Source organism: Rothia uropygialis (assembly GCF_004137765.1).
Taxonomy (GTDB): Bacteria; Actinomycetota; Actinomycetes; order Actinomycetales; family Micrococcaceae; genus Rothia.
In genome coordinates this window covers 691,234-786,442 of the sequence record NZ_NOIS01000001.1, presented here as the reverse complement: position 1 = coordinate 786,442, position 95,209 = coordinate 691,234, and the positions used below count along the sequence as shown (strand labels likewise).

At 61.4% G+C, this 95,209-nt stretch carries 87 protein-coding genes, 5 tRNA genes and 1 pseudogene (1 of these 93 cut by a window edge); 28 read left to right on the top strand and 65 right to left on the bottom strand.

Annotated elements, in window-relative coordinates:
• Nucleotides 1–285: SDR family oxidoreductase (locus EWV35_RS03575; protein WP_129658168.1), on the top strand; the 285-nt coding region annotated here is incomplete at its 5' end.
• Between the two features lie 95 nt (nt 286–380).
• Nucleotides 381–1,331: a quinone oxidoreductase family protein gene (locus tag EWV35_RS03570; RefSeq protein WP_129658166.1), complete on the top strand. Its 951-nt coding sequence runs from the start codon at nt 381–383 to the stop codon at nt 1,329–1,331.
• Between the two features lie 245 nt (nt 1,332–1,576).
• Here the strand turns inward: EWV35_RS03570 and EWV35_RS03565 are convergent, their stop codons facing one another.
• Complete coding sequence (locus EWV35_RS03565) at nt 1,577–1,879, bottom strand: hypothetical protein (protein WP_129658164.1); 303 nt, start codon at nt 1,877–1,879, stop codon at nt 1,577–1,579.
• A gap of 182 nt (nt 1,880–2,061) precedes the next feature.
• Between EWV35_RS03565 and EWV35_RS03555 the strand changes: the two genes are divergently transcribed.
• Together EWV35_RS03555 and EWV35_RS03550 are read left to right on the top strand one after the other, a co-directional pair.
• The gene (locus EWV35_RS03555; protein WP_202976018.1) at nt 2,062–2,364 is read left to right on the top strand and encodes an SDR family oxidoreductase; all 303 of its coding nucleotides are present in this window, start codon (nt 2,062–2,064) and stop codon (nt 2,362–2,364) included.
• 122 nt (nt 2,365–2,486) lie between these two features.
• Nucleotides 2,487–3,473 (top strand): aldo/keto reductase, encoded by a 987-nt coding sequence (locus EWV35_RS03550; RefSeq protein ID WP_129658162.1) that lies wholly within the window; start codon nt 2,487–2,489, stop codon nt 3,471–3,473.
• A gap of 77 nt (nt 3,474–3,550) precedes the next feature.
• Here EWV35_RS03550 and EWV35_RS03545 read toward each other — a convergent pair whose 3' ends face one another.
• The 9 genes from EWV35_RS03545 to EWV35_RS03505 form a co-directional block, all read right to left on the bottom strand.
• Nucleotides 3,551–4,114: a histidine phosphatase family protein gene (locus EWV35_RS03545; protein ID WP_129658160.1), complete on the bottom strand. Its 564-nt coding sequence runs from the start codon at nt 4,112–4,114 to the stop codon at nt 3,551–3,553.
• A gap of 144 nt (nt 4,115–4,258) precedes the next feature.
• A complete protein-coding gene (gene crcB / locus EWV35_RS03540) occupies nt 4,259–4,636 on the bottom strand; it encodes a fluoride efflux transporter CrcB (protein WP_129658158.1) in 378 nt (125 codons plus the stop codon).
• Nucleotide 4,637: 1 nt separating this feature from the next.
• Nucleotides 4,638–5,141 (bottom strand): fluoride efflux transporter FluC, encoded by a 504-nt coding sequence (locus EWV35_RS03535; protein WP_193554068.1) that lies wholly within the window; start codon nt 5,139–5,141, stop codon nt 4,638–4,640.
• A complete protein-coding gene (gene eno / locus EWV35_RS03530) occupies nt 5,138–6,418 on the bottom strand; it encodes a phosphopyruvate hydratase (protein ID WP_129658156.1) in 1,281 nt (426 codons plus the stop codon). The genes EWV35_RS03535 and eno overlap by 4 nt, the downstream gene beginning before the upstream one ends.
• Before the next feature lies 1 nt (nt 6,419).
• The gene (locus EWV35_RS03525; RefSeq protein WP_129658154.1) at nt 6,420–7,148 is read right to left on the bottom strand and encodes a 2,3-bisphosphoglycerate-dependent phosphoglycerate mutase; all 729 of its coding nucleotides are present in this window, start codon (nt 7,146–7,148) and stop codon (nt 6,420–6,422) included.
• Nucleotides 7,149–7,655: a universal stress protein gene (locus EWV35_RS03520; RefSeq protein ID WP_129658152.1), complete on the bottom strand. Its 507-nt coding sequence runs from the start codon at nt 7,653–7,655 to the stop codon at nt 7,149–7,151.
• Between the two features lie 23 nt (nt 7,656–7,678).
• A complete protein-coding gene (locus EWV35_RS03515) occupies nt 7,679–8,092 on the bottom strand; it encodes a hypothetical protein (RefSeq protein ID WP_129658150.1) in 414 nt (137 codons plus the stop codon).
• A 145-nt stretch (nt 8,093–8,237) separates the two neighbouring features.
• Entirely contained in the window at nt 8,238–9,272 is a 1,035-nt protein-coding gene (locus EWV35_RS03510) for a cation diffusion facilitator family transporter (RefSeq protein WP_129658148.1), read from the bottom strand.
• On the bottom strand, nt 9,256–9,855 hold the full coding sequence (locus tag EWV35_RS03505) for a MutS-related protein (protein WP_129658146.1): 600 nt from the start codon (nt 9,853–9,855) through the stop codon (nt 9,256–9,258). Before EWV35_RS03505 ends, EWV35_RS03510 begins: the two co-directional genes overlap by 17 nt.
• 80 nt (nt 9,856–9,935) lie before the next feature.
• Between EWV35_RS03505 and EWV35_RS03500 the strand changes: the two are divergent.
• The 6 genes and pseudogenes from EWV35_RS03500 (at nt 9,936) to EWV35_RS03475 (ending at nt 16,340) form a co-directional block, all read left to right on the top strand.
• Nucleotides 9,936–11,892: pseudogene (locus tag EWV35_RS03500) on the top strand (heavy metal translocating P-type ATPase).
• Nucleotides 11,893–11,942: 50 nt separating this feature from the next.
• A complete protein-coding gene (locus EWV35_RS03495; RefSeq protein ID WP_193554074.1) occupies nt 11,943–12,215 on the top strand; it encodes a hypothetical protein in 273 nt (90 codons plus the stop codon).
• A 155-nt stretch (nt 12,216–12,370) separates the two neighbouring features.
• On the top strand, nt 12,371–12,955 hold the full coding sequence (locus EWV35_RS03490; RefSeq protein ID WP_129658143.1) for a YdhK family protein: 585 nt from the start codon (nt 12,371–12,373) through the stop codon (nt 12,953–12,955).
• Nucleotides 12,956–12,980: 25 nt separating this feature from the next.
• Nucleotides 12,981–15,134, top strand: a complete 2,154-nt coding sequence (locus EWV35_RS03485; protein WP_129658141.1) for a heavy metal translocating P-type ATPase — start codon at nt 12,981–12,983, stop codon at nt 15,132–15,134.
• A gap of 11 nt (nt 15,135–15,145) precedes the next feature.
• A complete protein-coding gene (locus tag EWV35_RS03480) occupies nt 15,146–15,466 on the top strand; it encodes a metal-sensitive transcriptional regulator (protein ID WP_193554067.1) in 321 nt (106 codons plus the stop codon).
• Nucleotides 15,467–15,674: 208 nt separating this feature from the next.
• Nucleotides 15,675–16,340 (top strand): CueP family metal-binding protein, encoded by a 666-nt coding sequence (locus EWV35_RS03475; RefSeq protein ID WP_193554066.1) that lies wholly within the window; start codon nt 15,675–15,677, stop codon nt 16,338–16,340.
• A gap of 420 nt (nt 16,341–16,760) precedes the next feature.
• Here the strand turns inward: EWV35_RS03475 and EWV35_RS13260 are convergent, their stop codons facing one another.
• The 6 genes from EWV35_RS13260 to EWV35_RS03445 form a co-directional block, all read right to left on the bottom strand.
• A complete protein-coding gene (locus tag EWV35_RS13260; RefSeq protein ID WP_193554065.1) occupies nt 16,761–17,141 on the bottom strand; it encodes a hypothetical protein in 381 nt (126 codons plus the stop codon).
• A 387-nt stretch (nt 17,142–17,528) separates the two neighbouring features.
• A complete protein-coding gene (gene mutM, locus EWV35_RS03465; protein WP_129658137.1) occupies nt 17,529–18,368 on the bottom strand; it encodes a bifunctional DNA-formamidopyrimidine glycosylase/DNA-(apurinic or apyrimidinic site) lyase in 840 nt (279 codons plus the stop codon).
• Between the two features lie 177 nt (nt 18,369–18,545).
• On the bottom strand, nt 18,546–18,740 hold the full coding sequence (locus tag EWV35_RS03460) for a zinc finger domain-containing protein (RefSeq protein ID WP_129658135.1): 195 nt from the start codon (nt 18,738–18,740) through the stop codon (nt 18,546–18,548).
• A gap of 81 nt (nt 18,741–18,821) precedes the next feature.
• Nucleotides 18,822–20,276, bottom strand: coding sequence for a UvrD-helicase domain-containing protein (locus EWV35_RS03455; RefSeq protein ID WP_165168304.1), 1,455 nt, complete (start codon nt 20,274–20,276; stop codon nt 18,822–18,824).
• The gene (locus EWV35_RS03450; protein WP_129658131.1) at nt 20,269–22,014 is read right to left on the bottom strand and encodes an ATP-dependent nuclease; all 1,746 of its coding nucleotides are present in this window, start codon (nt 22,012–22,014) and stop codon (nt 20,269–20,271) included. The genes EWV35_RS03455 and EWV35_RS03450 overlap by 8 nt, the downstream gene beginning before the upstream one ends.
• 202 nt (nt 22,015–22,216) lie before the next feature.
• Nucleotides 22,217–22,558 carry a hypothetical protein gene (locus tag EWV35_RS03445; protein ID WP_129658129.1) on the bottom strand — a complete coding sequence of 114 codons (342 nt, stop codon included), beginning with the start codon at nt 22,556–22,558 and terminating at the stop codon, nt 22,217–22,219.
• Between the two features lie 120 nt (nt 22,559–22,678).
• Here EWV35_RS03445 and EWV35_RS03440 point away from each other — a divergent pair, with 120 nt between their 5' ends.
• A complete protein-coding gene (locus EWV35_RS03440; protein WP_129658126.1) occupies nt 22,679–22,903 on the top strand; it encodes a helix-turn-helix domain-containing protein in 225 nt (74 codons plus the stop codon).
• A 393-nt stretch (nt 22,904–23,296) separates the two neighbouring features.
• Here the strand turns inward: EWV35_RS03440 and EWV35_RS03435 are convergent, their stop codons facing one another.
• The 13 genes from EWV35_RS03435 to coaD all read right to left on the bottom strand — a co-directional run bounded on the left by EWV35_RS03435 (nt 23,297) and on the right by coaD (nt 40,386).
• The gene (locus EWV35_RS03435; protein ID WP_129658124.1) at nt 23,297–25,051 is read right to left on the bottom strand and encodes an ATP-dependent nuclease; all 1,755 of its coding nucleotides are present in this window, start codon (nt 25,049–25,051) and stop codon (nt 23,297–23,299) included.
• A gap of 6 nt (nt 25,052–25,057) precedes the next feature.
• Nucleotides 25,058–28,171, bottom strand: a complete 3,114-nt coding sequence (locus EWV35_RS03430) for a type III restriction-modification system endonuclease (RefSeq protein ID WP_129658122.1) — start codon at nt 28,169–28,171, stop codon at nt 25,058–25,060.
• A gap of 4 nt (nt 28,172–28,175) precedes the next feature.
• On the bottom strand, nt 28,176–30,134 hold the full coding sequence (locus tag EWV35_RS03425) for a site-specific DNA-methyltransferase (RefSeq protein ID WP_202976017.1): 1,959 nt from the start codon (nt 30,132–30,134) through the stop codon (nt 28,176–28,178).
• A 2-nt stretch (nt 30,135–30,136) separates the two neighbouring features.
• Entirely contained in the window at nt 30,137–30,817 is a 681-nt protein-coding gene (locus tag EWV35_RS03420) for a DUF4391 domain-containing protein (RefSeq protein ID WP_129658120.1), read from the bottom strand.
• Nucleotides 30,810–34,082, bottom strand: coding sequence for a helicase-related protein (locus EWV35_RS03415; protein ID WP_129658118.1), 3,273 nt, complete (start codon nt 34,080–34,082; stop codon nt 30,810–30,812). Before EWV35_RS03415 ends, EWV35_RS03420 begins: the two co-directional genes overlap by 8 nt.
• Nucleotides 34,083–34,090: 8 nt before the next feature.
• Nucleotides 34,091–34,279, bottom strand: a complete 189-nt coding sequence (locus tag EWV35_RS03410) for a helix-turn-helix domain-containing protein (RefSeq protein WP_129658116.1) — start codon at nt 34,277–34,279, stop codon at nt 34,091–34,093.
• Between the two features lie 909 nt (nt 34,280–35,188).
• Complete coding sequence (locus EWV35_RS03405; protein WP_129658114.1) at nt 35,189–36,163, bottom strand: hypothetical protein; 975 nt, start codon at nt 36,161–36,163, stop codon at nt 35,189–35,191.
• A gap of 95 nt (nt 36,164–36,258) precedes the next feature.
• Nucleotides 36,259–37,098: a bifunctional DNA-formamidopyrimidine glycosylase/DNA-(apurinic or apyrimidinic site) lyase gene (gene mutM, locus EWV35_RS03400; protein ID WP_129658112.1), complete on the bottom strand. Its 840-nt coding sequence runs from the start codon at nt 37,096–37,098 to the stop codon at nt 36,259–36,261.
• Between the two features lie 206 nt (nt 37,099–37,304).
• Complete coding sequence (mutM, locus tag EWV35_RS03395) at nt 37,305–38,246, bottom strand: bifunctional DNA-formamidopyrimidine glycosylase/DNA-(apurinic or apyrimidinic site) lyase (protein ID WP_129658110.1); 942 nt, start codon at nt 38,244–38,246, stop codon at nt 37,305–37,307.
• A complete protein-coding gene (rnc, locus tag EWV35_RS03390) occupies nt 38,239–38,973 on the bottom strand; it encodes a ribonuclease III (RefSeq protein ID WP_129658109.1) in 735 nt (244 codons plus the stop codon). The genes mutM (EWV35_RS03395) and rnc overlap by 8 nt, the downstream gene beginning before the upstream one ends.
• Nucleotides 38,974–38,982: 9 nt before the next feature.
• Nucleotides 38,983–39,186, bottom strand: coding sequence for a 50S ribosomal protein L32 (gene rpmF, locus EWV35_RS03385; RefSeq protein WP_129359819.1), 204 nt, complete (start codon nt 39,184–39,186; stop codon nt 38,983–38,985).
• A 2-nt stretch (nt 39,187–39,188) separates the two neighbouring features.
• Complete coding sequence (locus tag EWV35_RS03380) at nt 39,189–39,701, bottom strand: YceD family protein (protein ID WP_129658107.1); 513 nt, start codon at nt 39,699–39,701, stop codon at nt 39,189–39,191.
• A gap of 214 nt (nt 39,702–39,915) precedes the next feature.
• Nucleotides 39,916–40,386 carry a pantetheine-phosphate adenylyltransferase gene (coaD, locus tag EWV35_RS03375; RefSeq protein ID WP_129658105.1) on the bottom strand — a complete coding sequence of 157 codons (471 nt, stop codon included), beginning with the start codon at nt 40,384–40,386 and terminating at the stop codon, nt 39,916–39,918.
• Nucleotides 40,387–40,490: 104 nt separating this feature from the next.
• Here coaD and EWV35_RS03370 point away from each other — a divergent pair, with 104 nt between their 5' ends.
• Nucleotides 40,491–41,759: an aminotransferase class I/II-fold pyridoxal phosphate-dependent enzyme gene (locus tag EWV35_RS03370; RefSeq protein WP_129658103.1), complete on the top strand. Its 1,269-nt coding sequence runs from the start codon at nt 40,491–40,493 to the stop codon at nt 41,757–41,759.
• A 38-nt stretch (nt 41,760–41,797) separates the two neighbouring features.
• On the opposite strand, the gene rsmD is transcribed toward EWV35_RS03370, so the two are convergent.
• From rsmD to EWV35_RS03345, 5 genes are all read right to left on the bottom strand, one after another.
• Nucleotides 41,798–42,361, bottom strand: a complete 564-nt coding sequence (gene rsmD, locus EWV35_RS03365; protein ID WP_129658101.1) for a 16S rRNA (guanine(966)-N(2))-methyltransferase RsmD — start codon at nt 42,359–42,361, stop codon at nt 41,798–41,800.
• A gap of 71 nt (nt 42,362–42,432) precedes the next feature.
• Nucleotides 42,433–44,709 carry an ATP-dependent DNA helicase RecG gene (locus tag EWV35_RS03360; RefSeq protein WP_129658099.1) on the bottom strand — a complete coding sequence of 759 codons (2,277 nt, stop codon included), beginning with the start codon at nt 44,707–44,709 and terminating at the stop codon, nt 42,433–42,435.
• A 3-nt stretch (nt 44,710–44,712) separates the two neighbouring features.
• Nucleotides 44,713–45,669, bottom strand: a complete 957-nt coding sequence (locus tag EWV35_RS03355) for a DAK2 domain-containing protein (RefSeq protein WP_129658097.1) — start codon at nt 45,667–45,669, stop codon at nt 44,713–44,715.
• Between the two features lie 10 nt (nt 45,670–45,679).
• Nucleotides 45,680–46,816, bottom strand: a complete 1,137-nt coding sequence (gene thiL, locus EWV35_RS03350) for a thiamine-phosphate kinase (protein WP_238654076.1) — start codon at nt 46,814–46,816, stop codon at nt 45,680–45,682.
• A 3-nt stretch (nt 46,817–46,819) separates the two neighbouring features.
• The gene (locus tag EWV35_RS03345; RefSeq protein WP_129658095.1) at nt 46,820–47,929 is read right to left on the bottom strand and encodes a PT domain-containing protein; all 1,110 of its coding nucleotides are present in this window, start codon (nt 47,927–47,929) and stop codon (nt 46,820–46,822) included.
• Between the two features lie 131 nt (nt 47,930–48,060).
• On the opposite strand from EWV35_RS03345, the gene EWV35_RS03340 reads away from it, so the two are divergent.
• Nucleotides 48,061–48,696 carry a DUF3515 family protein gene (locus EWV35_RS03340; protein WP_238654074.1) on the top strand — a complete coding sequence of 212 codons (636 nt, stop codon included), beginning with the start codon at nt 48,061–48,063 and terminating at the stop codon, nt 48,694–48,696.
• 50 nt (nt 48,697–48,746) lie between these two features.
• Here the strand turns inward: EWV35_RS03340 and EWV35_RS03335 are convergent, their stop codons facing one another.
• The 6 genes from EWV35_RS03335 to leuC form a co-directional block, all read right to left on the bottom strand.
• Complete coding sequence (locus EWV35_RS03335; RefSeq protein WP_129658091.1) at nt 48,747–49,874, bottom strand: D-alanine--D-alanine ligase family protein; 1,128 nt, start codon at nt 49,872–49,874, stop codon at nt 48,747–48,749.
• 53 nt (nt 49,875–49,927) lie between these two features.
• Nucleotides 49,928–51,040, bottom strand: a complete 1,113-nt coding sequence (locus EWV35_RS03330) for an NAD(P)H-dependent glycerol-3-phosphate dehydrogenase (RefSeq protein ID WP_238654073.1) — start codon at nt 51,038–51,040, stop codon at nt 49,928–49,930.
• A gap of 60 nt (nt 51,041–51,100) precedes the next feature.
• Nucleotides 51,101–51,916: a lysophospholipid acyltransferase family protein gene (locus EWV35_RS03325; protein ID WP_129658087.1), complete on the bottom strand. Its 816-nt coding sequence runs from the start codon at nt 51,914–51,916 to the stop codon at nt 51,101–51,103.
• Between the two features lie 2 nt (nt 51,917–51,918).
• Nucleotides 51,919–53,250 (bottom strand): UDP-N-acetylglucosamine 1-carboxyvinyltransferase, encoded by a 1,332-nt coding sequence (murA, locus tag EWV35_RS03320; protein ID WP_129359832.1) that lies wholly within the window; start codon nt 53,248–53,250, stop codon nt 51,919–51,921.
• A 239-nt stretch (nt 53,251–53,489) separates the two neighbouring features.
• Entirely contained in the window at nt 53,490–54,089 is a 600-nt protein-coding gene (leuD, locus tag EWV35_RS03315; RefSeq protein ID WP_129360156.1) for a 3-isopropylmalate dehydratase small subunit, read from the bottom strand.
• A 9-nt stretch (nt 54,090–54,098) separates the two neighbouring features.
• Entirely contained in the window at nt 54,099–55,526 is a 1,428-nt protein-coding gene (gene leuC, locus EWV35_RS03310) for a 3-isopropylmalate dehydratase large subunit (RefSeq protein WP_129658085.1), read from the bottom strand.
• A gap of 182 nt (nt 55,527–55,708) precedes the next feature.
• On the opposite strand from leuC, the gene EWV35_RS03305 reads away from it, so the two are divergent.
• On the top strand, nt 55,709–56,452 hold the full coding sequence (locus tag EWV35_RS03305) for an IclR family transcriptional regulator (RefSeq protein WP_394342429.1): 744 nt from the start codon (nt 55,709–55,711) through the stop codon (nt 56,450–56,452).
• A 647-nt stretch (nt 56,453–57,099) separates the two neighbouring features.
• Here the strand turns inward: EWV35_RS03305 and EWV35_RS03300 are convergent.
• The 13 genes from EWV35_RS03300 to EWV35_RS03240 form a co-directional block, all read right to left on the bottom strand.
• Nucleotides 57,100–57,172 (bottom strand) — tRNA-Glu (locus EWV35_RS03300).
• Between the two features lie 127 nt (nt 57,173–57,299).
• Nucleotides 57,300–57,371 (bottom strand) — tRNA-Gln (locus EWV35_RS03295).
• A 230-nt stretch (nt 57,372–57,601) separates the two neighbouring features.
• Nucleotides 57,602–59,125, bottom strand: coding sequence for a glutamate--tRNA ligase (gene gltX / locus EWV35_RS03290; RefSeq protein ID WP_129658083.1), 1,524 nt, complete (start codon nt 59,123–59,125; stop codon nt 57,602–57,604).
• A gap of 69 nt (nt 59,126–59,194) precedes the next feature.
• Complete coding sequence (locus tag EWV35_RS03285) at nt 59,195–59,971, bottom strand: fumarylacetoacetate hydrolase family protein (RefSeq protein ID WP_129658081.1); 777 nt, start codon at nt 59,969–59,971, stop codon at nt 59,195–59,197.
• A 110-nt stretch (nt 59,972–60,081) separates the two neighbouring features.
• Nucleotides 60,082–61,179, bottom strand: a complete 1,098-nt coding sequence (locus EWV35_RS03280) for a branched-chain amino acid aminotransferase (protein ID WP_129658079.1) — start codon at nt 61,177–61,179, stop codon at nt 60,082–60,084.
• A gap of 94 nt (nt 61,180–61,273) precedes the next feature.
• On the bottom strand, nt 61,274–62,341 hold the full coding sequence (locus EWV35_RS03275; RefSeq protein WP_129658077.1) for a 3-isopropylmalate dehydrogenase: 1,068 nt from the start codon (nt 62,339–62,341) through the stop codon (nt 61,274–61,276).
• A gap of 87 nt (nt 62,342–62,428) precedes the next feature.
• A complete protein-coding gene (locus EWV35_RS03270) occupies nt 62,429–63,022 on the bottom strand; it encodes a hypothetical protein (protein ID WP_129658075.1) in 594 nt (197 codons plus the stop codon).
• Nucleotides 63,019–63,627 carry a hypothetical protein gene (locus EWV35_RS03265; RefSeq protein WP_129658073.1) on the bottom strand — a complete coding sequence of 203 codons (609 nt, stop codon included), beginning with the start codon at nt 63,625–63,627 and terminating at the stop codon, nt 63,019–63,021. The genes EWV35_RS03270 and EWV35_RS03265 overlap by 4 nt, the downstream gene beginning before the upstream one ends.
• Before the next feature lie 107 nt (nt 63,628–63,734).
• Entirely contained in the window at nt 63,735–65,288 is a 1,554-nt protein-coding gene (metG, locus tag EWV35_RS03260; RefSeq protein WP_129658071.1) for a methionine--tRNA ligase, read from the bottom strand.
• A 144-nt stretch (nt 65,289–65,432) separates the two neighbouring features.
• Nucleotides 65,433–67,037 carry a phosphoglycerate dehydrogenase gene (gene serA / locus EWV35_RS03255; RefSeq protein ID WP_129658069.1) on the bottom strand — a complete coding sequence of 535 codons (1,605 nt, stop codon included), beginning with the start codon at nt 67,035–67,037 and terminating at the stop codon, nt 65,433–65,435.
• A gap of 125 nt (nt 67,038–67,162) precedes the next feature.
• Nucleotides 67,163–68,188, bottom strand: coding sequence for a ketol-acid reductoisomerase (ilvC, locus tag EWV35_RS03250; RefSeq protein WP_129658067.1), 1,026 nt, complete (start codon nt 68,186–68,188; stop codon nt 67,163–67,165).
• A 171-nt stretch (nt 68,189–68,359) separates the two neighbouring features.
• A complete protein-coding gene (gene ilvN / locus EWV35_RS03245) occupies nt 68,360–68,869 on the bottom strand; it encodes an acetolactate synthase small subunit (protein WP_129658065.1) in 510 nt (169 codons plus the stop codon).
• Nucleotides 68,870–68,871: 2 nt separating this feature from the next.
• Nucleotides 68,872–70,689 (bottom strand): acetolactate synthase large subunit, encoded by a 1,818-nt coding sequence (locus EWV35_RS03240; RefSeq protein WP_129658063.1) that lies wholly within the window; start codon nt 70,687–70,689, stop codon nt 68,872–68,874.
• Between the two features lie 410 nt (nt 70,690–71,099).
• On the opposite strand from EWV35_RS03240, the gene EWV35_RS03235 reads away from it, so the two are divergent.
• The 3 genes from EWV35_RS03235 to EWV35_RS03225 all read left to right on the top strand — a co-directional run bounded on the left by EWV35_RS03235 (nt 71,100) and on the right by EWV35_RS03225 (nt 71,842).
• A complete protein-coding gene (locus tag EWV35_RS03235; RefSeq protein WP_129658061.1) occupies nt 71,100–71,552 on the top strand; it encodes a hypothetical protein in 453 nt (150 codons plus the stop codon).
• 112 nt (nt 71,553–71,664) lie between these two features.
• Nucleotides 71,665–71,737: transfer RNA gene (locus EWV35_RS03230), tRNA-Lys, on the top strand.
• A gap of 32 nt (nt 71,738–71,769) precedes the next feature.
• Nucleotides 71,770–71,842, top strand: a tRNA-Lys gene (locus EWV35_RS03225).
• A gap of 108 nt (nt 71,843–71,950) precedes the next feature.
• Here EWV35_RS03225 and EWV35_RS03220 read toward each other — a convergent pair.
• A complete protein-coding gene (locus EWV35_RS03220) occupies nt 71,951–72,493 on the bottom strand; it encodes a MarR family winged helix-turn-helix transcriptional regulator (protein WP_129658059.1) in 543 nt (180 codons plus the stop codon).
• A 154-nt stretch (nt 72,494–72,647) separates the two neighbouring features.
• Here EWV35_RS03220 and bcp point away from each other — a divergent pair, with 154 nt between their 5' ends.
• The 8 genes from bcp (at nt 72,648) to EWV35_RS03180 (ending at nt 80,759) form a co-directional block, all read left to right on the top strand.
• The gene (gene bcp / locus EWV35_RS03215) at nt 72,648–73,127 is read left to right on the top strand and encodes a thioredoxin-dependent thiol peroxidase (protein ID WP_129658058.1); all 480 of its coding nucleotides are present in this window, start codon (nt 72,648–72,650) and stop codon (nt 73,125–73,127) included.
• A 120-nt stretch (nt 73,128–73,247) separates the two neighbouring features.
• Nucleotides 73,248–73,333: transfer RNA gene (locus tag EWV35_RS03210), tRNA-Leu, on the top strand.
• Nucleotides 73,334–73,447: 114 nt separating this feature from the next.
• Complete coding sequence (locus EWV35_RS03205; protein WP_129658055.1) at nt 73,448–75,067, top strand: ABC transporter substrate-binding protein; 1,620 nt, start codon at nt 73,448–73,450, stop codon at nt 75,065–75,067.
• Between the two features lie 176 nt (nt 75,068–75,243).
• A complete protein-coding gene (locus EWV35_RS03200; protein WP_129658053.1) occupies nt 75,244–76,725 on the top strand; it encodes a malate:quinone oxidoreductase in 1,482 nt (493 codons plus the stop codon).
• 238 nt (nt 76,726–76,963) lie between these two features.
• Entirely contained in the window at nt 76,964–78,034 is a 1,071-nt protein-coding gene (locus tag EWV35_RS03195) for a YihY/virulence factor BrkB family protein (RefSeq protein ID WP_129658051.1), read from the top strand.
• Nucleotides 78,035–78,042: 8 nt separating this feature from the next.
• Complete coding sequence (locus EWV35_RS03190) at nt 78,043–78,882, top strand: alpha/beta fold hydrolase (protein ID WP_129658049.1); 840 nt, start codon at nt 78,043–78,045, stop codon at nt 78,880–78,882.
• A 120-nt stretch (nt 78,883–79,002) separates the two neighbouring features.
• Nucleotides 79,003–80,103, top strand: coding sequence for an S-(hydroxymethyl)mycothiol dehydrogenase (locus tag EWV35_RS03185; RefSeq protein ID WP_129658047.1), 1,101 nt, complete (start codon nt 79,003–79,005; stop codon nt 80,101–80,103).
• Between the two features lie 2 nt (nt 80,104–80,105).
• On the top strand, nt 80,106–80,759 hold the full coding sequence (locus EWV35_RS03180) for an MBL fold metallo-hydrolase (protein WP_129658045.1): 654 nt from the start codon (nt 80,106–80,108) through the stop codon (nt 80,757–80,759).
• A gap of 25 nt (nt 80,760–80,784) precedes the next feature.
• On the opposite strand, the gene EWV35_RS03175 is transcribed toward EWV35_RS03180, so the two are convergent.
• From EWV35_RS03175 to EWV35_RS03165, 3 genes are read right to left on the bottom strand one after another with little or no spacing between them, the layout of a single operon-like run.
• Nucleotides 80,785–82,161 carry an MFS transporter gene (locus EWV35_RS03175; RefSeq protein WP_129658043.1) on the bottom strand — a complete coding sequence of 459 codons (1,377 nt, stop codon included), beginning with the start codon at nt 82,159–82,161 and terminating at the stop codon, nt 80,785–80,787.
• Nucleotides 82,158–85,253: an AAA family ATPase gene (locus EWV35_RS03170; RefSeq protein WP_129658041.1), complete on the bottom strand. Its 3,096-nt coding sequence runs from the start codon at nt 85,251–85,253 to the stop codon at nt 82,158–82,160. The genes EWV35_RS03175 and EWV35_RS03170 overlap by 4 nt, the downstream gene beginning before the upstream one ends.
• Nucleotides 85,250–86,416, bottom strand: coding sequence for an exonuclease SbcCD subunit D (locus tag EWV35_RS03165; RefSeq protein WP_129658039.1), 1,167 nt, complete (start codon nt 86,414–86,416; stop codon nt 85,250–85,252). The genes EWV35_RS03170 and EWV35_RS03165 overlap by 4 nt, the downstream gene beginning before the upstream one ends.
• 75 nt (nt 86,417–86,491) lie before the next feature.
• Between EWV35_RS03165 and EWV35_RS03160 the strand changes: the two genes are divergently transcribed.
• A complete protein-coding gene (locus EWV35_RS03160) occupies nt 86,492–87,532 on the top strand; it encodes an ADP-ribosylglycohydrolase family protein (protein WP_129658037.1) in 1,041 nt (346 codons plus the stop codon).
• Nucleotides 87,533–87,544: 12 nt separating this feature from the next.
• Here EWV35_RS03160 and EWV35_RS03155 read toward each other — a convergent pair whose 3' ends face one another.
• From EWV35_RS03155 to clpS, 7 genes are all read right to left on the bottom strand, one after another.
• Complete coding sequence (locus EWV35_RS03155) at nt 87,545–88,408, bottom strand: phosphotransferase family protein (protein WP_129658035.1); 864 nt, start codon at nt 88,406–88,408, stop codon at nt 87,545–87,547.
• Between the two features lie 15 nt (nt 88,409–88,423).
• A complete protein-coding gene (gene rdgB / locus EWV35_RS03150; protein ID WP_129658033.1) occupies nt 88,424–89,089 on the bottom strand; it encodes an RdgB/HAM1 family non-canonical purine NTP pyrophosphatase in 666 nt (221 codons plus the stop codon).
• Nucleotides 89,086–89,847 carry a ribonuclease PH gene (gene rph / locus EWV35_RS03145; RefSeq protein ID WP_129658031.1) on the bottom strand — a complete coding sequence of 254 codons (762 nt, stop codon included), beginning with the start codon at nt 89,845–89,847 and terminating at the stop codon, nt 89,086–89,088. The genes rdgB and rph overlap by 4 nt, the downstream gene beginning before the upstream one ends.
• 70 nt (nt 89,848–89,917) lie before the next feature.
• Nucleotides 89,918–90,712 (bottom strand): MBL fold metallo-hydrolase, encoded by a 795-nt coding sequence (locus EWV35_RS03140; RefSeq protein WP_129658028.1) that lies wholly within the window; start codon nt 90,710–90,712, stop codon nt 89,918–89,920.
• 33 nt (nt 90,713–90,745) lie between these two features.
• Nucleotides 90,746–91,759, bottom strand: coding sequence for a glutamate racemase (gene murI / locus EWV35_RS03135; RefSeq protein ID WP_129658026.1), 1,014 nt, complete (start codon nt 91,757–91,759; stop codon nt 90,746–90,748).
• Between the two features lie 138 nt (nt 91,760–91,897).
• Entirely contained in the window at nt 91,898–92,452 is a 555-nt protein-coding gene (locus EWV35_RS03130) for a DUF2017 domain-containing protein (protein WP_129658024.1), read from the bottom strand.
• 4 nt (nt 92,453–92,456) lie between these two features.
• Nucleotides 92,457–92,804 (bottom strand): ATP-dependent Clp protease adapter ClpS, encoded by a 348-nt coding sequence (gene clpS / locus EWV35_RS03125; RefSeq protein WP_129658022.1) that lies wholly within the window; start codon nt 92,802–92,804, stop codon nt 92,457–92,459.
• 78 nt (nt 92,805–92,882) lie between these two features.
• Here clpS and EWV35_RS03120 point away from each other — a divergent pair, with 78 nt between their 5' ends.
• The gene (locus tag EWV35_RS03120) at nt 92,883–94,193 is read left to right on the top strand and encodes a nicotinate phosphoribosyltransferase (protein WP_274542938.1); all 1,311 of its coding nucleotides are present in this window, start codon (nt 92,883–92,885) and stop codon (nt 94,191–94,193) included.
• 70 nt (nt 94,194–94,263) lie between these two features.
• Nucleotides 94,264–94,899 carry an isochorismatase family protein gene (locus tag EWV35_RS03115; RefSeq protein ID WP_129658020.1) on the top strand — a complete coding sequence of 212 codons (636 nt, stop codon included), beginning with the start codon at nt 94,264–94,266 and terminating at the stop codon, nt 94,897–94,899.
• Here EWV35_RS03115 and EWV35_RS03110 read toward each other — a convergent pair.
• On the bottom strand, nt 94,883–95,209 hold the end of the coding sequence (locus EWV35_RS03110; RefSeq protein ID WP_129658018.1) for a DEAD/DEAH box helicase. The gene runs 1,554 nt beyond the window's last position; only the last 327 of its 1,881 coding nucleotides appear in the window; its start codon lies off the right edge, out of view — the gene reads right to left on this strand; the stop codon is at nt 94,883–94,885. The genes EWV35_RS03115 and EWV35_RS03110 overlap by 17 nt on opposite strands.

Sequence of the window (95,209 nt, the reverse complement as noted above, 5' to 3'; positions counted from 1 at the left end):
GGCGTCTACGCCGCCACCAAATGGGGCGTCAACGGCTGGTCAGAATCCCTGCGCCAGGAGCTGCTGCCCGACATCCGCGTCACGCTCATCGAACCTGGCGTCGTCGACACCGAACTGCCCACCCACATCACCCACGAGGCCACCCGCGAGGCCGTGCAGAAGGGCTACGACGCCGCCACCGTCAAGCCAGACGAGGTCGCCGAGATCATTGCCTTCGTCCTTGCCCGGCCGCGGCACCTGGCCATCAACGAGGTCCTGCTCCGCCCCACCGACCAACCCGGCTAAGGCCAGCTACCTTGCTGGCCAGGGCGCGTTTTCTTACCCAGGAAAGAGCCGTCCAGACATTCGGCTGCACAGTACGACACATGAGGGAGTGACTGATGAGGGCAGTAGGCCTCAAGAAATTCGGCGGCCCGGAGGTGCTAGAAGTACTCGAACTTCCACCACCGCAGGCCGGACCGGGGCAGGTTCGGGTCCGGGTCCACGCTGCGGCGGTGAATCCGACCGACACGCTGATCCGCTCGGGTGCGCCGATCGTCGTCGCCGCCGGCCGACAGCCGGACACGCCGCCTTATGTCCCGGGCATGGATGCCGCGGGCGTCATCGACCAGGTCGGACCAGGAGTGGACAACCGGCTGCAGACTGGACTCCAGGTAGTGACGATGGTTGTGCCCCATGGAAGCCATGGAGCGTATGCAGAGCAAATCGTGGTCCCTGCCGAATCGGTCGTGCGTGCTCCGACAGGTGCGGACCCGACTGCAGCAGCGACGCTACTGATGAACGGCGTGACCGCCCGCTTGGCCGTCGACGCTGTCGCGCTGGACCCGGGGAACACGCTCGCAGTGACCGGAGCCGCTGGAACCTTGGGAAGCTACGTGATCCCCTTGGCAAAGCGCGACGGCCTGCGAGTCATTGCCGATGCCAAGGACTCCGACGTACAGCTCGTACGCGGCTTTGGCGCTGATGACGTGGTGGAGCGCGGACCGGGAGTTGCGTCTCGTTTTCTCTCTCTCGAGCCAGGCGGCATTCTCGGATTGGTCGACGCAGCGCTCCTAAATGAGAAGGTACTTCCGGCGCTGGCTAACGGTGGCCGCATGGCAACCGTGCGCGAGTGGGATGGGGAGCCCGGCCGCGACATCAAGGTGCTCCCGATCCGTGCTCGCACCTCCTCTACTGATACCCCAACACTTGAGAAGCTGGTGGGATTGGCGGAGGAAGGTGTTCTGTCGCTACGTGTCGCGCAAGTGTTCCCCGCCGCACAGGCCGTAGAGGCTCATCGACTCATCGAGGCTGGAGGCTTGCGGGGACGCGTAGTGCTCGACTTCCGCTGAGACCGCGTGACGTGCCCATAAATGCCTCCGCCGATGTGCCCGGTAGGCGCGGGAGCGGGCCAGCCACCGGGTGTAGCCCTCGAGGACAGCGAGGAGGGCGAAGTCTCACCCCGGGGCTGGCACTCGTGGGGGCGACGTTGACGGCGACCATCGCGTGCAGTTGCCGGTGTTCGGGGGCGATGACGTCGCCGTGCAAGCCGAATCCGGCGCACTTGACTAGCGAGTTCACGGTGATGCCGCGGCGATCAAGCACGGCGACGAGCGAGCTGGCCGCACCGGGGTCCGGCCTCCGCGACCGTCACGCTGGCTCCCTGCTCGACCGTGACCTGTCGGGCGAGCTCGGCCAGGCAGCCCTCGCTGCGGGCCACGAGGATGGGCGAACTCCGCCCTGAGCTCACGCCGATCGCGAGGGCGGTGGTGCCATAATCGACGGGTAGCGTCTTGCGGGTGATCGGGGCGCTCCGAAGTCGTCGAGACTCGCCTGCAGGAGCGAGGCCTACTTCGCGGCCCGCTTGGCCGAGTCGCTCGTGTACTGGTCCCAGAACCACTTCATGCCGTCTCGGGTCAGTTAGTAGCCCTCGGCGAGCTGGATGTAGAACGCGGTGTCGAAGTCGGCATTGGTGGCCGGGAAGAGAAGGCCCTGGGTCTTGAGAACTCGAGTCCGCCAGGGTCCTAGCTACTGCGCGACAATCAAAGTAGAGGGCGTTTCTGATTCCGTCTTAGCGGAGTCATGTTGTCGAGGGAAGACGGCGTCTACGCCGCCACCAAATGGGGCGTCAACGGCTGGTCAGAATCCCTGCGCCAGGAGCTGCTGCCCGACATCCGCGTCACGCTCATCGAACCTGGCGTCGTCGACACCGAACTGCCCACCCACATCACCCACGAGGCCACCCGCGAGGCCGTGCAGAAGGGCTACGACGCCGCCACCGTCAAGCCAGACGAGGTCGCCGAGATCATTGCCTTCGTCCTTGCCCGGCCGCGGCACCTGGCCATCAACGAGGTCCTGCTCCGCCCCACCGACCAACTCGGCTGAGCGGGGTTCCACCATCGGTGAAGGAGGAACTGCCAGTGCCTCCCTCACCGACGAACCGATGCCTAGACTTGGCACAAACGCAGAGCACCACCGCCCACAGCCGGCAATAGAAGGAGTGGACCATGGAAAACCGCACGCTCGGCCGCGACGGCCTTGAGGTATCCGCGATCGGATTCGGCTGCATGGGCCTCAGCCACGGCTACGGCAAACCCGTCGACGACGCCCATGGCATCAAGGTCATCCGCAGCGCCGTCGACCTCGGCATCACCTTCTTCGACACCGCCCAGATCTACGGTCCCTTCGTCAACGAGGAACTCGTCGGCAAAGCCCTCGCCCCCGTCCGCGACCAGGTCGCCATCTCCACCAAGTTCGGCTTCGACTTCGACGGCGACCGTGACTCCGGTCTGAACAGCACCCCCGACGACATCCGCAAGACCGTCGACGCATCGCTGTCCCGCCTCGGCGTGGACAAAATCGACCTGCTCTACCAGCACCGCGTTGACCCCGACGTTCCGATCGAGGACGTCGCAGGCACCGTCAAGGAGCTCGTCGAGGCGGGCAAGGTTGCCCACTTCGGCCTCTCCGAAGCCGGGGTTTCAACCATTCGCCGGGCCCATTCCGTTCTGCCGGTCGCCGCGCTGCAGAGCGAGTACTCCCTGTGGTGGCGCGAGCCCGAAGCCGAGATCCTTCCCACCCTCGCGGAGCTGGGCATCGGCCTAGTCCCTTTCAGCCCGCTTGGCAAAGGGCTGCTCACCGGCACTGTCGACGCCTCCACGCCGTTCGCCGAAGGAGACCTTCGCGGCAACCTGCCCCGTTACAGCGAAGAAGCCCTGAAGGACGGAGCGCAGGTCGTGGACCTGCTCGCGGCCATCGCCCAGCGCAGGCAGGCGACTCCGGCCCAGGTCGCGCTGGCCTGGCTGCTCGCCCAGCAGTCCTGGATCATCCCCATCCCCGGTACCACCAAGATCCACCGCCTCGAGGAAAACACGGCCGCGGCGTCGATCGCTCTTACCCGCGGCGAACTGGAGCAGCTCACCGCCGCCTCCGCCCTCATCGACACGGATGTCGCCCGCTACCCCGACAACATGCAGAGCTGGATCGACCGCTGAGCTCAGGAACCGAGAGGCCAAACGCACCAGAGCACCGCAGGCTATAGCGCGTCGGTACACGTTGCCGTGGAACTGTGCTAAGGGGTGTTGTCAACGGAAACGATGGCCCAACCGTCTCCGGAGTAGGCAATTTCAGCCCAGGAGCCAGTGTCTGCCCGCAGCTCGACACCGGTATCAATCCTGGTCAGAATGGGGCGGATGACCGCATCGTGAGTGACGACCGCGATGACAGCTAAGCCGTGCCCCTGAGCAAGCATGTTAAGTCCCCCGCATGCACGGTCGAGAACGCGATCCTGCGCCTCAACGCCGGGGGCGTTGTCGACTCTTCCCCATTGCTTGATCACGTCAGTCTTGATGTGTCCGGTCCATGACGCATAGTCGCGATCGGTGAATGCCGGGTCAATCGTGTGGTTGACGCTATTGACCTTCGCAATGATTTCGCCCGTTGCTACGGCACGGCTGAGTGGGCTAGAAATCACTCGCTCAATTCCGCGCGAACGCAGGGAGTGCGCGGTTGCACGTGCCTGCTCGATTCCGTCTGCATTGAGTTCCGGGTCAGCGAGGCCTCGGAGGCGGCCCTCGGCGTTGAGAGCGGTTTGCCCGTGACGGACAAGCAGGACGTGAGTGGAAATGTTGCTCATGGTGGTGCTCCGTTCGGCGAGGTGGGAGTAGATCAATGAGCCGTAGGAAGAAGGCCCCTCGTTCTTTGGAACTCATGGTTGTAGTCGTTCTTTGGGTGGTAGTGGATCATTGTTGCTGCCAATGATTGTCGCGGGGTGGAAGAGTCATAAGAGGGTTCCTACCCCCAGGCCAAGCCCTGCGGCACTCGTGGCACAGATGAGTGTGCCGAGCCCGTTGGACAAGCCGATCAACCATCTGCGTTCTTGGAGGAGGCGGATTGTTTCGAAGCTGGCGGTGGAGAATGTGGTGTATCCGCCGAGGAATCCCGATCCGACGACCAAATGCCATGCCTCTGGCATCAGGTGAGCGGTCGCGAGACCAGTGAGCAGACCGAGAAGCAGAGATCCAGTGACATTGATGGTGATCGTACCCCAAGGCATAATTCCCTGAGATCGAGAACGGATGATGCCATCGAGCATCAGTCTCAGCGCGGCACCAACACCACCGGCGACCGAAAGCAGGACGAATGTGAGTGCTGTCATGTCAATCTGCCTCGCTGACTGGCCGGTGGGTAGCTGCTGCGACGGCGATGCCACCCCAGGTCGCGACGGCACCGACTAAGACCGTGGCGATCGCGTAAGAGATCCCAGCACCAGGTTCCCCACTGCCGATGAGGCTCGCGCTGTCGGCGGCGACGGCACTGTAGGTGGTGAATCCTCCGATGAACCCGGTGCCGACCAAGAGCCGCAGAGTCCGCCTCCGTCCCTGGTCGGAGCCGCGACGAGCCAGCGCGTCGAGAACGACGCCGAGCAGGAAGGCACCCACGAAATTGATACCGAAGGTCGCGTACGGGATGCCGTTGAATGGTGGAAAGGCCCGGCTCAGCCCTTCACGGGCACTAGTGCCAAGCGTTCCGCCGACGAACACGACGACCAGAGAGATCGGGTGTAGGTGAATGACACGGGTATCGCCGCCTCGTGACTGATCGACGTCGAGGTCCAGGTCGTCCGGAAGATGGTTGCCGTCTGTGGACGTGGGGTCGTTCATACGAGTCCGTAAGGGATATCGGGATGGTCGAGGGCGATCTCCGCGAGACGGTTGTACTTCGCGACCCTTTCGCCGCGGGCCGGCGCACCGGACTTGATCTGGCCGACACCGGTGCCGACGACGAGGTCAGCGATGAAGGAGTCACTCGTCTCGCCGGAACGGTGAGAGACCATACACGCCATGCCCGACTCGCGAGCGGCAGCGACTGCCTCCAGAGTCTGGGTGACGGTTCCGACCTGATTTGGCTTGATCAGTACCGCGTTCGAATAGTCGTGTGCGGCACCTTCACGAATCAGATCTCGGTCGGTGACGTAGAGGTCGTCTCCAACGAGCTGGATTCGACCGGATGCGGCCTGGTACATCGCGACCCAGCCGTCGGGATCCTCTTCGGAGAAACCGTCTTCGATACTGCGGATCGGATACGAAGCGATAAGATCACAGTAATAGTCAACGAGCTGGCGGCGGCCTATGTCGAGTCCGTTGACGTGGTATTTTTCGGCACCGAGATAGAAGCTGTTCGCGGCAGGATCAAGGGCGATCGCGACGTCTTCTACACCCGGCGTGTATCCGGCAGTGGTGATAGCCTCGGTCAGGAGATCGAGCGCAGCGCGGGGGTCTTCGATCTGCGGGGCGAATCCGCCCTCGTCTCCCAGACCGGCGCTACCGAAACGGTGGCGTATGAGATCGGCGAGGGCGCGATAGATCTCTGCCCCGATCTCGATTGCGTGCTCTTCGTTGTCCGCCCCGACAGGAGCGATCATGAATTCCTGGAAGTCGAGTATGTTCGCCGCATGTGCTCCACCGTTGAGGACGTTGAAATGGGGTACAGGAAGTCGCTGTGTCGAACCGGATTGCCAGGCGATCCATTGGTGCAGTTCGAGGCCCGCACTGTGGGCGAAAGCCCGGGCAGCCGTGATCGATATTGCAACAACGGCATTCGCGCCCAACCTGGAATAGCCGGAGGTGCCATCGAGTTCACGCAGCGCACGGTCAAATTCGGTGATGGTCTCCCACCTGCGGCCAGTGACCAACTCGGCAATGTCGTTGTTGATACCGGCCACGGCAGCGCGCACTCCACGACCGGAGTAGGCATCATCGTGATCGCGCAGTTCGATGGCCTCGTGCTTACCCGTGGACGCTCCCGCCGGAGCGGAGGCGACCAGGCATGTGCCATCGTCAAGTCGGGCGCGCACTTCTACAGTGGGCCAGCCGCGCGAATCGAGTATCGTGCGACCTGTCAACTCGGTAAACGTGATGGGGGCGGCGGTTTCAGACATGTCAGGTTCCTCCCTCGCGGGCAATGGTCACCGCGGCGGCTTTCGCGGCGGTCTGGTCGAGATAATAACCGCCACGCATCAGCGGTCGGCTCTCTTCGTCGATTTCGTAAAGCAAAGGGTAGCCAGTTGGGACATTGAGGTCTCGGACTTCCCTTTCATCGAGTTGATCGATAACGGTGCATAGAGCACGTAGAGAGTTTCCGTGCGCCTTGATCAGGATGGCCTCATCCTGTTTCAGGACTGGTTCGATGCGTTCGTGCCAGACATCGGTGACGCGCACAATCACGTCATGCAGTGACTCAGTCAGTCCCAGAGCGTCCGGGACGTGATCGAGTGCGCCTCGTTGTGTCCGTGACATTGCCGGAGGTTCGACGTGGAGCGAACGTCGCCAAGTGCGGAATCTCTCCTCGCCGTATTCATCCAGAACTTCGTGTTTGCTGCAGCCAGTCAACGCGCCGTAGTTGCGTTCAGCCAGCCGCCAATCATCGGTGATGCAATCAGGCCGTTGAGGCATGACAGTCGCAAGGATCTCGGCAGTCTGCCGTGCGCACAGCAGCGGAGAGTACAACCAGATGTCCGGCGACAGCTGGGCAGCGGTGAGAAGCTCGGCTGCATGCATTGCCTCATTGCGTCCAGCATCAGTCAATTCAGTGTCGAGCAACCCGGTGAACAGTCCGGCGGCGTTGGTCTGGCTTTGGCCGTGACGCAGCAGAATGAGTGTGCCACTCATCTACTCATCGCTTTCCCATGGCAGGTCGCTGTCGACGGTCACCGGATTCAGCGGAACCACGACGACTGGTCGATGCTGGTGATGGGCCAGTTGAACGGCAACGGAGCCGTTGAAGAATTCGCGCATTGTGCCTTTGAAGCCTGTCTCGCGGGTACCGACGACGATCATTGCCGCGTCCAGTTCGTCTGCGACCCTGGCAAGTTCGACCGAGGGTCCACCCGCGAGTGCACGTACGGACCACTCGATCGGACTGTTCTCCATGACGGCTTCTATCGAAGCCCGTAGATCAGGGTCAAAACGTTGAACGTCATAGTCGTCGGTGAGGTCGGGGTCGATGGGCATGGTGACGACCGTGCCGTCGGGGTTGTTGACCGTATAGTGGGAACTGTCGACGGAGACGCAGACAAGGTCCGCGTCAAACTGTTCGGCAAATGTTGCCGCCTGGGCGAGAACGGCTCGTTGCCCGGCGACGATGCCAATGATGATGTGGGTTTTGTCGTGGTCCATGGTTTCTGCTCCTTCGAGTGGACTCATCCGAGACTGTTGATGGCAAACACACTGGTGGTAATTCCGGTGGTGCTGACGATGAAACGGGTAATGAAATGGGCGATCGCCCACCGCCACGGGTCGGGAGGATCAAGTTCACGACCGCCGAGGTATCCGAAACCAGCGCTGGCTCCGGCGTATGTGGTGAGTGCGGACCCCAGAATTGGGCCGATTGAAACAGGATCGAGGGCAGTGGCGAATGAGATTCCCAGCAGGTTGGCGAGAGCGAAGACGGCTACGAGTTCCAGAATCCAGACTTTCGTACGACGGGGGTCCGTTCCGCCGAGTCGCGACACGAGTATTCGGAGAAGACCTCCGCATAGGATTCCTGCCAGGAGCGTGATGAGACCCGCGGATCCCAGATCGGCGACGGCTGCTGCCGCGATATGACTTATCACCGGGGTCTCCTACCGTCGGGCGCACGAATGCTGTCGAGGTAGGGACTGTTGTCGGGAATTCCGAGGTTGGGTACGGCGAGCCCCACCGCCGTGACGTCGCAACGTCTGTATACATCTTGCCACAACTCTGCGAATATGCGACAGATCACTTCCGAAAACTGACCTTTCGGTCGGATTCCCGGCCCCGTTCGTCGATGAGTTGCCTGCGTCTTCGAGCTGCCACGTCGCGGTCTTCGTCGGTGGCGTCGGTGATATCGAGAAAAATTTGTTCGAGGACGGGGCACCGGACGTGCAAAGTGTGTGTGATTCGTCCCGAAGCGGCTTCGACTTCGCCGGAATCGAACCCGCCGGCTAAGCCGACGCGAACAGCCAGGAGCACTGCATCAGGACCCATGCGCATGGTCAGCAGTTCGAGGATCATGTCGACTTCTTCTCGAGCATCCAAGGCGAGATAGATGTCGCGGACGAGTGCGGGATCGGCGGCTTGACCGATGATCAGGGCTTCGGAGCGATGTCCCAGCCGAATTGCGGCGTATCCGAGTAGTACGGCAATCAACAGCGACGCGATGCCTTCATAGCGACCGTCGCCGGTGAACTGGTGGGCCCCAAGACCGCCGGCGGCGAGGATGACACCGGCAACAGCCGTGGAATCCTCGGTGAGAACGGTCGAGAGCGCTGGGTCGCGTTCAGCACCGAATAGTCGTCGTAGCCGTGATGGTCTGGGTTCGACTTGGATCCAGGACTGCCTGGTTGCGCGTACCAAGGAGATCCCGTCGGCGGCGCAAGAGATCGCCAGGACCGTATAGGCCAGGGCGAACAAGTCAGTGTGTGCGATGCCGCTGACGAGGGTGGCAATGGCCTGGTAGAGCCAGAAACAGGCACCGGTGACGGAGATGCCCATGGCTGCGAGCATCACGTAGAAGTAGCGGGCTTTGCCATAACCGAAGGGATGGGCAGCGTACGCATCGCGTTGCGAACCGGCGACGGCAATGAGTAGGAACACCTCATTGAGAGTGTCGGCAGCCGAGTGAGCAGCTTCCGATAACGACGCGGGGAAACGGGTGAGAATCCCGGCGATGATCTTCACAGTCACGATGACCACGTTCGCCGCTAATGCGATGCGCACGCTCCTGCGAGTGGTCTGATCCTGGTCGGAGGTGTCGCTATTCGAGGTCGGCATAGCGCGTTCCGAACGTACGATCGAAGCGGTCAAGGCCGTGATTGGTGAGAAGTGGTGGGCCAGGCTCCAACACGAAGCTGCGCCGGCCGGTACCGGCCCGCGAGGCGCGCAGGAATACTGCTGACAGTGAGTCGTCATCGGCGACGGCATGGGCGAAGTCGTAGAGGTGGGTGACCGAGCGTACCTGGACGCCGGCATGAACCAGGGCACTGGTCACTTCCATGACGATCTGGGACCCCTCGGCCTCGTTGGTGGAGGCAAACGATTCGCTGCACAGCAGCAGATCACCCGAGCCGATGTCGGCGACGATCTGTTCCATACGGTCGAGTTCCTCGTCGAGTTTGCCGTGGGTGAGTCCGGTGTCTTCTTCGCGTGCCCAGTGAGTCAAGATCCGGCCGACCGGGACGGCGGCGAACTGCTCGGACGGGGTTCTCATCCCGGCCTGCATCATCAGTTGAGCGGTTGCGAGTGCTCGCAGCAGCGTGGATTTCCCGCCGAGATTGGCCCCAGTGATCACCAACAGGCTTCCCGTGCGGATGCCGACGGTGTTGCCGACCGGTGCCGTTGCGGTGCGCAGTGCCAAGCACCGGTCCGGTAACCCGCCAACGGGTACCCCGACGTCCCATCAGAGTCGTCGGGGAAGAAGAACAGAAAGGAAGCGCAGTGGACACCACAGCACCTGTCGTCGCAGATGCGGACATCGAACTCGAAGTCGGGGGGGGATGACCTGCGCCTCGTGCGCGAACCGCATCGAGGGCAAGCTCAACAAGCTCGACGGCGTGACCGCCAGCGTCAACTACGCCACCGAGAAGGCCAAGGTCACCGCGCCCGACGGCTACGACCCGGCGCTGCTCATCGCCGAGGTAGAGAAGACCGGCTACACCGCCGCGCTCCCGGAGCCCGAGGACGCGAAACCCGCCGAACAGACTACCGTGGAGGACGAAGGCCTAGACCCCCAGCTGACCTCGCTCAAGCACCGGCTGATCGGCTCGGTCGTGCTCACCATCCCGGTGATCGCGCTGGCAATGATCCCGGCCCTGCAGTTCACCTACTGGCAGTGGGCCTCTCGCCCTGGCCGCTCCGGTCATCGTCTGGGCGGCCTGGCCATTCCACAAGGCGGCCTGGACCAACCTCAAGCACGGCACGGCGACGATGGACACGCTGATCTCCATGGGCACCTCGGCGGCGTTCCTGTGGTCGCTGTAGGCACTCTTCTTCGGCACCGCCGGTATGCCGGGGATGACGCATGCGTTCGAGCTCTCCGTGGCGCCGTCGGACGGGGCGGGCAACATTTACCTCGAGGTCGGCGCGGGCGTGACGATGTTCATCCTCGCCGGCCGCTACTTCGAGAAGGGCGCCAAGCGCCAGGCCGGTGCCGCACTGCGGGCCCTGCTCGAGCTCGGCGCAAAGGAGGTCGCCGTCCTCCGCGACGGCATCGAAGTCAAGATCCCCACCTCCGAACTGGCCGTCGGCGACGAGTTCGTCGTCCACCCCGGCGAGAAGATCGCCACCGACGGAATAGTGGTCTCGGGCACCTCCGCCGTGGACACCTCGATGCTCACCGGCGAATCCGTGCCCGTCGAGGTCGCAGGCGGCGATCCGGTGACGGGCGCGACGGTCAAAGCCGGTGGACGGCTCGTGGTCCGCGCCACCCGCGTTAGGTCCAACACGCAATTGGCGCAGATGGCCAAGCTCGTCGAGGACGCCCAGACCGGCAAGGCCGCCGTCCAGCGCCTGGCCGACCGGATCTCCGGAGTCTTCGTGCCCATCGTCATCGTCATCGCCGTCGCCACCCTCGGGGCCTGGCAGGGATCCGGATTCCCGGTCACCGCGGCCTTCACCGCGGCAGTCGCTGTCCTCGTGATCGCCTGCCCCCTGCGCACTCGGATTGGGGACCCCGACAGCACTGCTGGTCGGCACCGCTGTCCTGGTCGGCCGCGAATCGCTGCTGGCCGACTGGTCCCAGCACCTCTCCCCGAAGTCGCAGCCGCCAAGGCCGAGGCCGAAAGGCAAGGGCAAGACCGTCGTCGTCATCGGCTGGGACGGGAAGGCCCGCGGGATCCTCATCGTCGCCGATGCGATCAACCCCACCAGCGCCGACGCGATCGTCGGTCTGAAGGCGCTCGGCCTGACACCGGTGCTGCTGACCGGTGACAACGAGGCCGTGGCCCGGCGAATCGCCGCCGAGGTCGGCATCGACGAGGTCATCGCCGAGGTCCTGCCCAAAGACAAGGTCGATGTCGTCACCCGCCTCCAGCGCGAGTGCAAGGTCGTGGCGATGGTCCGCGACGGCGTCAACGACGCTCCCGCCCTCGCACAGGCCGACTTGGGACTCACGATGGGCACCGGCACCGACGTCGCCATCGAGGCCTCCGACATCACCCTGGTCCGCGGCGACCTGCGGGCCGCCGTCGACGCGATCCGCCCGTCGCGTAAGACCCTGTCGACGATCAAAACCAACCTGTTCTGGGCCTTTGCCTACAACGTCGCGGCTATCCCGGTCGCGGCCCTGGGCATGCTCAACCCCATGCTCGCCGGCACGGCGATGGCATTCTCATCCGTCTTCGTCATCGGCAACAGCCTGCGCCTGCGCGGATTCCGCGGCACCGTCAAGCAGTGACGCCACTCACCCACCATCCGAAGAAGCGAACGAAAGGCATTTGGAGAATGATGACGAACGAAACCCCGACCGCCGCCGACTGCTGCAGCACCGCCAGCCCTACGAACCCGGCCGCTGTCGCCGATGGCCGCGAGAACCTTCTCGCCGGCGACGACGACATGACCACCTGCCCCGTCATGGTCGGCAGCCCGGTCAGCGAGACCGACGCCGAGGCAAAGGGCCTGTTCCGCGACTTCGAGGGCCAGCGCTACTGGTTCTGCTGCGCCGGCTGCGGCCCGACCTTCGACTCCGACCCCGCCACCTATGCAGCCAACATGGCCTGATTCCAACCGCCGGGGCCGCGCAACGGCCCTAGCGAGCCCGCGGTCACGCCCCTGACCAATGCCCCTGCCAGCGACACACTGGCATTCGACTCATACCCCGGTGGGGTATAACGTAGACACGACGAACTTACCCAGCAGAACGAGAAGGAGCCCACGTGAAGAAGCGATTGACGACAACTGTGGCCGCAGGAGCCCTCGGCGCAGCCCTGGTACTGACCGGCTGCAGCACTGGCGGAGACCAAGGCCAGTCGACGGGCCAGCACGAGGGACACGAGACGAGCAGTCCGGCAGCCAGTGACGACGGGATGGAACATCCGATGGACGGCGGCTCCGCGCCGGCAGGCATCAAAGACGCTCCTTCCCCCAAGTACCCCGTGGGCACCGACGTGACGCTGACCGCCGACCACATGGAAGGCATGGACGGCGCGAAGGCCACGATCGCCGGGGCCTACGAGACCTACACCTACGCCGTGAACTTCACGCCCACCACCGGCGGAGACCCCGTCAAGGACCACAAGTGGGTCGTGCAGGAGGAGCTCAAGGACGCCGGCGACCAGCGACTGGCCGACGGCGCCGAGGTCACGCTGCTCGCCAAGCACATGGAGGGCATGGACGGCGCGAAGGCCACCATCGCTTCCTCTACCGACCAGACCGTCTACATGGTCGACTACGAGGCCGACGGTATGACGATGACCAACCACAAGTGGGTCGTCGAGAGCGAGATCCAGCCGGCCTCCTGAGCCGGCCGCAAGAGGGAGGAAGACGATGACGGATCCGAACGCACACCACCACGCCGCCCCCACCGAGGAGGGGCCGCACGACGGCCACCACACGGCCGCGACGCCGGAGCATGACCATGGGGCCGGCACGCACGCGGGGCACGAGGACCACTCGATAGACCACGGAGACCATTCCGGTCACGATGGCCATGCCGGTCACGGGGACCACGTGGGCCAGTTCCGGCGGCTGTTCTGGATCAACCTCGTCACCGCCGTCCCCGTCGTCGGCTTCTCCCCCATGTTCGGCATACTCATGGGCTATTCGGTGTCCGGGTGGGCGACCTGGATCGCGCCGGTCCTCGGCACCGTCATGTACGTCTGGGGCGGCCGGCCGTTCCTCACTGGCGGCTGGAGCGAGCTGAAGAGTCGCAAACCGGGAATGATGCTCTTGATCAGCCTCGGAATCACTGTGGCCTTCCTCGCCTCCTGGGCCGCGACCATCGGGCTCGTCCACCACGAGCTCGAGTTCTGGTGGGAACTGGCGCTGCTGATCGTCATCATGCTGCTGGGCCACTGGATCGAGATGCGCTCCCTGGCCCAGACCACCTCGGCCCTGGATTCCCTGGCCGCGCTGCTGCCCGACGAGGCCGAGCGGGTCGAGGGCGACGAGGTCGTGGGGGTCGACCCCGCCGACCTGCGCGTCGGCGACATCGTCATCGTCCGCCCCGGCGGCAGCGTCCCTGCCGACGGCACGATCATCGACGGCCACGCCGACATGGACGAGTCCATGATTACCGGCGAGTCCCGGCCGGTCTCCAGGGGCGAGGGCGACCCGGTCACCGCCGGCACCGTGGCCACCGACTCCGGCCTGCGGGTCGAGATCACCGCCACCGGCGACGACACCGCCCTGGCAGGCATCAACCGGCTCGTCGCCGAAGCGCAGGGCTCCACCTCGCGGGCCCAGCGCATCGCCGACCGCGCCGCCGCCTGGCTGTTCTGGTTCGCCCTCGGAGCCGCCGTGATCACCGCCGCCATCTGGACCCTGACCGGGAACCCCGACGACGCGGTCGTGCGCACTGTCACCGTGCTCGTCATCGCCTGCCCCCACGCCCTCGGGCTCGCGATCCCGCTCGTAGTCTCCATCGCCACCGAGCGCGCCGCCCGCGGCGGCGTCCTGGTCAAGGACCGCCTGGCACTGGAGTCGATGCGCCTGGTCGACGCGGTGCTCTTCGACAAGACCGGCACACTAACCCGGGGCGAGCCGACTGTCACCGGCGTCGAGCCGGTCGGCGACCTGGACGAGAACTCCGTCCTCGCCTTGGCAACCGCCGCGGAGGTCGACAGCGAGCACCCGCTCGCTCGGGCCATCGTCGCAGCTGCACAAAAGCGCGACCTACGGATCGAACACGCAACCGGCTTCACGTCCTCCCCGGCGGTCGGGGTCACCGCGACCGTAGACGGACAGAAGATCCGCGTCGGCGGACCCCAGATGCTCGAGGAGTCCGGACAGCCCGAGACAGCCACCGCCGACGAATGGCGGACCGAAGGCGCGATCATCCTGCACGTCCTCCAGGACGGCAAGGTCATCGGCGGTCTCAAACTTGCCGACAAAGTCCGGGCCGAATCCCGCGACGCCGTCAACGCCCTCCATAGTCTCGGAGTCGAGGTCGTCATGATCACCGGCGACGCCGAGGCCGTCGCGAACGAGGTCGGCCGCGAGCTCGGCATCGACCGCGTCTTCGCCGGCGTCCGCCCCGAGGACAAGTCCGCGAAGGTCGCCCAGCTACAGCACGAGGGCAAGAAGGTAGCGATGGTCGGCGACGGCGTCAACGACGCCCCCGCCCTTGCCCAAGCCGACGTCGGCATCGCGATCGGTGCCGGCACCGACGTCGCCATCGCCTCAGCCGGGGTCATCCTCGCCAGCTCCGACCCCCGCAGCGTGCTCTCCGTCATCGAGCTCTCCCGCGCCGCGTATCGGAAAATGAAGCAGAATCTGTGGTGGGCCGCCGGATACAACCTGCTGTCCGTCCCTTTGGCAGCAGGTGTGCTCGCCCCCGTCGGCTTCGTGCTGCCGATGTCGGTCGGAGCGATCCTGATGTCGCTGTCCACCGTGGTCGTCGCGCTCAACGCCCAGCTGCTGCGGCGCATCGACCTCAGACCCGAAGCCAGCACCCGCTCCGTCCTGGAGCGCCAGAAGTGAAGGACGAACCCATGACCGACGAGACCGAGACCACAGCAGCCGAGACCCACCAGCACGGCTATATCAGCGACAAGGACCGCTACCTGCGGCGCATGAGCCGCATCGAGGGCCAGGCCCGCGGCATCTCCAAGATGATCGACGAGGAGAAATACTGCATCGACATCCTCACCCAGGTCAGCGCCCTGAACCGGGCCCTGCAGGGAGTGGCCAAGGGGCTCCTCGACGACCACCTCATGCACTGCGTCCTCGACGCCGCCAAGCTCGGAGACGACGAGGCCGAAGTCAAACTCCAAGAGGCCAGCGAGGCCATCAGCCGGCTCATGCGCTCGTGACGACGTGTGATTGCGCCAGCGTAGGGCCCGACCGTTGGACCATGACGGATTCACCGACGATGCTGCCTGCACCGTATCTCTGTGCCGCCGGGCCAAATCCGCAGAGGCCAGCGCATCAGTCGCGCACGGCCCACCAGAATGATCCATGACGGCATGAACAGCACTCCTGGCTGGCATCGGTCTCGGTCGCGAGGCCGGGCCCGGCACTATGAACACCATCTACTCGAGGCAAGAACGAGTCACGCCAACTCCCTTCACCACATCCGCCCACCCTTCGACAAGCCGCTTGAAGCATTTCGCGGTCATCGCCGCGATGACCATCAGCGCCATTCTGCTGCTCAGTGGTTGCGCCGGCGTTGCTCCAGACGCCTCCCCTTCCGCACAATCTCAGCCAACACTTTTATCTGAGCATGACTTGGACGGGCTCGACACACGAGAAGTCATTGACCGACTGGACACAATGCGAGTCGCACAACGTCCGGCCGAGCTGATGGCGTCAGTCCAGCCTGACCGCCTTGCCCTGGCCGACGAGCAGCAGAGAACGAAGGCGACGCTGTCGATGCCCGACGATGAGTTCTACGTCTCCGTCGCCCCTTACATCCGACAGACCCATGAATGCTCATTACACAGCCTCACCACCTGTCAAGGAGAACTACGGAACACCGACATCGAGGTCACCGTGATCGACACCGCAACCAACAAGACCGTGCTCGATGAGACGCTCACGACCTGCGACAACGGATTCGTCGGGCTCTGGCTGCCCCGCGGCATCGACGCGACCCTCGTAATCACCGCCGACGGACGCAGCGGCACCCAAGCCATCTCGACCCGATCGGACGACCCCACCTGCTTAACCACCCTTCAACTGACCTGAGGCCCAGTCGCTGAGGACCTCAGAGCCGGGCGGGCGGTACCATTGGGATCCCGTGCCGCCGGTGGATCACGTTGAGTAATTTACGATCGCGTACCTGCCGCGCGGAATAGCTGGAGACCGCAGCGAGACTGGCGGTCAAGTACCGCGCGGAACGGCTTTCATCGGCCATCGGGGCTCTCTCCGGTCGGTGGCGGCCTCCTGCATCCGAAAACTTCCTCTACCGAGGCACGCAACATCAGGACACCGCGGAGATCTTTTGGGCCCTCGTCGTGCCGGCGAAGAAGCTCATGGCCAGCTGGCTCGCCTGCGTTTCGCGTGGCCAGATAGCCGACGCAGGCTGGGCTGGTTGTGGTCCATCTCTGGGGACAGGCGGACGCACGGTGCACACCAGACGATGACGGGCCCAACACGCGACTGCTCTCAGACCTGGCGTCGCTCTTGCCCATCAAACACCGACACTGCACGATCCGGGTCCGTTATCAGATCGATCAGGCTGCTCGTCCGGTGCACCCACTTCACCGGGTCGTCCCCCTCAGCGAAGACTGCTGCCGACTCGAACTGGCTCCTGAGGTTGGCCGGCAATCGCCTGGCCAAAGCAGCTCCGAACTCCCGGCCCAGAGCTACCCGCGGTGAAGAAGGCGGCAAGAACCTGCCCAGCTTCCCGGTCGCCGGGATCAACGTGTCGGAAGCGCTCTCGGGGGCGATGACGGCCTCCCTCACCCAGTCGCCGTCCCAGGCAGTGGGCAGTGCAACAGCAACTTTCTGCACGTCCGCGATCGCTTCCCGGCCCAGCGCGAGCATGAGCCCGCCGTGGTCCTCGTGGTAGTTCAGGTAGCGTGAGACACTGATTCCCGGAGGACAGACCCCGTCGAGAACAACTTCGCCAAGTCAGTTGCTTGGGTCGATGAGCCAGCCCTCTCGGACGACGACCGAAGGCTTCAGATGCACTCGGTACAGGTAGAACTGCTCACCGCGGTCGGCCTGGTCCCGCATTGGTCGGAGCATGTGTGTACCGCATCCTCGTACGTGCCAACGTGGAGCGCTTTCGCGTGCTGGCGCGCAGTCCACGCGGCGACCCGCTCACTCTTTCCATAGCTCCATTATCCCGGTGCTCTGCATTAGCGAAGGCGTTTACAGTCTCGCCCGATCAGCTCAGGCGCAGTCCAGCGGTCATGTCTCATCCATGACCTAGCGTTGCGGCTGACAGACGGGGCAAAAATGGCTCGATCGGTTCATGAACTTCTCTCGCACGATCGAAGTTGCGCAGCGCGCGCACGGAAGTCCAGCGAGCCCGTAGACACTCAGGCTGCGGGAAAAGTATCCACTGCTGCCCACCACGTCCACATAGAGCGAATCAAACGAGGTCCCGCCCTGTGCCAGAGCTGCGGCCATGACTTCTCGCGCCGCATCGATCACCGCCGAGATCCTCGGCTTAGTCATCGATGATGCCACGGTTTCGCCGTGCACCTTGGCCGCCCAGAGCGCTTCGTCGGCATAGATATTCCCAACGCCAGACAGCACCGTCTGGTCCAGCAACGCGCGCTTGATCCCGGTACGCCTGGTCTTGATTCGCGCGACTACCGTCGCTTGATCGAACTGCGGATCGAACGGATCCCGTGCGATATGGACAATCGGCGACGGCAACTCGGCCCCGCCCTCGTCGTACATTAGATGACCAAAAGTGCGTTGATCGTCAAAGCGCAGGTCGCTCCCACCATCGGTGAAGGTGAACCGCGCCCGCTCGTGCGCAGCGATCGGTGTATCCGGCGAGGTGATGAGCATCTGCCCGCTCATCCCCAGATGGATGAGCAGCGCGTCCTGATCATCCAGGATCAACCAGAGGTACTTGCCACGGCGCGCACTCCCCGTGATCGTCGCACCGACCATCCGTGCCGCTAGATCGTCAGGCCCAGCTATATGTCGACGCGCGGCCCGCGAATGCCGAATCACGGCCGAGGCGATCGTCCGGCCACGGACGTGATCGTCGAGCCCTCGGCGCACGACCTCAACTTCGGGGAGTTCAGGCATGGCCCACCACCTCCAGTCCCCCGACGACAGACCGGCTGCGATCTGTCACTTCACCGGCCACCGACCCTCGATCTCGCCCATACACCTTCAATTCCCGCGTGGCAGTACCAAGCGCTAAGCATTGACGTACAGTCGGTCGAACCATTGGGTGGGGTGAGAACTCGCGAGCTCTGATCATCAGCGATGCTTCGACGAAGGTTTCCGCTGGCAAACCAGGCAAAAATGGCTCGAGCGGTTCATGAACTTCGCCCGTGCGATCAGGGCCCCGCAGCGCTTGCACGGCTCTCCTTCACGCCCATAGACATTGAGGTCCGCTCGTGAAGTTCCGGACTCGACAAGTTTGTGACGTTTGTGTGTGATCAGTCGAGTCATGAGTCGACTAGTGAATCAATTGGGAGTCGACTCGCATTCGGAGTCCGACTGGGTCGGATGCGTTGCATCCGCCTCCCGCTGCTACTCGTATCTGAGCTGGAGGCGAGGACTTCTACCAATCACCGTAACCGACTTCCGGGCCCTGCTCAGGGCAACGTAGAGCTGCCTTGGATCGGTGAAGTTCTGGACATTCGCGATAATCACGTGGTCGAACTCCAGCCCTTTCACTAGCAGGGTCCTGGAGGCAATTCGCCTGCGCTCGCCTCGCCCACCGTGTCGTAGCCGGTCACGGACGACCGCCAACGCCTCCTTCGGGGACGTCCCATCTTCGAGGCCTCTCGTGACTGCCTGAAAGGTGTCATCCCAGGCTTCTTGCCTGTAGAGAATCAGCCCAGGAGTTGAACGGATTGCGGCAGCCGATATGCAGAGTTGCCCGTATGTCGGCCGAGTGATGAGGTCATCGATGGCAGCCTGCACTGGCAACAACCCCTTCCGCTTTAAGTCGGAAATGCTCCTCCCCTTCTCAAGCCTTCCTTGCACCGTGCGGTCCAGCCCAGTCAATCCAACGAAACAGCTCTTTGCCATGCGAGCAAGCCACCATGCCAACAATGAGTCCTCCTCGTCAGGAAGGTCTTCGAGCTTCTTTGCCATGAACCGGCCCGCGACGTCCTCCATCACAGCGTAGGAGCCACCAAGTCGGCTGGCATGTTTAGCTACTTGGTCCGGCAGCTTGTCGAGTAGGACGACCGAATCCCCGGTGTTCGAGAAACCGTACGCCGCCGTATTGACGGCCTGCACAGCAGTCTTGAAATCGCACTGTCTCCATTCAAGTCCAACAACAGAGTGTGCCGAAAAGTCGAACGAGCCTCCATCAAATAGGGAAGGCCGGATGTCGAGCAGCCACTGCCCCAGGGCGACGTTATGGTTGCGCCAGCGCTGAGGCACGTGCGGAACGACTTTGGGCTTGTATCGAGGCGTTACATCAGTGTCCCAATCCATCAGGGGTCGCTTCTTGTCGAAGCCGAAAATGGCTTGCAGTCGGTCGCCCAGGAGGACCGTTCGAGGCACGGCATTGGAGATTTCGACAATCAGGTCGTGCTGGTCGACCGTGCAGTCCTGGTACTCATCCACAAAGATGTAGCCAAAGCTCACGGCGTGAACTTGGCGAACTGCGGAAGTCTTCGCCACCAGAACCGCACCTTCGACGTACTCCCGAGAGTTGTTCCAGTTAGGAAAAGCAGGGACGTTGATTCCAGCGATACCCGGATACGATCGTGAAAGCGTGAAACCCCAGCTCGTGATCGTCTCGACCCACACGTCGCTCGATGGGACGCCAAATCGCCTTAAGCGTCTGCGGATCGCATCCACACCGGCGTTCGTGTGCGTCAGGACGAGCGACCGCTCACCTCGCTCGGCAGCGGTGGCGACGCACGCCGCCAGGAGCTCAGTCTTACCAGTCCCTGCGGGCATCTCCAGCGAACATGGCGCTTCGGCAACGACCTCGGCAGCCAACCTGCTCAGCTCACCGCTATCCATTAGTATCTGCTGATTCCTCAGACTCGGAGACCGACGATGTTCCGTACACGAACGTCTTGATCTGTTCGAGCCTGGTGACCACGGCTTCGAGGTTCGGCGAGGCGCGCCGTGCCAGTAGCCATTCCCCGAGCGCACGACCGGAGTCAACGTCCTTGAACCAGCCACGCTTGCTCGCCGCGAGCGATACAACGGCGCGAGCATCCTCGATGCTTTGGAACGCGAGCCAGTCCGTCACCGTCAGGTTCCTGACCTGAACTCGACTTCGGCTATTGATGTCATCGAGGACCGTGCTTTCGGCACCACGATGCTGCACCCCGAGTGAGATGAAGTCCTGAAGTTCGTCAGTGTCGAGCTGTGAGCACACCTGAGACTCGATGCAACGGTCTTCTTCCCAGCGAATAACAGTTGCGCCCGCCCGCTTGGCTTTCGTCACATGCGGGTCGGCAGTGCGAACGTCGTTGTCGATCAAGGCAATTACCGAACACCCGAGCGGAGCCATGGCCTCCGCTCGATTGGCGGCTTTCTCTCCACCGTTGCCGTCCTGGATAGCCAATCCTTCGCCAGCCGTGGTCGTAAGCCCTGCTTCGCTGCGCTCCCGGTCCCAAACGTCGAAGCAAGCAGCCAGGAGGCCATGCTCAGTCTTGCCCTCCCCGATCACCACCTTGCGAGCCAGCAGAGACGACGGAGCGGCCCGCCGGAGCGCCATCATCACCCCGTCCGCACCGCCGAGGGAGGTGATCGTGACTTCGCCGTCCGATGTCTGGACCACCGACAGGCTCTCGATCGGAGCCTGCTCGACCACCGCCGGCGAGTGCGTAGTGACGAAAACCTGCGAGTAAGGATCACTGTTTAGATAGTTGAGCAGTCGAACGGCCCGATGCGGTTCAAGTCCGCTCTCCAGTTCATCGATCACAGCGATCGACCGCTCGCCGGCTGCCATCTGCTGCACAGCCAGGCTCACCAAGCGACGACTACCGAGGCCATAGGCCATGAGCGGAACGACATCTTCGTACAGAGCAAGGTTGGCCCCCATACCGGAACGTGAGACATCTAGGCCAGCCCTAACAGCATTGAAGTTACTACTCCCGACCTCGTTGGCGTGGTGTTGCACCTCTTTCACCAGTTCGTTCAAGGCGGTGCTGTCATGCCCAACGAGCGCCTCACGGGCGGCCCGCTCGGCGGCCGACAGGGCGTCCCGCGCCGCGCCGTCCTTGGCCGACATACGTCCGAGAGCGGAAGAACGCGTCCAGCGCAACTGTGCATCAGTTCGGTCATCAACCCGAAAAGTAGAGAACTCGCGCCGCTGGCTGGATGTAATTCTGCGCCCTTCGCCGTCCACTCGGACGACCTCCCACCGCGGCTCGAGCGACTCATCCACGGTCAGACGGACCACAAGGCATGGCTCACAACCTTCCTCCGGCTCCTGATGAATCTGGCCATTCTCCGCAAGCCCGCTCTGCCAAAAGCCAAAGGTGTTGTCCTTGAGCAACGGAGCGGGAACATCAGTCAGAAAGGCTGTGATCCTAATCGGATCCGAGGGGTCGACTCCGTAAAAATCGACATCAGAGAACGAGACGCTCCAGCGGTCACCCAGCAACAAATATATCGCCTCAAGGATCGAGGACTTTCCGCTGTCTCCCGGACCGATAAGGGTGATCAGGCGTTGGCCGACCGGCAGTATCCAGTCAAGCTTCTTGATGCCACGAAAATTCTCGATGCTGAATTGACGGATTCTCATAGCCGCAACCTGGTCTCCCCCACGCCCGTCACCGAAGCAAATTGTTTGCTGTTCCTAGGTCTCCAACACAACCATAGCCTTGCGGTCGGACATTACTGTCGTGCTATGCCGGACACGTTGAAGACCACCCTACCGATCCTGGGCATCAGCGTCGCTGGCCGTCCTTGAGACAATCACCCATAGACGACAGTCGTGGCCCACTCTAGATCGTTGTGCCAGCTATCCTGCCATTCCTCCGCTTCGCTTCACGTTCCAAGAGGTGCTCGAGGTAGACGTTGCGGATGGCAACCTTCTGCTCGACCGTCAACGGCGGTGCCGACGCACGGATCCTTCGGACGTGTTCCTCGTGAGCAGTCCATCCGAACGCATCGTTCAGATCAGAAACTCGGATCAAGGTCTTGATGACTGAGCGTCCGTCGCGGCCGCTAACCTCGTCAATGCGTGCTGGAAGGCTCCCCTGCCGTATGAGTCGCCAGATGCTCTGGGTACTGCAGTGGTGGCGTTTCGCTGCAGCGGCAACATCGAGCCATTCACCTTCGGGCATTAGGCCTCCTCTAATCTCTTGAACATCCGGCCGCGAATTCAATTGCTGCTACGACCTGAACACACGGATGTGACTCATAGTCCGTGGACTCATCGTCAGCGTAGCGGAATCGTTTGATACATGAACAACCTGGCGCACCGAATCGCCTTCGGGGAGCGCCTACGCGACCTACGGCAGCAACGCGGCTGGTCTTCTCAGGAGGACTTCGCACATCATGTCGGACTCGACCGCACCTACATCAGCGGGCTGGAACGCGGACGTCGCAACCCAACACTTGACGTCATCGTTAAGCTCGCCCGCGGGCTCGAAGTGACTGCCTCGGATCTCCTCAAGACCGTCGGGTAGAAGCTCGCCGGTTACCGCGCGCCTCAGGACGCGGCGCTCGGTAGATCGATCGTGGGGATAGTGCAGTACGTCCATCCTCCGATGTTCGACCTCTGAACTCGATTCGTGCACTCGGCTAATCCGCGGTACAGGTGCACGATCTCATCGACGGGGAACGGAGTCAGGCCCCGAATGCTGATGAAGACCTGCGTCCTCTACATCAGGGGTGATGGGTGTGCGCGATGCACACGGTGAATTGTTCTAGCCGACCGATGCGACACAAGTTCATCTAGCCGCATGTCCCGTGGTCGGCAACACCGGCGACCGCGGCCAGGGTTGATGCGATCAACGTTGGAATTGGCAAAAAGCCGATGCGACCGCGCGGAAGACGAACATGTCGTCGATAGCTGCGAATTAGGGATGCTGGCGCGCATCCTTGGCCATCTTCGGAAGCTCACTCCGGAGTCCTTTGTACGAGTACGGCAGGCTCGTCGACTTCAGGCCAGTCAAGACTGGGAGCAACGTCTCCTGACGCTTGATGACCTTCGACTTCGCGGTGAGCAAATACAGCTCCGTTCGATCAGCGGCGGGAAGATTCAACCGCTCAAATAGACGCCTCCTCGTCTCCTGCGCGACAACGAGATCTATCTCCATCGTGTAACGGAAGCAGAAGAACCCGACTTCGCGGAGGCTGGCCATCGCCTGCTGATGATTGCCTACGAGCTGCCCGACCACCTTGCTGTAATCCGCGGCTTCTGGGAAAAGAATCGATAGCAGCGAGTCAGCTTTGGCCTCGGCTCTGTACTGCGGGTATCCTCTCGAGTCGAGACTAGTCTTGCGCTCCCCGTTCTTGTACGGGAGGAAGTAGTCCTTGTCGACAACAAACGCGCTCGCGATGCCCAGTTCGCGCAGGATGTGGAACATGTGGGGTATCTGAGCCACGCCGTCGAGCGCGACCACACTCATCCCTAACTCGACTGGGTCGGTCCCGGCATCCTGCAACAGAGTCAGGATCACCGCGGAATCGACGGGGCTCTCTGTCACAGTCACGAAGTCGGCGAAAATGAACTCGGAGTTCCGCCGCCGGTGGAACTTGTAGTACGCGTCGCGATCCAACTTGTGCTGCGTGAAGAAGCTGGACGGAATCTGCCGGATCTGTGCTTCCAGCCCACGAGACTTACCCTTGATCCGACGGCACAGGACAACCTGCTCGTGGTCGAGGGAATCAACGACCGTCGGCGAGTGCGTGGTGAACAAGACTTGAAGCCCCAGGCCCATGATCCTGTTAATGAGTGCCCGCTGAGCCTGCGGATGCAGGTTCTGTTCGGGTTCTTCCATACCGAGAACGAACGTCTTGCTTTGCAGCTCGGCGAGGTACGCGTACAGCGCGAAGATAGCCATGCTCTGGGTCCCACTTCCGCTGTCTGCCAGCGGGATTGACTGTCCTCCTTCGTTGACGCTTAGCGCAAGATTTGTCAGGAGCAACTTGTAATCAGGCTGAGACGAGTAACTCAGTGCGAAGCTGAACGGACCGTCTGCAGGCGCAACCTTACGGAGTTGCTTCTCGAAACCGGACAAGGAGTTCTTCTGCAGTTGACCGCCGAGCTTCGCCACCTGTGGGCTAACACGGTCCCGCTGCCTATTCGACGTAACCCACTCGTCGACCGCACGCTCCAGGAGCCCGGTTGCGGGGTCGTGTGCAACGGCGTGGTCGCGACGAGTAGGAATCAACGCGTAGGCAACTTGCTTTCGAAGTGCTTCATGGAATCCCGGCGCGGCGGACTGCCACTTGCCGCCCACGAACACGTTCCACACAGGCTGTTTGCGGAACTTGAGCTGGGCACGCAACTTGTCGGCCCCTGACTCCACCCGCAGGAGAGCAGTATCGCTCGCCAGGCCCTCGATCGTCACCTCAATCACCGACTGCGCCGTGCGGCTGTACGCGTGGCTCCCGTTCTCGAAGTCCGCCTTCTCATCGTCAAAGTTGAAGAACGCGTTGAGCGCCCGAAGAATCGACGACTTTCCCGAGCCGTTCTGCCCGACGAGCGCAACCGTATCGCCGAGTTCTATGTCGGCGGAGCTGATAGCCCGGAATTTCTCGATCTTGAGCCGCGTGATTCGAACGTTCCCGGGCAGCTCTAAACGATCAGGCGATATTGCATCGGTCAACCGACGTCACGCCCCTACAAGCTGAAGTAACGAATCGTACGAGTCGACAACGTCGTACTTCACCGCCTCGTTCCCGGCCTTCGCGCTGAGCGAGGCGAAAAATTCGCGGGCGCATTCGATCTTGGCGTTCTCCACGCCCTTAAGCTGAAGGGTCGACATCGATCCTTTGGTCTCAGCGATGAAGTAGACATGCTTGATCTGACTCACATCGTCACGGAAGGCGATCGCCCAATCAGGATTGTAGTCACCAACAGGGGTAGGGATGAAGAAACCGCGCGGCAGTTTCGAGTAGACGACAACCTCGTCGCTGACGTCGAGCTTCTCGACGAACGACCGCTCGACCTTGGAATCTGTAACAACGTACTCGTAGACGCTCTTCTTCAGCTTGTCGCCCGCCTTAGAGAGGTCTTGGGCGGTCTGGCTCTCGGTGAAGATCGAGGAGTCATACTTATGGTCGAGCGGATCGTAGCTGAGGTGCTCGACGATGACGGTCGCCTTCTGCTCGTTTATGAGCCGGGCGGCCTCGGTGATGAACTGCTCGGGATTCTGCTTGAAATTCGCAAACGTGCCAGGATTGATGCCGGTGAGGATCGCCGCACAGGTTCGGCGTGTGAGTTGCGTTTTCTCGGCAACCTCCCCGAGCAAGTCATACTTCACCATCGAACCCGCGGACACGGCCGAGTGCTCAACCTTGGTCTCGGACACTTTGAAGCCGGTGCCCTCTTCGAGTTGCTCGACCTCGAGATCGACAATCTGTTTTCCGGTCTCGACGAGGTACTGCATGACGGTGACGTTGAGCGACGTGTCGAGCACGCGGATGCAGTTGGTGATCAGCTCGGCCGAGTCGAACTCGACCTGGTAGACGACCTTATGGTTGATGCGCCCCCACAGCTCCTGGAATTCTCGCTTATTGAAGTTCGACTCGTTGAATGGGATCTTTTTCGGCTTGCGGCCGTCGGTCGGCATGGGCATGTCGAGGTAGAGCGCATCCACGAGTGGCCAGACGAAGTCGATGACCGGTTTGAGCACCTCGGCCGCTGGCGCGGCGATCGTGCCGTCTGCGCGAGCGTCCTTGTACGCCTGGGTGACGAAGCCGTCGTCGTCAACGTAGTCGTGGCGGATCAGGTGGTTGTAGAGCGCCTGTGCGAGCGCCTTCTCCACCACATTTGTGGAGCCATCCGCGAGCTTGATTTGCTTGCCGGTGAAGTAGTCGACGCTCGCCTTGCGCGGACGGGACGACAGCGACTCCATGATCTCCTTCTGCAGAGCAGTGACGAACTCTGTGTAGGACTCGTCGGTCACGACGGTCAATTCGTTGATGTCATGCACGGTGACCGGGTTGTCCATCCGCTCGCCGTGCTGGTCAACCGATAGGCGCAAGCCACGGCCGATCTCCTGCCGTCTAGTCGTGGTGCTGTCGCTCTTCTTGAGCATCCCCATCACGAATACGTTCGGGTTGTCCCAGCCCTCCCGCAGCGCTGAGTGCGACCAAATGAACCGAAGGGGCTCCTCGAACGACAGCAGCCGCTCCTTGTCCTTGAGGATCAGGTCGTAGGCATCGACGTCGTCCGACTGGCCGGAGAAGTCACCGCGCGCGGCGATCTTCCCGTCGATCGAGCGTCCGGTCTTCTTGTCGATCGAAAAGTAGCCCTCGTGCGTAGACCGCACCGGGATCGCCTCGATGTGCTTGCGATACCGCTCGGCGGCCTCGTCGAGGTCGAGCTGCCCAAGGTAGTCGGTGAGCACCGACTCGTACTCCTCCTCGAACGCCCGGGCATACTCGCCCAGGGTGTCCTCGCGGTCGTAGTCGCGGTACTTGGCAACCTCATCAATGAAGAACAACGAGAGCGTCTTGATGCCCTGCGCGAACAGCTCGCGCTCCTTGTCGAGGTGGGCGCGAATGACCTCGCGAATCTGGATGCGACGTTTCTGATCCTCCGTCACATCCTCGGTGACTTCACCGGCGCTGATGATGTCGCCGTTGCTCAACTCGATGATGTCTCGGTTCGCATCGACATCTCGGATGAGCAAGCCCTTGTAGGCCTCGATACCGCCGGATATGTCATGCAGGTTCGTGCCCTGGCTCAGCCGCTTCATCTGCCGCTTGATCCCCTGCGCGGTCTGCACCTGCAACTCGACGCGCGCCTTCGGGAAATCTGCACCCTTGCCGACCTCCAGCCCGTCAACGTACAGGTAGGCGGTGTTGCCGGCCAAGTGCTTGACCGTGATGCCGCGCACCGCGATCTTCTTGACCAGCTTCTGGTTGTACGCATCTACCGCATCGAGGCGGTGCACCTTGGTACGCTCAGTCTTGTGGGTCGCTGAGTAGCGCAGCGCGAAAAGCGCCCTGAAGAGACCGAGCGCCTTGAGCGTCTTGGACGCGTTCTTCCCTGTTCCCTCTACCTTCTGAGGCTCGTCAATGATGAGGATGGGACGGTTCGACGCGATCACGTCAATCGGCTTCCGCGACTGGAAGTTATCAAGCTCTCGGAAAATCCGCCGAGCTGCTTCAGATGCTCGCTTACCCTCAGCTGCCTTCTGCTCCGCGTCAGCGGCGGCGTTGAACGCCTGCGTATTGATGATCATGACCTGGACACCGGAGTCGGACGAGAACCGCTCCAACTCGTGAAGGCGCGCGGAGTCGTAAATGAAGGTCCGCGGCTTCGTGCCGTAGTGCTGCTGGAAGTGCTCGGCCGTGATGTCGAACGACTTCTTCACGCCCTCGCGGATCGCAATCGACGGGACGACGACGATGTACTTCGACCAGCCGTATCGCTTGTTGAGCTCCATGATCGTCTTGATGTAGACGTAGGTCTTCCCCGTACCTGTCTCCATCTCGATGTCGATGTTGATCGGTGCCGCAGGTGACTTGACCATGTCCTTCGACAGGTGTAGACCGCGAGCAGCCTGAACCTTCTGAACATTCTCCAAGAGCTGCGGCGGCGTCAGCGCGATCTCGGCGTTGCGCAGGCCCGCGTCCTCCAGCAGGCTCGTGGCCGCGTCCTTGCCGGGGTCGATGCGGTACTTCACCCCGTCGGCATAGGGCTGCTCTGTGAACACATCGACTACTGCATCGACGGCCTCGGTTTGGTACGGCTGAACTTTGAATTTGAGCTTCATCGGGTCAGATCGCCCTCATCTCGGTCGCGGGCGATACCTCGCGGAAGATCTGCTCAGCGTTGATGCGCGCGGCATCGCTCGCAAACCCTGCGTCGAGAAACACGGCACGGAGTGGGTGGCGTCTGGCGATCTCCTGCACGACGGCGTCGGTGACCTCGCCCGAAAGGCTTGCAATCAGAGCGTCGTCGGCGACCGAAAAAATTCGCTGGCCGGCGACCTCCTCTACCGCAATCGGCTCGGCGAGATCGAGCCCCCAATCGAGGAGTACCTGGAAGAGAAGGTCTTCGTCGGTGCGATCGGGCTTTACACTGCCGATTGCTTCGACCAGTGCGTACTGCACAAGATCGTCTGCGGTCACGCGTGTGTCAGCCATGTTAGTCGTAGCAATGTGAAGCGACCGAAAGCCGACGTCGAGGTCGGAGCCCAGGAGTCCTCCCTCCTGCGTCACCTGCGCACCTGCACGGCGTAGGCGCTCGCGTGCGATGTCGGCAATGGAGTCGTAGTCAGGGTGGTCAACCGCCTCGCCCAACTGGACAAGGATATATCGGCGACGCCCACCGTCTGCCGCGTTGAGATCCATCACGGCGTGGCCAGTCGAGCCGGAGCCGGCGAAGAAATCGAGGATGACTGCGTCCGGGTTGTCTCGAGTGATCGCGCCGAACCAACGTGCCAGGACAGCGGTGTCCTTCGGGTAGTCGAAGACATCGGCGCGCAGCAAGTCATCGAGCTTCTTGGTGCCCGGCATGCGTGACTGTGTGAAGGTTGGGTACGGAACACGATTGCTTTGCTCCGCAAGGAACTTCTTAATGCGCGGCGACGTTGTCTCATCAGGCCCGAAGAGGACTCGGCCCTGAGCGATTAGTTCGTCCATCGTATCCCGCGAGTAGCGCCAGCCATTTCTCGGCGTCCGAACGGTCTTTCCGCTTTCCGGATGCGTCATCTCGTACATGAGGTTGGGGCGCGGGTTTGGGCTCGTGATGTCGGTAGCTTGGAAGACGCGACCTTCGTCGTCGATCTGGTCGTACCGGAACACGGCTGGCTCCAAGTCAGCCTTGATCGCCCTCACTCCACTGCGAAATATTGTGGTAGCCCTCGCGGGGTCCCCTCCTGACTGCTGCCACGCCCGGCGAGCGACCGCCTCAACTTCGTCGATCCCAGGCTTGGGCTCTTTCCAGCGAGTATCGAGAGAACGGAGCAGACGCTCGTTTTTAGCATAGATGAGCATGTAGTCCACGCCACCCGCTGTGTAGCGCGCGTCGTTCTTCCCAGTGCCTTGCCACGTCACATTCGCGATGAAGTTCTCCGACCCGAGGACCTGGTCGAGGAGCAGGCGGAGGTTCGCATGCTCCTGGTCGCCGATCGAGGCGATGATGACCCCGTCGTCGGTCAGCAGGCCACGCGCCAGCTTCAGCCGGGAGTACATCATGCTCAGCCAGTCGGAGTGGAAGCGGCCGTTCGCCTCAGTGTTCGCGACGAAGCGGTCCCCCGACTCTGACTTCTGGCCGGAGCGGGCGAGGTAGTTGACGTTCGACTCGGCGAAGTCGTCCTCGTAGACGAAGTCGTTACCAGTGTTGTAGGGCGGGTCGATGTAGATGAGTTTGACCTTGCCGAGGTACGGCTCCTGGAGCAGCTTAAGGGCGTCAAGGTTGTCGCCCTCGATGAACAGATTCTGCGTCGTGTCGAAGTCAACCGACTCCTCACGCACCGGGCGTAGCGTCTTAGCGATCGGAGCGTTGGCGGCGAAGGCGGCGGCGCGCTTGCCGGGCCAATCGAGATGGTAGCGCTCCTGAGGGCCCTCAACGATGTGATCGGAGAGCTCTTGGCGAAGCAGGTCGAAGTCGACGGCGCGGACGGGGTCGCCGTCGGGGCCGATGGTCTCGGTAACGGCTGTAGGAAACAATTCCTCGATCGCGTCAACGTTGCGCTGGGTGAGGCCTGGCGAGTGCATCTTGTGCTTGTCCACGATCATTCCTTGTTGCTCGGTACTGAGTTGGTCAGCTCGGTGAGCATTGTGGCGCGTTCCTTGAGCTGGCTGCGGAGTTCAAACTTGCGTTTGAGCTGTGGTTCGGTGCGCAGCTTCTTCTCCAGCGCGGCGATCTCGCGCTCGAGCTTTCGGGCGCGGTCCAGTCTGTTGGTCGCCTCCGAAACTGTCTCCCCGGCCCGCATTTCCAACGGCAACAGGGCACCGAAGATCGCTTCATAGAGGCTCGGCAAATCGAGTGCGGTAGGCAATTGTCGGCGCGTCGAGCCTGCGGGCTGCCAGTCAGTAGTGAAGTACGTGCCGATTGTCGGGGTTTTGCTGTGGAGCGACTTGTGAGCAGCGACGGTGCGCACCCGGTCGCCGCTCGCCACTTCGAAGATCATCGGGAAGTGCACGGTCTTGTCGATGGCCGTAAGCACGTCGCCGGAGACATCCGCCCCCTTGGTCTCGACCACAAAGACCTGAATCTCGGGCACGGCCGTCGTACCACGCAGTCGGATGGTGTCGTCGGCAAGCTTGTAGGCCCATGTGATGCTCTGGATGTCATCGACGAATTTCTCGCGCAAGGCTGTGCGGACATTGCCGTGCTCGTAAAACTTTGACTTTGGCACCGCACGTCCGAACGCTGCGTTCGGAGGCCAACGAAACAGGACGGACTTAGCCATTGGCGGGCTCCTCGACAACTGCAAGAAAGGCGATTAGCTCGAAGTCGTCGAGCCCGGCGATGGCCTGCACGAGGGCGGTGGTGTGGCCCGGGCTGAAGAGACTGTCGACGTCACGTTCTTCGGTGACATCGATCATGGAGCGGATCGCCTCGGTGAGCAGGTGACTGTACTGGCCCATCTCGACCCCGTCACGGGTGGCATCATTGAAAACGCGGCACACTTCCCACGCGGGTACGTCGCGGGTGCGGCATCCTGCACGGATCAAGTCGAGCAGCTGCTTGGCCTCGGTATGATCCCCGATCATCCGACCCTCCTCGTCGAGGTAGACGAGATAGTGCGGATGTAGCCGGTTACCACGATTGAGGTGCTCGTCGGAGTTGATGTTTCTCAGCACGAACAATGCTCCGGGCTTCAGGCCTTTGCCACGGTCAGCGGGTACGACCGCATGCAGGCCCTTTGGAGTGCCGGCCAGGTCCCCGTACTCCTTGATGTAGCCGAGCAGATCCATGCGAAAGTCGTTTAGGCCGAGGTCGGTGATCGAGACCCCGGTACGGACGTCTTCGAGTTCGATGACCTCGTCCTGGAGTTTGCGGAGCTGCTCTTTGCGGAACGCAGCGTCACTGGCATCAGGGTCAAGGATGTTGTCGTCGCCGGTGCCGCCAAGGTTGGCGGCGACCATGCGGTTCTCAACGCGCTCCTTCAGGTTGATATATTCGTCAAGTGAGATGTCGGGCCAGAAGTTCACAAGCTGAACGCGCTCGTTGGTCGAGCCGATGCGATCGATGCGACCGAAGCGCTGGATGATCCGCACTGGGTTCCAGTGGATGTCATAGTTGACCAGGTAATCGCAGTCTTGGAGGTTCTGGCCCTCGCTTATACAGTCGGTGCCGATCAGTACGTCGATCTCGAAGTTCTCTTTCGGCATCACTATGTGGCGCTGCTTTGAGCGCGGCGAGAACAGGGTCAGAGTCTGTTGGAATCCATAGCCCTTACCGACCGTGGTGGAAGGGTTTCCCTGCCCGGTGACGAGGGCGGTATCGTAACCGCGTTTTTTGAGGGCCGGGGCGAGGTTTTTGTAGAGGTACTCGGCGGTATCAGCGAAAGCGGAGAAGATCAGTACCTTGCAATTATCAGGATTCAACGGCTGGGCGAACTTGCCCGCGATCAGGTCGCGCAGCGCGCCGAGTTTAGAGTCGCGCTCGGGGGTGATTCCGCTAATCGAGGCGAGGAGCTGCTGGATAACCTTGCTGTCGTTCACGAGTTCGCGACTCCATGACTCGATATCCATGTCGGCCAGGTCGATCTGCACCTTACGGCCGACCGTGCCGCTGGCGGGGAACTCAAAGTCGTCATCGTCGGCGTCGATATCAGTGATCACTGAGACGACGTCGGCGATGTTCGCCGCGTGGTTGTCGACGGCTTCCATCGCCTCGGCGACTGTGCCTTCCAACCGGCTCAGGGTGAGCCGGAACGCCTCGACGCTGGACTCCAAACGCTTAAGCAAGTTCACCGTCATGAGCTTGCGGATACCCTGCTCGCGGCTGCCAGCACCCAGGTTCGCTGTTTCCCCGCCCATGTAGTTCTGGCCCGAGCCCGCGCCGTAGAGCTGCTCATACTTGTCTCGGCGGCTTGGGAACACATACGCCAGCGGCGTGTACACGGCAAGACTGAGGAGCTGGAGTTGCTCGAATATCTCGTTGAATGTCGGCGCATCCTCCAGATCGGTCAGGGGTGGGCTCAGTGACTCGGGCTTCAGCCGTTCGGGGAACGCACCGATATCGGTGGTGTCGTAGAATGCCTGAATATGCTTGCGCGAGCGGGCGATCGTAACCGCGTCGAGCAACTCGAAGAAGTCGAAGTCCAGCCGGGTGAGGATTGCGTCAGTCGTGCGGTCCTCAGCAGGCAGTTCACTCCACTCGTTGAAGACGCGCTGGGCCTGCCGGAAGATCTCCTCGATTGAAGTCTGTATATTCAGCTTCTCGGTGAGCTGTGCCGAGTCGCCCTCATAAGCCAAGGCAAGCTGGTTACGCAGGTCGTTGAAGCGGTTGTTCACCGGCGTCGCCGAGAGCATCAGCACCTTGGTTTTCACGCCCTCACGAATGACCTTGCGCATGAGGCGCTGGTAGCGGGTCTCGCGCTCCTGGACGTAGTCGGCGTTCCGGAAGTTGTGCGACTCGTCGATGATGACCAGGTCGTAGTTGCCCCAGTTGATCAGGTCCAGGCGCTTACCCAACGACTCGCCGCGGTCGCGCGAAAGGTCGGTGTGGGCGAGTACGTCGTAGTTAAAGCGGTCCTTGGCGAATATGTTCGTCGTGTAGTTCGAGTTGTAGTTCGTCCAGTTATCAGCGAGTTTCTTCGGTGCAAGCACGAGCACGGACTTGTTGCGCAGCTCGTAGTACTTGATCACTGCCAACGCCGTGAACGTCTTACCCAAGCCTACGCTGTCGGCGAGGATACAGCCGTTGTAGGTTTCCAGCTTGTTGATCGCGCCCGTCGCTGCGTCCTTCTGGAAGTTGTACAACCCTTTCCAGACCTCGGTGTCTTGGTATCCGGTCAGGTCGTTGGGTAGGACATCCTCACTGATGTCATCGAGGAACTCGCTGAATAGGTTGTAGAGGATCAGGAAGTACACCCGTTGCGGGGAGTTTTCCGCATACACACTGGCGATATGGTCACTCACCACCTCAGTCACATCATCGAGCTGGTCAGGACTATGCCAGATCTGGTCGAAGAGCTGGATGTACTGCTGCGCGAACGACGTGTCGTCGATCTTGTGCACCATGTTTGACACCGCTGGCCCCCGCTCATAACCGAGATCGGCCGTAGTGAAGCCCTGTAGCGGCGCGTAAGTGGAGGTGTCATCGACGACGGCAAACGACTGCATCGGCGCACCCGTGTGGTTCGACCGGAACGTTACCTTCTGCTGCACCCACTCCGCACATTCCCGTGCAATGGCGCGCTGGGTGAGCTTATTGCGCAGGCGAATCTCGAACTCGGTGCCATACAACGCAGAATCCCGACTCTTGTCGTTCGGGATGAAAAACTGCCGTTCCTCCGGCGCAGATTTGTCAGTCGCCTTCGTCGTCGTAAACGACGGCGCGGTAAAGACGAACTCCAATTCCTTGATGGACTGAAGCTCATTCTTCAGCGCCTCGAACGCGAAGATTGAGAACGTCGACGCAGCGATGCGAAGCTTCGACCCGGGCTTGATCGACGCCTTGAGATCGTCGCCAAGGAGTTCGTTGAGGTTGTCAATTATGTGCATAGGTCAGTTCACTCAGCTTCTTCCTCGCTCGAAGCGCCACCGCGCACCCACTCGTCGACCTCGCTGACCTGGAACTTCCAGAGACGTCCCACTTTGTGCGCGGGCATCCGTTTGTCCGCGATCAAGACGTAAATCGTCTCCTTGGTGATGCCCAGGTGAGTGGCAATATCGTCGGCTGACAGCCATGGCTCACTCACGAGGACACTGTCTTCCTGAGATCGAGCGAGGTCATAATTTGGATCCTATCAGCCGTAGTACCCTGATTTTGGTCGGTCTCTCCTGGATTGCGCCCATTCAACTGGGTTCTGACCCCGCAACCCCGCCTGCGAAGAATGAGGAACGTCTTGGCGGTAGTTGCGTGGCGTACCCGACGAGGCCGAAGCCCAGTCTCCGACCAGGGGCTACCCACGACGATTCGATCCGCTGACGTCAACGTCGCTCAACGTAAGTAGCGAGCGAGATTCTTCCCAATATGCAATCACGTTGATCGAGTCGAGACTGCAATCCGCCCCTGGATATCCCTCCAGCGAGAGCCGCTCCGAGTGAGCTGAGAATCAACGTTTCCGCCGGCAGGACGAGCAAACGTGGCGCGACCCGCTGGACCACACTAGCTGCGCTCCACGTAGATATTCGAGATCGAGGCGGTGTCCTACGGGACTACCACGCGCGACGAATCGTTCAAGGGCACCACCGCCCCACTCATGAGCGTCGCCGCATTGGTCGCCGAAATCGTCACCCATCCGGAGAAGCACGTGCGGGTGACCTTCGGCGTGAACAAGCCGGCCCCGATGGCGACCGACCGGTTTAGTAGAAGCCGCCCCATTCAGGTAGCCCGGTCTTTCGCACACACTGCAGGCCTTGGCTCCACGGCACCACTGCCACGGAGGAGATGACCGAGGTCCTCAACCACACGAGGTTCTATGTGGGCTGGCCGAGGCCTGGTCACGTGACGCATAGCTGGGAAGGTCTACGCGGACTGAGCAGGAGTCGTTCATTCCGTGCTAACCTAAGATCACTACATCCCCCACGCCTCTCCACGATGCGCACTTGGGGGATTTTCTTTGCCCAAGTCCTGGAGAAGCTCGGGCATGGCAGCGGGCTCATTCTCAAATCGTGCGGCACTCTCGTCGATCGAGCTCGGCCAGCACGCGGCCCGGGTCCGCGATCAGATCGAACAGGCCGTTCGCGCGGCGCGCCCACTTCACCGGGTCCTCCCCCTCAGCGAACGCCACGGCCGACTCGAACTGACGCCGCAGGTTGACCGGTAGGTTCCCGGCGAGAACCACCCCGAGCTCACGTCCAAGCTCGGCTTGCGGCGACGAAGGACGCATGAACCTGCCCAGCTTCCCCGTCGCCGGGATCAGCACGTCGGAAACGCTTTCGAGGGCGGTGACAGCCTCGCTCGACCAGTCACTTTCGCTGGCCTCGGGCAGTGGAACCGCGACCTGCTGCACGGTAGCGATCGCACCACGTCCAAGAGCTAGCGAGAGCCCTCCGGGGTCCTCGTGGTAGTTCAAGTAACGGGCGACGTCTATATCCTCAGGGCAGACCTCGTCGAGGACGACGTCGCCGAGCCAGTTGCTCGGGTCAATGAGCCAGCCCTCCCGAACTACGACCGAGGATTTCAGGTGCACTCGGTACAGGTAGAACTGGCGACCGTGGTCGGCCTGGTCGCGCATCCGCCGCAGCATGTTGTGTACCGCGGCCTCGTACGTGCCAACGTGGAGCGCTTTCGCGTGCTGGCGCGCAGTCCACGCGGCGACCCGCTCGTCGCCGCCCATCATCAGGCGAGTCTCAGACGTCAGGTCCGCCGCCGGGTCGAAGTCCCTCGCCGGCCAGTCCGGCTGGGTGCTCGTGTGGTACCAGGAGAGCTGAGCGACCCGGTCGTCGTCGAGCGCCAGATCGCCAGGATCCACCGTCACCCGGGGCGCTTCCTCGTTCTCACAGGTCAGGCCGCAGCCGGGGCACTTCTCTCTGCTCTGCTCCCAGCGGTCGATCCAGTCCAGGTCGACGACGAACCTGTGACCGCAGCCGCCGCACAACATGTGCCGTTCGCGCGAGAAGTCGATGGGTCGTTCCATGGCTCCATTATCCCGGTGCTCTGAGCTAGAGAGGGCGATTACAGTCGCACCCGATCAGCTCGCGCGCAGTTCAGCGGTCATGTCTCGCCCATGACCTAGCGTCGCAACTGACAGTTGGGGCAGAAGTGGCTGGATCGGTTCATGAACTTCGCCCGTACGATCGGGCTACCGCAGCGCGGGCAGGGAAGCCCCGCAAGCCCATAGACTTTCAAGCTGCGGGAAAAGTATCCACTGCTGCCCGCCACGTCGACATAAAGCTCATCGAACGAGGTTCCGCCTTGGGCGAGTGCAGCCGCCATGACTTCTCGCGCCGCATCGATCGCGGCCGAGATCCTCGGCTCGGTCAGCGAGGACGCCGCTGTCTCGCCGTGCACCTCGGCAGTCCAGAGCGCTTCGTCGGCGTAGATGTTCCCGACGCCAGACAGCACCGTCTGATCCAGTAACGCGCGTTTGATCCCGGTGCGTCTGGTCTTGATCCGCGCAACCGCCGCGGCTCGATCGAACTGCGGGTCGAAAGGATCCCGCGCGATATGGACAATCGACGACGGCAACACCGCTCCGCCCTCGTCGAACATCAGATGACCAAAAGTGCGCTGATCCTCGAAGCGCGGATCACTGCCGCCATCGGTGAAGGTAAACCGTGCCCGCTCGTGCGGGGCGACAGCCACATCAGGCGACGTGATGAGCATCTGACCGCTCATCCCCAGATGCATGAGCAGCGCGTCCCGATTATCCAGGATCAGCCAGACGTACTTGCCACGACGCCCAGTCCCCGTGATCGTCGCACCGACCATCCGCGCTGCGAGATCCTCAGGGCCAGCCGTATGCCGATGCGCGGCCCGCGGGTGTCGAATGACGGCGGTGGCAATCGTCCGGCCACGGACGTGATCGTCAAGTCCTCGACGCACAACCTCGACTTCAGGGAGCTCAGGCATTCTCCACTGCTCGCTTCGTCCTTACTCCAACGCGATGGATGCCCGACCAGCATCACCCAATCGCGACACCGACTCTGGCCATATTGAGTCAACGTCATGCAACGTAAGAAGTAAGCTACTTCCCACAATCTGACATTGACGTACAACCTGTCGAACCAATGACATCCCGACAGTGGGCACGAGCCACGGACGCGAAGCGCCCGAACTCAACGTTTCCGCTGGCAGCGCGGGCAAAAGTGGCTAGAGCGACCGCCAATTTTTTCACGTAGAATTGGAGTTCCGCAGTGCCTGCACGGCTGTCCAGAACGCCCATAGACGTTCAATGCATAACGTCCCGACTCGCCGTTGACGTTGACGTACAACGCGTCGAAACTGGTTCCGCCTTCGGCCAATGCCTCGGTCATGACGACCGTGCACGCGGTGAGCAGTTCTTGGGCCTGGGTTTTTGTCAGGGATCGTGCCTGTTTCGCGTAGTGAAGCCTTGCCCGCCACAGCGCCTCGTCCGCATAGATATTGCCGATCCCGGAAATCGTGTTCTGGTCCAGTAGCACGCGTTTGATTCCGCTGGATGTGGCTCTCAGACGCCGCCGGAACGATGCTTGGTCGAAATGGGGGTCCAGAGGGTCTCGGCCGATGTGAGCCACCGTCGAGGGAATCTCGGGGAGCCCGAGAACGCTCGTCGAAGCGGCGGGAACGGGGGTGCCGGACTCATCGGTCACGTCCACGACCGGATCGAGGTACATGCCGCCGAAAATGCGCTGATCCACGAACCTCAGTTCGAGGATCTCGCCGTCGGCTCGCCTGAGCGCCCAGCGTATTCGCAAATGACGTTCGAGCGGAGCCATCGATGGTTTGAGGAGCGTCTGTCCGCTCATTCCGAGGTGAACGACCACGGCCCTGGTCTCGCAGAGCAAGTCCTCGTGCTCCCGGCTTTCCGATCCACGCGACAGCCTCAACCACATGTACTTGCCGCGTCGGCAGACGTCGCGGATAGTTCCGCCGACCAGCGAGTCGGGAAAACTGTCGACGGATCCGGTGTGGCGACGCAGGGAACGTGCGTCGAGCACATCGACCGCTTCGATTCGCGCACCGAGGAGGTGCCGGGCAAGTCCCGACCGAACGACCTCTACTTCGGGAAGCTCAGGCACTTTCCGATGCGTCCGCGCGGAGCCGAGTCGTCGGCGCGTCTTCTTGGGATGTGAGGTAACGGTAAGCGGCTTCGGCCGCGGCCCGCTCCGCATGCTTCTTCGCAGACCCGCTGCCTACCCCGTAGACTTTGTCACTGATTTCCAATTGAGCTTCGAAGACTCGGGCGTGGTCCGGGCCTGTACCGGTCACGACGTACTGGATGTCACCCATATCGAGTTCGGCAGCCAATTCCTGGATCTCTGTCTTCCAATCACGTCCGGCTCCAAGGACGAACGCGTCATCGAGCAGAGCCCCGGTCAAACGCAGGACGAGGTCCCTGGCGCATCCGTCACCGCATGAAATGAAGGTCGCTCCGAAGAGAGCTTCCATCGTGTCGGCCAGAATCGAGTCCTTGTCGTCTCCATGAGTCAGCAATTCGCCCCGCCCGAGCCGGATATGGGGGCCCAAGTCGAGGGAGCGTGCGATGGCGGCAAGGGAGCGTTCGGACACGACGGCGGCGCGTCGCTTGGCCAATTCGCCTTCAGAAAGATCTGGAAAACGGTTGTACAGCTCGGTGGTCACCGCCAGGCCGAGTACGGAATCGCCCAGGAATTCGAGCCGCTCATTGTGCGGGAGCGGCCCGTTCTCGTAAGCAAATGATCGATGTGTGAGCGCAAGCTGAAGCGTCTCGGCGTCTATGTCGACACCGAGACGCTTCAGGAGCTCTCCGTTTTTCACGGTAGTCATAAGGACGTCTTAGACGTCAGCCACCTTGCGGCCCTTGTACTCGAGGTACAGCGGGGTGCCGGCGGAATCGGTGACGACCTTCGCCTGGTGGGGAAGGCTGTACGTCACCTTGCCGTTTTCAACGGTCTTGACCAGCTGAGGCGCGGTTGCCTTCCACTGGGAGCGACGTGCGCGCGTATTGGCACGGGACATTTTCCGCTTGGGAACAGCCACGGCTATCTCTCTTCTCTCGTCTCGGTTGTCTCGTTTGCGGTCTCCGCACCGAGCAGCCCGGTTAGGGCCGACCAGCGAGGATCCAGAACCTCGTGGTGATGATCGGGATTCTCGTCCAGGCGCACTCCGCATTCGGAGCACAGCCCCTGACAATCTTCCCGACACACGGGCTGGAACGGCAGTTGCGTTATGACCGCATCCCGCAGAACCGGCTCGAGATCGATCGAATCGTCCTCGACGCGGTACTGCTCGTCTGCTTCGTCTTGCGACGGGCCTTCAGGTGCAGGTTCAAAAACATACAGCTCTTGAATGTCAGCCGAAACCGGATAATCGATGGGGTCCAGGCACCGGCTGCACTCTCCATGAACTTCCACGGAGGCAACACCACTAACCAAGATACCATCATGCACCGATTCGAGGCGGAGGTTGAGCATGATTTCCGAACCTTCGGGCGCTCCGATGAGAGCATTCCCGAGGTCTTTGGGCGCGGCCACGGTCTCATCGAGAGTATCCATGGTCCCGGGGCGCTTGGCCAGGTCCCTGACCGTAAACCTCAGGGACGATGAATTGTCATGCTTGATGATGAACTCCTGAATCCGACGTGATGACCGACTGATCAGCCTACTCAGGACTGGCTGAGCCCACAAGCCTCAAGCAACGTGTAGCTAACGGCTGTGCTTAACATCATAAGCCAGCACGGGTCGTGGGCTCCCCGAGGTCGTCGAGAAGCTATTCGTCGAGGCGTCGCGCGACCGAACGGGGCACAAAACTGCGAATGTCTCCGTTGAAGGACGAAACTTCTTTGATGATCGACGAGGACAGGTGACCGTTCTTGGGGTCTGCCGCGAGGAACACCGTCTCGACGCCGCTGATATTGCGGTTCATCGTGGCCATGGGTGCCTCGTATTCGAAATCTTTGGAGTCGCGCAGCCCCTTGACGATGGCCGTCGCGCCTTTTGTCCGAGCAAAATCAGCCAGAAGACCATCGGACATCGGTTCGACCGTGACCCCGTCGAGCCACCCGAAAACTTCACCGACCATATCGAGGCGTTCCTCGAGGCTGAAGCGGTATTTCTTGGCGGGATTATTGGACACGGCAACGATCACTCCGCCTGAAAAGATTTTGGTGGCGCGCGTGATGACTTCGACGTGTCCGTTGTGAATGGGGTCGAATGAACCCGGGCAAACGGCAAGACTCATGCCACCAAAGTATCAGGAGCCGTCAGGGGGACGCTCCACGCCAACCTGTCATTGATCATGGCGCCGTGTCGGATGAAACATGTGATCCTGCCTACGATATAGGCATGCCTGTTCACCAGACTCCCCTGACCAGTACGTATTCGACTTCTTGCGGCGCTCGCTCCGCCGTAGCCCCTCCGTGGAAACGGCTCGCCGAATCCGCGGGCTTGATGGACCCGAATGGTCGCCTGTCCTCGACGATCTTCGAGGAAATGAGCGCGCTTGCAGTCACATATGACGCCATCAACTTGGGGCAAGGCTTCCCCGACACCGACGGCCCTGATGTCCTCGCGGCCGCACTGGATCGTGCCGTGAGTGACGGCAAGAACCAGTACTCAACCATCGCAGGGGCACCGGAACTACGCGCGGAACTGGCCGAGCACGAGTCGCTGCACGGACGGCGTCGTCCCGATGCCGATTCGGAAATCACCATTACTGCCGGTGCGACCGAAGCGTTGACCGCCTCGATGCTCGCTTTCCTCTCCCCCGGCGACGAGATCATTCTTTTCGAGCCGTTCTACGACCTTTACCCTGCTATCGCCGGTCTGACGGGCGCTGAAATCGTGACCGTCCCTCTGCTTCCGCCGACCTTCGACCCGGATCCCGAACGACTTCGCGCAGCCTTTACGGAGCGTACGTGCATGGTCGTCGTCAACGACCCACACAATCCCACGGGTAAGGTATTCGATCCCAAGACGATGTCTCTGATAGCGGAACTCGCCGCCGAAAAAGATGCCATCATCCTCACGGACTCGGTTTACGAACACTTGGCATTTGATCGAGAGACCGTGGACCCGGCCTCCCTGGAGACCGGCCGCGACCGCACGATTCGTGTTTCCTCGGCTTCCAAGACTTTTTCTATTACGGGGTGGCGGGTCGGTTGGGCGGTCGCACCGCCCGAGCTGACCCGCGGTCTCCGGGTAACCAAGGGGTATCTGTCCCACTCGGCAGCGGCTCCCGCGCAATGGGCTGTAGCCCAAACCATGCGCTGGGCGCGTCAGACCGATTTCTACGCGGAGTTGAAGGACCAGTACCTGAATCAGAGACAAACGCTCCTTGAGGGTTTGACCGGCGGGGCGTTCAACCCCGTCAAGCCCGAAGGGACTTTCTTCGCCGTGGCCTCGACGGAGAATGTACCCGCTTCATGGGGCAAGGACGGCATCGAGATAGCTGAGACACTTCCTGCAAACGCAGGGGTCGCTGTCGTGCCTTTGCAGGCGTTCGCCACACCGCAGAACCGGCATTTGTACGCGGATTGGGTGCGCTTCGCATTCTGCAAACGACCGGATGTGCTCCGGGAAGCCACGGAGAAATTGGGGACTGCGGGTTTGTGACCATCTCCTAGCCTAGGTCACTCAGTTCACGGTGATGCTCAGGCCTCCGGTTCCGCGAACCATAGGGAGGTCTCACCGTACGTTCGATGGCCGAAACGTCGAAGGCTTGTCCCCCACTCGGGCTCGAGACTTCGGGTCGAACGCTCCACGACGACGACGGCATCGCCGGCCAGCGAGGGAGCCATGACCTCGAGCAGGGTCTTCAGTTCAGCCTCCGACATGGCGTAGGGAGGGTCGACAAAGACCAGGTCCCAGGGACCTTCGCCTCGTTTCAAATACGTGGCGGCCGACGAACTGACGACCTGGATACGAGCGGGAACCCCGGATTTCTCGAGTGTCCGCCGGTTGCGTGTACAGGCCTCGAGAGCGGCATGGTCGCGATCTACGAGGGTCACGGCCGCGGCACCGCGGCTCGCGGCCTCAAGACCAAGTGCGCCGGAGCCTGCGAAAATGTCCAGAACGTGAGCATCACGCACCACGTCGTAGGTTTCCAGACGAGAGAACAGGGCCTCTTTGACACGGTCGGTTGTCGGACGTGTGTTCTGCCCTTTGACGGATGCCAAACGGCTTCCGCCAGCCACCCCGGCAATAATGCGGCTCATAGCGTGATTCCTCCATCGCTTCGCCGAGTTACCAGGGTGCCTTGCCCTGGAGCCCGACCTTCAAGTGTGAATTACCCTCGATACAAGTACTCGGTGCTCGCTTGGTCCCCGACTTCCCGTACGGCGCGCAACAGATCCGGAGCCCCGGTCAGATCCGGGTCCCGCTCCACGAGAGCTCTCGCATCCGAACGGGCCTGCTCGATGATCTTCGCGTGACGAAGCACGGAGAGATTTTTCAGAGCGGATCGATGGCCAGACTGACTGTCGCCGAGGATGTCGCCTTCTCTGCGTTGTTCCAGGTCGAGAGTGGACAATTCGAAACCGTCGCGCGTCGAGGCCACAGCCTGCAATCGCGGCATAGAGGGCCCATCGGAATTTTGCTCTGTAACCAACAAACACGTCCCCTCGAGTCCTCCACGGCCGATTCGCCCTCGCAATTGGTGGAGGGTCGAAATGCCGAGCCTGTCCGCATCCATGATGATCATGAGGCTTGCATTGGGGATGTCGACTCCGACCTCGATGACGGTGGTTGCGACCAAGATGTCCACTTTTCCATCGGCCATGCGGTTCATGACTTCGGCCTTCTCTGCTCCGTCCATGCGCCCATGGAGCGTGGCCAGGCGAGTTCCCGCCAGGGCAGGCGAGGAGGCCAGCTTGCGGTTCAGGCCTTCTACGGACTGCAATGGCGAATCCGGCACGTCTTGTCCCCCGGTGGGTGTCGATGTCGGGGCGTCGTCGCCGATCGTGGGGACCACGACGAATACCTGACGACCCGCGTCGACCTCTTCCCTCGCCCGTTGCCACAAGCGACCTTCCCAAGCTGGGTGGTCCGCGAGTGAAACAACGTGGGTCGAAACCTCTTGGCGTCCGGCGGGAAGTTCGTCGAGGACGGATACGTCCAAGTCGCCGAAGACTGTCATGGCGACCGAACGCGGGATCGGCGTCGCTGTCATCACAAGCCGATGAACCGGTTCCCCGTCGGTGCCGGCCAGGGAGTGACGTTGCCGCACGCCGAACCGGTGCTGCTCGTCCACGACGACCAGTCCCAGTGAAGCGAACGAGACTCTCTCCCCCAGAAGCGCGTGTGTACCGATCACGATTCCGGCCGCGCCGCTGGCTATGTCCAGCAAGGCTTGTCTCTTCGCACCCGCCGACATGGATGAGGTCAGCACCACGACGCCGACGTCCCCGGCGAGCGGGCCGAGGGTATCAAGGATTGAGCGAAAATGCTGAGTCGCCAATACCTCGGTCGGCGCCAACATGGCGGACTGGCCCCCAGCATCAACGACCTGCAGCATGGCTCGCAGGGCAACGAGAGTCTTGCCCGATCCGACGTCTCCCTGGAGAAGTCTGTTCATTGGGCTCTCTCTGGAGATGTCCGCGGCTATTTCCTCGCCGACGCGGCACTGCCCGTCCGTCAGCCTGAAGGGAAGGTTCGTGTCGAAGGCCTCGCGCACGCCTGCAGGTCGCGCCGGGTACGGGCTCGTGCGTTGAGCGTCGAGAACGGAGGCCCTTCTCGCCAGAACTGTCTGGAGCACCAGGGCCTCTCGATACCTGAAATATCGAAGAGCCTTGTGCGGTTCTTCATCGTCACGCGGCCGATGGATGGCCTCGTAGGCTTGGGGTGCAGTCATGAGCCGGTGCCGCAAGCGGAGATCCTCGGGTACCGGATCTGCGCACTGCCGCAGATCAACTTTGTCCAAGACCGTCGCGACGGACGCCGCAATCCTGTCAGTGGTGTATTTGGCGGTGGCAGGGTAAACGGGCAAAGGTGCGACCAATGGGTCCGGTTCATCCCCAGACACCCCGGCTTGGCCGGTGTCGGTCAGAACGGCGTAGTGCGGATTGGTCAAGGTCAGTTGTCCCCTGAACTCGTTGACCTTCCCGGAGAACATGACGTGGTCCCCCACCGCCAAGTCTTTGGATGCCGTCCACGCGTTAAAGAAGGACAAGGTCATGACGTTGCCGGGAGCTGGGCTGTCCGGAGGAACCATGCCCGAAGCGGCCAACCCGTCTAAGCGACCACCGAGTCCGTTGTCCACGCGCCCCGTCTCCGTTCCTTCCGGGGCGAGCTGATCGGTCACTGTCACTTCCGCAATCGAGCCTCGTCGGGTGTGCAGCCTCCGTGTGCTCACGGACAGGATCCGAGAGATGATCGAAACGTCCTGACCGAGCGTCAGGTCCGCGAACCGAGTCAGTTCGCCCCGCGGGAGGTAGCGTCGCGGAAAGTACTCCATCAGTTGGCCCACGGTTTCGAGCTCAAGGTGCCGAGCAATGGCCTCTGCTGTTTTCGGATGCAGAACCGAGCGAAGGGATCGTTCTTCCGGCAGCTCGGGCTTTTCGCCCATGATCTAGTTTTCCTTCGCAGACAGGGGCTCGGTCATGATGTCGACGGGTTTCCCATAAGGGCTCAGGATCGACATGGCTTCCGATACTTCCCGGACGTGCACGTGCACTTTCCACCGAATTTTCTCGGTGGTCGCTTGCGATACCGCGGACATGATCACCGAGTCGCCGGCTTCCGAGAGTTCGTGACGGACCTGGGCCGCAGAAAGCGCGTCCAATTCGATGCTGCACATGAACTCGACGCCTTCCTCCCCGATCTCCGCTCGGTCCGCGATGGAGGGCTCCGCAGCGCTTTTCCTGACTGGCTCCGCGATCTGGGGAACCAACAATTCCGCGTAGGGCCGCTCGTCTGCGCCCGGGTATTCTTCTCCGCGCACGACGTGGGCCAGGACGTCCACGATGATCAACATTCCGAGAGCACCTGCGTCCACCCGCCCGGTGTCCCGGAGTACCTCGAGTTGTGTGCTGGTCCTCCGTACGGATTTGTGCCCAACCCCGACCAGGTGCTCGATCATATTGCACAAGTTCTTATTCGAGTCATCGGCGTCTTCCCAGGCTCCCGCGGCGCGGGTGATGTCATTGACGAAAGACAGGATTGTTCCTTCGACGGGGTCGTGGAGAGCGCCGAGAACCCGAGTACGGGCGTGCTCGAGCGCCCGGGCGAACCCGAAAGCCGTGAGCCGGGATTCGTCCCGAAGCGGCCCGGCGCAACCTGCCAGCACAACGGCGAAGAGGGTTCCGGAGTTTCCTTTGGCCTCCTCGAGGCAATGGCGTCCGCAAATCTCGAAGAGTTCGCCGACCAATGACGTGTTTACCATTTCGGCGGCCTGGGCACCCGCGCGCACGGTAATCGCCATATTGGTCCCGGTATCCGCGTCGGCTACGGGGAAAACGTTGAGGGCGTTGAGCTCATTCTGGTGCTGGTCGAGCGCATCTGCTGCTACCGACAGCCAACGGCGCATAAAAACGGCGCTAGATCCAGTCCTTTGCTGCAAAATGATCCCATCCCTTGTTTTCTCGGGTCCTCCCGTCCACACTGACCTGTGGCTCCCGATCGTCTGATTCTCGACACGAGCCTATCGCAATCACCCCATCCGGAAGTCGAGCTGTGGATGGGAGGCAGGCAAGAATTCCATGATCTTCTCCACCAGCGAGAGCCCAATCCAGCGGGCTCTTTCCGACGAGGTCAGCGGCCTTCTGCAACGGCGCGCACAGCGTCCCCAGCGCCTGCGTGTCCAACTCGATCCCTACGCCGGAAGCCCGGGCTATGCGGCCGGCATCCATCACGAGGCCATCGGAAACGTCGATCATGGCCGTGGCCCCGGCGGCGGACAATTCACGGGAGAGGGCCAGAGGCGGCAGAGGCCGCAACTGGCAGGCTGCCAAGGCTGCAAGAGAATCCGAAGGTGCAGCCCACGGCAGGTCCCCGGTCGCGTCGTCGGTAAATGCAAGCGGAGGCTCACCGTTTTCGTGCAGGAGCACGTCCAGCCCAGCGGCCGCACGCCCTACCGTGCCAGCCAGAACCACGAGATCCCCCGGACGAGCACCCGACCGCAATACCGCGGGCAAAGCCGTGCTGACGAGGCCCGGTCCAGGAACAATCTTTTCCGTTCCTGGACCGACCAGTCCGAATGCCGCGACGCTGGCCGAGAGCTCAGTGCCAGACCCGACGTCGCCGCCGCCCACGGTGCAGCCCGAGGCGCCGAGCCTCCGGATGGCCGCACAATAGCCGAGAGCCATCTGGCGGACCATCTCGAGGGGCGTTTGTGGCGGGAGGCTCAGACTGATCACGAGCCCAGTGGGCACGGCCCCCATCGCCGCGACGTCCGCGAGATTCTGAGCGGCGGATTTCCACCCCAGGTCAAAGCCGTCGACGTCGTATCCGCATGGGTACGACATGAGATAGTCCTGACCCTGGGTTTGCGTATCGATGGTGACCACGGTACGACCGCGGGATTGATCGTAGATAGCGCAATCGTCGCCAGGCCCGAGCAGAAGACGGGACGTACCATCGCGAACCATCGCGTGGTTGTGGGCATCGAAGATCTCGAGCATCGGGCGTAGAAGCTGTTCCTCGTTGACGTCCGATACCGTGTGCCGCCGGGTCACGGCTTACTGCTCGTGCTTCTTGTGAGACAGAGTCTTGGAGGTACGCGCCAACACCGTACCCACCCCGCCGAGGGCAAGGGCAGTGAAAACGAGAAGCGGGATCGGGCCACGCAGTGCCGTGAGGTTACGGTGGCTGCCAGCCTCTTGGTGTTCCCCAGAAGTGCTCGCCTGATGGCCGACGTCGTTGACTCCGGCATTGGCGTCCGAGTCCACCGGATCGGCCGCTGGAGCGTCGGATTCCTTACTGTTCAGGTAATGACTGACCCAACTGGATATACCCGTCACGTCGCCTACGGATCTGCCGGCATTTGCCGCTGCGGCGTCGTCACCACCGGAACCTTGTCCTGTGGATCTCGTGCCGCCGTCGCTGGTCTGAGGCGCACCTGCCTGACCATTGGATCCAGCGGGCGCCTGTGTTGCGTCGCCTCCCGATGCCGGCCTTTCGCTCGGCGAGGGGTCCGAACCGGCATTTCCTGGTACCGTACCCTTGCTTCCATCACTTCCTGAATCTCCGACGGCTCCTCCCGGTTGGGGAGGTACCACGTCTTGACCCGGATCCGGCGCAGGCTGAGCGTCCGGGAGAGCAGGCTCTGGCGCCTGAGTCGGCTCCTGGGCTGGCTCCTGTGGAGGCTCCTCCGTCGGATTCTGAGCGGGCTGTCTACTCGGGCTTTGAGTCGGCTGCTCTGTCGGCTCTTCGCTGGGGTCGGCCGTCGGCTGCTCTGTCGGCTCTTCGCTGGGGTCGGCCGTCGGCTGCTCTGTCGGCTCTTCGCTGGGGTCGGCCGTCGGCTGCTCTGTCGGCTCGTCGCTGGGGTCGGCCGTCGGCTGGCCCGTGGGTTCCTGAGTGGGGGTGCCAGTAGGCTCCGAGGGGGTCGGCGGCACGGACTCCGAAGAACTACTCGTTGAGTCGTCCGTGGCTGAGTTGCCGTCGGGTTGACCTGATGAGGATTGGGTGACGGTCGGGGCCGCCGGTCCCGTCGAAATGCTGGGAGTGTCCGTCACATTTTCGGCAGCCGCGGCGGACACCGTCGTGAGACCAGCCACACCGATGACGGCGGCGCATGCCGCGCAGCGATACACCAATCGCTGTCTTGCGCGGTCTTTCTCGTCCGGCATGTGGCTGCTACGAATGATTCCTACCTCTTCGAGATGCTCTGGTCAGTCGGGCGGCCCATGAACGAGAGCCTTTGTCCTGCGACGATACCCGCTTAAATTGAATGTCAGATCGCTGGGGTATCCTCGAGGATGTGAATTCACATCGTCTTGCCCGCCTCAGAACATTCAGTTTAGGACGCTCCGTTGCAAAGGTACAGAATGGCTGGTCAGCGCGAAAGGTGTGGGCTTGTGGCCTAGCCGCTTCGGTCCTGGTGGTCAGTGGATGCTCGTCCGCGGTGACGGTGGACGCGGCCCCTGATGCCACGAATCCGGATTGCGCCAGAGCGCTCGTCGCAATGCCGGACACCCTTGCCGGGCAGGACAAGCGGGAGACGACGGCCCAGGCCACTGCGGCGTGGGGCGATCCCGCGACGATCATCCTCAAGTGCGGGGCACGCGTCAAGGAGCCGGTCCAGGATCCGTGTGTCCGGGTCAACGACGTCGATTGGACCCTGCGGCAAGATGGAGGGGCCAAAGAGTCCTCCGAACCGAGTGAGTCTTCGAGCTCGACCTCGGGCACGAGCGTCGACCAGGGTCAGTCTCTTGACGGAACGGGAACGTGGACAGCCACGTCCTTCGGACGTTCCCCGGCCATCCAGGTGACGTTCGACGCTGCCAAGGTCAATTCCTCGACATTGCTGGTGGATCTGCAATCGGCTGTGAACCGCATCCATCAGACCAAGGAATGCACAGACGTCTCTGACAATCTGGACTTGTCCAAGAATTGACCGGTCCGGTGCCGGGATCCGAGGATCACGGTGACACCTCGTGGCTGCGGTCAGCGCAGCCCCGGGACCCTGTCCAGAGCCAAGCGGATGAGGCGATCCACGAGCTGACCGTAATCGATCCCGGATTCTGCCCACATCATCCCGTACATTGAAATCGGGGTGAAGCCCGGCATCGTGTTGACCTCGTTGATGATCACGCGCCCGTCGTCCGTATAGAAGAAATCGCAACGGGACAGGCCCTCTCCGTCAAGGGCCAGGAAAGCCTGAACCGCTTTTTCTCGGATGGATGCCTGGACTTCTTGCGGCAGATCGGCCGGGCAACGCAGCTCGGACGAGGCGGTCTCGACGTATTTGGCCTCGAAGTCGTAGAAGGCGTGATCCTCTCCGACCATTTCGATTTCGCCCGGGTGGGATGCTTGCGGAAGCTCGTGACGGAATCCGTCCAAGACCGCGCACTCAATCTCACGGCCGCTGATCTCTTCCTCGACGACGATCTTGGGGTCCAAAGCCTGCGCCTGGTCGATGGCTTCCTCGAGATCCGCCCAGTCTGCGACACGAGTAATGCCGCAGGAGGATCCGGCCCGAGCCGGTTTGACGAAGATAGGGAGAGCCAATTCCTTGATCTTTCGCAAGCTGGCCTGCCGGTCGTTGACCCAATCGCGGGCCGAAATCACCCGATAAGGACCTACTTCCAGGCCAGCCGATTCGAAGGCGACCTTCATGAAATGTTTGTCCATACCGACCGCGGACGACGTCACGCCCGCACCGACGTACCGGAGATTGGCCAATTCGAGCAGTCCTTGGACCGTTCCGTCCTCGCCGAAGGGGCCGTGAAGCAGAGGGAAAACGACATCCAGATGAGGGCCCTCGCCGAAGGTGCCGTCGTCGTACTTGAGGTACATTCCTTGGCTGGAATCGCCCATCGGCAGCGAGACGCGAGGGCCTTCCCCGGAGAAGCGGGGAAGCACCACGCCATCCATTAATTTGTTGAGTTCTGCTTCGCTGCTCAGGTGCCAGGTCCCCTCGGGTGTGATGCCGATCAGAACTGGTTCGTACTTCTCGTGGTCGAGGACCCCAAGGACCCCCTTGGCGGTGATGAGTGAGATCGAGTGCTCGGAAGAGACTCCCCCGAACAAGATCCCAACGGTGGTACGACCGGTCGATGCAATGGTGGTCATGGGCTCTCTCTCACGAAATTCTTGGGTTGATGTTCTCTGGTGACCCGGATGAGTCAGTGCCCCGGAGCGCTGGTTCCTTCGGGGCCCCCGTGCGGAGTCTCCGCCTTGAGCTGACGTCCCAGCAGCATCGGCTGGAGCTGGTCAACGGTGACTTGCGAAGCCAAGACCGCCGAGACCGCCTCGGCGATCGGCATTTCGACGCCGTTGCGACGAGCCAGCTCCAAGACCACCGGAGCGGACTTGATGCCCTCAGCAGTCTGGGTCATGCGAGCCGTGACTTCCTCTTCACTCAAGCCCAGGGCCAGAAGCTTTCCGGCCGTGTGATTTCGAGAAAGAGGTGATGAACAGGTTGCCACGAGGTCGCCCATTCCCGCTAGTCCTGCGAGTGTCTCCGGTCGTCCTCCGAGGGCCATGGCCAACCGCGTGGTCTCGGCGAGACCACGCGTCATGATGGATGCTTTGGAGTTGTCCCCATAGTCGCGCCCTTCGCATATGCCTACGCACAAGGCGATCACATTCTTGACGAGTCCACCGATTTCCACGCCGACGACGTCGGCCGAGGTGTACGGGCGGAAATAGGACGTGGCGCACACCCTGCTGACCAGCCCGGCTGCATATTCGGACGGCGATGCGACGACGGAGGCCGTGGGCTGGTTCTGGATGATTTCCTTGGCCAGGTTGGGGCCCGAGACGACGGCGATGCGATCCGCTCCGCCCGGGAACACCTCGGCGATGACTTCGGACATTCTCAGGCCCGTACCTCGTTCCAGACCTTTCGCCAAGGACACGAGTACCGCATCGGTGGGGACGAGGACGGCCATGGATTTCAGCTGCTCTCGCAGGACCTGAGCCGGCAGCGCCAACACGACGACGTCAGCACCGTCGAGCGCCTCGCGAGGATCCGCGGTGTATGCAAGATCCTCGGGCAAACGGACATTCGGGAAATATCGGTCGTTGACACCGGTTTTGGCCATGGCCTGCATCGCGGACTCATCGCGTCCCCACAGGACAGTCTCCCAGCCGGGCTCCTGCTCCGATTCCGTGCGAGCTGCATCGGCGGCGATTTTGGCAAAAGCGGTACCCCAACTGCCCGCTCCCAAAACCGCCACCTTGCGTGGCGTCGGAACGGTTGACGGAACGCTAGGGGCCTGGGCGGTATCGCTCACGATGTTCCTTCCGGTCTTCTGCCGCGTCGTTCGTCGCCGCGGAGTCTGGCTGATCTCGGGTCAATCCTCGTTCGACGAGGTTCGACCGACCCTCTTCCTCAGGTGGGGGTCCCACCGTCCATCCGGGGCCTTCTCACCGCGAAGGCCCTCGACAAGGGTCGTCAGAGCATCCATCATGCGGTCGGTGGCTTCGGAGAGTGCCTTTTGGCTGACGTGTTCGGTGCGATCCTCTCCCCGGAGATCGGACAGGTCCAGCGGATCGCCCACCACAACGTGTACTCGTTTTCTGGGGAAGGGACGCGGACGCGTGGCCTTGGGTGCCAGGAATTCCTGGTCTCCCCAATGCGCGATCGGAATGACCGGTGCACCCGTGGCTAATGCGAGACGAGCCGCGCCCGAACGACCCACCATCGGCCAGAGTTCCGGATCCTTGGTCAAGGTGCCTTCCGGATAGATCAGCACGGCTCCGCCGGCGTCGACCACCGCCCGTGCGCTTTCCAACGACTTGCGTGCTTCCATGGAACCGCGGAATACGGGGATCTGAGCGGTGCGGCTCAGAACAGTCCCAAGGACAGGGACGCGGAACAGGGATTCCTTGGCGAGGAAACGCGGAATGGTTCCGGACATGTAAACGGGGTAGGCCACCGACATAGGGTCCACTTCCGTTACATGATTCGCGATGACGATGTACCCGTCATCCCGTTTGAGTTTCTCGACCCCGGTCCATGTCTTGGCCATGGCAAGATCCAGGACGTGCCGTACCACGAAGGCAACGCAGTGGAACAGGATGTTTCCGCCACGGCTCGGCGTCGTGGTCTTGATGGGTCGGTTCTTCCTCGTCTTTTTCCCCTGCGTTGCCCGGTCCTCGCCTGCCATTGCTACTTGGCCGCCATGTTTTCGAGGTCGAATTTAGCTCCCAGGCCCTCGAGCTTGTCGACGAACCGCTCGTAGCCACGGTTGATGAGCTCGACTCCTGTAACGTGCGATTCCCCCTCACCGGCAAGCGCCGCGATGAGGTGGCTGAAGCCTCCTCGGAGGTCGGGGATGTTGATGTCTGCGCCGTGCAACGGAGTCGGTCCGGAGATGACCGCTGAGTGAAGGAAGTTACGCTGACCGAAGCGGCAAGGCACCGACCCCAGGCACTCCCGGTGCAGCTGGATCGAGGCGCCCATTCGATTCAGCGCACCGGTGAATCCGAATCGGTTCTCGTACACGGTTTCGTGGACGATCGATACACCATCCGCCTGCGTCAAGGCGACCACGAGCGGTTGCTGCCAGTCGGTCATGAAACCCGGGTGAACGTTGGTCTCGACAATGAGCGAGTTGAGCTTTCCGCCGGGATGGTAAAAACGGATGCCCTCATCCGTGATGTCGAGGCCGCCGCCGATTTTCCGGAAGGTATTGAGGTAAGCCATCATGTCTGCTTGCTGGGCTCCACGGACGAAGATGTCTCCGCCAGTAGCCAGCGCCGCCGAACCCCACGAGGCTGCTTCGATCCGGTCCGGCAGAGCACGATGGTTGTATCCGCTGAGGTTGGGCACTCCTTCGATGTGGATCACCCGGTCGGTCTGGACCGTGATGATCGCACCCATCTTCTGGAGGATCGCAATGAGGTCCATGATCTCGGGTTCGGTGGCCGCTCCACGCAGCTCAGTGTTGCCTTCGGCGCGCGTTGCTGTCAGCAGGACCTGCTCGGTCGCCCCGACGGACGGGTACGGCAGGTCGATTTTGGCGCCCTTGAGCCCCTTGGGTGCAGTCATCCGGATACCGGAGGGCAACTTGTTGACCTCGGCGCCGAAGTTCCGAAGCACTTCGAGGTGGTAATCGATGGGACGGTCACCGATTTTGCAGCCGCCCAGATCGGGGATGAAGGCTTCGCCGATCGCGTGCAACAAGGGGCCGCACAGGAGAATCGGAATGCGGGAATCGCCGGCGTGGGCATCGATGTCCGCGTGTCGTGCGACGGACACGTTGGTCGGGTCGAGGCTCAAGTCGCCGTTTTTCGGGTCCTTGGTCACCGTGACGCCGTGCAAGGACAACAGGTCCGTGACAACGTTGACGTCCTTGATCTCGGGAACGCTGCGCAATACCGACGGAGTTGCACCGAGCAGGGCCGCGACCATGGCCTTGGGGACAAGGTTCTTCGCTCCACGGACCGATACTTCTCCGCGAAGCGGCTCGCCGCCCTCAATGTGCAATGCGCCGATCATAAAGTTCCAATCCTCGTGTGTTCAGGCCCGGTGGGCCCCAGTGATTCCGGCGTGTCCGCAGGTGACACGCATTCTTGAGCTATTTTACGGTACCAACCCCGGGACAGATTCCGGCCTTCCGCCGGACTGCAGCGAACACAATACCGGACCGACTTGTTCCTGCTTAACGTCGACGGGCCGCGCCCCATGCACCGTAGGTGTGTCATGGGCGCGGCCTCTCAGTGGATGCCTCGTCGAGGTCAGGACTTCGCCGGTAGCGTACGTGGTTTAAACGCAGGCCTCGTTTCTTCGAAACGAGTGATCTGGTCCTCTTGCTGCAGGGTCAAGGAAATATCGTCGAGTCCGTTCATGAGGCGCCAGCGGGTGTACTCGTCGATCTGGAACGGTACTGTCAGCGAACCGCACGTCACGTTCTTGCTCTCCAGGTCCACGGTCACTTCGATCCCCGGATTTTCCTCGATGGACTTCCAGATCAACTCGATGTCCTGCTGGTCCAACTGGGCTGCGACAAGGCCTTGCTTACCCGAATTGCCACGGAAGATATCAGCGAAGCGGGCCGACAGGACGACCCGGAACCCGTAATCCTTCAGTGCCCATACGGCGTGTTCGCGTGACGAGCCTGTACCGAAGTCCGGCCCGGCTACCAGGACGGACGCATTCCGAAAGGGCTCCTGGTTGAGGACGAACTCGGGATCCTTGCGCCATGCCGCGAACAAGGCGTCATCGAAACCGGTTTTGGTAATGCGTTTCAGATATACCGCGGGAATGATCTGATCAGTGTCTACGTTCGAGGCGCGTAACGGCGCCGCGACTCCGGTATGAGTCGTAATTGGTTCCATCATCTTCTCCTAAATGTCCAGCAGATCGGAGGGTGAGCTCAGGGTTCCTTTGACCGCGGTCGCCGCAGCGACCAATGGCGATACCAAGTGGGTACGTCCGCCCTTGCCTTGACGGCCTTCGAAATTCCGGTTCGACGTCGAAGCGCACCGCTCTCCGGGCTTCAACTGGTCCGGGTTCATGCCTAGGCACATCGAACAACCGGCAAAACGCCACTCGGCTCCGAATTCCTTGAATATCTGGTCCAGTCCCTCTTCTTCGGCCTGCAACCTCACCCGAGCCGAGCCTGGAACCACCATCATCCGCACGTTTTCAGCTTTGCTGCGACCTTCGATGATGGCCGCAGCGGCCCGAAGGTCTTCGATACGCGAATTGGTGCAGGAGCCCAGGAACACGGTGTCGACCGGAATGGCTTTCATCGGGGTTCCGGCTTTCAGATCCATGTATTGCAGCGCCTTGGCCGCCGAGGCCTTGGACCCCTCGTCCGGTGCGTCCTCAGGATCGGGAACGCACTCGGACAGCGGGACGCCTTGGCCTGGATTGGTTCCCCAGGTGACGAATGGCTCGAGCTCATCGCCGTCGATGACGACTTCGCGGTCGAATTTCGCATCTTCGTCAGTTCGCAAAGATTTCCAGTACTCGACCGCCTGGTCCCATTCCTCGCCTTGGGGCGCATGGGGTCGGCCCTGAACGTAGTCGAAGGTCGTCTGGTCGGGAGCGACCATGCCTGCACGCGCCCCGGCTTCGATGGACATATTGCAGATGGTCATGCGGCCTTCCATCGACAGCTCCTCGATGGCGCTTCCCCGGTACTCCAGGACGTATCCCTGGCCCCCGCCCGTGCCTATCTTCGCGATCACGGCAAGAATGATGTCCTTTGCCGTCACGCCCGGTTTCAGGTGACCGTTGACGGTGATCGCCATCGTCTTGAAGGGTGCCAACGACACGGTCTGCGTCGCCATGACGTGTTCGACCTCGCTGGTTCCGATGCCCAGGGCCAACGCCCCGAATGCGCCGTGGGTCGAGGTATGAGAGTCGCCGCAGACCACGGTCATCCCAGGCTGGGTGAGACCGAGCTGCGGTCCGACGACGTGCACGATCCCCTGTTCCGCGTCACCGAGGGAGTGAATGCGCACGCCGAATTCTTCGGCGTTGGCGCGCAAGGTTTCGATCTGCTGACGCGACGTCTGATCCGCGATCCTGGAGAAAATATCTTCCGTAGGAGTGTTGTGGTCTTCCGTGGCGATCGTGAGGTCGGGTCGCCGCAGTTTCCGCCCGGCAAGACGCAGTCCTTCAAAGGCTTGGGGCGAGGTCACCTCGTGCACAAGGTGAAGATCGATGTAAATGAGATCGGGCTTGCCGTCTTGCCCCGATACGACTCGATGGTCTGCCCAGACCTTTTCGGCCAAGGTCATTGGGCGATCCGGTGAATCCGCCATGGTGTCCTCCGAAGTCCTGTGTGTTTGCGGAATTCATTGTGCCGAGGATTCGCCGGGGCTTCCACAACGTGGACTTGCATTCCAGCATTTGAGACTCCACCATGGTGGGTATGAGCGAAACCCCTGATCCAACACCGACCACAAGCCCGGCCGCAAGAGATACAGATGGAATCCTCGGCGGCATGGGTACGGCCAATCCCATGTCGGTCAGGGTTCACCCCAGCGGCGTAGGCGTTCTGGACAAGGCCACCCACATTCTGGATTGCCTGGAAGCGGGTCCGGCAAGTCTCTCCCAGCTCGTGGAGGCTACCGGACTCGCGCGCCCCACCGCCCATCGCTTGGCCGTCGCCCTGGCCCATCACCGCCTGGTGGCCCGCGATGTCCAAGGCCGATTCGTCCTGGGGCCGAGGCTCGGTGAGCTTGCTTCGGCCGCGGGCGAAGATCGCTTGATTGCCGCGGCCGGCCCCGTGCTCAACCAGTTGCGCAACCTCACCGGAGAGTCAGCGCAGGTCTATCGACGGCAGGGCGAGTGGCGTATCTGTGTCGCTTCCGCCGAGCGCCCGATCGGCTTGAGGGACACCATTCCGGTGGGCACGCAGCTGTCCATGAAGGCGGGATCTGCCGCACAGGTGCTCATCGCCTGGGAGGATCACAATCGCCTTCTTGAAGGGTTACGCCAGGCTCGCTTCTCGGCCACCGTGTTGTCAGCGGTCCGCCGCCGGGGCTGGGCGCAATCGGTTGGTGAACGGGAACGGGGCATCGCCTCGGTTTCGGCACCGGTGCGCAATCCCTCTGGGAAAGTTATCGCTGCCGTCTCAATATCCGGACCCATCGAGCGGTTGACCCGCCAGCCGGGCCGTTTGCACGCCGACGTCGTCAGCCAGGCGGCACGTCAACTCACGGAAGCCTTGCGCGCACCTCAGTGAGGCATTGAAACGCCGTACCTTCACGGGAGAGCCCAGGAAGCTCGTTCAGGGCCTTCCGGGCCCCGGCGTAAGCCCCTGCATGCCTGCCCATAGTCACGGCGCGGGGGCTGCAGCACTCCTGACAACTGTTCATTGACCCCAAGCCCTCCAGAACTCACTCGCATCCTATGGCGCCCGGGCGGTGGTCTTGGTTGAGGAATTGCAAATTTCTTGCCACCGCGCCGGGAGAGCCGCTGGGTGAGATCCATGTGAATCACATGGTCTGAGCACTTCTGGAGGGCAAACGCCCAGACCGTGACATCGACACGCGCAACGAGCCCCTTAGGTTGTCTCGCCATTTGATTTTCAAGCTCCGCAGAGGCTCCTCCTGGATGATGCCCAATCCGGTCTCCACGCCCTATGAGGGGTGCGGCCCGATAATGCGCGGAGACCTGGACCGAACCATTCGCGCATTCGAGTCTCCACGGTGTCATCCAGACATATCCCGTACCGCCTCAGGCAGCTTACACACCGAGGTCACGCCACGGCCACATTTTTTGGTACCTGAAAGGAATGCCCCTGACGTGTCCTTGTCAGCGGGCGCCATTGGGATTGGGGCATTAAAAGCAAAAAGTCCGGCACCGAAATGCCGGACTTTTTGTAGCCTGTGACCCCAACCGGATTCGAACCGGTGTTGCCGCCGTGAGAGGGCGGAGTACTAGGCCGCTATACGATGGGGCCAAATGTCTTTTGCAGAGAATTACTTCCCCGCAATGACGACTCGATTTAGTTTACACATAACTGCGCATAGTTCCAAATCGAGATTTGTGAATTGCACCACTTGGAATAAATCCCAAAGGTACATTCGCTGGGATACCAGGACTCGAACCTAGAACGACGGTACCAGAAACCGCTGTGTTGCCAATTACACCATATCCCACTATGTCGTGAAGTTTTGACCCTCCAGCCGCATCTCCGCAACGAATAAATACTCTACAGCCCCACCCTGCCCCATGCAACCTGAAGTGGCGTGGTCTCCGCCACCCTACCGCACCAGAGACCAGACCCTGGAAGAAGCCCTGTCAGGGCTCTAAGGCCCCTTTCCCTCTCCGGCCCCCACGCAGGCTTCTGCCGAGGTGGCAGGAGCCTGCGTCGGAGGCGTTGTAGGGCTCAGGCCTCTGAGGCCGTCGCTAAGACCTGTCGAAGCGACTCAATGCGGGCCAAGGAGGACTCGCGGCCAAGGATTTCGAGCGACTCAAAAAGTGGCGGGGAGATCCGCGCCCCCGAAACCGCAATACGGACAGGCCCGAAGGCGAGGCGCGGCTTGATCCCCAAGCCGTCGACGATGGCGGTCCGAAGGGTTTCCTGGATCGATGCCGCATCCCACGACTCGAGGTCGGTCAGGGCCGTGTGCGCGGCCTCCAAGACCTCGGGCGCGGAGTCCTTGAGCTGCTTGCGCGCGTCGTCGGCGATCTCGATTTCATCGTCAGTACGGAACAGGAATCCAAGGAGTCCCGGAGCTTCACCCAACAGTTGCATACGTTCCTGAACTAGTGGGGCCGCCTCACGGAGAATCTGCCGTTCGCGCTCGCTCAGGGCGTCGTCCACGATTCCTGCGTCTCTCAAGTAGGGCAGGAGACGGTTTTCGAAGTCCTGGGGTTCCAGCATTCGAATGTGCTGACCGTTGATCGCTTCCGCCTTTTTGACGTCGAACCGAGCCGGATTGGCCAGAACGTCGTGAACGTCGAAGTTTTCGATCAGCTGGTCGACGGTGAAGATATCCTCGTCCGCCGAAAGAGACCAACCCAACAAAGAAAGGTAATTGATCAGGCCTTCTTTGATGAATCCTTCGTCGCGCAGCAAGAAGAGATTCGATTCCGGGTCTCGCTTGGACAACTTCTTATTGCCCTGCCCCATGACATAGGGAAGATGGCCGAATTCGGGAATGAATTCGGCGACTCCTACACCCACCAATGCGCGATACAGCGCAATCTGGCGGGGGGTCGAGGAAAGTAGATCTTCGCCTCGCAGCACGTGGGTAATTTTCATCAGAGCGTCGTCGACAGGGTTGACCAGCGTATACAACGGGCTTCCGTCGGCCCGGACCACGACGTAGTCGGGAACTGAGCCGGCTTTGAACGTGATTTCACCACGGACCACATCATTGAATGTGATGTCTTCATCCGGCATCCGCAACCGGAGCACCGGCTTGCGTCCCTCGGCTCGGAATGCAGATATCTGCTCTTCCGTCAGATTCCGATCGAAGTTGTCATAGCCGAGTTTGGGGTCTTCGCCCTTGGCACGATGCCGCTCTTCGACCTCCTGCGGGGTCGAGAAATCTTCATAGAGGTATCCCCCGTCGATCAGCTTCTGGATAACATCTCGATAGATCTCACCCCGCTGGGACTGGCGGTACGGCTCGTGAGGGCCCCCCACCCCGACGCCTTCATCCCACTCAATGCCCAACCAGTGAAGGGATTCGAGCACTTGGTTGAAGGACTCCTCCGAATCCCGCTTGGCGTCCGTATCCTCGATTCGGAAAACGAGCTTGCCTCCGGTGTGCCGAGCGTGGGCCCAGTTGAAGAGCGCCGTTCGGACCATCCCCACGTGGGGCGTGCCAGTAGGTGAAGGGCAAAAGCGCACGCGCACGGGACGGTCTTCGCTCACGGTCGGCTTGATAGCTTCGGTTGTCATAATGCTTGGCTACTCATCGCTTTCGTTTTCTGTAGTAAGCGGGGGAACTCCCCCGCCATTCGCGTCTTACTAGGCCCGTCGCATCCGGTTGACGAGCGCTCCGATGCCACCGACCTCGATCTCGACTTCTTGTCCGTCTTCGACCAGACCGACTCCGGCGGGTGTCCCTGTCAGAATCACGTCCCCCGGCAACAAAGTGAAGGCGTCAGAAATGCGGGAGACCAGTTCGGGCACGCCGAAGATCATGTCCCGCGTCGTTCCCTCCTGCTTGAGCTCGCCATCCACCCACGACTTGATAGGCAGGTCGTCGGTATCCAGCTCGGTCTCGATCCACGGTCCCAAAGGACATGAACCGTCGAAACCTTTCGCTCTTGCCCATTGCAGATCCGTCTTCTGGAGATCCCGCGCAGTCAGGTCATTGCCGCAGGTGTATCCGAAAACTACCTCGGGCACGCGCTCGATCGGGACCGATTTGCACATGCGACCGATCACTACGGCCAATTCGGCCTCGTAGGAAACCTCTTCGCTGAAATCGGGAAGGGTCACGGGATCACCGGGGCCGACAACCGAAGTATTCGGCTTCAGAAAGAACTGCGGCGATGTCGGCGCCTGGTTGCCGAGTTCACTTGCATGTTCGCTCCAATTTCGGGCAACACCGACGACTTTGGAGCGGGGAATGATGGGTGCGACCAGACGAACGTCCGCAATCGGGTACGTCTTTTCGGTCGGGTTGATTCCTGTGTAGAACGGGTCGCCAGCCAGAACGGTCAGGGTTTCCTGGCCGTCCTCACCGTCGACGCGTCCGTAAAACAGCTGGTCCTCGGCAGTAAATCGTGCAATGCGCATACGTCCAGGTTAGCGCGTACGCGACGCACCGTGGCCACTCCTCCACCGGCATGAAGCACCGGTTGGTTGCGACGGCCGCTCGCATCTGACTCCAGTGCCGGAACGTCGGGTCAGATCACCCGCGTCATCCACCCGAAGCGATCCTCGACTCGTCCGGTCTGAATGCCAGTCAGCTGGGTGCGCAGCCATTGAGTCACTTCACCGTTCGTCTGGCTCGCGGCTGGAATCTCACCGTCTTCGTAGAGCAAGCGGCCCATCGGAGCGATGACCGCTGCCGTGCCACAAGCAAAGATTTCGGTGATTTCGTCCTGTGCGATCCCCGCCTGCCACTCGTCGACCGTGATCGTCTTTTCGACCACCTTCATTCCGTTCTCCTGCGCCAGCTCGACGATCGACTTGCGCGTGACACCCTCCAGAATGGTGCCGGTCAACTTCGGCGTGACCAGAGTCCCATCCTTGAGGACGAAGAAGACATTCATGCCGCCGAGTTCCTCAACCGTGTGATCTCGATGCTCGTCGGTGAACATGACCTGCTTACAGCCCTTGGCTTCCCCTTCGAGCTGCGGAAGAAGACTCGCCGCGTAGTTTCCGCCGCACTTTGCTGCTCCCGTGCCGCCCTGGCCCGCGCGGGCATAATTCTGAGACCACCAAATGTCCACGGGCTCGGGGCTGCCGAAATAATTGGCCGCGGGCGACGCGATGACCTCGAACAGAGCCTCACGAGTGGGGCGAACCCCCAAGAATTTCTCGGTCGCAATCATGAAAGGCCGGATGTACAGGGAGGTGCCTTCCCCCTCAGGAATCCACCGAGAGTCTTTCTCGACCAGAGCATGAACCGCGTCAATGAAAATCTCGGTCGGAAGCTCGGGCAACGCGAGTCGCTTCGCCGAGCGACGGAAACGCTCGGCATTTGCCTCCGGACGGAAAAGCCACACGGAACCGTCTTGATGCCGATACGCCTTCAACCCTTCAAAGACTTCCTGCCCATAGTGGAAAACCGACGTGGCCGGATCGAGACTCAGAGGCGCGTAGGGCTCAATTCGAGCATGGTCCCATTCACCACCGGTCGAATAATCCCCCGTCCACTCGACCTTGGCGACGTGATCGGTCGTGAACTCGCCGAACCCGGGAGCGGCCAGAATTTCGGCAAGCCGCTCGGAAGAGGTCGGATACTGGTTCTCGGTGATGGTGAATGAGGAAGTTCTCAAGGTGGGCTCCGTTTCGAGCGAGTGTGCTGGTGTTCTGTTGTCCCCGACGGTCACCGCATCTTTGCGGTATCCGTCGCGTCCGGCGGTGGGGCGCTCAGGAGATTCCGGCGAGGATGGCTTGTCCGATGTCCACCGTCGTTCGTCGCTCGGAACCGTTATCCCTCATATCGGCCTCGACTGCGTCTTCGATGTTACCCGCCGCACGTTCATGACCAAGATGGCGCAGCAAAAGAGCGCTCGCGAGTATGGCTGCGCGAGGATCGGCAATACCTTGCCCTGCGATGTCCGGAGCCGAACCGTGTACCGGCTCGAACATGGACGGTGCCGTGAACTCGGCGTTGATATTTCCGCATGCGGCATAGCCAATGCCGCCCGAAATAGCACCAGCCTGGTCGGTCAGGATGTCGCCGAATAGATTGTCCGTCACGATGACGTCGAACCGTGAGGGATTCGTGGTCATGTAGATCGTTGCGGCGTCGACGTGAATGTAATCGGTGGAGACCTGTGGGTACTGCCCTGCAATACGGTCGAAGATCCGCCGGTAGAGGCCCCCGGCGTGAACCAGGACGTTGTGCTTATGGACCAAGGTGACGTGCTGGCGTTCGCGGGAGGCGGCAAGGTCGAAAGCATAACGGATCAGGCGTTCGACTCCGTGAGCGGTGTTCACGGAAACTTCGGTCGCGATCTCGTGCTCGGTGTCCTGCCGGACCGTGCCGCCGTTCCCGACGTACGGACCTTCGGTTCCTTCTCGGACGACGACGAAATCTATGTCGCCGGGATTGCTCAGGGGAGACACTGCGCCTGGGTAGAGACGCGACGGGCGCAGGTTGATGAAATGATCGAAGGCAAAACGCAGCTTCAAAAGAATTTCGCGCTCGATGAGGCCGGACGGGACCTTCCTCGAGCGGGGGTCGGCCCCGACGGCGCCGAAGAGAATCGCGTCGTGCTCACGCAGGGACGCGAGTTTGTCCTCGGTCAACGTCTGCCCTGTTTTGAGCCACGCTTCGGCACCGAGCTCGTAAGGTGTCGGCGAGACCTCGATTCCTTCGCGCCGGGCCGCGGTGGTCAGAACGGCAAGGGCCTGTTCGGTGACTTCGGGGCCTATACCGTCACCTGGGATGACGGCCAAATCGATATTGCGGGATTCCGTGCTGTCGGTCATAGGAATAAGCTAGCTCCGCCGAGGGCGACGTGACCACATAGTAGGACGGCTTCTCACCATGTGAACCAGACGTTACGTCTCCATGGTTCAGACACCGCGGACCAGGAGCGTTGCAACACCCGCCCAGGCTGCGGCCCAGAGGAACGAGGCGAAAGTTCCCAGGATGAACCGTTCGACAGCATCGGGCTTCTTGAGCTCGGTGAATCTGCCCAGGGCCTTGAGGGCCGCCAGAACGGTCAGGCCCGTCGGCCATCCCGCCAGGAGGGTTACCGCGACGCCGACACGTTCCAGAACTCCGATCCACAGACCGCCATGAAGGGAAGAATCGCGCTCGGGATCTTCGATGATCTGTTCGGCGGCGTCGGTGTCTCGTTTGCCCGAACGGTAGATTCGTCCGCTGCGCAGGGACAGTTGCAGAACAGCGGCCGTTACCGGGGACCCGGTCATTGCCGCCGACGCTGTGCCAAATACTACGGACAGGACTGCCACGAGCGGTTCGGAACGGGCCGAATACCCCTGGATGGCCCCACCGGTCGCCAGAAGGGCCGCCGCCGCCAGAAGTAGCACGAACGCAATGGTCCATATACGACGCGTCCGGATGCTGACTGCCGGGACCCTGAAGCAGGCAAAGGCCCCGAGAAGAGCGGAAATGACCATGATCAGAAGGGCTATTTGGCTCATGAGGCCCACTCCTTCTCCCCGGGACGACCGGGAGCATCGAGATACTCTGCCCAGCGGGTCATTTCTCGCTTGAGGTCTTCGAGTTCACGATACATACCTGCGGCCAACCGGCCGGATACCGCCTGTTGACTGATTTTCAACTGTGCGGCTATTTCCGCCTGCGTCTTGCCGGTGAGAGCCCACTCGTACGCTTCTCGCGTGGTGTCGCGGCGTTTCCCCCAAACCGCGATGACGGTCCGCAGACCCGCCTGAATTCCCGCGCCCAAGGGTGAATCCGAGCTGAAACCGAAGTGGTGCGCACCCGATTTCTTGGCCTCGTCGACGGCGTGGCGAGCGTTGATGTACGCCGTTCCTCGCCCCTCTCTGGCACTCCTCGGCAGAGGCTCTTCGATACGCCCCTGTCCCAAACCACAGTGCCATTCACCGCCCGAGGCCAGGCTCAGAGCACAGTCGATCGCCGCGCCGGCGTTGTCGAACACCGCTTGAGCCTCGTCTCCGGCTGTCCGGTCAAAGGGCAATACGGCCTCGCCCGAGACGGAAACCAACTGGGGCACGGCGTCGGGCCTTTTTCTGGAACCCACTTGATCGACAGTCAGAACGAACATGCTTCGATCCTTGCACCCCATCGGTCAACTTACAAGGTTAGAATCCGGTTCCTATGACTACCGGATTCTAACCTTGTATTAGCAATAACAAAGGCGGTCGTTGTCTTCTACTCGCTGGGCGCCTCGAAACGAGGGAAAATCCCCTGCGGGGCCGGCAACGCGGTCCCTGCTACGATGCGCTGCGGTAACGCCGCGAAGAGCCGTTGGTCTCCTTCGGGCTGCCCCAGCTGGTCCAACAGTTTGGCCATCGAACCGGGCATGATCGGTTGGATCAGGATAGCCACGATGCGAAGGCACTCAAGGGTCACGTACAAGACCGTTTCCATCCGTGTTTGGTCGGTCTTGCGCAGCTTCCACGGCTCCTGCGCCGTGAAATAGCGATTCACATCGGCGATGACCTTCCAGATCCGATCCAAGGCCCGATGATAGTCCAAGCTCTCGAAATCCTGCCGCACCGAAACGTACAGTGCATCGGCTGACTCCAGGATGGCCCGGTCCTGCGCGGTGAATTCATCGGGGCTCGGGACAGCCGCCTCGCAGTTCTTCGCGACCATGGACAGCGAACGCTGTGCCAGGTTGCCGAGATCATTCGACAGGTCGGAATTGATGCGTGAGACGATCGCGGGAGCACTGTACGAGCCGTCCTGACCGAAGGTCACTTCACGGAGCAGGAAGAAGCGCAGGGGGTCGACGCCGAAGCTCTCGACCAATTGCTCCGGATCGAGTACATTGCCCACGGACTTGGACATCTTGGCCCCGTCGACGAGTAAGAATCCGTGTGCGAAGACCTTTCGCGGCAAGTCCAGCCCAGCCGACCACAAGAATGCCGGCCAGTATATGGTGTGGAAACGCGTGATGTCCTTGCCGATGACGTGGAAATCGGCAGGCCAATACTTTCGGAAGAGTTCGCTGTCGGTATCCGGGAAACCGAGCCCGGTGATGTAATTGGTGAGGGCGTCGACCCACACATACATGATGTGCTTTTCGTTTCCCGGAACGGGAATCCCCCAGTCGAAGGTGGTTCGAGAAATCGAGAGATCCCTTAACCCGGACTTGACGAACGAAGCGACCTCATTGCGACGGTATTCCGGGTACGCAAACTCCTCTGATGCATAAAGGTCCAAGAGTCGGTCTTGGTACTTGGAGAGCCGGAAGAAGTAGGACTCCTCTTCGGTCCACTCGACCTCGGTGTCGGTAGGAATCGCATACCTGACTCCATCCTCCCGAACTTCGGTCTCGTCTTCTCCGTAGAAGGCCTCATCGCGTACGGAGTACCAGCCTTCGTATTTGTCGAGGTAGATATCTCCGTTGGCTTCCATGCGACGCCACATCTCCTGGCACGAGGCCACATGATCCGGGTCCGTGGTGCGTATGAAACGGTCATAGCTGATACCCAGGAGATCGTCCATCGCTTTGATTTTGGCCGAGTTCTGATCGGCCAGATCCTTGGCGCTGATGCCCTGTTTTTCGGCCGAGGTCTGCATCTTCTGACCGTGTTCATCCGTGCCCGTCATGAACCGGACGTCGTATCCGTCCAGGCGTTTGAATCGTGCCATGACGTCGGTCGCAATGTGCTCATACGCGTGACCGATGTGGGGATCGCCGTTCGGGTAGACGATCGCTGTGGTGATGTAGAAAGGCTCGGCTGAAGTGGAAGTCATGGCTCCTACTCTATAAGGAGAACTCGAGGCTTATCGGCCCCGGTTCGGTGGACTGTGGATACTGCATTTTCCGGTTTCATCGAACACGACGCCGCCCGCTCACCACGGTGAGCAGACGGCGTCGCGATGAGAATTCGACTGTACTCAGTCCGTGAGGGAGACGAACGCCGTACGGTCGGCCTCGATCGTCGACTTGATCGAAGAGACCATCTCGGGGGAAGCCGGGGAGTCAAGGGCCAGAACGGACAGCGCCCGCTGTTCCTTGGCTTGGCTCTCCCCACGCGAAACCTGCATTCCGGCGATGTTGATACTCGCGGTTCCGAGCAGCGTACCCATTGAGGCGATGACGCCGGGGCGGTCGCGGTAATCGAGAATGAGCATGTGGTCCGTCAGCCCGACCTCGAAATCGAAACCATTGACCCCGGTCAGCTTCTCGACCAGCTTGGGCCCTGTCACGGTACCGGACACGGAGACCTGGGTCCCATCGGCAAGGATGGCCGACAAGGTGGTCTCGTTGCGGAAGCCCTCGACTTCGGTGGTCGTGACCAGAGTCGTTTCGACCTCACGCTGCTCCGCAATCATGGGAGCGTTGACGTAAGAAACTTTCTCGGAGACCACATCGGTGAACACGCCCTTGAGTGCGGCGAGCTTCAGCGAGGACACGTCTTTGTCCGCGATTTCTCCGGCGACCTTGACCTCCACGCTCGTCAGGGGCGAATCGTGGGTCAACGCGGTCAGGACTCGGCCCAATTTCTCCGCCAACGGAATTCCCGGGCGCACGTCTGAGTCGATGGGTCCGCCGGCGACGTTCACGGCATCCGGGACCAGTTCGCCTTCGAGGGCGAGTTTGACCGATTTGGCAACCGATACTCCCGCTTTCTCCTGGGCTTCGACAGTCGAAGCGCCCAGGTGCGGAGTGGTAACGACATTGTCCATGCCCACGAAGCCTACGCCCTCCGGAGGCTCGGAGACGTATACGTCAATTGCTGCGCCCGCGATTTTGCCCGCCCGAAGCGCCTCGGCGAGGTCGTCCTCGTCGATCAGCCCTCCGCGGGCCACATTGACGACAAAGGCGGACGGCTTCATGAGATCAAATGCCGCGGCATCCACCATGCCGATCGTGTCCGGTGTCTTCGGCATGTGAATCGTGATGATGTCGGCTTCCCGGAACAACGTGTCCAGGTCCACCATCTGCGCACCGAGCGACGCCGCACGCGAGCTCGTGACGAACGGGTCATAGGCCAGAATTTCCGTACCGAAGCCCCGAAGCCGTTCTGCGACCAAACCACCGATGCGTCCCAGACCGATGATGCCGACCTTCTTCTCAAAGAGTTCGACGCCGGTGTACTGGGAGCGCCTCCATTGCCCGTCTCGCATGGAGGCGTCGGCCGCCGAAATGTTGCGGGACAGACCGAGAATGTGGCCGACCGTCAGCTCAGCCGCGGAAATGATGTTCGAGGTCGGCGCGTTGACGACCATGACGCCGGCCGCAGTGGCCGCGGCGATGTCGACGTTATCGAGGCCGACTCCAGCGCGAGCAACGACCTTCAGGCGACGGGCCGCTTCCAAGGCTTCCGCATCCAGCCGGGTCGCGGAACGAATCATGATCGCGTCCACGTCGGCTATATCGCGCAGCAACGATTCGCGGTCGGCGCCATTGGTCTTGCGAATTTCGAAGCCTTCGCCGAGGGCGTCGACCGTCGCGGGTGAGAGTTCCTCGGCCAGAAGGACAACAGGCGTTTCAGTCAAAGTCGGATTCCTTTGGAGATTGTTCGGTGCCAGAAATAGGGGAAATGAAAGACAAAAGGGGAACGGCCGGTCATCCGTTGCAGCGGATGACCGGCCGTTGGAGAACCGTCATCAGGTTCCGACGTTTAGCGGGCTGCCGAGCCGTCCGTGTAGTCGGCGTCGGAAGACTTCCAGGAGAACAGCTTGCGCAGCTCCTGGCCGGTCTTCTCGATCGGGTGGGACGCGCCCTTCTCGCGGAGTTCCTGGAACTCCTTGCCGCCGTTGGCCTGGTCGTCCATGAAGCGATGAGCGAAGGTTCCGTCCTGAATGTCCGAAAGAACGGCCTTCATGTGATCCTTGACCTCGGGGGTGATGATCCGGGGGCCGGAAACGTAGTCGCCATACTCCGCGGTATCGGAGCAGGACCAACGCTGCTTGGTGATTCCGCCCTCGTTGATCAGGTCGACGATCAGCTTGAGCTCGTGGCACACCTCGAAGTACGCGATTTCGGGCTGGTAACCGGCCTCGGTCAGCGTCTCGAATCCGTACTGGATCAACTGCGAGACGCCGCCGCACAAAACAGCCTGCTCGCCGAAGAGATCGGACTCCGTCTCCTCGGTGAAGGTCGTCTTGATGACGCCGGCGCGGCTCGCACCGAGACCCTTGGCGTAGGCCAGAGCGAGCTCGAGAGCCTTGCCGGATGCGTCCACCTCGACGGCAACCAAGGCCGGAACGCCGCGGCCCGCTTCGAATTCGCGGCGCACGGTGTGGCCGGGGCCCTTCGGCGCAACCATCGCAACGTCGACGCCGTCGATCGGCTGGATGTAGTCGAACCGAATATTGAACCCGTGGGCGAAGAACAGGGCATCGCCGGGCTCAAGGTTCGGCTCGATCGATTCCTTGTAGATCTTCGCCTGGACCTGGTCCGGGGTCAGGATCATGATGACGTCGGCTTCTTCGACGGCTTCCGCGACGGTCAGGACGCGAAGGCCTTCAGCTTCGGCCTTGGCCCGCGAGGACGAGCCCTCGGCGAGGCCGATACGAACGTCGATGCCCGAATCCCGAAGGTTCAGCGCGTGTGCGTGACCCTGGGATCCATAACCGATGATGGCGACGGAACGGTCCTGGATCGCCGCGAGGTTTGCGTCGTCGTCGTAAAAGATTTCAGCCATGGGATTGAGAACTCCTCTATCTTCCCCGCGGGCTCTTGCCCACGGTTGATGGTCTTCGTGGCCCGGCCACTAGGTTTTAAGCCTAGCCTGCCGGGTCACGGTGCGCCGGAATGTACCGATGCATGACAGGTTTATGAACGCTCCGCGAGACCAGTGAACTCGCCGAGACAACTAATTGCGGAGGGCCCTCTCGCTCATCGAGCGCACTCCGCGCCCGATGCCGAGGGTTCCGGCACGAACGATTTCTCGTATGCCGAAGGGTTCCAGCACCTCCAAAAGGGCCCGGAGTTTGTCCGGGGCCCCCGTGGCCTCGATGACGACCGACTCGGTGGAGACGTCGACGATCGAAGCGCGAAAAAGGTCTGCGGCCTGCGTGACTTGGATCCGGGTTCCGGCATCCGCGCGGACCTTGATCATGATGTGATCGCGTTGCACCGAGGTCTCCGATGGCAATTCCACGATCTTCAGAACATGAATCAACTTGTTGAGTTGCTTGGTTACCTGCTCGAGCAGAACCCCGTCCGCGTCAACCACCACAGTAATTCGGGAGATTCCCGGGACTTCGGTGGCACCCACGGCGAGGGAGTCAATATTGAATTGCCGCCTTGCGAACAATCCGGATACCCGGGCGAGCACGCCCGGTGTGTCTTCGACCAGGACAGACAGCGTGTGACGAGTCATTGTTATTCCTCTCCGTTCCAGTCGGGCGACGTGTCTCTGGCGATCTGGATCGCGTCGTTGGACACTCCCGCCGGGACCATCGGCCAAACCATGGCATCCGGACTGACAGTGAAATCGACCAGCACGGGCCGATCGTTGATCTCCAGCGCTTTTCGGATGGTTTCGTCGACGTCTTCGTCGCTCGTGCAACGGAACGCGGCACACCCGTAGGCCTCCGCCAACTTGACGAAGTCCGGGATCCTCCGGGAGTCGTGGCCCGTGTCGAGGTGGGTGTTGGAGTAACGGCCGTCGTAGAACAGCGTCTGCCACTGCCGCACCATGCCCAGCGAGGAATTGTTGATCACGGCAATCTTGATGGGGATGTCGTTCAGGACGCAGGTCGCCAATTCTTGGTTGGTCATTTGGAAGCAGCCGTCCCCGTCGATCGCCCACACAACGCGGTCCGGATCACCGACCTTCGCCCCCATTGCTGCGGGGACGCTATAACCCATCGTGCCGAGGCCCGCCGAGTTCAGCCATTGGCGCGGCCGCTCGTACCCGATGAACTGCGCGGACCACATCTGATGCTGTCCGACCCCAGAGACGTAGATCGCCTCAGGCCCGGTCAACTGACCGATCCGCTGGATGACGTGCTGAGGCGAGCCCAAGCCGTCGTCCGTGGGGACGTATCCGAGGGGGTACTCGTCCTTGATCCGATTCAGCATGGCCCACCAGCCGCCGAGGTCGCTTCGTCCGTCTTCGCGCTGAATCTCCTCGACGCATTCGACCAATTCTGGGATGACGGACTTCAGGTCCCCCACAATCGGCACGTCCGCGACACGGATCTTCGAGATCTCCGCGGGATCGACGTCGACGTGGACGATCTTTGCATTCGGGGCGAAGGAGTCGACGACGCCGGTGACCCGGTCGTCGAACCGCGCGCCCAGAGCAATGATCAGGTCCGCTTTTTGCATCGACGTGACAGCCGGGACGGATCCGTGCATACCCGGCATCCCCAGGTGGTGCGGATCCGAATCGGGGAATGCGCCGCGCGCCGTAAGAGTCGTGACCACGGGCGCATCGGTCACACGGACCAGTTCGGCGAGTTCCTGTGAGGCGCCTGCACGGAGGGTTCCGCCGCCGACGTACAGAACGGGTTGTCCGGCAGCATTCAGCAACCTCGCTGCTTCTCGGACCTGCTTGTTGTGCCCCCGGACAACGGGGTGATACCCGCGCAGCTGCATGTCCACCGGCCAGGTGAAGGACATCAGGCCCTGCTGGGCGTCTTTGGTGATGTCCACGAGCACGGGGCCGGGACGGCCGGTCGAGGCCAGATGAAAGGCTTCCATGATCATCCGCGGAACGTCCTCAGGACGGGTCGCCATGTAGGAGTGCTTCGTAACGGGCATCGTCATACCGACGATGTCTGCTTCTTGGAAAGCGTCCGTTCCCAAAACTTTGGACGAGACCTGCCCCGTGATCGCAACCATAGGGACCGAGTCCATATGGGCATCGGCCAGAGCGGTGATCAGATTGGTGGCGCCCGGACCGCTCGTGGCGATGCAGACTCCGACCTTTCCGGTGGCCAGAGCATATCCTTCGGCTGCGTGCCCGGCGCCCTGCTCATGACGAACGAGAATATGATTGATGATCTCGGAATCCAGTAACGGATCATACGTGGGCAGAATCGCCCCGCCGGGAAGACCGAAAACATCGGTGACTCCAAGTTTTTCCAGCGTGCGAATGACCGCTTCCGAACCCGTAATTCTTGGGGCGCTGCTCTGCGACCCTGAAGTCGAGGCGGCAACCGTGGCCGGCGTCGCCGACGATTCGTTGCTCATGTGATCGTCCTTCTGCTTCTGCTGTGTGCTGCGTTGCGGCGGTGTCTGTGGTTCCGCCTGGTGCTCGTTCGTTTCCGGTGGGATTCGACCTGACACGAAAAAACCCCTCGACCTAGATGTCGGTGAGGGGTCTGCGCGGTACGAGGTTTTCTCGTTCTAGGCCAGGTTTGCCGCGCGACCCGCAATAATAAGCGAGACGCGTACACCGGTAAGAACGAGAGACTCGTGATGTGCCATGAACTCATAATCCGGGTCGGGGCGTGAAAGGGTCAAAAACGTTTCAGAATGTGAAATCCACACCACAGATTCCGTTCGCACCCGTTCTCGACGGGAGAGGCATCGCATGTCAGGAGTGAGATGATGTGCGTCATACCATTCGGTAACGGGCCGGGCCTGGATAGACTTTAGGCATGTCCCCCGAAACGGAGTCCCCCCTGAACCTGGCGGAACGGTTGCACACCGTCTTCGACAGTCAGGTCATGAATTACGGCGCATACAACTTGGTCTACGCGACCGGCCGCGCTACATACAATGAGCCTTCCGCCGTTGACCACCAAGTCACTCCGCAACAACATTTCATCCTCGGTTATCGCCGTTATCCCTCCGAGGTGATCGTGGCGCCCTTCGACCCCCAGGTTTTGGCTTCTTTGGGCCTTCCGATCGCCATCGACAATACGAACCTCGTGGATGCCACAAGCACGACTCATGGGGAACTCGCCCTCGAGACGACCTCCGGGTCTTCCTTCGACCTGAATGTGCTCCCTCTCGTGGAGATCGAAACCGCGTACGGCGCGGAAGTCCTCGAACAGGAAGCCGATGCCGATGACTTCTTGTCCTACATTCAGGACCTCGTCTCGGTCTGAGGTCTCCTGCGTCACAGTGGTGGGTTTCAACTTGCACGGGGTGATGGCCCTGCGTATAGTTTCTTTTCGTTGCCGACGCGCTGGGGCCTGGAGTCCCCACGCGGAATGGTATGCGCCTCTAGCTCAATTGGCAGAGCAATTGACTCTTAATCAATGGGTTCCGGGTTCAAGTCCCGGGGGGCGCACGGAAGCTTTGCTTCTCACCCATCAGCGGTAAGCGCCTCTAGCTCAATTGGCAGAGCAATTGACTCTTAATCAATGGGTTCCGGGTTCAAGTCCCGGGGGGCGCACAGATCAAGACCCGGCCCTTTCGAGGGCCGGGTCTTTTGCTGTCCAGTGCTGTCCGGGATCTTTCCGCAGGTGGAAAGATGAGTCCCCGAGACCGTTGGTCCGAACGGCTAGTCCGCGGTCGGCTCGACGGAAGGGTCCGTCGTGGGACGCTGAGAGGCCACGCCTTCAGCAACCCAACGAGCCTCCTCCGGAAGGCTGTCAATGGTTTCCTTTACGATCTTGAGCGGCATCGTGTCGGTATCCGAGAGATCCATGATGACTTGTTCGAGTGCCTCTCGCAGCTCGCCGTGCTCGAGAACGCCGGTACCCGCAAGCGCTTCTTCGATCTCCGTGGCTTCGTGCAAGGCCCGTCTTCCCTTTTCCGTGATCACCATCAGGTAGCTTCGACGGTCCAAGTCGCTTCGCTGCCTCGCAATGTGACCGTATGCTTCGAGGCGCGTCAGCGTTTTGCCCATGGTTTGTGCCTGCACGCCGACCTTGTGGGCTACCTGGGCCTGGGTCAGGCTGCCTTCCCGACTGATCACGTCCAGGGCCATGACACCGGCATGGGTCAGGCCTAGGGACTGCAACTGTCGATTCCAATTGTGCTCGAGCATCCTTGCTGCGGTGGACATCAATCGACTGATCGACCATTCCTGGAGATGAGGCATGGCTGAAATTATAAGCACCCCAATCTGGACGGGGCGGAAGGGCGTAGCGATATTACGCCCGTACAATGGCCGGACAGGATATGTATTCAGCTGTACAACGGTCGGTGACCCATTTTTCTCGGGCGCCGCCCCCGCGATGATTGGGAGTTCTCATATGACAGACGCCATGCGACTTTCCACCGGTGACGCCGCACCTGCCTTCACGTTGAAGGATGCCGAGGGGAAGGAAATCTCCCTCAAGGATTTTTCGGGCTCGAAGGTGGTCGTCTACTTCTATCCCAAGGCGTCGACACCGGGGTGCACGACACAAGCGTGCGACTTCCGGGACAATCTGGCTTCCCTCGAGTCCCATGGGTACCAGGTGATCGGCATATCGCCAGACAAACCTGAGGCCTTGCAGAAATTCGCCGGCGACCAGTCCCTGACTTTTCCGCTCCTCTCGGACCCGAATCACGACGTCGCGGAAGCGTACGGGGCATGGGGCGAAAAGAAGAACTACGGCAAAGTTTCCGTCGGCCTGATTCGATCGACCATCGTGGTGGACGAATCCGGCACAGTAGAAACCGCTCAGTATAATGTCCGCGCCAAGGGTCACGTCGCCAAACTCCGCCGGGACCTGGGGATCGACGCTTAGAATCGCTGCCGGTTCATGCTTCATCTTCGTCGCACGCGTGTCGGTCAGGGTGCGGCAACACGCCGCCGGGATCGCCTGCGCACTGATGTAGACTGTGCCAGTCGCCGAAGTGACTGGCATGCGCGAGTGGTGGAATTGGCAGACACGCAGGATTTAGGTTCCTGTGCCGTGTAGGCGTGCGGGTTCAAGTCCCGCCTCGCGCACCATTTCTCCGGGCCTTTGACGTGTTCCATGAACGAGTATCGGGCCGGAGCCCCTGAAAGAGTTTCGCACCGTCGTGGGATGTGACCCAAGACGGCAGCCCATCGAGGAGTTGACACGTGGCAACGACCCGCCGCAGGTTCCTGACCGGTTCGCTGGGAGTCGCTGCCTTGGCACTGGCAGGTTGCGGGCGTCAGTCCCCCGATGCCCCGGGAGCGAGCGGCTCGGATGCTTCGTCGGAGACCACATTCGTTTTCGGTAACGCCGCGGCCGCCCCGACCCTGGATCCGTCTCTCACCTCGAATCTCGAAACCTCGCGAATCGCCGCTCAAATACTCGAGCCTCTGGTTAAAGCAGATCAGGATACCGGCAAACCGATACCGGGGCTGGCAACTGATTGGACAGTCTCCGACGACGGACTGACGTATACGTTCACCTTGCGTCAGGGCGTCACTTTCCATGACGGAACCAAGCTGACCGCGGATGCCGTCTGCCGGAATTTTCAACGCTGGTCCGAGAACACGAAGACCGAGCAGGTCAATCAGACCGCGTATCAAGCCATTTTCCGGTCGACCAAAGCGGATGGGACATCCCGCCCGTCTATTTATCGTTCGTGCACCGCCCCGAGCGAGAGGACGGTCAAGCTCAGTATCTCGACCCCGTACCCCTCGATCGTCAAGGCTCTGACTCAACCGGCATTCGGGATCGGTGCGCCCAGTGCATTCGACGACAACTCGTATGCTTCGCATCCCGTCGGCACGGGGCCGTTCGAGCTGTCGGACTGGGACGGGCAAACGGCCGAACTATCGCGTTTCTCCGGCTACTGGGGCGAAGCAGCCCACATCAGCAAGCTCAAATTCGTGACAGTCTCGAGTACGCAAAAGCGGTATTACGAGATTCTCATGGGCAATATCGATGCCTACGATCAGATCGGCATCGACGACTTCGTGAACCTTGCGCGTCGTGGCTACCAAATTCAGCAGCGTGATCCGTACTCGGTTGCCTACGTCAGCATGAATCAGCAGTCCAGCGCCCTGTCGGACGTCAAAGTCCGGCGCGCCGCAGCCCACGCGATCACGCGTTCCGAAATCGCCAATACCTACTATCCCGATGGCACGAAGGTTGCGAATGATTTCGTGCCGGAACTCTTCAAGGTCAGCGGCTCGGATACGCAATCCGCCTATCGACAGGACCAAGGCCTCGCAAAGAAACTTCTCGAGGAGTCCGAGTACAACGGAGAAGAGTTGCAGTTCTTCTATCCGACGGATGTTTCCCTGGCGTACGTACAGAGTCCGGAGGCGGTCTTCGCGAAGATCGCCGGCGATCTGACCTCGGTCGGCTTCAATATCAAACCGGTGCCGATCACCTGGAGCGACGATTACCTGACCAAAATCAACGAGTCCAATCCCCAGCGCGCCTTTGCTCTGACGGGTTACATGGGTGCCTTCCGCGACCCGGACGACTTCTTGTCGCCCCTGTTCAGGCAAGAGAACCCACAATTCGGTTTCTCGAACAGCGAGCTTTTCGAACAGGTCCGCAAGGCCTCGTCCATGTCAGATGGGGAGGATCGGAACGATCTGTACAAGAAAATCAACGAGTCCGTAGCAGACCTCATGCCCGCTGTTCCCCTGGCGTTCCCGATTTCTGCGGTAGCGCTGAATTCAAGAGTTCTGTCCTATCCGTTGACGGCAACGGGCGTTGCAAATTTCGCGCGAATCGAACTGCGAGATCAGAAATGACGGTCTCCGAGTCATTTCGCCAGCGATACGACGTCGGGGTTCGACCCGTACGAGCGCGCGAGATAACCTGAGAGGGAGAATGCGTCCGCGACATCCGGCCGGACGCCACCCGCCCCGCGAATCCTCGGCGGGAACCCAACCGCGCATCAACGCGGAAACCATCACAGGAGATATCCATAGTGACACAGACTCACACGACCGACGTCGTCCTGGTGGGCGGCGGCATCATGAGCGCGACCCTCGGCGTTTTGTTGAACGAACTCGAGCCGAATTGGGACATTACCTTGTTCGAGCGCCTCGATCGCGTCGGCGCTGAGAGTTCCAACGCTTGGAATAACGCTGGTACCGGCCACTCGGCCCTCTGCGAGCTCAATTACTCTCCCATGAGCTCCGACGGAACCGTGGATCCCTCCAAGGCTTTGAACATCAACGAGCAGTTCCAAACCAGCCGCCAGTTCTGGTCCACGCTCGTCGAAGACGGCAAGATTACGGATTCTTCTTTTATCAATTCCGTCCCGCATATGTCCCTGGTATTCGGTAAGGACCACAGCGAATATCTGAAGACTCGGTACAAGTCCCTGAGCGCCCAAAAGCTCTTCGAGCGTATGGAATTCTCGCAGGATCCTTCGAAGATTGCTGAATGGGCGCCGCTGACCATGAAGGGACGCGATCCTGGTGAAACGGTCGCGGCGAATTATTCACGTGAGGGAACCGACGTCGACTTCGGAAACCTCGCCCGCCAATTCACCGAACATCTCGAATCCAAGGGCGCGGACATCCGATTCGGTCATGAGGTCCAGGATCTCCGTCAGGAATCGGACGGCTCGTGGAGCCTGCGTGTTCGTAATCGACTCAATTCCGAAGACGACCTGTTGGTCCGCGCGAAGTTCGTATTTCTCGGTGCCGGCGGTGGCGCCTTGCCGTTGCTTCAGAAGTCCGGAATTCCGGAAGGCAAAGGGTTCGGCGGATTCCCGGTCTCCGGTCTGTTCTTGCGCAATTCCAAGCAGGAAACGGCCTCACAGCACAATGCGAAGGTATACGGCCAAGCCTCGGTGGGCGCGCCCCCCATGTCGGTACCCCACCTCGACACCCGGTGGGTCGACGGAAATCGTTCCTTGTTGTTCGGGCCGTATGCCGGGTTCAAGACCAATTTCCTGAAGCAAGGTTCCTTGCTGGACCTGTTCAAGTCGGTCAAGCCGGACAACCTCTACCCGATGACTCGGGCCGGCCTGGACAACCTCGGGCTCGTGAAATACCTCCTGACCGAGCTCACCAAGAATCATCAGGCGAAGATCGACGCGTTGCAGGAGTACTACCCGGACGCGGATGGCAGCGAATGGGACCTCATCACGGCGGGCCAGCGCGTCCAGGTCATGCGCAAGGACGCCAAGAAGGGAGGCGTCCTCCAGTTCGGCACCGAGCTCATCACGAAGGGTGACGGGTCGATCGCCGCGCTCCTTGGCGCCTCCCCCGGTGCGTCCACGGCCGTACCCATCATGCTGAACCTCGTGAAGAAGTGCTTCCCTGATCGATTCGACGCGTGGTCCCCTCGGATCAAGGAACTTGTCCCTGCTTATGGCCACAAGCTCAACGACGAGCCCGAACTCGCCGACGAGATCATGGGGCATACCGCCAAGGTTCTCGGCATCAACAACTGATGCGCTGACGAACGGGTTGTGGTCATGACGGTGCCCGTTGCCTCATTCGAGGCAACGGGCACTTTTGCACGTAGCGGAACCGAACCGTGCGGACGCCGAAACAAGAATTCGGCAACATTCTCCCCAGCGGCGTGGGACACAGTCTGATTTCGGGTACGTTATAGGCAGGCAACATGCGTTGCCCACACCCTGCACCGCGCGATTGAGTCGTGCCCAAGAAACCACGGGATCGTTATTGATGGAGCTATCCGAACAAACAATCCACAAGTCAGAACATACGTCGAAAGCGGCACATCAGGGCAAGGCCAAAAAGCTTTCCCAGATCAGCAAGCCCGGCTGGGGCTACGTGTTCAAGAGAACGATCAATTCGTTCACGGGCAATGGAGGTACGGACCTCGCGGCCTCGTTGACTTATTTTGCCGTGCTGTCGTTGTTCCCCGGTTTATTGGCGGTCGTCTCGCTGCTCGGAGTTTTCGGAGAAGGCGAAACCACAACACAAGCAATTCTGGACTTCGTGCGCCCGTACGCTCCGGAAGAGCTGATGACCCTGATCAGGGAGCCCGTCTCCCAGCTGACCAGTTCGACGGGGGCGGGAATCATCGCCCTGATCACCGGTATCGTTGGTGCCCTCTGGACGGCCTCCGGTTACGTTGGAGGCTTCGGGCGAGCTCTGAACCGCATCTACGGTGTGTTCGAGGGACGTCCCATCTGGAAATTGCGTCCCATCAATTTGGTCGTGACTTTCTTCATGGTCTTGATCGTGGTCGTCATGATGATGGTGATCCTGCTTTCCGGCAGTGTTCTGCACGCTGCGGGCGATTGGATTGGACTCGGTGACACTGCGGTCGCGGTGTGGAGCTGGGCGCGTTGGGTCGTGCTGCTGATCCTGGCCGTAGCGCTCATCGCTTTGCTCTACTACGCGACGCCGAATGTCAAACAACCCAAGCTCCATTGGCTGAGTCCGGGAGCGGCTTTTTCCCTCATTGCGATGGCCGTTGCCGGTGCGGCCTTCGGTTTCTACGTTTCAAATTTCGGCAGTTACAACGCAACGTATGGAACCATCGGCGGCGTCATCGTGATGCTGTTGTTCATATGGATTATGAACAACGTATTGCTCTTCGGCGCGGTTCTGGATTCCGAGCTCGAAAGAGCCCGTGAACTCGAGGCGGGCATCCGGGCCGAGGATTATCTGCAGCTTCCGCCTCGCGACACGCGCCAGGCCCACAAACAAGTCGAAGCTCGTCAGAAATTCATCGACGAGGGACGCAAATTGCGCCTTCAGAACGATCGTTTGGACTACTCGGACTAGGACCCGCCGTGCCCGAACTTCGCTGGACCCGCGTCACCGGCCTTGACGCCGAGGACGCGGGTTTTCCGCCTCTGGTCGCGATCCACGGATTCGCGACAACGGTCACGCAGTGTTGGTTGGCCACTGGCTGGCTGCGTCGACTTGGCAGCTCAAGGAACCTCATTTTCATCCATGTGCCGTGGCATGCCGACGAGTCAGTCACTGATGCTCTGAATCGCCTCGACGCCCGGCGGCAGGTCACTCACGGCAGTATTGAGCTCGAAGACTCGACGCGGCATCCGCTGGGCCCGCTCGATGTTCTTGATGCGCTGTCCGAAGCTGTTCGACAGGCTCTCATCGCCAGTCCTCAGGACGCAGGTTGGTCACGAGCGACTTCGGTAGACCTCCTCGGATATTCTCTCGGTGCCAGGCTCGCGTGGGATTTTGCGGTGGAAGAACCGTCCTTGATACGGCGGGTGGCATTCGGTGGGCTCCCCGCCCATGACGGCTTGGCGGAGGTCTGCCGTGATCTGGGCGCCGGATCCTTCGCAAGCGGTACCCTGCCGTCGTCGGCCGCCGTCGAAATCGAACAGTTCGTCCACGACTCTGTCCTGGACAGGTCTGGATTGATGCTGTGTGCCGAGCGGTTGAGTTCGCCGCCTTTCGCCCCGTCTTTCGAAAACGCCCCGAAACAACCCGCACTTCTGGTGACAGGCCAGGATGATCGGGTCGCCGGGGATTCGGCGGATCTTCTGCGCTACCTCGACGGCGAGACTCGCTTCATACAGTTACCGGGCCGCACACACGTCAATGCTCTGACCTCCAGGGAATTTGCCCGTGCCGTCGTCAGACACCTTGGCGAAGATTAAGCCGAGAAGTGAGCTGACAGACTTGGGTCCAACACATTGTGGTTGACTGATATTAACGGTGGCACCTGACAAGTGGCACACCGCGACCCAGCCCACTCACTGCTCTCCAAGGAGGCTCTCATGCAGAAGGTCAAGGCCGTTATTTCTCGGGAAAAGGACGCACCGGTCGAAGTCACCACGATCAGCGTTCCCGATCCCGGTCCGGGCGAAGCCCTCGTCAAAATTCTGACCTGCGGGGTCTGCCAGACGGACCTTCATTACAAGCGCGGCGGCGTGGGAGACAACTTCCCGTACTTGCTAGGACATGAGGCTTCAGGGGTCGTGGAAGCGACCGGCGATGGAGTCACCGAGGTCGAGCCCGGCGACCATGTGATCCTCAATTGGCGCGCTGTGTGCGGCGAATGCCGTGCGTGCCGCAGGGGCCAGCCCCAGTATTGTTTCGACACCCACAATGCCGAACAGAAAATGACCCTCGAGGACGGCACCGAACTCGAGGCGGCGCTCGGAATTGGGGCATTTGCCGAGAAGACTCTTGTGGCGGCCGGCCAGTGCACCAAGATCGAGGGAGATCTGGACACGGATCAGTATGCCGCCGTCGGTCTCTTGGGCTGCGGCATTACCGCGGGCATCGGGGCCGCGATCAACACGGGGCAGGTCGCACGCGGCGAATCCGTTGCCGTGATTGGTTGCGGAGGCGTTGGAACGGCGGCGATTGCGGGTTCCGCGCTGGCGGGGGCGACAAAAATCATTGCCGTGGACATTGATGACGAAAAACTGAAGACGGCCCGCAGCCTGGGTGCCACCGACACGGTCAACTCCTCATTGCATGACGCAGTAGAGGCCATCCGTGAATTGACCGGTGGGTTCGGCGCGGATCTCGTGATCGATGCCGTGGGCATTGCCAAAACCTTCGAGCAGGCGTTCCAGGCCCGCGATCTGGCCGGACGAGTGGTCCTGGTAGGGGTGCCCGACCCGGAGACCACGCTGGAATTGCCCCTCGACGAGGTATTTTCACGCGGCGGCTCCATCAAGTCAGCTTGGTACGGCGATACTCTTCCGTCGAGGGACTTCCCCATGCTCGTCGACCAGTACCTCTTGGGTCGTCTGGATTTGGATGCATTCGTCTCCGAAAAGATCGGCTTGGAAGACATCGAACCCGCATTTGACAAGATGCAGCAAGGAAAAGTTTTGCGATCAGTCGTCGAAGTATCGGAGGCCTAGAAATGGCGCAGAGCACTGTCCAGCACGTAGAAACCAGTGGAACCTTCAGCCTCGACGGCGGAACCTGGGATGTAGACAATAACGTATGGGTCGTGGGCGATGCGCAAGGCTGCGTCGTCATCGACCCGGCCCACGATGTGGATGCCGTCGCAGAACTGGTCGGTTCTCGAACGGTCGAGAAGATCCTCCTGACACACGCTCACGATGACCATGCGGGGCTCGCGGTCGAAGCTGCCGAGCGATTCGGCGCGCCTGTGTTCTTGCACGCGGACGAGCAACCTCTGTGGAAGCTCACCCACGGCGAGCCGGCGCCGCCCTTCCAACGGTTGACGGACGGATATGAGATTTCCATCGGAGACGCGACCCTGAAAGTCATTCACACGCCCGGGCATTCGCCCGGTTCGGTGTGTTTCTATTCGGAAGATCTTCAGTGGAACGCAGACTCGCCGGTTCTGTTTTCCGGCGACACCCTGTTCCAGGGTGGTCCCGGTGCAACGGGACGGTCGTACAGTGATTTCCCCACGATCATCGCCTCAATCAGTGATCGGCTCCTCGTGCTGCCCGAAGAAACGGTTGTACTCACGGGTCACGGACCGTCCACGACGATCGGTGGAGAAGCCCCTCACCGCCAGGAATGGATCGACCGAGGCGAATAGGAAGAGAACCTCTTCGGCGGCAGCATCAGCCGCTCGCGCTGTGCTTGCCGCCGAGGATGTCCGATTCGAAATTCCTACGCCACAGGTAACCGTAGGTGTGGCCCAGGACGAGGTACACCGCGGCGCTGAGGACCGGCAGCAGAAGGGCCGTATTGTATCCCTGAGAGTCCCCAAGGACCGTGCCCCACACGAGTCCGAGGGCAGTGCCTCCCAAGAGGGCTGCGAAGGTTGACGTCATCACGAGGTCCAAGGCATCTCCAGGCGTAATGGCCGTGGCCACGGAATCCGTGATGATCAAGGCGATGCCGACGACGAAGCCCAAGAAGATCAGGGCTATTGCCATGGTTGGGATCGATCCGGGCATCGAGGCGGGAAGCGCGACCAGCGTCAACGCGCAGCCCCAGAAGAGCCACGCGCCCCAGGTCCACGTACGGACTTGGAGCAGGTTGGCCGCGATCGCCGCGACCAAAGAGCTGAGCCCAAGCACCGCGTAAAGCAGCCCCACTCCTTCGACGGAATCGAAATTCTGGCTCAGACTCACGAGCGAGGACTGCATGGACCCCAAGAGCAGACCGAGAGTGCCCATGCCGATGACGGGCAACCACATGAGTTTCCGACGAATTGCATTGTCCTTTGCCTCTTCCGGGCTCACATTCTCCGGTCTGGGCAATGGGGCCTCCGCGTGGCGCAGCCGAGTGAGAGCGAAAGCGGTCACTGTGATTATGTTGATGGCCGCAACGAGCAGGAGTGCCGCGTGCGCGTGCCACAACAGCGACGCCACGCCGGTGACCGCGGCGCCCAAGGCAATCGCGACGACGTCGGCCACGGATTCGAAAGCCAAAGACGAGCTGAGAAGCTTCCGGTCCGCCAGCCGGTGGGATTCGTCCGCCCACCGTATTCGGGCAAGAGCGGCTACCGGGGCGGACGTCGCTCCCGTCAGGATGCACGCCACCAGCAGGCCGGGGACGGAGCCCTGGGACGATTCGTGCATCTTGACGGATTCGCTGATGAGCCACAGGATCGAGGCAACGTTCGACAATACGCAGAAAAGAAGTACGAGTCTCTGGCCGAGCTTTTCGGCAATGGCTCCGTAAATGGGGACGACCACTGCGATGCTGAGCGCGACGGCACCGGCGGCGAATCCGCCGAGCAGAATCTCATCCGTCCAGGACACGATCATGATCAAGGTTCCCAGCGGCAGCATAGCCACGGGGAGTCGAGCGATGACGGAAACGGCAAGATACCCCAAGCCGGCCAGTCCGGTGAGGACTCGCAAACGGTCCATCGTGCTTTCAGAGCGGCGACCTCTGCGTCCAGCGTCCTCGTGCTCTTTCGACTGCTCGTCGGCCGGACGACGCTCTGAGACAACAGACGACGGGTCGGTCTGTGACGGATTGATCATGCTGTCTTCGACTCCAATGACGAACCGCTGGGGGAACTTTTGATTCTCACGTGCTGGGGAATTCTCGTTTTCATGTCCGCGACGTGGCTGACGAGTCCGATGACTCGGCCGTTTTCTCGTAAACCGTCGATAGCATCCATGACGCCGTCCAATGTGTCTTCGTCCAGGGAACCGAATCCTTCATCAACAAAAAGTGTATCCACCTCTATGCCCCCAGCGCGCGCCTGGACAACGTCGGCCAGCCCCAGAGCCAGACACAGCGAGGCCATGAAGGTCTCTCCCCCGGACAACGACGTGGTCGGACGGGCCTCTGAAGTCCATGCATCGAAGATCTCCAGGCCGAGACCGGATTTTCGGTTCTTTCCTGCAGCCGCGTCAGTGTGCTGGATGCTGAACCTACCGTTGGTCATCTCGCGCAGCCGCACCGTGGCCGCGTCCGCAATTTCCTCCAGCGCAGCCGCCAGGACAAACGTCGTCAATGACATACGCTGTTGATTTTCTCCGCCGATTCCGGAGGCGACATCGGCTAGGTCCTTGAGCCTCCTCGATTTCTCCGCGACCTCTCGTACACGGTCCTGCAGGGTTTCGTCCTGCACGGTGACACGTTTGATCGAGCTCAGACCTTCGCGGAAGACCGTTTCGCGAGAGAGCGCTTCTTCATGCTCGCTCGTCTTGGCCTCGGCTTGCCGCCTGGCCTCGTCGAGTCCTTCCGGCTCGGGGCGAGTCTCACCGTCCCTTATGCGCCCCAGAAGTGCCTGATGCCAAGGCGCGTTCCACGCTTCGTCGAGCCTCGCTCTTTCTTCCTCGTCGCGGCGCACCTCCTGCCGCAAGGCTTCCAGCGCCTGGGGTTCAACCAGGTTTTTCTCAACGGCCTCGAGGTTTTCGAATCCGCTGTCGGAAAGAGCCTGCTCAAAACTCTGCTGGAGTGCTCGAGCGTTCTCGCGCAGTGCCTCCACATGACCTCGGTGTTGAGCCGTTGCCGACCGGTTGTCACGCAATTGTTCGATCCTGCGCTGGATCGTGACCAGCTGGTGCCGGGGCGGGACATCCTTCAAAGCTTTGAGGGCTTGATCGTAACGACCGTCGAGTTCTTTGATCCGTGAGTCAAGGACTCCGACCTCGAGCTCGACAGAACGCATCCGCGACTCGGTTTCCCGGATTGCCTCCGTGATGGATTCTTGTTGCCGCTCAACGAGCTCGAAACGCCGTTGCTTCTGAACCAGTGCTTGATGTTGCCAGGTCGCGGTACTGACCGCGGATTCGGCATCGGTCACGTTCTCCATGGCTCCCTGGCTGCGAAGCTCTGCTTCGACCCGCTTCAGCTCCGCCGTTTGGGCAAAGGTTTCCTTGGCACGTTCTTCAGCTCTTTTCCGTTCCGCGGCGGCCTGCTCGAGGATCTCTTCCGAGACGAGCGGGTCATCCGAGGAAGCGTGCGTTGGGGCCGGTGATGGGTGCTCCTTCGAGCCGCAGACCGGGCAGGGCCGGTCGTCCTGCAGCTCATCGGCCAGCACTCTGACCGCTTGTTCGAATCTGCGGCTCATGAGGTCGTCGACGCGATGCGAAGCTCTTTGCCGCTGTTTCTCGGCCTGCTCGGCTTCCTCGGCAACCGTCCTAATACTGTCCCGGACGGTTACGATGCGGCGCGTCAGTTCCAGAACTTTCGAGGACTCTGCCAGTACTGCGGAAGCCTCCGGCAAGTATTTCAACTCCAATGCGAGCTCGTCTTGTTCCTGGGACAAAGCTTCCTTCGATTGCTCGATGGTCTCGAGCCGAGAGGCGGCTTCGGAAGCCTGTTTCCGGAGTTCTTCGCGTCTTTCGAGCGGGGCCTGACGGGATGCCTCGAGATCGTCGACTTCCCCAACACGCCTCAGCAGCTCGTGGACTCGCTCACGGCGCCGGTCAAGAAGCGCTCCGTACTTTTCTTCGTCGACGTCGCCTTCGCCTGACCAATACGCCTTTTCGAGCCTTCTTTCTTCAGCAGTCTCGACGTCCACCGATGCTGGTCCAGCAAGTAATGCCCGCGAGCGCGACCGCAGCTCATCGAGGTCCTCTTTCTTCTCTGCCAGAGACTTTTCGCCGAGTGAAAATCTCCTCCGCGCCTCCTCTACGGGGACGGCACGTTCCGCGGCTTCAACTCGTCGACGACGGGCAGCAACGCGCTCCTCCGATTCGCTGACGGTTTGTCGCCTCTCCACGAGGCGGTCGTGTTCGGCCCACTCTCCTAGCCCACGTTCCAAAGCATCCGCGCGCCGATTCATTGCGGTCGATTCCGCGCTCAGATGTTTTCGGATCCGGGAGGCTTCCTGTGCCGCCTGCTCGAGACGACTTGCCGCGCCCTGCATATCGATCACCTCGACGTCGCCCGCGCTGTCCAGAAGTCCGTCAGTCGGAATTTCCAGACGCTTCAGAACAGAAGCGACTTCGACGTGGCCTCGTCTGACGTCTGTCGTCAAGGATTTTAGTTCTTCGGATGCGGAGTCGGATCTGTCCTTGAGCACGTCCCGTATTGCTGAGTACAGCTCGACGGGGAAAAGCCGGCGCAACAGTTTTTCTCTCTCGTCCGAGGTCGCGGAGAGGAACCGGGCGAACTGTCCTTGGGGCAGCATCACGACTTGAGCGAATTGTTCACGGCTCAGGCCGAAGATCTCGTTGATGATCTTGCCGGCCTCGTCGTGACGAACGGACAGGACTTCCCATTCGGAGTCCGCGTCGGGGGCATAGCTTTCAACGGGGCATCGAGAGAGGGTGACTTGCGCGTTCTGGGTCACCCATCCGCTTTTCGCTCGTTGGGAGGGACGAGACCACTCGGGAGAGCGCCGTATTCTGTACCGTTGGTTGCCGACAGTGAGTTCCAACTCGACATAGGGCGCCGTCCCCGGCCGGGCGAAATCCGAGTACAGGCCCTTTGAGTTCTCCGGGCGCGTCGTGGAACCGTAGAGGGCAAAGCAGATGGCGTCGAAGATCGTGGATTTTCCGGCACCGGTCGGCCCGCTCAATAAGAAGATGCCGGCGCTGTTCAGCGGTTGGAAATCGATCTTTTCTTTCCCCGGGAATGGTCCGAACGCGCACAGCTCGAGATGGTGGATCCTCATGCCTCGGCCCCCGCGGCTGGGGACGCATCCGCGTCGGAGGCTGCTCTGCGTTTCACGGCCTGACCCACGGCGGAGACGATCTCTGCCCGCTCGCTCGGGTCCAGCTCCCGGCCGCGGACCTGATCGTAGAAGGCCGCGCACGCTTCCACGGGCGATTGGGCCCTGGCCATGCGGGAAGAGTACGAATCCTCATTCGTGGGGGCGAGGTTCGCGAATTTGAGCTCCAGTGCTTCCGGAAAACGAGTCCTGAGCCGTTCCATCGGGTGGGCCGGGCGTCTTCGGTCGGTCACCGTGATCTGGCACAGGCACGACTCTGCCCAGGAATACTCGGGCGAGGACATGAGCTCTTCGAATTCACCCGTGAGGCGGGCCAACTCCAGCGTGTGCTCCCACTCGTGGCCTTCGATCTTCAGAGCGTCTTCGGAGGTCTCCACGAGCCAGAATCCTTTGGTGTGGCGCGCTTCGGAGAAGGAGAAGGCCAGGGGCGACCCGCTGTACCTGACGTTGCCGCGCACAATCTGTCTCCCGTGTAAGTGCCCGAGTGCCGCGTAGTCGAAGCCGTCGAAAATGTTGGCGGAAACCACGCCCAGGTTGCCCGTGTCCAGGATTCGTTCCGAATCGGAGGCCTCGGCGCCGCTCGCGAAACAATGAGCCATGACGATGGCGTGTTGATTCGAGCGCCGCTGTCGATCCGTAGCCGCTTCGGCCACGGCCGCGCCCAGCACCTCATGGTGAGTGGGGTTCGAGCCGAGCTCGGCAGCAGCGGACCGTGGATCGAGGTACGGAATACCGTAGACCAAGGTGCCGTCCACCAGCGTCACGGGGCGTCGGATGTCGTCAATCCGCGTCCGGAAATGGACTCCTGCGGACTCCAACAACTGTGACGCAAAGCCGAGACGTGCTGCGGAATCGTGATTTCCGCTCGTCACGACGACTTCGACGTCTCGGGCCCTGAGCCTGGTCAGCAGACGCGAAAACTGTTCGATGACGTCAGTACGGGGCGAAGCCTGGTCGTAGACGTCTCCCGAAATCAGCACCGCCCCCACCTCCAGGTTTTCGCAGATCGAAGCCAACTCGTTACACCACAATTCATGGTCACGGAACAGGGACCGTCCGTGAAAGGAGCGTCCGAGGTGAAGATCCGAAGTATGAAGGATTCTCATAGTTTCAACCTATCCCGCCTGACCGACAAGTAAGGACCGCACGGCACCCCGGTCCTCGCAGATAGAATGACCCGTATGTCCGACATAGCCAGCCTGCCTCCTTCGTTCACTCCGCTGGATCCCGCGTACGAGGAAACCGTACGTCGCCTCACCACGATTGCCACGACCGTCGCTCCGGCGCTGTCCATCGGAACCCTGGCCGCGTTGGAGGGAATGAGCGACGTTGTCGAGTGGGCCTCTCGCGGGCAGTCGGCCGATGAGACGGCCTCAATCTGGCTCCAGAATTTCCGGTGGGCTCGAACACTCGGCCTCACGATCTCCGACGACGCTCCGGTTCCGCCCAGAACAAGGTGGGAAGACCTGGTCCTCGACGACCAACCTCGGTTCTCACCTCGGCTGTCCGAAATCGACCCGATCAGCGCCGAGGCGCTGATCCTCGGCCATATGCAATATCCGGCTCGGCACGCGTTCCCCGAGGCGAGTTCGGCGGCTTTTCTGCCGAGACTGACCCCCTTGGCCTTTTATCCGCAGGACTCGGCGCCGCACCTCGGCCAGCTCGCGGCAAACGTCACGTCCCTCACCCACGGTTCGCCCGAAGCACTAGCCTCCGGCATCGCTTGGGTTTTCTTGCTCCGGTATTGCCTCTCACCCGAGGCCTCGGACGGCAGTTCGGACACGGAACGAGTTCTCGGCGCATGCAGAAGAATAGCCGGATTTCTCCCTCCTTCGGACGGAAATGACACGGAGGTTCCCCGGGGGCTTCGCGCGCAATACGCGGCCACGGGCAGCTCACCACGCAGCCTCCGGGGGATTTTTGCCTCCGCCCCGCTGACCACGGGCGTTCTGAGGTCATACGCGGGAAATACCGGCGCGTCTCCTGCTGGGACTCCCGCTTGCGTTTCGGCACTGGCCAGCGCAATCGGCAACGCAGCGGGCTCCTGGAAGCAGGGCTCGACTCAGGTCTCCTCGCGCCTCGGGCTTGTGTTACGGGAAGCAATACGCTTGGGGAGCACCGGTGCTCTGCCCGCACCCGCTGTCCCCCGGGCGCTGGATTCCTGTCTCGAACGATGGATCGGCGCGATGCACGATTGGAGCCGGCTGGTTCCGTCCGGGTAAGCTCCCGGACTATCATCCCGGAAGCTGGGTCTTGTGGTCATCGAACCAGGCGTCGGTTCGCTCGAGCGATTGCCGGGTGATGGCCCCGCCGCCGCCATTGACTACGGCGTACCCGACGGACTGGAGCGGCATGAGGCGATGCACAGTCTTGCCTCGTTCGGCCCAGTCCTTGCCCACACACTTGGTGATAACGTCCCAACCGTACCAATTTGCGGCGGCGGCGATGTCCCACGACGGGTCGCCCATTGCCGCGTGATCCCAATCGATGACTCCGGTCATCTTGTCCTTGATCCACAAAATATTGTGGCCTGAAAAATCCGAGTGGATAATTCGGGGCTCAACGGGGTCCATCGCCAGGACGTCATCGATCAGGCGGTGAGCAATCCGCCGATTTCCCGGGAAGAGCAACGGGACGACGCGCTCCCGCAAGGTCTTTTCCCAATCGTCGCTGCCCCAATGCTGGTGGGCCGGCTCCAGATAAGGTTCGAGCGGCACCGGGTCCATTCCTCCGATGGCACGCAGCGCTCGGCCGAGAGGCCGAGCGGGCGCCGGCCCGATGTCGCGTGCCTCGCCAGGGATCCAGCTCAACCCAACCGCGGTGAATCCGGATCGGGAGATCACGCGCGTCAGCGGGCGCGGAACGGCGAAAGGCAGGTCGTCCGGAAGCGCACGCAGTAGTTGTGTCCGTCTGCTCATGGATTCACCAGCGCTGAGGGTCTTGGCAACCCGCACGCTGAGGCGATGGCCCGCATTGACGACGATGTGGGCAGAGCCGTTGGAGTGGACGTCCCATTCTTCGGGACCCACGGTCACACCGGCCTGATCCAATACGGCCTTGATGAGGGGGAAGTATCGCATCTGGGCGAATCTGGACATGCGGGACAAGGATAATTACCTCTGTGCGAGATCCGATGAAAGAGCTGCATGGATGTGCGGGACCAGAGCCGTGAAGGCTCGGGCCCGATGGCTGATGGAGTTTTTGATCTCGGACGAGATCTGGGCCGCGGACAGTCCGGCGTCTTTTCCCATCAGCTCGCTGGGAGCGAATATAGGGTCATAACCGAAGCCGTTCGTTCCGGTTATCCGGTGCAGCAAGCGACCGGGCATCTGCCCGTGCTCGACGGCTTGGAATCCGTCGGGTCCGGCCACGCTAGCGGCGCAGTGGAAATGAGCACCACGGTGCTCATCCGAAATGTCGCTCAGCTGGGCCAGGAGGAGTTCGACGTTCGCGGCATCATCCCCGTGAGTTCCCGACCACCTGGCCGAGAAGATCCCGGGCGCTCCGTTCAAAACGTCGACGCACAATCCCGAGTCGTCCGCGACGGCCACCAGTCCGGTGGCCTCGGCAACGGCGTGGGCCTTCAACAGCGAGTTCTCAGAAAAGGTTGTTCCGGTCTCAGCAACATCCGGTGCCTCCACGGCGCCCGCATCGACGACTTGCGTGTCCACGTCGAGCCCATCGATGCGGTCCCGGAGGATCTCCCGAAGCTCGACCAATTTGCCCGCGTTGTGGCTCGCCAAGACGACGAGCGGCGCACCCTGCTTGGTCGAGGTCATGCTGTTTCTTCCAAAGTCTTCTGCTGAATCGCGGCCAATTCCGAGGTTCCGGTCAGTGCCAAATCGAGCAGAAGGTTGAGCTCGTCCCGGTCGAAGGGCGTGCCTTCTGCCGTTCCTTGGACCTCCACGAAGGAACCGGAGCCAGTCACGACGACGTTCATATCAGTCTCCGCACGGACGTCCTCGACATAAGGAAGATCGAGCATCGGGGTGCCGTCAATGATTCCCACGGAGACAGCGGATACCGAATCGGTCAACGGGGACTTCCGTCGGTTGATGATGCCTTCGCGCTGGGCCCACGCAATTGCTTCGGCGAGCGCAACGTAGGCGCCCGTGATGGCCGCGGTGCGAGTGCCGCCGTCAGCTTGCAGGACATCGCAATCCAGAACCACGGTATTTTCACCCAGGGCCTTGGTATCAATGACCGCGCGCAGTGAGCGGCCGATCAGTCGCGAGATTTCATGCGTCCGGCCGCCGATTTTGCCTTTGACGGATTCGCGCGCCGAACGCGTATTCGTGGCCCGGGGCAGCATTGCGTATTCTGCGGTGACCCATCCTTTGCCTTCACCCTTGAGCCAGCGCGGCACGCCCTCGGTCAAGGATGCTGTGCACAGTACCCGAGTATTTCCGAACTCGATGAGCGCCGAACCTTCGGCATTCTGAGACCAACCTCGCGTGATGGATATGGGCCTCAGCTCGTCGACGGCTCGCCCGTCTGCTCTCGTAGCGGCATTGTTCGGGGAAGTCTGAGAAGTCATGCCTTCACCATACCGCCGGAGACGCTGAATAGCTCACGATGACTCAAGCCCTCAGTGACCGTTTCCCCGCTTAGGACGGACCCACCGTGTAGTCGGACAGTGGCGTTACGATCTCCGCCGGTCCGTGGAAGAACTCACGGGCCTCCGCCAGAACGGTCTCCTTGTCGTTCCACACGGGAAGATGCGTCAGCAGAAGCCGACGGGCATTGGCCTCTCGCGCAGTCTGACCGGCTCTGGCACCGGTGAGATGGATGCCGCGCAAGTTGTCGTCGCGCCCCTCCATATAAGCGGCCTCGCAGAGAAATAGGTCCGCGTCCCGCGCCGCACGAGTGAGTCCGTCGCAAGCATCGGAATCCCCGGAATAGGCCAGGACAACGTCGCGGTGGGAACCGTGCTCGGTCACACGCAGGGCAAAGGGATCCTGAATAGGGTGAACCACGCGGAAAGGTTCGACGGTCAAGGGGCCGATATCCACCGGTAGGTTCTCGGTCCATTCGTTGAATCGGAACTGATCCTTGAGACCCGGCTCCGGCGGCATACTGTGCGTGCGTGCGAGATATTCGTCGGTTCCTGGAGGGCACCACACATCGATGGGACCCGTCGACCATCCACGCGGGTCCCATCGCGCGGCAATATAGAGCCCGGCGAGGTCAACGCAATGATCGGGATGAAGGTGGCTCACGAGCACGGCATCGATCGTGCTGAGCTCGATGTGGCGCTGGATCTCTCCGAGGGCACCGCTTCCCATGTCCAGGAGCACTCTCCAGGTCTTCCCCGAAGTGTCCACGGAAGACACCAGGTAACAGGACGCAGGGGATTCCGGACCGGCGAATGATCCGGTGCAACCGATGATTTTCAGTTCCATGATGTTCCTCTTGATCCTTCGGGGATCTCGTAGTTAGCGGGAATCGCTCCTCGGGAGCTCTGATGGGGGCGTGGAATCCTCTGCTCCGCTGGGAGCGACGTTCACTCGAGCATGGTTCTGATGCTCGGGTGAGACGACGGCGAGCGAAGCAGTGGGATAGGACTCGGCGATGCTCGTCGAATGTCGGACCCCGGTCACCGCTGGCCCCAGGAATCGTTGAGCTATGTGTTGGAAGGCCTCGGGGTCTCCCGTGGACACGAATTCGTGTCCCGGAGGGGTCGCTTCCGTGCGGAGAAGGTCTTGATTGGTCAACGCCCGGAACAGGTCTTTGGCGGTCTCCTCGGACGAGGTCACTAAAGTCACTCCATGGCCGAGTACATAGGAGATGACGCCGGTGAGAAGAGGATAATGAGTGCATCCCAAAACGACGGTGTCCACGCCCGCCTCCTGGAGCGGAACAAGATGACGCTCAACCGTTTCCAACAGTTCCTGTCCGGTTGTGATGCCCCGCTCGACGAACTCCACGAATTCAGGACACGCTTCGGACCAGATCTGAAGGTGAGGCGCGGCGGCGAAGGTGTCTTCGTAGGCTCGGGAGGAGATCGTCGCCGCGGTACCCAAAACACCGATTTTTCCGTTGCGCGTTGCCGCCACGGCCCGCCGAACGGCCGGCTGAATCACTTCGACCACGGGGATCCCGTACTTCCGCGTGTAGCGCTCCCGGGCGTCGCGCAGTACCGCGGCGGAGGCCGTGTTACAGGCGATGACGAGGGCTTTGACCCCTGAATCGACCAGATCGTCCATGACCCGCAGAGCGTTGGCCCGCACTTGGGCAATCGACAGGGGGCCGTACGGCCCGTTGGCGGTGTCCCCCACGTAAATGATTTTCTCGTGAGGCAGCTGGTCCATGATCGCTCTGGCGACCGTGAGCCCCCCGACCCCGGAATCGAAGACCCCAATGGGCGCACCGGGGGTAGGAGACGCAGGTACGGTGCTCCCCCACGCGGTGAGGGTCGAGGATTCAACGGAATGATGTTGGCTGTTCATGTTGCTTTCGAGGGTAGCGGTAAGTGACCTGATCAAGTGCATCGAGGAGGCTTTCCACCGGGCAATGCGTCGAACTTCACCCTGGTCGGACCGCAGAGGATCCGCAGGCCAACGCGCGGAATCAGGGTACTTTGGACGTCAGTCGAGGTCTGAGAGCATCGCCTCGACCAAGGAGTCCTGCAACCAGGAGACGAACTGGTAAACCAGCGACATGTAGGACTCCACATCGTGCGCCTGCGACCAGTCACTATACGAGGCCACCCGTTGTGCATCATCCTCCGATTCGATGCCAAGACGGGTCGCCAAGACGAGTCGGACATCGTTGAGGGCCGAGGCGAAAGCCATGGAATGTTCGCGGTCCAGATGCAATTTGGGTGATTCGCAATCCATGGCCGCCATGCGGAGGTTGCCGATTTTCGCTTCGCGCACGGACCGTTGGGTCAGCCGGCGGAATTCAGCGGCCTCTTCGTCATCGTCACTGGCCTGCGGCAGGAGGCGGGCCAGCGCGGGGTCCTCCGGCACGTCCACATCGCCTGAAATGCCTACCATTTTCGCGAGAGGGTCCTCGTCCTCGGGCGTCTCGGGTTCGAGAGTCGTGATGACGTCCTGGAACAGCTTGATGAGCAGTTCGCGCTCAGGCCCTTCGAGGCCGCCGCTAATGCCTTTGCGCCCGTTTCGGAATTCTTTGGCCATCGTCTTATCCGCCGTCCTTTTCGAATGTCGCCCACAGGCCGTAGCCGTGCATTGCGCTGGTGTGCCTTTCCGCTTCTTCCCGGCCACCGGTGAAGACGACTGCTTTGCCGTCGTGGTGAACGGCCATCATGAGCGAACGGGCTTTCGGCTCCGAATAGTGGAAGTGCGCCCGAAAGACGTAGGTCACATAGCTCATGAGGTTGACCGGGTCATTCCAGACGATCACTCGCCACGGGGTGTCTTCCGCGGGTCGCTCAAGAAGCCCCACGTCGCTGGACGGGGCTGATTCTGGGGACGTCTCCGGGGCAGATTCACTGGCCACGGGCAGATTCTGTGCAGACTGGCTGACCATAATGGACAATCTTAGACGTTTCGGGTCACCCGCGTCTGCCACATTTGTTCCGATGTTGCGCCTGGGTAGGCTTAAGGGGTGAGACCAGACTCCCCCGCGCTCCTGACGGACCATTACGAACTGACGATGTTGCAAGCCGCCATTCGTGCCGGTATGCATGAAAGACGTTGCGTCTTCGAAACCTTCACGCGCCGTTTGCCGGCCGGCCGACGGTACGGAATCCTCGCGGGAACGGGACGTTTCCTCGAGGCGCTCGAGAAATTCACCTTCGACGACCAACAATTGGCCTTTCTCGAGGAGCAACGGGTCGTCGACGGACCGACCCTCGATTACCTCTCCGATTTCCGTTTCTCCGGTTCCATCCGCGGATACCGAGAGGGCGAAGCGTTCTTCCCGCATTCGCCGGTCCTCCAGGTCGAAGCGCCATTCGCCGAAGCATGTGTGTTGGAGACGCTGCTCCTGTCCATCCTGAATTTTGACTCCGCCGTCGCGTCTGCTGCTTCCCGCATGACCGGAGCTGCAGGAGACAGGCCCTGCCTCGAAATGGGCTCTCGCCGCGCCCATGAGGAAGCCGCGGTCTCGGCCGCCCGCGCGGCTGCAATCGCCGGGTTCGCCGGAACCTCCAATCTGGAAGCCGGGCGTCGTTACGGAATCAACACCATCGGGACGTCTGCCCACGCGTTCACGCTCTTATTTAACGACGAGGTATCGGCCTTCCGTGCCCAATTGGATTCCTTGGGACTGGACACGACACTCTTGGTAGATACCTACGATGTCGAACAGGCCGTGAGGACGGCCGTCGATTTGGCGGGCACCGAGCTCGGTGCGGTCCGGTTGGACTCCGGCGACCTGGTGGCGCAGGCCTTCGCCGTCCGGGATCTTCTCGACACGCTGGGCAATCGGGACACCAAGATCACCGTGACCTCCGACCTGGACGAATACGCGATCGCCGGTCTCGCCGCGGCGCCAGTTGACTCGTACGGCGTAGGAACACGCCTGGTCACTGGATCGGGTGCCCCGACCTCCTCGATGGTCTACAAAATGGTCGCGCGCCAGGACGCCAACGGTGACTTGGCGTCCGTGGCGAAACGGTCGCAGGGCAAAGGCTCGATCGGCGGCGCGAAGCACGCCGGTCGTCGTCGTGATCGCAAGGGTACGGCAATCGCAGAAGCCATCGCCCTGGACCCTGCCTTGCTCGAAGCCGACGATTTCCGCCCGCTGATGCACACGCTCGTGGCCGACGGCGAAGTGTTGCCGGGCGCCACCGGCCCAGACGGCGTCCGCGCAGCGACCGAACGCCACAGGCAATCGACCCAAGAATTGCCTCGGGCAATTCGCAGGCTCTCGGAAGGCGAACCAGCACTTCCCACGGAGTTCCTCGACCACTAATCTTGACCCCCAGAATATGGCGGCGCCACCACGGTCGTGCGTCTGCCTTCTCTTCCGCGGAAGGACCAGTATGACAAGAGCACTCATCATCGTCGATGTTCAGAACGATTTCTGTGCAGGCGGGCCGCTCGAAACCCGGCGTGGTTCCGAAGTCGCCTCCCTGATCTCCGGATATCTGCAGACCCACCACGCCGCATACGACGTCGTGGTCACGACGCAGGATTGGCATATCGATCCAGGCGCCCATTTCAGTGACAAGCCCGACTTCAAGGACTCCTGGCCGGTGCATTGCATCGCGGACACGGCAGGTTCCGCGCTGCATCCGGACCTTGAGACGGACTACGTCGAGGCGTATTTCCGCAAAGGTGAGTACGAAGCCGCCTATTCCGGATTCGAGGGGCTTTTGGCCCCTGAGGAATCCGTGATGACCGGCGAGCACGAACCCGGCCAGATGCCGGAGGACACGCTCAAAGTTTCGCTCGACGACTGGCTCCAGGAACAAGACGTGACCGACGTGGACATCGTCGGCATCGCGACCGATTACTGTGTGCGGGCCACTGCCCTGGACGCGGTGGACGCGGGGTACGAGACGAGGGTCCTGGTCGACTTGACCGCCCCCGTGGCGGAGGATTCCGCGGAAGCAGCCATTGAGGAGCTCGAAGATGCCGGCGTCGACGTGATCGATTCTTCTAGCGTCGGCCGATGAACCAGTTCTGCAATTTGTCGATGCGTGCCTGTATCTGCTCCGCGGTGGCCTGAGCGACGGGAGGACCGCCGCACTCGCGCCGTAACGCGTTGTGGACCGAGCCGTGAGGTTCGCCCGTGCGGGCGGCCCAGGCGGAGACGTTCTTCGCCAACTTCTGACGCAGGTCTTTGAGCTGTCGGTGATCCGGCACCGACGATTGTGCGGGCCGTGGAGCACTTCCGGTGGACTGCTGATGACGTTGCTTCAGAAGGGTTCCGACCTGATCAGCATCCAAGAGACCAGGTATCCCGAGGAAGTCCTGGTCGTCCGA

What these genes read in the sequence shown, in the direction of transcription:
- EWV35_RS03570 (WP_129658166.1), top strand. Translation starts at nt 381, where the DNA reads ATGAGGGCAGTAGGCCTCAAGAAATTCGGCGGCCCGGAGGTGCTAGAA.
- EWV35_RS03555 (WP_202976018.1), top strand. Translation starts at nt 2,062, where the DNA reads ATGTTGTCGAGGGAAGACGGCGTCTACGCCGCCACCAAATGGGGCGTC.
- EWV35_RS03550 (WP_129658162.1), top strand. Translation starts at nt 2,487, where the DNA reads ATGGAAAACCGCACGCTCGGCCGCGACGGCCTTGAGGTATCCGCGATC.
- EWV35_RS03545 (WP_129658160.1), bottom strand. Translation starts at nt 4,114, where the DNA reads ATGAGCAACATTTCCACTCACGTCCTGCTTGTCCGTCACGGGCAAACC.
- crcB (WP_129658158.1), bottom strand. Translation starts at nt 4,636, where the DNA reads ATGACAGCACTCACATTCGTCCTGCTTTCGGTCGCCGGTGGTGTTGGT.
- EWV35_RS03535 (WP_193554068.1), bottom strand. Translation starts at nt 5,141, where the DNA reads ATGAACGACCCCACGTCCACAGACGGCAACCATCTTCCGGACGACCTG.
- eno (WP_129658156.1), bottom strand. Translation starts at nt 6,418, where the DNA reads ATGTCTGAAACCGCCGCCCCCATCACGTTTACCGAGTTGACAGGTCGC.
- EWV35_RS03525 (WP_129658154.1), bottom strand. Translation starts at nt 7,148, where the DNA reads ATGAGTGGCACACTCATTCTGCTGCGTCACGGCCAAAGCCAGACCAAC.
- EWV35_RS03520 (WP_129658152.1), bottom strand. Translation starts at nt 7,655, where the DNA reads ATGGACCACGACAAAACCCACATCATCATTGGCATCGTCGCCGGGCAA.
- EWV35_RS03510 (WP_129658148.1), bottom strand. Translation starts at nt 9,272, where the DNA reads ATGCCGACCTCGAATAGCGACACCTCCGACCAGGATCAGACCACTCGC.
- EWV35_RS03495 (WP_193554074.1), top strand. Translation starts at nt 11,943, where the DNA reads ATGACGAACGAAACCCCGACCGCCGCCGACTGCTGCAGCACCGCCAGC.
- EWV35_RS03485 (WP_129658141.1), top strand. Translation starts at nt 12,981, where the DNA reads ATGACGGATCCGAACGCACACCACCACGCCGCCCCCACCGAGGAGGGG.
- EWV35_RS03480 (WP_193554067.1), top strand. Translation starts at nt 15,146, where the DNA reads ATGACCGACGAGACCGAGACCACAGCAGCCGAGACCCACCAGCACGGC.
- EWV35_RS03475 (WP_193554066.1), top strand. Translation starts at nt 15,675, where the DNA reads ATGAACACCATCTACTCGAGGCAAGAACGAGTCACGCCAACTCCCTTC.
- EWV35_RS13260 (WP_193554065.1), bottom strand. Translation starts at nt 17,141, where the DNA reads ATGCTCGCGCTGGGCCGGGAAGCGATCGCGGACGTGCAGAAAGTTGCT.
- mutM (WP_129658137.1), bottom strand. Translation starts at nt 18,368, where the DNA reads ATGCCTGAACTCCCCGAAGTTGAGGTCGTGCGCCGAGGGCTCGACGAT.
- EWV35_RS03460 (WP_129658135.1), bottom strand. Translation starts at nt 18,740, where the DNA reads ATGACTCGACTGATCACACACAAACGTCACAAACTTGTCGAGTCCGGA.
- EWV35_RS03455 (WP_165168304.1), bottom strand. Translation starts at nt 20,276, where the DNA reads ATGGATAGCGGTGAGCTGAGCAGGTTGGCTGCCGAGGTCGTTGCCGAA.
- EWV35_RS03450 (WP_129658131.1), bottom strand. Translation starts at nt 22,014, where the DNA reads ATGAGAATCCGTCAATTCAGCATCGAGAATTTTCGTGGCATCAAGAAG.
- EWV35_RS03445 (WP_129658129.1), bottom strand. Translation starts at nt 22,558, where the DNA reads ATGCCCGAAGGTGAATGGCTCGATGTTGCCGCTGCAGCGAAACGCCAC.
- EWV35_RS03440 (WP_129658126.1), top strand. Translation starts at nt 22,679, where the DNA reads ATGAACAACCTGGCGCACCGAATCGCCTTCGGGGAGCGCCTACGCGAC.
- EWV35_RS03430 (WP_129658122.1), bottom strand. Translation starts at nt 28,171, where the DNA reads ATGAAGCTCAAATTCAAAGTTCAGCCGTACCAAACCGAGGCCGTCGAT.
- EWV35_RS03420 (WP_129658120.1), bottom strand. Translation starts at nt 30,817, where the DNA reads ATGGCTAAGTCCGTCCTGTTTCGTTGGCCTCCGAACGCAGCGTTCGGA.
- EWV35_RS03415 (WP_129658118.1), bottom strand. Translation starts at nt 34,082, where the DNA reads ATGCACATAATTGACAACCTCAACGAACTCCTTGGCGACGATCTCAAG.
- EWV35_RS03405 (WP_129658114.1), bottom strand. Translation starts at nt 36,163, where the DNA reads ATGGAACGACCCATCGACTTCTCGCGCGAACGGCACATGTTGTGCGGC.
- mutM (WP_129658112.1), bottom strand. Translation starts at nt 37,098, where the DNA reads ATGCCTGAGCTCCCTGAAGTCGAGGTTGTGCGTCGAGGACTTGACGAT.
- rnc (WP_129658109.1), bottom strand. Translation starts at nt 38,973, where the DNA reads ATGACTACCGTGAAAAACGGAGAGCTCCTGAAGCGTCTCGGTGTCGAC.
- EWV35_RS03380 (WP_129658107.1), bottom strand. Translation starts at nt 39,701, where the DNA reads ATGGATACTCTCGATGAGACCGTGGCCGCGCCCAAAGACCTCGGGAAT.
- coaD (WP_129658105.1), bottom strand. Translation starts at nt 40,386, where the DNA reads ATGAGTCTTGCCGTTTGCCCGGGTTCATTCGACCCCATTCACAACGGA.
- EWV35_RS03370 (WP_129658103.1), top strand. Translation starts at nt 40,491, where the DNA reads ATGCCTGTTCACCAGACTCCCCTGACCAGTACGTATTCGACTTCTTGC.
- rsmD (WP_129658101.1), bottom strand. Translation starts at nt 42,361, where the DNA reads ATGAGCCGCATTATTGCCGGGGTGGCTGGCGGAAGCCGTTTGGCATCC.
- EWV35_RS03360 (WP_129658099.1), bottom strand. Translation starts at nt 44,709, where the DNA reads ATGGGCGAAAAGCCCGAGCTGCCGGAAGAACGATCCCTTCGCTCGGTT.
- EWV35_RS03355 (WP_129658097.1), bottom strand. Translation starts at nt 45,669, where the DNA reads ATGCGCCGTTGGCTGTCGGTAGCAGCAGATGCGCTCGACCAGCACCAG.
- EWV35_RS03345 (WP_129658095.1), bottom strand. Translation starts at nt 47,929, where the DNA reads ATGCCGGACGAGAAAGACCGCGCAAGACAGCGATTGGTGTATCGCTGC.
- EWV35_RS03335 (WP_129658091.1), bottom strand. Translation starts at nt 49,874, where the DNA reads ATGACCACCATTGCATCGACCGGTCGTACCACCGTTGGGATCTTGTTC.
- EWV35_RS03325 (WP_129658087.1), bottom strand. Translation starts at nt 51,916, where the DNA reads ATGGCAGGCGAGGACCGGGCAACGCAGGGGAAAAAGACGAGGAAGAAC.
- murA (WP_129359832.1), bottom strand. Translation starts at nt 53,250, where the DNA reads ATGATCGGCGCATTGCACATTGAGGGCGGCGAGCCGCTTCGCGGAGAA.
- leuD (WP_129360156.1), bottom strand. Translation starts at nt 54,089, where the DNA reads ATGGAACCAATTACGACTCATACCGGAGTCGCGGCGCCGTTACGCGCC.
- leuC (WP_129658085.1), bottom strand. Translation starts at nt 55,526, where the DNA reads ATGGCGGATTCACCGGATCGCCCAATGACCTTGGCCGAAAAGGTCTGG.
- EWV35_RS03305 (WP_394342429.1), top strand. Translation starts at nt 55,709, where the DNA reads ATGGGTACGGCCAATCCCATGTCGGTCAGGGTTCACCCCAGCGGCGTA.
- gltX (WP_129658083.1), bottom strand. Translation starts at nt 59,125, where the DNA reads ATGACAACCGAAGCTATCAAGCCGACCGTGAGCGAAGACCGTCCCGTG.
- EWV35_RS03285 (WP_129658081.1), bottom strand. Translation starts at nt 59,971, where the DNA reads ATGCGCATTGCACGATTTACTGCCGAGGACCAGCTGTTTTACGGACGC.
- EWV35_RS03275 (WP_129658077.1), bottom strand. Translation starts at nt 62,341, where the DNA reads ATGACCGACAGCACGGAATCCCGCAATATCGATTTGGCCGTCATCCCA.
- EWV35_RS03270 (WP_129658075.1), bottom strand. Translation starts at nt 63,022, where the DNA reads ATGAGCCAAATAGCCCTTCTGATCATGGTCATTTCCGCTCTTCTCGGG.
- EWV35_RS03265 (WP_129658073.1), bottom strand. Translation starts at nt 63,627, where the DNA reads ATGTTCGTTCTGACTGTCGATCAAGTGGGTTCCAGAAAAAGGCCCGAC.
- metG (WP_129658071.1), bottom strand. Translation starts at nt 65,288, where the DNA reads ATGACTTCCACTTCAGCCGAGCCTTTCTACATCACCACAGCGATCGTC.
- ilvC (WP_129658067.1), bottom strand. Translation starts at nt 68,188, where the DNA reads ATGGCTGAAATCTTTTACGACGACGACGCAAACCTCGCGGCGATCCAG.
- ilvN (WP_129658065.1), bottom strand. Translation starts at nt 68,869, where the DNA reads ATGACTCGTCACACGCTGTCTGTCCTGGTCGAAGACACACCGGGCGTG.
- EWV35_RS03240 (WP_129658063.1), bottom strand. Translation starts at nt 70,689, where the DNA reads ATGAGCAACGAATCGTCGGCGACGCCGGCCACGGTTGCCGCCTCGACT.
- EWV35_RS03235 (WP_129658061.1), top strand. Translation starts at nt 71,100, where the DNA reads ATGTCCCCCGAAACGGAGTCCCCCCTGAACCTGGCGGAACGGTTGCAC.
- EWV35_RS03220 (WP_129658059.1), bottom strand. Translation starts at nt 72,493, where the DNA reads ATGCCTCATCTCCAGGAATGGTCGATCAGTCGATTGATGTCCACCGCA.
- bcp (WP_129658058.1), top strand. Translation starts at nt 72,648, where the DNA reads ATGACAGACGCCATGCGACTTTCCACCGGTGACGCCGCACCTGCCTTC.
- EWV35_RS03195 (WP_129658051.1), top strand. Translation starts at nt 76,964, where the DNA reads ATGGAGCTATCCGAACAAACAATCCACAAGTCAGAACATACGTCGAAA.
- EWV35_RS03185 (WP_129658047.1), top strand. Translation starts at nt 79,003, where the DNA reads ATGCAGAAGGTCAAGGCCGTTATTTCTCGGGAAAAGGACGCACCGGTC.
- EWV35_RS03180 (WP_129658045.1), top strand. Translation starts at nt 80,106, where the DNA reads ATGGCGCAGAGCACTGTCCAGCACGTAGAAACCAGTGGAACCTTCAGC.
- EWV35_RS03175 (WP_129658043.1), bottom strand. Translation starts at nt 82,161, where the DNA reads ATGATCAATCCGTCACAGACCGACCCGTCGTCTGTTGTCTCAGAGCGT.
- EWV35_RS03170 (WP_129658041.1), bottom strand. Translation starts at nt 85,253, where the DNA reads ATGAGGATCCACCATCTCGAGCTGTGCGCGTTCGGACCATTCCCGGGG.
- EWV35_RS03165 (WP_129658039.1), bottom strand. Translation starts at nt 86,416, where the DNA reads ATGAGAATCCTTCATACTTCGGATCTTCACCTCGGACGCTCCTTTCAC.
- EWV35_RS03160 (WP_129658037.1), top strand. Translation starts at nt 86,492, where the DNA reads ATGTCCGACATAGCCAGCCTGCCTCCTTCGTTCACTCCGCTGGATCCC.
- EWV35_RS03155 (WP_129658035.1), bottom strand. Translation starts at nt 88,408, where the DNA reads ATGTCCAGATTCGCCCAGATGCGATACTTCCCCCTCATCAAGGCCGTA.
- rdgB (WP_129658033.1), bottom strand. Translation starts at nt 89,089, where the DNA reads ATGACCTCGACCAAGCAGGGTGCGCCGCTCGTCGTCTTGGCGAGCCAC.
- rph (WP_129658031.1), bottom strand. Translation starts at nt 89,847, where the DNA reads ATGACTTCTCAGACTTCCCCGAACAATGCCGCTACGAGAGCAGACGGG.
- EWV35_RS03140 (WP_129658028.1), bottom strand. Translation starts at nt 90,712, where the DNA reads ATGGAACTGAAAATCATCGGTTGCACCGGATCATTCGCCGGTCCGGAA.
- murI (WP_129658026.1), bottom strand. Translation starts at nt 91,759, where the DNA reads ATGAACAGCCAACATCATTCCGTTGAATCCTCGACCCTCACCGCGTGG.
- EWV35_RS03130 (WP_129658024.1), bottom strand. Translation starts at nt 92,452, where the DNA reads ATGGCCAAAGAATTCCGAAACGGGCGCAAAGGCATTAGCGGCGGCCTC.
- clpS (WP_129658022.1), bottom strand. Translation starts at nt 92,804, where the DNA reads ATGGTCAGCCAGTCTGCACAGAATCTGCCCGTGGCCAGTGAATCTGCC.
- EWV35_RS03115 (WP_129658020.1), top strand. Translation starts at nt 94,264, where the DNA reads ATGACAAGAGCACTCATCATCGTCGATGTTCAGAACGATTTCTGTGCA.